This is a genomic window from Janthinobacterium sp. SUN118 (assembly GCF_030397695.1).
GTDB lineage: Bacteria > Pseudomonadota > Gammaproteobacteria > Burkholderiales > Burkholderiaceae_D > Janthinobacterium.
The window spans coordinates 115,343-230,685 of sequence record NZ_JAPUBV010000003.1; the positions used below are offsets into that span (position 1 = coordinate 115,343).

The 115,343-nt window shown below is 60.5% G+C and carries 84 protein-coding genes and 2 tRNA genes (2 of these 86 running past the window's edge); 61 read left to right on the forward strand and 25 right to left on the reverse strand.

Going from position 1 to position 115,343, the window contains the following annotated elements; all coding sequences use genetic code 11:
• The 4 genes from O0880_RS19665 to proX form a co-directional block, all read left to right on the forward strand.
• Window positions 1-267: the 3' portion of a polyhydroxyalkanoic acid system family protein gene (locus O0880_RS19665; protein WP_071325161.1), read on the forward strand. 18 nt of this gene lie to the left of the window's left edge; 267 of the gene's 285 nt are visible here — the last part of the coding sequence; the start codon falls outside the window, past its left edge; the stop codon is at window positions 265-267.
• A 590-nt stretch (window positions 268-857) separates the two neighbouring features.
• Window positions 858-2,087, forward strand: a complete 1,230-nt coding sequence (proV, locus tag O0880_RS19670; RefSeq protein WP_289888278.1) for a glycine betaine/L-proline ABC transporter ATP-binding protein ProV — start codon at window positions 858-860, stop codon at window positions 2,085-2,087.
• A gap of 2 nt (window positions 2,088-2,089) precedes the next feature.
• A complete protein-coding gene (gene proW / locus O0880_RS19675) occupies window positions 2,090-3,193 on the forward strand; it encodes a glycine betaine/L-proline ABC transporter permease ProW (RefSeq protein WP_289888281.1) in 1,104 nt (367 codons plus the stop codon).
• Between the two features lie 12 nt (window positions 3,194-3,205).
• Window positions 3,206-4,264 carry a glycine betaine/L-proline ABC transporter substrate-binding protein ProX gene (proX, locus tag O0880_RS19680; protein WP_289888282.1) on the forward strand — a complete coding sequence of 353 codons (1,059 nt, stop codon included), beginning with the start codon at window positions 3,206-3,208 and terminating at the stop codon, window positions 4,262-4,264.
• Between the two features lie 94 nt (window positions 4,265-4,358).
• Here proX and O0880_RS19685 read toward each other — a convergent pair whose 3' ends face one another.
• The 3 genes from O0880_RS19685 to O0880_RS19695 form a co-directional block, all read right to left on the reverse strand.
• Entirely contained in the window at window positions 4,359-4,829 is a 471-nt protein-coding gene (locus O0880_RS19685) for a GNAT family N-acetyltransferase (RefSeq protein WP_289888283.1), read from the reverse strand.
• A 50-nt stretch (window positions 4,830-4,879) separates the two neighbouring features.
• Window positions 4,880-5,134: an acyl-CoA-binding protein gene (locus O0880_RS19690; protein WP_289888286.1), complete on the reverse strand. Its 255-nt coding sequence runs from the start codon at window positions 5,132-5,134 to the stop codon at window positions 4,880-4,882.
• Window positions 5,135-5,333: 199 nt separating this feature from the next.
• Complete coding sequence (locus O0880_RS19695) at window positions 5,334-5,690, reverse strand: FKBP-type peptidyl-prolyl cis-trans isomerase (protein WP_071325158.1); 357 nt, start codon at window positions 5,688-5,690, stop codon at window positions 5,334-5,336.
• A 199-nt stretch (window positions 5,691-5,889) separates the two neighbouring features.
• On the opposite strand from O0880_RS19695, the gene O0880_RS19700 reads away from it, so the two are divergent.
• The 7 genes from O0880_RS19700 to O0880_RS19730 all read left to right on the forward strand — a co-directional run bounded on the left by O0880_RS19700 (window position 5,890) and on the right by O0880_RS19730 (window position 14,431).
• Complete coding sequence (locus O0880_RS19700; protein WP_289888289.1) at window positions 5,890-6,861, forward strand: cytochrome D1 domain-containing protein; 972 nt, start codon at window positions 5,890-5,892, stop codon at window positions 6,859-6,861.
• Between the two features lie 83 nt (window positions 6,862-6,944).
• Window positions 6,945-7,784 (forward strand): polysaccharide deacetylase family protein, encoded by an 840-nt coding sequence (locus O0880_RS19705; protein ID WP_289888720.1) that lies wholly within the window; start codon window positions 6,945-6,947, stop codon window positions 7,782-7,784.
• Window positions 7,781-8,821, forward strand: a complete 1,041-nt coding sequence (locus O0880_RS19710; protein ID WP_232250960.1) for a sterol desaturase family protein — start codon at window positions 7,781-7,783, stop codon at window positions 8,819-8,821. Before O0880_RS19705 ends, O0880_RS19710 begins: the two co-directional genes overlap by 4 nt.
• Entirely contained in the window at window positions 8,821-9,648 is an 828-nt protein-coding gene (locus O0880_RS19715; RefSeq protein ID WP_071325156.1) for an EI24 domain-containing protein, read from the forward strand. Before O0880_RS19710 ends, O0880_RS19715 begins: the two co-directional genes overlap by 1 nt.
• A 31-nt stretch (window positions 9,649-9,679) precedes the next feature.
• Window positions 9,680-10,465 (forward strand): molybdopterin-binding protein, encoded by a 786-nt coding sequence (locus O0880_RS19720; RefSeq protein ID WP_289888292.1) that lies wholly within the window; start codon window positions 9,680-9,682, stop codon window positions 10,463-10,465.
• A gap of 388 nt (window positions 10,466-10,853) precedes the next feature.
• Complete coding sequence (locus O0880_RS19725) at window positions 10,854-13,982, forward strand: transglycosylase domain-containing protein (protein WP_289888293.1); 3,129 nt, start codon at window positions 10,854-10,856, stop codon at window positions 13,980-13,982.
• Between the two features lie 68 nt (window positions 13,983-14,050).
• Window positions 14,051-14,431, forward strand: coding sequence for a hypothetical protein (locus O0880_RS19730; RefSeq protein ID WP_289888295.1), 381 nt, complete (start codon window positions 14,051-14,053; stop codon window positions 14,429-14,431).
• Here O0880_RS19730 and O0880_RS19735 read toward each other — a convergent pair.
• Complete coding sequence (locus tag O0880_RS19735; protein ID WP_071325153.1) at window positions 14,428-15,033, reverse strand: glutathione S-transferase; 606 nt, start codon at window positions 15,031-15,033, stop codon at window positions 14,428-14,430. The two genes, O0880_RS19730 and O0880_RS19735, sit on opposite strands and share 4 nt — an antisense overlap.
• Window positions 15,034-15,162: 129 nt before the next feature.
• On the opposite strand from O0880_RS19735, the gene O0880_RS19740 reads away from it, so the two are divergent.
• A complete protein-coding gene (locus tag O0880_RS19740) occupies window positions 15,163-16,521 on the forward strand; it encodes a TAXI family TRAP transporter solute-binding subunit (protein ID WP_289888299.1) in 1,359 nt (452 codons plus the stop codon).
• 76 nt (window positions 16,522-16,597) lie between these two features.
• Here O0880_RS19740 and O0880_RS19745 read toward each other — a convergent pair whose 3' ends face one another.
• Window positions 16,598-17,059 carry a rhodanese-like domain-containing protein gene (locus O0880_RS19745; protein WP_071326668.1) on the reverse strand — a complete coding sequence of 154 codons (462 nt, stop codon included), beginning with the start codon at window positions 17,057-17,059 and terminating at the stop codon, window positions 16,598-16,600.
• 385 nt (window positions 17,060-17,444) lie between these two features.
• Between O0880_RS19745 and glnA the strand changes: the two genes are divergently transcribed.
• The 6 genes from glnA (at window position 17,445) to O0880_RS19775 (ending at window position 24,796) form a co-directional block, all read left to right on the forward strand.
• Complete coding sequence (gene glnA, locus O0880_RS19750; protein ID WP_070219258.1) at window positions 17,445-18,860, forward strand: type I glutamate--ammonia ligase; 1,416 nt, start codon at window positions 17,445-17,447, stop codon at window positions 18,858-18,860.
• Window positions 18,861-19,032: 172 nt separating this feature from the next.
• Window positions 19,033-19,518: a DUF4124 domain-containing protein gene (locus O0880_RS19755; RefSeq protein ID WP_289888722.1), complete on the forward strand. Its 486-nt coding sequence runs from the start codon at window positions 19,033-19,035 to the stop codon at window positions 19,516-19,518.
• A 7-nt stretch (window positions 19,519-19,525) separates the two neighbouring features.
• Complete coding sequence (glnL, locus tag O0880_RS19760) at window positions 19,526-20,614, forward strand: nitrogen regulation protein NR(II) (RefSeq protein ID WP_289888302.1); 1,089 nt, start codon at window positions 19,526-19,528, stop codon at window positions 20,612-20,614.
• Between the two features lie 48 nt (window positions 20,615-20,662).
• A complete protein-coding gene (gene ntrC, locus O0880_RS19765; RefSeq protein ID WP_289888303.1) occupies window positions 20,663-22,153 on the forward strand; it encodes a nitrogen regulation protein NR(I) in 1,491 nt (496 codons plus the stop codon).
• 168 nt (window positions 22,154-22,321) lie between these two features.
• On the forward strand, window positions 22,322-23,287 hold the full coding sequence (gene corA / locus O0880_RS19770; protein WP_071325150.1) for a magnesium/cobalt transporter CorA: 966 nt from the start codon (window positions 22,322-22,324) through the stop codon (window positions 23,285-23,287).
• A gap of 135 nt (window positions 23,288-23,422) precedes the next feature.
• Window positions 23,423-24,796, forward strand: coding sequence for an ATP-binding protein (locus O0880_RS19775; RefSeq protein WP_071325149.1), 1,374 nt, complete (start codon window positions 23,423-23,425; stop codon window positions 24,794-24,796).
• Between the two features lie 18 nt (window positions 24,797-24,814).
• Here O0880_RS19775 and O0880_RS19780 read toward each other — a convergent pair whose 3' ends face one another.
• Window positions 24,815-26,443, reverse strand: coding sequence for an NAD(P)/FAD-dependent oxidoreductase (locus O0880_RS19780; protein ID WP_289888307.1), 1,629 nt, complete (start codon window positions 26,441-26,443; stop codon window positions 24,815-24,817).
• 640 nt (window positions 26,444-27,083) lie between these two features.
• Between O0880_RS19780 and O0880_RS19785 the strand changes: the two genes are divergently transcribed.
• On the forward strand, window positions 27,084-27,872 hold the full coding sequence (locus tag O0880_RS19785) for a tetratricopeptide repeat protein (RefSeq protein ID WP_156894951.1): 789 nt from the start codon (window positions 27,084-27,086) through the stop codon (window positions 27,870-27,872).
• 571 nt (window positions 27,873-28,443) lie between these two features.
• Window positions 28,444-31,509 (forward strand): TonB-dependent receptor, encoded by a 3,066-nt coding sequence (locus O0880_RS19790; RefSeq protein ID WP_071325146.1) that lies wholly within the window; start codon window positions 28,444-28,446, stop codon window positions 31,507-31,509.
• 200 nt (window positions 31,510-31,709) lie between these two features.
• Here O0880_RS19790 and O0880_RS19795 read toward each other — a convergent pair whose 3' ends face one another.
• A complete protein-coding gene (locus O0880_RS19795) occupies window positions 31,710-32,435 on the reverse strand; it encodes a 16S rRNA (uracil(1498)-N(3))-methyltransferase (RefSeq protein WP_071325145.1) in 726 nt (241 codons plus the stop codon).
• 187 nt (window positions 32,436-32,622) lie between these two features.
• On the opposite strand from O0880_RS19795, the gene tkt reads away from it, so the two are divergent.
• Window positions 32,623-34,620 carry a transketolase gene (tkt, locus tag O0880_RS19800; protein ID WP_289888310.1) on the forward strand — a complete coding sequence of 666 codons (1,998 nt, stop codon included), beginning with the start codon at window positions 32,623-32,625 and terminating at the stop codon, window positions 34,618-34,620.
• 216 nt (window positions 34,621-34,836) lie between these two features.
• Window positions 34,837-35,847 (forward strand): type I glyceraldehyde-3-phosphate dehydrogenase, encoded by a 1,011-nt coding sequence (gene gap / locus O0880_RS19805; RefSeq protein WP_046685413.1) that lies wholly within the window; start codon window positions 34,837-34,839, stop codon window positions 35,845-35,847.
• 58 nt (window positions 35,848-35,905) lie between these two features.
• Here the strand turns inward: gap and O0880_RS19810 are convergent, their stop codons facing one another.
• From O0880_RS19810 to glnE, 3 genes are all read right to left on the reverse strand, one after another.
• The gene (locus tag O0880_RS19810; protein ID WP_071325143.1) at window positions 35,906-36,094 is read right to left on the reverse strand and encodes a hypothetical protein; all 189 of its coding nucleotides are present in this window, start codon (window positions 36,092-36,094) and stop codon (window positions 35,906-35,908) included.
• A 138-nt stretch (window positions 36,095-36,232) separates the two neighbouring features.
• A complete protein-coding gene (locus O0880_RS19815; protein ID WP_289888314.1) occupies window positions 36,233-37,009 on the reverse strand; it encodes a YoaK family protein in 777 nt (258 codons plus the stop codon).
• Window positions 37,010-37,022: 13 nt separating this feature from the next.
• The gene (glnE, locus tag O0880_RS19820; RefSeq protein ID WP_289888315.1) at window positions 37,023-39,776 is read right to left on the reverse strand and encodes a bifunctional [glutamate--ammonia ligase]-adenylyl-L-tyrosine phosphorylase/[glutamate--ammonia-ligase] adenylyltransferase; all 2,754 of its coding nucleotides are present in this window, start codon (window positions 39,774-39,776) and stop codon (window positions 37,023-37,025) included.
• 278 nt (window positions 39,777-40,054) lie between these two features.
• Between glnE and O0880_RS19825 the strand changes: the two genes are divergently transcribed.
• The 3 genes from O0880_RS19825 to tldD all read left to right on the forward strand — a co-directional run bounded on the left by O0880_RS19825 (window position 40,055) and on the right by tldD (window position 46,629).
• A complete protein-coding gene (locus O0880_RS19825) occupies window positions 40,055-44,215 on the forward strand; it encodes a YhdP family protein (protein WP_354669902.1) in 4,161 nt (1,386 codons plus the stop codon).
• Window positions 44,216-44,259: 44 nt separating this feature from the next.
• Window positions 44,260-45,060: a carbon-nitrogen hydrolase family protein gene (locus tag O0880_RS19830; protein WP_289888317.1), complete on the forward strand. Its 801-nt coding sequence runs from the start codon at window positions 44,260-44,262 to the stop codon at window positions 45,058-45,060.
• A 108-nt stretch (window positions 45,061-45,168) separates the two neighbouring features.
• On the forward strand, window positions 45,169-46,629 hold the full coding sequence (tldD, locus tag O0880_RS19835) for a metalloprotease TldD (RefSeq protein ID WP_289888318.1): 1,461 nt from the start codon (window positions 45,169-45,171) through the stop codon (window positions 46,627-46,629).
• Window positions 46,630-46,833: 204 nt separating this feature from the next.
• On the opposite strand, the gene O0880_RS19840 is transcribed toward tldD, so the two are convergent.
• On the reverse strand, window positions 46,834-49,689 hold the full coding sequence (locus O0880_RS19840; RefSeq protein WP_289888319.1) for a TonB-dependent receptor: 2,856 nt from the start codon (window positions 49,687-49,689) through the stop codon (window positions 46,834-46,836).
• 524 nt (window positions 49,690-50,213) lie between these two features.
• On the opposite strand from O0880_RS19840, the gene aroG reads away from it, so the two are divergent.
• Window positions 50,214-51,278 carry a 3-deoxy-7-phosphoheptulonate synthase AroG gene (aroG, locus tag O0880_RS19845; RefSeq protein ID WP_289888723.1) on the forward strand — a complete coding sequence of 355 codons (1,065 nt, stop codon included), beginning with the start codon at window positions 50,214-50,216 and terminating at the stop codon, window positions 51,276-51,278.
• Window positions 51,279-51,352: 74 nt separating this feature from the next.
• Here aroG and O0880_RS19850 read toward each other — a convergent pair whose 3' ends face one another.
• The 3 genes from O0880_RS19850 to O0880_RS19860 all read right to left on the reverse strand — a co-directional run bounded on the left by O0880_RS19850 (window position 51,353) and on the right by O0880_RS19860 (window position 60,193).
• Entirely contained in the window at window positions 51,353-54,196 is a 2,844-nt protein-coding gene (locus O0880_RS19850; protein ID WP_289888321.1) for a TonB-dependent receptor, read from the reverse strand.
• A 358-nt stretch (window positions 54,197-54,554) separates the two neighbouring features.
• Window positions 54,555-57,233, reverse strand: coding sequence for a TonB-dependent receptor (locus O0880_RS19855; protein WP_289888323.1), 2,679 nt, complete (start codon window positions 57,231-57,233; stop codon window positions 54,555-54,557).
• Between the two features lie 179 nt (window positions 57,234-57,412).
• On the reverse strand, window positions 57,413-60,193 hold the full coding sequence (locus O0880_RS19860; RefSeq protein ID WP_289888324.1) for a TonB-dependent receptor: 2,781 nt from the start codon (window positions 60,191-60,193) through the stop codon (window positions 57,413-57,415).
• A 621-nt stretch (window positions 60,194-60,814) separates the two neighbouring features.
• On the opposite strand from O0880_RS19860, the gene O0880_RS19865 reads away from it, so the two are divergent.
• From O0880_RS19865 to O0880_RS19965, 21 genes are all read left to right on the forward strand, one after another.
• The gene (locus O0880_RS19865; RefSeq protein WP_289888327.1) at window positions 60,815-62,650 is read left to right on the forward strand and encodes an ABC transporter substrate-binding protein; all 1,836 of its coding nucleotides are present in this window, start codon (window positions 60,815-60,817) and stop codon (window positions 62,648-62,650) included.
• Between the two features lie 28 nt (window positions 62,651-62,678).
• Window positions 62,679-63,617, forward strand: a complete 939-nt coding sequence (locus O0880_RS19870; protein WP_034760169.1) for an ABC transporter permease — start codon at window positions 62,679-62,681, stop codon at window positions 63,615-63,617.
• Window positions 63,618-63,626: 9 nt separating this feature from the next.
• Window positions 63,627-64,736, forward strand: coding sequence for an ABC transporter permease (locus O0880_RS19875; protein WP_071325136.1), 1,110 nt, complete (start codon window positions 63,627-63,629; stop codon window positions 64,734-64,736).
• Window positions 64,737-64,745: 9 nt separating this feature from the next.
• Window positions 64,746-66,437 (forward strand): ABC transporter ATP-binding protein, encoded by a 1,692-nt coding sequence (locus O0880_RS19880; RefSeq protein WP_071325135.1) that lies wholly within the window; start codon window positions 64,746-64,748, stop codon window positions 66,435-66,437.
• A 27-nt stretch (window positions 66,438-66,464) separates the two neighbouring features.
• Window positions 66,465-67,427: a VTT domain-containing protein gene (locus O0880_RS19885; RefSeq protein WP_071325134.1), complete on the forward strand. Its 963-nt coding sequence runs from the start codon at window positions 66,465-66,467 to the stop codon at window positions 67,425-67,427.
• A 376-nt stretch (window positions 67,428-67,803) separates the two neighbouring features.
• A complete protein-coding gene (locus tag O0880_RS19890) occupies window positions 67,804-68,823 on the forward strand; it encodes a glucokinase (RefSeq protein ID WP_289888337.1) in 1,020 nt (339 codons plus the stop codon).
• Between the two features lie 394 nt (window positions 68,824-69,217).
• A complete protein-coding gene (gene scpB, locus O0880_RS19895) occupies window positions 69,218-70,006 on the forward strand; it encodes an SMC-Scp complex subunit ScpB (protein ID WP_071325132.1) in 789 nt (262 codons plus the stop codon).
• Window positions 69,999-72,065: a 23S rRNA pseudouridine(2605) synthase RluB gene (gene rluB, locus O0880_RS19900; protein ID WP_289888340.1), complete on the forward strand. Its 2,067-nt coding sequence runs from the start codon at window positions 69,999-70,001 to the stop codon at window positions 72,063-72,065. The genes scpB and rluB overlap by 8 nt, the downstream gene beginning before the upstream one ends.
• 342 nt (window positions 72,066-72,407) lie before the next feature.
• Window positions 72,408-72,896, forward strand: coding sequence for a ribosome maturation factor RimP (rimP, locus tag O0880_RS19905; protein WP_071325130.1), 489 nt, complete (start codon window positions 72,408-72,410; stop codon window positions 72,894-72,896).
• Window positions 72,893-74,458 (forward strand): transcription termination factor NusA, encoded by a 1,566-nt coding sequence (gene nusA, locus O0880_RS19910; RefSeq protein ID WP_071325129.1) that lies wholly within the window; start codon window positions 72,893-72,895, stop codon window positions 74,456-74,458. Before rimP ends, nusA begins: the two co-directional genes overlap by 4 nt.
• Before the next feature lie 46 nt (window positions 74,459-74,504).
• Complete coding sequence (infB, locus tag O0880_RS19915) at window positions 74,505-77,372, forward strand: translation initiation factor IF-2 (RefSeq protein ID WP_071325128.1); 2,868 nt, start codon at window positions 74,505-74,507, stop codon at window positions 77,370-77,372.
• Between the two features lie 116 nt (window positions 77,373-77,488).
• Window positions 77,489-77,905, forward strand: a complete 417-nt coding sequence (gene rbfA / locus O0880_RS19920; RefSeq protein WP_071325127.1) for a 30S ribosome-binding factor RbfA — start codon at window positions 77,489-77,491, stop codon at window positions 77,903-77,905.
• A 2-nt stretch (window positions 77,906-77,907) separates the two neighbouring features.
• Window positions 77,908-78,843 (forward strand): tRNA pseudouridine(55) synthase TruB, encoded by a 936-nt coding sequence (truB, locus tag O0880_RS19925; RefSeq protein ID WP_289888341.1) that lies wholly within the window; start codon window positions 77,908-77,910, stop codon window positions 78,841-78,843.
• A gap of 342 nt (window positions 78,844-79,185) precedes the next feature.
• Entirely contained in the window at window positions 79,186-81,018 is a 1,833-nt protein-coding gene (gene typA, locus O0880_RS19930) for a translational GTPase TypA (protein WP_071325125.1), read from the forward strand.
• Window positions 81,019-81,136: 118 nt separating this feature from the next.
• Window positions 81,137-82,132, forward strand: a complete 996-nt coding sequence (gene dusA, locus O0880_RS19935; protein WP_071325124.1) for a tRNA dihydrouridine(20/20a) synthase DusA — start codon at window positions 81,137-81,139, stop codon at window positions 82,130-82,132.
• The gene (locus tag O0880_RS19940; RefSeq protein ID WP_289888344.1) at window positions 82,132-82,596 is read left to right on the forward strand and encodes a hypothetical protein; all 465 of its coding nucleotides are present in this window, start codon (window positions 82,132-82,134) and stop codon (window positions 82,594-82,596) included. The genes dusA and O0880_RS19940 overlap by 1 nt, the downstream gene beginning before the upstream one ends.
• Before the next feature lie 520 nt (window positions 82,597-83,116).
• Window positions 83,117-84,871 (forward strand): methyl-accepting chemotaxis protein, encoded by a 1,755-nt coding sequence (locus tag O0880_RS19945; protein ID WP_289888345.1) that lies wholly within the window; start codon window positions 83,117-83,119, stop codon window positions 84,869-84,871.
• A gap of 96 nt (window positions 84,872-84,967) precedes the next feature.
• On the forward strand, window positions 84,968-85,303 hold the full coding sequence (locus tag O0880_RS19950) for an energy transducer TonB (protein WP_289888346.1): 336 nt from the start codon (window positions 84,968-84,970) through the stop codon (window positions 85,301-85,303).
• A gap of 35 nt (window positions 85,304-85,338) precedes the next feature.
• A complete protein-coding gene (locus tag O0880_RS19955) occupies window positions 85,339-85,686 on the forward strand; it encodes an energy transducer TonB (RefSeq protein WP_071326661.1) in 348 nt (115 codons plus the stop codon).
• 167 nt (window positions 85,687-85,853) lie between these two features.
• Window positions 85,854-86,426 carry a hypothetical protein gene (locus O0880_RS19960; RefSeq protein WP_289888347.1) on the forward strand — a complete coding sequence of 191 codons (573 nt, stop codon included), beginning with the start codon at window positions 85,854-85,856 and terminating at the stop codon, window positions 86,424-86,426.
• Window positions 86,427-86,578: 152 nt separating this feature from the next.
• Window positions 86,579-86,962, forward strand: a complete 384-nt coding sequence (locus O0880_RS19965) for a hypothetical protein (RefSeq protein ID WP_289888348.1) — start codon at window positions 86,579-86,581, stop codon at window positions 86,960-86,962.
• Window positions 86,963-87,305: 343 nt separating this feature from the next.
• On the opposite strand, the gene O0880_RS19970 is transcribed toward O0880_RS19965, so the two are convergent.
• Window positions 87,306-87,755, reverse strand: a complete 450-nt coding sequence (locus O0880_RS19970; protein WP_289888349.1) for a hypothetical protein — start codon at window positions 87,753-87,755, stop codon at window positions 87,306-87,308.
• A gap of 262 nt (window positions 87,756-88,017) precedes the next feature.
• A complete protein-coding gene (locus O0880_RS19975; protein WP_289888350.1) occupies window positions 88,018-88,677 on the reverse strand; it encodes an FxDxF family PEP-CTERM protein in 660 nt (219 codons plus the stop codon).
• Between the two features lie 38 nt (window positions 88,678-88,715).
• Here O0880_RS19975 and O0880_RS19980 point away from each other — a divergent pair, with 38 nt between their 5' ends.
• Window positions 88,716-88,892 carry a hypothetical protein gene (locus O0880_RS19980; protein WP_289888351.1) on the forward strand — a complete coding sequence of 59 codons (177 nt, stop codon included), beginning with the start codon at window positions 88,716-88,718 and terminating at the stop codon, window positions 88,890-88,892.
• 118 nt (window positions 88,893-89,010) lie between these two features.
• Here the strand turns inward: O0880_RS19980 and O0880_RS19985 are convergent, their stop codons facing one another.
• Window positions 89,011-91,122 (reverse strand): TonB-dependent siderophore receptor, encoded by a 2,112-nt coding sequence (locus O0880_RS19985; protein ID WP_289888352.1) that lies wholly within the window; start codon window positions 91,120-91,122, stop codon window positions 89,011-89,013.
• 287 nt (window positions 91,123-91,409) lie between these two features.
• On the opposite strand from O0880_RS19985, the gene O0880_RS19990 reads away from it, so the two are divergent.
• Window positions 91,410-91,859, forward strand: a complete 450-nt coding sequence (locus O0880_RS19990) for a response regulator (RefSeq protein ID WP_071325115.1) — start codon at window positions 91,410-91,412, stop codon at window positions 91,857-91,859.
• Window positions 91,860-91,869: 10 nt separating this feature from the next.
• Here the strand turns inward: O0880_RS19990 and O0880_RS19995 are convergent, their stop codons facing one another.
• The 5 genes from O0880_RS19995 to O0880_RS20015 all read right to left on the reverse strand — a co-directional run bounded on the left by O0880_RS19995 (window position 91,870) and on the right by O0880_RS20015 (window position 96,814).
• The gene (locus O0880_RS19995) at window positions 91,870-93,243 is read right to left on the reverse strand and encodes a family 43 glycosylhydrolase (RefSeq protein ID WP_289888354.1); all 1,374 of its coding nucleotides are present in this window, start codon (window positions 93,241-93,243) and stop codon (window positions 91,870-91,872) included.
• A 181-nt stretch (window positions 93,244-93,424) separates the two neighbouring features.
• Window positions 93,425-93,500 (reverse strand) — tRNA-His (locus tag O0880_RS20000).
• Between the two features lie 133 nt (window positions 93,501-93,633).
• A complete protein-coding gene (murI, locus tag O0880_RS20005) occupies window positions 93,634-94,479 on the reverse strand; it encodes a glutamate racemase (protein ID WP_289888355.1) in 846 nt (281 codons plus the stop codon).
• A 64-nt stretch (window positions 94,480-94,543) separates the two neighbouring features.
• Window positions 94,544-96,088, reverse strand: coding sequence for a fumarate hydratase (locus O0880_RS20010; protein ID WP_071325103.1), 1,545 nt, complete (start codon window positions 96,086-96,088; stop codon window positions 94,544-94,546).
• Between the two features lie 111 nt (window positions 96,089-96,199).
• Window positions 96,200-96,814, reverse strand: coding sequence for a YqhA family protein (locus tag O0880_RS20015; protein WP_071325102.1), 615 nt, complete (start codon window positions 96,812-96,814; stop codon window positions 96,200-96,202).
• Between the two features lie 308 nt (window positions 96,815-97,122).
• Here O0880_RS20015 and acs point away from each other — a divergent pair, with 308 nt between their 5' ends.
• The 10 genes from acs (at window position 97,123) to O0880_RS20065 (ending at window position 109,595) form a co-directional block, all read left to right on the forward strand.
• Window positions 97,123-99,129, forward strand: coding sequence for an acetate--CoA ligase (gene acs / locus O0880_RS20020; protein ID WP_289888356.1), 2,007 nt, complete (start codon window positions 97,123-97,125; stop codon window positions 99,127-99,129).
• A gap of 184 nt (window positions 99,130-99,313) precedes the next feature.
• Window positions 99,314-99,404: transfer RNA gene (locus O0880_RS20025), tRNA-Ser, on the forward strand.
• A 233-nt stretch (window positions 99,405-99,637) separates the two neighbouring features.
• On the forward strand, window positions 99,638-100,948 hold the full coding sequence (locus O0880_RS20030; RefSeq protein WP_289888357.1) for an integrase arm-type DNA-binding domain-containing protein: 1,311 nt from the start codon (window positions 99,638-99,640) through the stop codon (window positions 100,946-100,948).
• Window positions 100,941-101,120: a hypothetical protein gene (locus O0880_RS20035; RefSeq protein WP_289888358.1), complete on the forward strand. Its 180-nt coding sequence runs from the start codon at window positions 100,941-100,943 to the stop codon at window positions 101,118-101,120. Before O0880_RS20030 ends, O0880_RS20035 begins: the two co-directional genes overlap by 8 nt.
• A gap of 943 nt (window positions 101,121-102,063) precedes the next feature.
• Window positions 102,064-102,930, forward strand: coding sequence for a phage integrase N-terminal domain-containing protein (locus O0880_RS20040; RefSeq protein ID WP_289888359.1), 867 nt, complete (start codon window positions 102,064-102,066; stop codon window positions 102,928-102,930).
• Between the two features lie 137 nt (window positions 102,931-103,067).
• Window positions 103,068-103,268 carry an AlpA family transcriptional regulator gene (locus tag O0880_RS20045; protein ID WP_034760447.1) on the forward strand — a complete coding sequence of 67 codons (201 nt, stop codon included), beginning with the start codon at window positions 103,068-103,070 and terminating at the stop codon, window positions 103,266-103,268.
• Window positions 103,269-104,029: 761 nt separating this feature from the next.
• The gene (locus O0880_RS20050; RefSeq protein ID WP_289888360.1) at window positions 104,030-104,914 is read left to right on the forward strand and encodes a DUF1837 domain-containing protein; all 885 of its coding nucleotides are present in this window, start codon (window positions 104,030-104,032) and stop codon (window positions 104,912-104,914) included.
• Between the two features lie 59 nt (window positions 104,915-104,973).
• The gene (locus tag O0880_RS20055) at window positions 104,974-107,154 is read left to right on the forward strand and encodes a DEAD/DEAH box helicase (RefSeq protein WP_289888361.1); all 2,181 of its coding nucleotides are present in this window, start codon (window positions 104,974-104,976) and stop codon (window positions 107,152-107,154) included.
• 29 nt (window positions 107,155-107,183) lie between these two features.
• Window positions 107,184-108,734 carry an AAA family ATPase gene (locus tag O0880_RS20060; protein WP_289888362.1) on the forward strand — a complete coding sequence of 517 codons (1,551 nt, stop codon included), beginning with the start codon at window positions 107,184-107,186 and terminating at the stop codon, window positions 108,732-108,734.
• A 3-nt stretch (window positions 108,735-108,737) separates the two neighbouring features.
• A complete protein-coding gene (locus tag O0880_RS20065) occupies window positions 108,738-109,595 on the forward strand; it encodes a hypothetical protein (protein WP_289888363.1) in 858 nt (285 codons plus the stop codon).
• 420 nt (window positions 109,596-110,015) lie between these two features.
• Here the strand turns inward: O0880_RS20065 and O0880_RS20070 are convergent, their stop codons facing one another.
• Together O0880_RS20070 and O0880_RS20075 are read right to left on the reverse strand one after the other, a co-directional pair.
• Window positions 110,016-110,648: a LysE family translocator gene (locus O0880_RS20070; RefSeq protein WP_289888364.1), complete on the reverse strand. Its 633-nt coding sequence runs from the start codon at window positions 110,646-110,648 to the stop codon at window positions 110,016-110,018.
• A 268-nt stretch (window positions 110,649-110,916) separates the two neighbouring features.
• Entirely contained in the window at window positions 110,917-112,497 is a 1,581-nt protein-coding gene (locus O0880_RS20075; protein ID WP_071325059.1) for an isocitrate lyase, read from the reverse strand.
• A 451-nt stretch (window positions 112,498-112,948) separates the two neighbouring features.
• Here O0880_RS20075 and O0880_RS20080 point away from each other — a divergent pair, with 451 nt between their 5' ends.
• Window positions 112,949-113,362 carry an SMI1/KNR4 family protein gene (locus O0880_RS20080; protein ID WP_289888366.1) on the forward strand — a complete coding sequence of 138 codons (414 nt, stop codon included), beginning with the start codon at window positions 112,949-112,951 and terminating at the stop codon, window positions 113,360-113,362.
• Window positions 113,363-113,418: 56 nt separating this feature from the next.
• Here the strand turns inward: O0880_RS20080 and O0880_RS20085 are convergent, their stop codons facing one another.
• Window positions 113,419-114,723, reverse strand: coding sequence for an MFS transporter (locus tag O0880_RS20085; RefSeq protein WP_289888367.1), 1,305 nt, complete (start codon window positions 114,721-114,723; stop codon window positions 113,419-113,421).
• Between the two features lie 162 nt (window positions 114,724-114,885).
• On the opposite strand from O0880_RS20085, the gene O0880_RS20090 reads away from it, so the two are divergent.
• On the forward strand, window positions 114,886-115,343 hold the 5' portion of the coding sequence (locus tag O0880_RS20090; protein WP_289888370.1) for an SDR family oxidoreductase. Its footprint extends 259 nt past the window's final position; only the first 458 of its 717 coding nucleotides appear in the window; it begins with the start codon at window positions 114,886-114,888; its stop codon lies beyond the right edge, outside the window.

The window sequence follows — 115,343 nt, forward strand, 5'->3', positions numbered from 1 at the left end:
GTTCAGCAACATAAGCTGACAGCGGTAAAGGCGCGTGAAGCGGCGCAGCAAGTGGCCGACAAGCTGGCCCAGGAATATGACCTGGCGTGCGCCTGGGATGGCGACGTGCTGCGTTTCGAGCGCAGCGGCGTCGATGGTTCGCTGACGCTTGAAAAAGAGCAGGCGCAACTGCAAATCAAGCTGGGTTTCATGCTCAGCGCCTTCGCCTCCACGATTGAAGGCAAGATCGCCGAGAAGATGCGCAAGGTGTTTACCGAGCCAGCCTGACGGCCTTGCAGCCGCTTGTCTGGCGCCACTTTTGGTGGTAGGAATGGCGCCGCAGCGAAGGGCGAAAAGACGCAGGAAACTGGCTTCTTTTCGCCGCTTTACCCCCTTGTTCCGCACTTGACTGTACGCTGGCGAACATTGCTAGCACATTTCTATTTGGAAAGCCATTGGACTTTGCGGGCTTTTTGCGTTATACTTGAGTCATATTTACAACAGCTACACCGCGTTTCACCTTCTGCTTCGCAGTACTCCCACTCGCTGAGTGGTGAATAATTCTTTGGGTTTTACACCCGCATCCAGTTAAACGTAAGTAATCGATTTTTTCGGTTAAATACATTTGGTGCCATGTATTTGCATGGCGCTAGCGTTGTTAAAAGTCCTGAACCACAGCCTCTTTTAGCACGCATACGGCACCCCGGCATCGGCTTTTGCCATCCGCTGGTCACACGCGTGTCACCCCCTTTTCCTGTCGCTCCCGTGCGCTTGTGCGCCGTGGCGTAGCCGACGGAACGGGGTTTGCTGATTCCCGCCGCAAGCTAGCAGGCTTGCTGGGTTTCATTCCATTCGTCAAATCGAGGGAGAACCACATCGTGGCAAAACAAATTATTATCGACCATGTGTTCAAAGTGTTCGGCGACAAGCCAGAAGAAGCGCTTGAACTCGTCCGTCAGGGCGCCAGCAAGCAGGATATCCTGGCCAAGACCGACTGCACCATCGGCGTCTTCGACGCCACCTTTACCATTGAGGCGGGCGAGATCTTCGTCATCATGGGCCTGTCCGGTTCGGGCAAGTCGACCCTGGTGCGCATGCTGAACCGCCTGATCGAGCCGACCGCCGGCCGTATCATGATCGACGGCAACGACATCAACACCTTGCCGGACGCCCAGCTGCGCGCCCTGCGCCGCAAGGACATCAGCATGGTGTTCCAGTCGTTCGCGCTGCTGCCGCAAATTACCGTACTCGACAACACCGCCTTCGGCATGGAGCTGGCCGGCATGCCCAAGGCCGAGCGCCATGCGCTGGCCCAGCAAGCGCTGGAGCAGGTGGGCCTGGACGGCTACGGCGCCAGCTATCCCGATGAATTGTCGGGCGGCATGCAGCAGCGCGTGGGCCTGGCCCGTGCGCTGGCTTGCGATCCATCGATTCTGCTGATGGATGAAGCGTTTTCCGCGCTCGATCCGATTATCCGTACGGAAATGCAATCGGAACTGCTGCGCCTGCAGCAGATCAAGCGCCGCACCATCGTCTTCATTTCGCATGACCTCGATGAAGCCATGCGCATCGGCGACCGCGTCGCCATCATGAAAGACGGCCACGTGGTGCAAGTGGGCACGCCGGAAGAAATCCTGCGCAAACCGGCCAACGATTACGTGCGCAACTTCGTGCGCGGCGTCGATGCGGCGGCCGTCTTCAAGGCCAGCGATATTGCCCGCAAGAGCCAGATCGTGGTGTCGGAGTCGCCGAGCCGCGGTTCGCGCGCCGCCCTGTCGATGCTGGAAGAGCAGGATCGCGCGTTTGCGTATGTCGTCAATCCGCAGCGCAAGTTCCTCGGCGTCGTCTCGGCCGATTCGCTGCGCAATGCGCTCGACGGCCATGTCGGACCGCTGGGCCTGGCGCATGCCTACCTGCCCGACGTGCAGACCATCAATGCAGATGAGCCAGTCGCCGGCCTGTTCGGCCAGGTGGCGCAACTGCCTTACGCCGTCCCTGTGGTGGCCAATGACGGCAGCTTCCGCGGCGCCATCAGCAAGACTACCTTGCTGAAGTTCCTCGACCGCGATACGCCAGCCATTGCCGAGCCACAACAACAGAAAGGATAAGCATGAACCCAAGCACCGTTTCCACAGTAGAACCTGTTGTTGAACAGGCCGCCCAGATCAACCCCTGGGCGCTGACGCCGCCCACCGACGCCAGCACCGCGTGGCTCGATGCGGCCGCGCCTGCCGTACAGCCGGAACATGTGGCCGGTTTCCACCTGACGCAGATTTTCGACGGCTCGCTGCCGCTGGAAAGCTGGATCAACCAGGGCCTGGGCTGGGTCGTCGCGCATTTCCGCCCCTTCTTCCAGGCCGTGCGCGCGCCGATCGACAGCGTGCTGTCCGGCGTGGAAGGCGTGCTGCTGGCGGCGCCGTCGCTGACGGTGATCGCCATCATCGGCTTGCTGGCGTGGCAATTTACCAGCCGTACCCTGGCCATCGGCACCGTGCTGGCGCTGCTGCTCGTGTCCATGCTGGGCATCTGGCCGGAAGCCATGACCACCCTGTCGCTGGTGCTGACGTCGCTGGCGTTCTGCCTGGCCATCGGCTTGCCGTTGGGTATTTTCCTTGCCAGCAGCGACCGCGCGCAAAACATCCTGCGCCCCTTGCTGGACGCCATGCAGACGACGCCAGCCTTTGTTTACCTGGTGCCGGTGGTGATGCTGTTCGGTATCGGGAATGCGCCGGGCGTGATCGTGACGATCATCTTTGCCCTGCCGCCGCTGGTGCGTTTGACCAACCTCGGTATCCGCCAGGTGCGTCCGGACCTGATCGAAGCGGCCCGCGCATATGGCGCCTCGCCATGGCAGTTGCTGACCCGCGTGCAATTCCCGCTGGCCATGCCATCGATCATGGCCGGCATCAACCAGTCGCTGATGCTGTCGCTGTCGATGGTGGTGATCGCCTCGATGATCGCCGTCGGTGGCCTGGGTCAGATGGTACTGCGCGGCATCGGCCGCCTGGACATGGGCCTGGCGACGGTCGGTGGCCTGGGCATCGTGCTGCTGGCCATTACCCTGGACCGGTTGACGCAGGCGATGGGCCAGCCGCGCCGCGGCGTTCGCCACTGGTACCAGACGGGTCCCGTGGGCTGCGTGCTGCGCCTGGTGCGTGGCAATACCGTGAAAAATAATGCTGACCAGCAAGCGACGCTGGCCAGCGCACAATAAGAAAGGAAGCACATGCATCAAATTGACCATTTTGAGGTAACGCAAAAATCGCAACGCAAGTTCCAGTGGTATTCGGCCCTGGCGATTGCCGCCCTGGCCCTGACCACCAGCCTGGCCATGGCGCAAACGCCGGCCGTGGCCGCCAATGCGCTGCCGGGCAAGGGCGTCAAGGTCCAGCCGCTGCAAAGTTCGATCGCGGAAGAAACCTTCCAGACCATGCTGGTCGACAAGGCCCTGGAAAAGCTCGGCTACGAAGTGCAGCCGATCAAGGAAGTGGAATACCCGACCGCGCATATCGCCATCGCCAACGGCGACGCCACCTTCATGGCCGTGCACTGGGACCCGATGCACAAGGATTTTTATAACAATGCGGGCGGCGACGCCAAGCTGTTGCGCACAGGCCAGTATGCGGGGCCGGCGGCGCAGGGTTATCTGATCGACAAGGCCACGGCGGAAAAGTACAACATCACGAATATCGACCAGTTGCGCGACCCGACCCTGGCCAAGCTGTTCGACCACGATGGCGACGGCAAGGCTGACTTGACCGGTTGCAACCCGGGCTGGGGCTGCGAAGCGCTGATCGAGAACCATATGGATGCGTACAAGCTGCGCGAGACGGTGACCCACGTGCAGGGCAGCTATGCGGCCCTGATCGCCGACACCCTAGGCCGCTACAAGCGTGGCGAACCGATCCTGTACTACACGTGGACGCCGTACTGGGTCAGCGGCGTCCTGGTGCCGGGCAAGGATGTCATCTGGCTGAAAGTGCCGTTTTCGGCCAATCCGGACAAGGTGAATACCCGCCTCGACGATGGCAGCGATTACGGTTTTGCCGTCAACACGGCGCGCATCGTGGCCAACAAGGAGTGGGCGCAGAAAAACCCGGCCGCGGCCAAGCTGTTCGAAGTGATGCAATTGCCGGTGGCCGACATCAATGCGCAGAACGAGCGCATGCGCCGCGGCGAAAACACGCAAGCCGATATCGCGCGCCACACGGCCGGCTGGATCAAGTTCCACCAGCAGACGTTCGACGGCTGGATCGCGCAAGCGCAGGCGGCGGCGAAGCAATAAGAGTCAGCGCCGTTTATTTCCGCATAAAGAGTGGCTACCGATACGGTAGCCACCTTTGCGTTAACCGCCTGTTTTCGTGGTTTTTGGTGAGTTTTTAGCCTGTTTCGGCCAGTTTCAGGTGCAAAATGGGGAAAGGCTTGCCGAACGGGTCGCGTTCGGAACGGCTTGCCTCAAGAAAACCCAGGTGGCGGTAAAAGCCATGCGCCTGCGTGTTGTGCTCGTTCACATCGACGGCCGTCGCTTGCAGGCTGGCGATGGCATGCCGGACCAGCGCGCTGCCGGCGCCGCTGCCGCGCCGATCGGGATGCACGAACAGCATCTCGATCTTGGCGTGCTCGACGCAGAGGAAGGCGTAAGGGACATCGTCGGCAGCGCGCAGCACGTGCAGCAAGCCTTCGGCGGCGACCCTAGCCAGTTCGTCGCGCACGAAGGGGCTGAGGAAGGCGATATCGTTGTCGGCAAGGAAATCGTGGGTGGCGCGCACGGACAGGTGCCAGACGTCGAACAGACGGGGCAGGTCGGCGGCGTGGGCCAGGGAGATCTGGGAAAGCGGTGATGGTGTCATGCGGAAATCATAACATTGCCCCGGCGTCAGCCGGGGCAGGGGAGGGACGATCAGTCCTTCAAGTCTTCGATCAGGTCGATGTATTGCTGCTGCGCCTCTTCTTTCGAGGTGCCGGCCAGGGCCGCCCAGGCGTCGAACTTGGCGCGGTTGACGAAGTCGGTCATGCCGGGACGCTCGCCCGTGGCGTCGCCGATCGACGCTTGCTTGAACAAGGCGTAGATTTTCAACAAGGTCATATTGTCCGGACGCTCGGACAGGGTCTTGGAATCGAGCTGCGCTTGATCGAATTGCTCTTGTAAACTCATGATGGCTCCTGTGTGCTGATGGAATCGCTGGGAAAGTGCGGCAGGCCTGGCGGAGTGGCCACCGTGCGTGCTGCAGTGCCTGACATCATAGTGAAAAAAGCGCGCCGTGCATTAGAGGACACACTCAAAAAAAAGCGCCGCCGCTGAGTGAACAGGGGCGGCGCCTGGCGCGGTCATGTGAACCTTGCCTGGTCGGTGCTTAGACGCCCAGCAGTTCGACGTCGAAAATCAGGGTGGCGTTCGGTGGAATCACGCCGCCGGCGCCACGCGCGCCATAGCCCAGTGCTGCCGGGATGATCAGCTGGCGCTTGCCGCCCACTTTCATGCCTTGCACGCCTTCGTCCCAGCCTTGAATCACGCGGCCAGCGGCCAGCGGAAACTCGAACGGGTCGTTGCGGTCCTTGCTCGAGTCAAATTTCGCACCGGCGCTGCCGTCGTCGTTTTGCAGCCAGCCCGTGTAGTGCACGACAACATTGTTGCCGGCTTGCGCTTCAGCGCCTTCGCCGACAACGGTGTCGATGTATTGCAGGCCGGAAGCGGTGGTAATGGTGGTCATGATAATCCTTGTGTAGGCGATGAAAGCTTCAGATTGTAGAGCAATGGCTTGCAAAGCGCCATTCCAGGCCCTGTTGAATGGAAAAACCGGAAATTACCGTCGCTTGTTGCCAGCGGTAGCATTTAAGGGGGGATTTCACACAATAAATACAGTGTTTCCACGTAAAATACATGTTTTGTATTTAACAGTGATTTCTTCCATGTTCCGCAGTCTACGCCGCCTTCTTTTTTCCTCGCTGTGCCTGGTTTCCGCAATGTCTACGGCGCAAGCCGAAGTGGTGGTGGTGCTCAATTCCCGTGATGCTACGGTGCAACTGCTGGACCAGAAAACCTATGCGCCCCTGTCCACCTTTGCCGTCGGCAAGGAGCCGCATCACCTGATGGAGACGCCGGACGGCAAGTCGCTGATCGTCGCCAGTTCCGTCGGCAATGAGCTGATCTTCCTCGACCCCGTGTCGGGCCAGATCCAGCGCCGCATCAGCAACATCCTCGACCCCTACCAGATCGGCTTTTCGCCGGACCAGAAGTGGTTCATCTCGAATTCGCTGCGCCTGGACCGCATCGACCTGTACCGCTACGATGGCAAGAACCTGACCCTGGCCAAGCGCATCCCGCTGCCAAAGTTGCCTAGCCACATGGCGTTCACGGCCGACAGCCGCATGGCCTTCATTACCCAGCAGGGCAGCAACCAGGTCAGCGCCATCGACCTGGAGACGCAGACGGTGAAATGGACCATGCCCGTCGGCCCCGCGCCGGCCGGCATCACGATGACGCCCGATGGCAAACATTTGTTGGTCGGTATCATGGGCAGCGACTATGTGGAAGTGATCGACTGGCGCACGCAAAAGACCGTCAAGCGCATCAAGGCCGGCGCCGGTACGCACAATTTCCGCGCGCTCGGCGACAACCGCATGACGTTCGTCTCGAACCGCGTATCGAACACGATCAATATCATCGACCAGAAAACGCTGGAAAACGTGGGCACCATCAATGTGCCGGGTGGTCCGGACTGCATGGAAATCACGCCCGACGGCAAGACCATGTGGGTGACCTTGCGCTGGATCAAGAAAGTGGCCGTGATCGACTTGACGACGCGCAAGGTGATCAAGCTGATTCCCGTGGGCCGCTCGCCCCATGGCGTGTATTTCGCCACCCACTCGCCGCGCAAGTGATGATGGCGCACCTGATTTTGCGCCGCCTGGCTCCTGGCGTGAGCCGCCGCGCCGTCACGCCCGCCATGCTGCTGTGTGCGGCCATGCTGCCGCACGCTTGCGCGCATGCGACTGCCGCTGCCAGTTCCGTGCCTGCCGCTTCCAGCGCTGCGCCTGCCAAGCTTGCCGCGCCTGGCGCCGTCGCCACACCCGCCCTGTCGGCCGCTCCGGCCGCCTGCAAGGGCACGATCTACCTGACGTTCGACACGGGTAGCCAGTCGCAAGCGCAGCTGATTGCCGACGTACTCAATAAACGCCATATCAAAGCCACGTTTTTCCTGGCCAATGAAAAGACCACGCGCGGCGACTATTCGCTTGATGCCTCTTGGGCGTCATACTGGAAGGACCGCGTGGCCGAAGGCCATGCGTTCGGCACGCATACGTTTGACCACGTGTACTGGAAGAAGGATCTGGCCAACGGTTTGATCCAGGTCAAGCCCCAGTTCGGCAAGGAGGGCGGCAAGCTCGCGTCCTTCACCGACAAGCAATTCTGCGAGGAATTACGCCGTGTCGATACGCGTTTCCAGGAGCTGACCGGGCACAAGCTCGACCCGTTCTGGCGCGCGCCGGGCGGCTATACGTCGCCGCGCACGCTGGCGGCAGGCAGCGCCTGCGGTTACCGGCATGCGGGCTGGGCCCCAGCAGGGTACTCGGGCGATGAATTGCCCAGCGATAAGTATCCAAACGCCATGCTGCTCAAGAAAGCGCTGGCGAACCTGCGCAGCGGCGATATCTTCATCTCGCACATGGGCATCTGGTCGCGCAAGGATGCGTGGGCGCCGGCCAACCTCGATGCCCTGGTCAAAGGCTTGCAGGACAAGGGTTTCTGTTTTGCCACCCTGCGCGAGCATCCCGATTACGCGCAGAAGAAGGGGCAGCCATGATGGCCGCCGACATCGCGTCCCTCCTGCAGCCCGCCGTCGACACGGTGGTCGATGCCTTTGGCGCGGCGCAGGGCTGGCTGTTCCAGACGGTCGTCAATCCGCTCGTGTACCACCTGGGCTTTGGCGAATTCACGGAAGAGGCGTTCGAAGGCACGGAATGGCTGCTGATCGGCCTGTGCGAACTGCTGCTGCTGTTTCTCGTGTTGCGCCCGCTCGAAGCGCTGATACCCGCGCAAAAGATGACGGATCCGCGCGCCCGCTGGAACGATTTCATCTATACCGTGCTGCACCGCATCGGCCTGTTTTCCGTGCTGGTTTTCTTCACGCTCGACCCGCTGATGGATGCATTGGCCGGGGCTTTGCGCTTCGACAATATCCATCCCTTGAACCTGGAGTCGCTGTTGCCCGGCATCAGCCCCTTGCTCAGTTTTATCATTTATTTTGTGATCATCGACTTCGTCGACTATTGCTACCACCGGGCCTCGCACCATTTCGGCTGGTGGTGGGGTTTGCACAGCCTGCATCACAGCCAGCAAAACATGAACTTGTGGAGCGATGACCGCAACCACCTGCTCGATGACTTTTTGCGCGACGTGGTCATGGCCCTGGTGGCGCTCGGTATCGGCGTGCCGCCGGGACAATATGTGCTGCTGGTCTCGATTTCGCGCATCTTGCAAAGCTTGCAGCATGCAAATGTGAGGATACACTTCGGCCGCATCGGCGAGCGGCTCTTGATTTCGCCGCGTTTTCACCGCACGCACCATGCGATCGGCGTGGGGCATGAGTCGAAAGGCAAGGGCAGCATGGGCGGCTGCAACTTCGGCGTGGTCTTGCCGATTTGGGATATGCTGCTGGGCACCGCGAATTTTTCGGCAGGCTATGCGCGCACGGGCGTGCGCGACCAGCTGGCCCGCATCGACGGCAATGGCGTGGGCCGGCCGGGACGCAACTATGGACGCGGCTTCTGGCAACAGCAGTGGCTGGGCCTGCGCCGCATGGTGGAATTTGCAAGATTGAAACGAAAAGGACGCCGTTGATGCGTAATGTGCTGAACTCGTATGGCCGTGCCTTGCTGTCGCAATTGCACGGCAGGATATTGCTGCTGAGTGTCGCGCCGTTCATCCTGTCGCTGATCCTGTGGGGCGGCTTGCTGTATGTCGGCCTGCAGCCGCTGATCGACAGCCTGCACGCGCTGTTCACGCAGTACGATTTCTTCCGCACCAGCGGCCAGGTGCTGGCCACGTTCGGCCTGGGCGTGCTGAAAGCCGTCATCGTGCCGCTGATCGCCATGTTCATGCTGTTGCCGCTGATGATCTTGACGGCCCTGATCTTCATGGGCCTGTTCGCCATGCCGGCCATCGGCCGGCATATCGGCGGCCGGCATTTTCCGCAACTGGAAAAGAAGCATGGCGGCAGCCTGGTCGGCAGCGTCGGCACCTCGCTGGCCACCTTTCTGCTGTTCATCGTCGCCTGGCTCGTCATGCTGCCCCTGTACGCGTTTCCACCGGCCGCGCTGGTGGGGCAGGCCGTGCTGTGGGGCTGGCTGACCTACCGGGTGATGGCGTATGACGCGATGGCCGACTACGCCAGCGTGGACGAGCGCCACGCCATCATGCGCGAGCAGCGCTGGCCCCTGCTGGCCATCGGCATGGTGTCCGGCGCGGCCGGCGCCGTGCCTGGCCTGCTGTGGATGGGCGGCGTGATGTCCGTCGTGTTTTTCCCCTTCCTGGCGGCGTTCGCCATCTGGCTGTATGTGCTGATCTTTATCTTCACGGGCCTGTGGTTCCAGTATTACTGCCTGGAAGCGCTGGCGCGTTTGCGGGGCCAGCGCGGCATGACGGACGTGGCGCCGGCGGACGCCTGACCCTCACTATCGAATCGAAGAAGGAAGTTTCATGGCTATCGGATTGATCATCATCGGCGACGAAATCCTGTCGGGCAAGCGCACGGACCAGCATTTTCCGAAAGTGGTGCAAATGCTCAAGCAGCGCGGTTTGCAGCTGAGCTGGGCGGAATACGTGGGCGATGAACCGGCCCGCCTCGTCGCCTTGCTCAAGCGCAGCTTTGCCAGCGGCGACATCGTCTTCAGCTTCGGCGGCATCGGCGCCACGCCGGACGACCACACGCGCCAGGCCGCCGCCGACGCGCTGGGCTTGCCGCTGGTATTGCATCCGCAGGGCAAGGCCAATATCCAGCAACGGATCACGGAAATGGGCGAGGAGGCGGGCGTGCCGGCCGACTTGCACTCGCCGGAAAACCTGCATCGCCTGAAAATGGCGGAATTCGTCCAGGGCGCCGAACTGATACCGAATCCGTACAACAAGATTGCCGGCTTTGCCGTGCGCGAGCATTACTTTGTACCGGGCTTTCCCATCATGTCCTGGCCCATGATCGAGTGGGTGCTCGATACGCATTACGCCCACCTGTTCAACCAGGTACCGCACGCGGAACACGCCTTGCTCGTGTACGAAACGGCGGAATCGCTGCTGACGCCGCTGATGGTGCGGCTCGAGGCGGAGTTTCCGCTGATCAAGGTGTTCAGCCTGCCCAGCGTGGGCGACGCGCAGACGCGCCGGCATATCGAACTGGGCGTCAAGGGCGAGCCCGCGCAGGCGGCGGCCGCCTTTGCCGAGATGCGCGCCGCGCTCGATACCTTGCAGGCGGAATACACCACCATCTGACCGGCCGCCAGCCCGGCGCCGGCGGCTTTTTCGCTGGCGTCCAGCCCGCCTTGCTCCTATGTTCGCGAGCGTACAGTCCAAGACGTTGTTTTTTTGCGAAAATCTTCAATGAAGCAAGATTTTTGTGTGCGCTCGTCAGTCGTTTTCATGCCGATGTGGTGGAATGGTGAACAGGGGCGTCGCGTGCAGGAAGCGGGGCCGCCTGCCTGTGCAGTAGAGCGTATTTTTGATTCATCGGTATGGACATCATGTTAAGCAAGCTTCGTTGTGACCAGCTACGGCTGGCCCCGGTCTTACCCTGCGCGGATTGCAGCCATTGCCGCACGAGTGTGCGGTGCAGCTACCGCATTTTCCGCGCCGTCCACACCCAACCTTACCCCAGCATCCCATGAAAGACACAGGCGTCAACCTGGCCGCGCAAGAGCGGCCCCCAGCCGATACACTGCCCGACGCGGGCGCCGAGGCGCCGCCGCCGGCGAGCCCGCCGAAGAAGCGCCGTTCGCGCATCTGGCCCATCTTTGCCATCATTGCGCTGGCGTTGATCGCCGGCGTGGCCTGGTTCGTCATGCGCGAAGTGCGCACGTCGGCCCTGCAGGCGGAATTCTTCACGCGCCTGGACCGCCAGCTGACGTACAAGGTCGAGCCTGGCCCCGCGCCGGCGGACGCCATCCGCTACCCGCAGCATGGCCCGTACGACGAGCGGCTCGGCTATGCCAGCCTGCCGGACTTCATCACCAAGCTCAACGCGCGCGATTATGAAATCACGGCGCAGGCGCGCATGTCGCCGAAGATGGTGCAGCTGGTCGATCGCGGCATCTTTGCCACCTACCACGAGAAAAACCGCGCCGGCCTGTCCATCCTCGATTGCCGCGCCGCGCCCCTGTTTGCCGCCAGCTACCCGGAGCGCATGTTCGACGGCTTCGCCGAGGCGCCGCCGGCGCTCGTGCAAAGCCTGCTGTTCATCGAAAACCGCGAATTGCTCGACCCGGGCACGCCCGAGCGCAACCCGGCCGTGGAGTGGGACCGCCTGAGCAAGGCTGTCCTCGACAAGGCGCTGAACCTGTTTGGCGGCCACCGCAGCGGCGGCGGCAGCACCCTGGCCACGCAGATCGAAAAATACCGGCATTCGGAAGACGGCCGCACCAGTTCCATGCAGGACAAGCTGCTGCAGATGATTTCGGCCAGCCTGCGTTCGTACCAGGATGGCGAAAACACCATGGAAGCGCGGCGCAAGATCGTCGTCAATTACCTCAATACCGTGCCGCTGTCGGCGAAAAGCGGCTTTGGCGAAGTCAACGGCATTGGCGACGGCATGTGGGTCTGGTATGGCCGCCCGTTCGCCGAGGTCAAGACTTTGCTCAAGGGCAATATGGACCAGCCGGGCAGCGCGCTCGCCTACAAGCAGGCGCTGAGCCTGCTGATCGCGCAGCGCCGTCCCTCGCACTATCTGGTGGCCGGCGGCGCCGACCTGGAAGAATTGACGAACAGCCATCTGCGCCTGCTGGCGCAGGCGGGCGTGATCTCGCCGCAGCTGCGCGATGCCGCCATCGCCGAGCGCCTGCGTCCATCGACGGCATCGGGCGTGCAGTCGGAAGCGTCGACCTCGTTCGTCACGCGCAAGGCCTCGAATGCCGTGCGCAACCACCTGGCCGGCATGCTCGGCGATCCGCGCTTGTACAACCTCGACCGTCTTGACCTGAAAGTGGTCAGCACGCTTGACGCGCAGGCGCAAAACGCCGTCACCAAGGTCTTGCGCGAGCTGCGCGACCCGGAAGTGGCGAAAGCGGCCGGCCTGACGGGCAAGGGCATGCTGGGCAATGGCGACCCGGCCAATGTCGTGTACAGCTTTACCCTGCTGCAAAAGGGCGAGCAGGCCAACCTGCTGCGCGTGCAGACCGACAACTATGACCAGCCGCTCGACATCAACGAGGGCGCCAAGCTCGACCTCGGCTCCACGGCCAAGCTGCGCACGCTGGTGACCTACCTGGACATCATCGACCAGTTGCACCAGCGCTACAGCGGCATGGGCGCCGCCGAGCTGGGCAAGATCGCCGTCGATCCGAAGGACATGCTGTCGCAATGGGCGATTGCCTATTTGAAACCATTGCCGCTCGGCGAGGCGCGCAAGCTGCCGGCCATGCTGGCGGCCGCCATGGAACGCAAGTATTCGGGCAACCCGGGCGAAGGCTTCTTCACGGGCGGCGGCTTGCACCATTTCGGCAACTTCTCCAAGCTCGACGACAGCCGCATCATGACCTTGCAGCAGGCGCTGCGCCAGTCGACCAACCTGGTGTTCGTGCGCCTGATGCGCGACGTGGCCCGTTACTACATGTTTTCGCGTCCCGATTCGTCCGCCTCCTTGCTGGCGGACGCCGACGATCCGCGCCGCGCGCAGTACCTGAGCCGTTTTGCCGACAAGGAAGGGCGCGAATTCCTGCACCGCTTCTATCAGAAATACCGTGGCAAGAGCGTCGACGAGCAGGAAAAGATCTTGCTGGCCAGCATACGCCCGACCCCCGTGCGCCTGGCGAATATCTTCCGCACCATCAATCCGAAGGGCACCGTGGCGGAATTCGGCGATTTCCTCAACGCCAACTTGCCATCGCAAAATGAAGTGCCGCCCGAGCGCGTGGCTAAGATGTACGAGCAGTACGCGATGGAAAACTGGTCGCTGGCCGACCGCGGTTATCTCGCCAATGTGCATCCGCTGGAACTGTGGATGGTGGCGTACCTGCGCCAGCACGAGGGTTCCACCCTGTCGCAGATGGTGGCGGCCAGCGAGAAGGAGCGCCAGGAAGTGTACAAATGGCTGTTCAATACGCACCGCAAGCATGCGCAGGACCGCCGCATCGCCAATTTGCTGGAAGTGGAAGGGTTCCTCGAAATCCACCGCCAGTGGAAGAAGATGGGCTATCCGTTCGACTCGCTCGTGCCGTCGTACGCGACGACCCTGGGCGCCTCGGCCGACCGGCCCGCCGCGCTGGCCGAGTTGATGGGCATCATCATCAACGATGGCGTGCGCAAGCCGAGCGTGCGCATCGATTCCATGCATTTCGCCGCCAATACGCCGTACGACACCAAGTTCCAGCGGGGCAGCAAGGTGGAGGCGGAGCAAGTGCTGTCGCCGGACGTGGCGCGCGCCGTGGCCAAGGCCATCCGCGAAGTGGTGTCGGACGGCACGGCGAAGCGGGCGAAGACGGCATTCGTCGGCGCCGACGGCGTGCCCATCCCGATGGGCGGCAAGACGGGGACGGGCGACCAGCGTTTCGACGTGTATGGCGCCGGTGGCCGGCTGATCGAGTCGCGCTATGTGAACCGCTCGGCCACGTTCGTCTTCAATATCGGCGAACGCTTCTATGGCAGCATGACGGCTTATGTGCGGGGGCCGGAATCGAAGAACTACGATTTCACCAGCGCCTTGCCGGTACAGTTGCTCGTCTCGCTGGCGCCGAGCCTGATGCCGCTGATCGAGCCGCCCGCGCCGGCCGAAGGCGTGGCCAGGCAGTGCACCAATTAAGCGGGCGCGCTTGTATGATGAAAGCCGGCCTCGACAGGCCGGTTTTTTTTGTGGAGAAGAAAGGAACGATGGACAGGACGCAACAGATTTTTGAGCAATACCACCGTTTCGACGATGGCTCGCTGGTATCGATCGAGCAGCGGTATCAGCCTCGCGGCGTGCTGTCCGTGCGTATCGTCTTGCACGCGAGAAATCATGTGCTGGAAGGCAATGTCTGGCGCCGGGTGGCCATCACGGTGGGCGAGGTGGAGGAAGTGGCGCTGAAGACGCCCGGCAACTTCATCAACCGCATCTGCTGCGGCGTGAAGCTGCTGCGCTTTGGCGACCGGTGGTGCGTCGATGTCGACGGCACGTATGCGCACGACGATCCGGCCACCTTGGACGAGGTGCGCCGCGATGGCGATTGCTATGTCATCGGCGGCACGGTCGAGGCAGTGGAACTCGATTAGCCGGCAAACACGGCGGTCTTGTCCGCCAGGCGCGCATGATAGGCGGCGATGGCGCGGTAGTCGGGACGCTGCAGCGGCGCCATCAGCCAGCGCTTGACGGACAGGCCCAGCACGATATCGGCCACGGTAAACGCTTCGCCGCACACGAAGGCGCCCGTGCGCTGCAGCTGCTGCTCGAGGATGCCCATCATCTTGTTCCATCCGGCAATACCGGCCGCCAGTTGCGCGGCATCCTGGTGCGCCGGGCTGTGGCGCACCAGCGACATGAAGGCGTAGCGCCAGCTGTTGTTCAAATCGCCCATCTGCCAATCCATCCATTTTTCCACTTCCGCGCGGGCACGTGGGCTGCTTGGCAACAAGTCGTCGCGGCCCGCCTGTGCGCACAGGTAGCGGCAAATCGTGTTCGATTCCCATAGCACCAGGTCGCCATCGAGCAGCACGGGCACCATGGCGTTCGGGTTCAGGGCCAGGAAGGCGGGGTCGTCGGTGGCGCGAAAGCCGCTGCCCCAGTCTTCGCGTTCGTACGGCAGATCGAGTTCCTCGCACGTCCACAGGACTTTGCGGACGTTGATCGAGGCGGCTTTTCCAAGAATTTTCAGCATGCAGGGCTCCCGGGGCAAGTGGTTGATCCAGCACTGTAGCCGAATTGGCCACGCTGCGCGCGAGAGATGCCTTGCATAGTTGCGGTTTTCTTGGCATCGTAGCCACCCATGAAACCTATGCGCCACCACATGTCCAAAATCCTCGCGTTCAGCCGCTTTTCCGTGCGCGATTTCCTCGCCACCGCCGGCCCCACCCTGCTGCTGATCGGCGCCGTCTGCGCGCTGGCGTACTGGCTGGTCGACCCGGCGCCGCCGCGCCAGGTCAGCCTGTCGACGGGGCAGGACAATAGCGCCTACGAAGAATTCGGCAAGAAATACGCGGCCACCCTGGCCAAGCACGGCATCAAGGTGACCCTGCAGCCATCGCTGGGCTCGCAGGAAAACCTGCAGCGCTTAAATAGCGGCAAGACCGATATCGCCTTCGTGCAAAGCGGCTCGACGGAGCACGCCGATGCCGAACGGCATGGTTTGATTTCGCTGGGCAGCCTGTTTACGGAACCCGTGTGGCTGTTCATGCGCGAAGACAAGGCCGTCACGGAGCTGACGCAACTGAAAGGCATGAAGATCAACCTGGGGCCGGAAGGCACGGGCGTGCCCAGCCTGTTCCGTCAATTGCTGTCCGTAAATGGTGTAGAAGCAACGGAGCTGACGGTAAGCGACCTGCAAAACACGCCCGCCACGGTGGAGCTGCTGGAAGGGCGCATCGACGGCCTCGTGTTCAGCTCGGCGCCGGAAGCGCCGCTGATCCAGATGCTGCTGCAAACGCCGGGCATCAAGCTGTTTGATTTTTCGCAAGCCGAGGCCTACACGCGGCGCCTGCCCTTCCTGACCCATGTCATCTTGCCGCGTGGCATCGTCGACCTGGGGCAGAACATTCCCGCGCAGGATTATCACCTGATCGCGCCGACCGCCACGCTGGTGGCGCGCGAAGACTTGCATCCGGCCCTGATCGACCTGTTCGTGCAGGCGGCGGCCGGCATCCACGGCGGCACGGGCTGGTTCCAGCAGCAGGGGCAGTTCCCGTCCGCGCGCTACACGGAAATTCCCGTGGCGCCGGAAGCGCTGAAATTCTACAAGGATGGCGCGCCCGTGCTGCAGCGCTATATGAGTTTCTGGCTGGCCAATTTCTTCGACCGCATGTGGGTGCTGGTGGTGGCGCTGGGCGCGCTGATCCTGCCCCTGTCGCGCGTCGTGCCGCCGCTGTACGTGTGGCGCATCCGCTCGCGCGTGTACCGCTGGTATGGACAGCTGCGCACGGTCGAGCAGGCGCTGGAAGACGTGCCGGAAGATAGGCGTGCTGCAGTGTATGCGGAGCAATTGAAGCGGCTCGACCAGATCGAGGAAATGGTCAACCAGATTTCGATCCCGCTGTCGTTTGCGGACGGCCTGTACGGCTTGCGCAGCCACATCAATTTCGTGCGCAAGCGGATTCAAACCCTGATGGGCGAGCATCCGACCGCTGTGGCGGAGGCGGGCGAGCCGGCCTGAACGTTGGATGCGGGCATTTCCTGCTTAGCGCCGGAGCGCGCCGTCAGGCCCGAGCAATAGCCGCACCGTTAAAACCTCAGGCGCCCAGCCACGGCAAGCCCGCCTTGCACCAGCCGCCGATCTGTTTGCGGTGGCCGTCGGCATCCTTGTCGCCCTCGAAGCCTTCGAGGATGTCGAAGCAATTCGCATAGCCGTGTTCGGTGGCCAGCTTGGCCGCATGGCGCGAGCGCACGCCGGAGCGGCACAGGAACAGCAGCACTTCGTCCTTGCCGGCCTGGGCAGCCAGTTGCGCGAGAAAGTCGGGATTGGGCACGCCGCCCGGATAAGTGGCCCATTGCACCGCACCATGCTGGGTGTCGGCGATGTCGACCCGGCCGACCCAGTCGCGCTCGGCATTGGTGCGCACGTCGATCAGCTTGACGCTGGCATCGAGTTGCAGCAATTCATACGCTTCCTGCGGCGTCACGGCGCCGGCGTACGGCGTACCCTCATTGGCGCGGCTGCGGGCGGTGCTCAGGATGTCGGCGGCGGTGGTCATGGCGTCCTCGATGAAGGTGGAATGGTATGAACGATTATAGTGCGCCACCGGCGCCCCGCAAACGGGAATACGCGGTGCATGCGCGTCGCACCATAAAGAGGCATTTTCTCAAAAAAGCGAGGAAATGCACGATAATGGTGCGTTATTCGTTTTTCGCACTTGTATAGTGCATTCCTGATGTACGGCTGTCCTTGCGTGGAAATCGCCGCCATGAAAACTTTCACTGGGATGACAGCGATTTTGCCGCCGACACCCAGGAGCTCCTGGAGCTGGCATGGAATCTGCTATGATCCCTATGAGTTTTGGTGGCACGCAATGTTTGCTTCGCTTCATCAGCCCGGACGCATTAAGGTCGGCTCACCCCACATTCATTTAGGAGATACGCATGGCAATGACAGCCGCAGAAGTCTTGAAGATGGTAGAAGAGAACGAAGTCAAATTCGTTGATTTCCGCTTTGCCGATACCCGTGGTAAAGAGCAGCACGTGACGGTTCCCGTGTCGCACTTCGACATGGACAAATTCGAATCGGGCCATGCCTTCGACGGCTCCTCGATCGCTGGCTGGAAAGGCATTGAAGCGTCCGACATGATCTTGCTGCCGGATCCAAACACCGCCAATATCGACCCGTTCATGGAAGAAACGACGCTGTTCATGCAGTGCGACGTGATCGAACCGTCGGACGGCAAGGGCTACGACCGCGACCCGCGCTCGATCGCGAAACGCGCCGAAGCCTACCTGAAATCGTCGGGCATGGGCGACACCGCCTACTTCGGCCCTGAGCCGGAATTCTTCATCTTCGACAGCGTGCGCTGGAAGATCGACATGTCGGGCTGCTTCGTCAAGATCGGTTCGGACGAAGGTTCGTGGTCGACCGGCAAGGACATCGAAGGCGGCAACAGCGGCCACCGTCCTACCGTCAAGGGCGGCTACTTCCCCGTGCCGCCAGTGGACAGCTTCCAGGACATGCGTTCGGAAATGTGCCTGATCCTGGAATCGCTGGGCATCCCGGTTGAGGTACATCATCACGAAGTCGCCGGCGCGGGCCAGAATGAAATCGGCACCAAGTTCTCGACCCTGGTCGAGCGCGCCGACTGGACGCAAAACCTGAAATACGTGGTGTGGAACGTGGCGCACAGCTATGGCAAGACCGCCACCTTCATGCCGAAACCTATCGTTGGCGACAACGGCTCGGGCATGCACGTGCATCAGTCCGTATGGAAAGATGGCAAGAACTTGTTCGCCGGCGACGGCTATGCCGGCCTGTCCGATTTCGCCCTGTACTACATCGGCGGCATCATCAAGCACGCCAAGGCACTGAACGCGATCACCAATCCGGGCACCAACTCGTACAAGCGCCTGGTACCAGGCTACGAAGCACCGGTGAAACTGGCGTACTCGGCGAAAAACCGTTCCGCCTCGATCCGCATCCCGCACGTGGCCAATCCAAAAGGCCGCCGCGTGGAAGCGCGTTTCCCGGATCCACTGGCAAACCCGTACCTGTGCTTCGCCGCACTGCTGATGGCTGGCCTGGACGGCGTTGCCAACAAGATCCATCCGGGCGAAGCCGCATCGAAAGATCTGTACCATCTGCCGCCAGAGGAAGATGCACTGATCCCTACCGTTTGCGCCTCGCTGGAAGAAGCGCTGGAAGCCCTGGACAAGGACCGCGAGTTCCTGACCCGTGGCGGTGTCTTCAGCGATTCGATGATCGATGCCTACCTGGAACTGAAAATGCAGGACGTACAGCGCATGCGCATGACCACGCATCCTGCCGAGTTCGACATGTACTACTCGCTGTAATGGCGCCATGCCGGCAACTTGCCGGTAGTGAATAAAAAACGCGGGTGAGGCGATGGTCTTGCCCGCGTTTTTTTATCCGGCGCGCCAGTGTGATGTTGTATATTCAGCCCAGCATCGATGCGATGCAAGCTGACAGGAGTAGAGATTGACTAAGCATTACAGAATGGCGTTGATGGCCGGATTGCTGGGCGCCGCGGCCCAGGCGCATGGGCAGATTTTCCTGTGCACGGATGCCCAGGGCCACAAGGAATTGACGGATATGCGGCGCAACGCCAGTTGCCAGCTGCTCGATTTACCGGGCGCCATCACGGCGCCGCCGGCGCGCAAGACGCCGCCCCTGTCGGGCGCGCCCGCGCGGCCCGGCATCCAGGCGGCAGGCACGCCGGCGCCCGCCGCCGGCGCGTTTCCCCGGGTCGATGGCGCCGAGCAGCGCGCGCGCGACCTGGACCGGCGCCAGATCTTGCAGGATGAATTACGCAGCGAAGAGCAGAAACTGGCGGCGCAGCGCCTGGAATTCAACCAGGGCCAGCCGGAACGCCAGGGCAATGAGCGCAACTATGCCAAGTACCAGGAGCGGGTGGCGCAACTGAAGGACAACATTAGCCGGACACAGCAGAACGTCGAGGCCCTGAAACGCGAGATCGCGAATATCCGATGACGAGACGATGACTACAGAGACCCACTCCAGCCGCCCGGCCCACCTGGCCGGCCTCGATCTGCTCGCGTCAGCCGTGATCCTACTCGACGGCGACGGCCGCATCGGCTATGCCAACGCAGCGGCGGAAAACTTGCTGGAAAGCTCGCTGAAAGCCCTGTCGCGGCAAAAGCTGACGGCCCTGTTCCTCAATCCGGACGAGCTGGCCGGCATCTGCGCGCAGGCGCTCGAGCACAAGTTTTCCGACTTGCGCCAGGACTTGAGCCTGGAACGCCTGGGGCGCGAACCGCTGCGCGTGCACAGCATCATCAGTGCGCTCGACGCGCCGCCCGACAGCGTGCTGATCGAGCTGCGCGAAAACGTGCAGCAACTCAAACTCGACCGCGAGGAACGCATCCTCGACCAGAGCCAGGTCAACAAGGAGCTGATCCGCAACCTGGCGCATGAAATCAAGAACCCGCTGGGCGGCATCCGCGGCGCGGCGCAGCTGCTGGAGCTGGAATTGCCGGCCCTGCACCTGAGCGAGCTGCGCGAATACACGCAGGTCATCATCAAGGAAGCGGACCGCCTGCAGACCCTGGTCGACCGCCTGCTGGCGCCGCACCGCCGCCCGCACATCGTGGGCGACGTGAATATCCACGAAGTGTGCGAGCGCGTGCGCAGCCTGATCCTGGCCGAGTTTCCCAGCGGCCTGACCATTTCGCGCGATTACGACGCCTCGATCCCCGAGTTCCGCGGCGACAAGGAACAATTGATACAGACCGTGCTCAACATCGCGCACAACGCGGCGCAGGCGCTGGCCGAGCGCATCGAGGCGGGCGATGCGGAACTGATTTTCAAGACGCGCGTGGCGCGCCAGGTGACCCTGGCCAAGGTCCGCTACAACCTGGCATTAGACTTGCATATCATTGACAATGGACCGGGCATCGCACCCCAGATCCGCGACCGGATTTTCTACCCGCTGGTGTCGGGCAGGGAAGGCGGCAGCGGTTTGGGACTGACCTTGGCGCAAACCTTCGTGCAGCAGCACCTGGGCGTGATCGAGTGCGAAAGCCGGCCTGGATACACCGATTTCAGGATCGTTCTGCCCTTGCCATAAGCGGGGGCGTATCCCACCCATGAAATCCATTGCGGGACGCACACACTAATGAAGCCAATCTGGATAGTTGACGACGACGAATCAATCCGCTGGGTGCTGGAAAAAGCCCTGGCGCGGGAAAATCTCGCCACCAAGAGTTTTGCCAATGCGCGTGACGCCATCGCCGCGCTGGAACTGGACACGCCGCAAGTGCTCGTGTCCGACATCCGCATGCCGGGCGCGTCCGGCCTGGAATTGCTGCAGACGGTCAAGTCGCGCTTTCCCGGCTTGCCTGTCATCATCATCACGGCCTTTTCCGACCTCGATTCGGCCGTCGCGGCCTTCCAGGGCGGCGCCTTCGAATACCTGGCCAAGCCCTTCGACATCGACAAGGCCGTCGAACTGATCCGCCGCGCGCTGGAAGAGAGCCTGCGCGAGACGAGCGTCGAATCGGGGCCGTCGGAAACGCCGGAAATCCTCGGCCAGGCGCCGGCCATGCAGGAAGTCTTCCGCGCCATCGGCCGCCTGTCGCAATCGAACGTGACGGTACTCATCACGGGCGAATCCGGTTCCGGCAAGGAACTGGTGGCGCGCGCGCTGCACAAGCACAGTCCGCGCGCGGCGCAGCCCTTCATCGCCCTCAACACGGCGGCGATTCCCAAGGACTTGCTGGAATCGGAACTGTTCGGCCATGAACGGGGCGCCTTTACGGGCGCGCAGACGACCCGCCGGGGCCGCTTCGAGCAAGCCGAGAACGGCACCCTGTTCCTCGACGAGATCGGCGACATGCCGTTCGACCTGCAGACGCGGCTCTTGCGCGTGCTGTCCGACGGCCATTTCTATCGCGTCGGCGGGCACCAGCCCATGAAAGCCAATGTGCGCGTGATCACGGCCACGCACCAGAACCTCGAGCAGCGCGTGCGCGACGGCCTGTTCCGCGAAGACTTGTATCACCGCCTGAACGTGATCCGCCTGCGCCTGCCCAGTTTGAGGGAGCGGCGCGAGGATATCCCCATCCTGGTGCGCCACTTCCTGGTGCAAAGCGCGCGCCAGCTGGGCGTGGAAGCCAAACGCATGAGCGAACCGACCATGCAGTTTCTCAGCGGCCTAGATTTGCCCGGCAATGTGCGCCAGCTGGAAAACCTGTGCAACTGGATCACCGTCATGGCGCCGGGCCAGACGGTGGAAATCAAGGACTTGCCGCTGGAATTGACGCAGGGGCAGGGCGATGGCGCCGCCAGCGTCGTCTCGGGCGAAGGCGCGGCACCGGCCGTGGCCCATGCGCATGGCGGCCAGGTGTTCGAGGCCGCCGCGCCCGCCAATGGCGCGCCGCCGGGCTGGATCGGCTTGCTGGAACTGCAGGCGGCCGGCATGCTGGGCGCGGGGCAGCAGGAGGTCATGGCCGTGCTGGGACGGCAATTCGAGTCGGCCCTGATCAAGACGGCGCTCAAGCATACGCATGGGCGCAAGAACGACGCCGCCGTGCGCCTGGGCATCGGCCGCAACACCATCACGCGCAAGATCTCGGAACTGGGCATCGACGGCGCCAAGGACGATTGAGCCACCTGCCGGACGGAGCCGCGGGGCGCCCGCAAGGGGAGCCCGCTCCGTCCGCCTTCCTTCCCCGGCGTCTGTTGCGCGCCACAATGCACAATCAAAGCGGACGATAGGGTAAGCTGGCGCCTGCCGGATGGTTTCGTCCGGTCTTAACTTTCATTGTGGAACTGTATGCTGATTAACTGCGTGGCCTACCAGGATGGCAAAAAACTGGCCGACTTGCCGATCGACGATATCAGCGATTACGTGGAGCGCCCCGATTGCTTCGTCTGGGTCGCCCTGCTCGACGCCACGCCCGACGAGCTGAAGCAGATGCAGCACGAGTTTTGCCTGCACGAACTGGCGGTGGAAGACGCGCAGCGCGGCCACCAGCGCCCGAAGATCGAGGAATATGGCGACTCCCTGTTTGCCGTCGTGAAAACCGTGGAAATGGTGGGCGACGAGCTGGTGCTGGGCGAAGTCGACATTTTCGTTGGCGCCAACTACGTGCTCTCGTCGCGCAGCAACAGCTCGCAAGGCTTCCTCGGCGTGCGCGCGCGCGCCGAGCGCGAACCGCATCTGCTGCGCCAGGGCTCCGCTTTCGTCCTGTATGCGCTGATGGATGCCGTCGTCGACCGCTACTTTCCCGTGCTCGACGCGCTCGAGTCGGAGCTGGAATTGATCGAGGACCGCATCTTCGACCGCGGCACCGAGCGCGACAATATCGAACGGCTGTACCAGTTGAAGCGCAAGGTGATGGTCTTGCGCCACGTGGTGGCGCCCCTGATGGAAGCGGTGGGCAAGCTGCATGGCGGCCGCGTGCCGCCGCTGTGCCACGATACGCAGGAATATTTCCGCGACGTGCACGACCACCTGGCGCGCATCAATGGCACGCTCGACACCATCCGCGATACGATCAGCACGGCGATCCAGGTGAATCTGTCGATGGTGGCCATCGACGAGAGCGAAGTGAACAAGCAGTTGGCGGCCTGGGCGGCTATTTTCGCCGTGTTTACCGCGTTTGCCGGCATCTGGGGCATGAACTTCAAGTTCATGCCGGAACTGGACTGGCATTACGGCTATCCTGCGGCCGTGGGAGTGATGAGCTGTGTCTGCGGTTATATGTATTACTTGTTCAAGCGATCCGGCTGGCTATAAAAAATTCCTGCAAATCTGTATTATTGGACAATATCCGGGGGTACAATCGCGGCAGGTCCGCTCGCCCGGGCCAATGGCTGAGAGTCGCCGCGCCGGCAGGTTTGCCTGCGCTTTCCGTGCTGCGCAGGAGCATTCATGAGTATTCCGCTGTTTGATGTGAATTCGCAAGAACCCCTGTTCGATCCCGAGCAGCGGCGCACCCTGGCGGAGGCGGCCCTGCGCTCGATCACCGCCTCGACGGCGCGCGCCCGGGGCGACGACTTCCTGCGCATCCTCGTCAAGGACCTGGCCGAGGCGCTCGACGTGCAGTACGTGATCGCCGGCCGCCTGATCCGCATGGCGGATGGCAGCGAAGGCATCCGCACCCTGGCCCTGTGGGGCGGCAACGACTACCAGCCGAACATCGAATACAGCCTGCAGCACACGCCTTGCCAGGACGTCACCTGCCAGAGCATGTGTTTTCACGGCAGCGACATCCAGCGTCGCTTTCCATTCGATAGCCTGCTGGTCGACATGCATGCGGAAAGCTATGTCGGCATGCCGCTCATCGATACCGAGGGCAAGACCCTGGGCATCCTGTCGGCCATCGACACGCGTCCCATCGATGAAAACAAGCGTTTGCTGGCCCTGCTGCTGCTGTCGATCTTCTCGGCCCGCAGCGCGGCCGAGCTGCAGCACCAGGAGCGCACGCAGCAGCTGGAAGAAATCGTACGCCAGCGCACGGAATCGCTGCTGACGGCGCAGGCCAACCTGATCGAGCAGGAACAGATGGCGGCGCTCGGTTCGCTGGTGGCGGGCGTTTCGCATGAAGTCAACACACCCGTCGGCGTGGCGCTGACGGCGGCGTCGAGCATGGGCAGCTATGCCGACCAGCTGGTGCAGCTGCTCGGTGGCGCCAAGGTCAGCCGCGCCGAGCTGATCGACATCGCCGAAGCGCTGAAGGGCGCGGCCGCCTTGATCGAGCGCAACCTGGCGCGCGCGGCCGACCTGATCGGTAATTTCAAGCAGCTGGCCGTGGACCAGGTCAGCGAATACGTGGCCGACCTGGCCCTGCATGACTATGTGCACGGCCTGGTGTCGGCGCACAGCCCGGAACTGCGCAAGGCGGCCCTGCGCGTGGAGCTCGACATCGCGCCCGACTGCCAGGTGCGCCTGGCGGCCGGCAAGCTGTCGCAAATCCTCTCGAATCTGCTGATGAACAGCGCCCGCCACGGCTACCCGCAAGGCGGGCCGGGGCAGATCACGATACGCGCGCGCATTGAGGTGGACGAGGAGGTTGCCGCCTTGCCATGGCTGCTGCTGGAGTTTTCCGACGACGGCATCGGCCTGGCGCCCGCCGTGCGCGAGCACATGTTCGAACCGTTTTTCACCACCAAGCGGGGCCAGGGTGGCTCCGGCCTGGGCATGCACATCGTCTACACGATCGTGCAGCAACTGGGCGGCCAGGTGTGCGCCATCGACAGCACGCCGGGCTGCCATATACAGATCAGGCTGCCGCTGGCCGCCTGATCTGCTCTTGCCAGCGCTTTAAGCGGCGGCGATCGACAAGGCCACGGCTTCGGCCACCTTGATGCCATCGACGGCGGCCGACAGGATGCCGCCCGCATAGCCGGCGCCTTCGCCGGCGGGGAACAGGCCGCGCGTATTCAGGCTCTGCAGGTCGTCGTCGCGGCGCTTGATGCGGATCGGCGACGAGGTGCGCGTTTCCACGCCCGTCAGCACGGCGTCGGCCTTGTAATAGCCCTTGATCTGCTTGTTGAACGCAGGAAACGCTTCGCGCAGGGCCGTGATCGCATACTCGGGCAGGGACGGCGCCAGGTCCGTCAGGTGCACGGCCGGCTTGTACGACGGCACCACGCTGCCGAATTCCGTCGAGGCGCGCCCGGCGACGAAGTCGCCCACCAGTTGGCCCGGCGCATCGTAGTTGCCGCCGCCCAGGGCAAACGCGCGTTCTTCCAGCTCGCGCTGCAGGGCGATGCCGGCCAGCGGGTCGCCCGGATAGTCGGCCGGCGTGATGCCGACGACGATGGCGCTGTTGGCGTTGCGTTCATTGCGCGAATACTGGCTCATGCCGTTCGTCACCAGGCGGCCCGGCTCCGAGGCGGCTGCCACCACGGTGCCGCCCGGGCACATGCAGAAGCTGTAGACGGAACGGCCATTGCTGGCGTGATGCACGAGCTTGTAGTCTGCCGCGCCCAGAATCGGGTGGCCGGCGCTGGGGCCGAAGCGGCAGCTGTCGATCAGCGACTGCGGGTGTTCGACGCGGAAACCGATCGAGAACGGCTTCGCCTCGATGTACACGCCGCGGCGGTGCAGCATCTCGAAGGTATCGCGCGCGCTGTGGCCGATGGCCAGCACCACGTGGTTGCTGGCGATGGTTTCTCCATTGTCCAGCACCACGCCGCGCACCTGGCCGCCATCGCTGCCTGGCACGATGTCGATATCGACCACTTTGCTGCTGAAGCGGTATTCGCCGCCCAGCTGCTCGATATTCGCGCGCATTTCTTCCACCATCTTGACCAGGCGGAAGGTGCCGATATGCGGCTTGCTCACATACATGATTTCTTCGGGCGCGCCGGCCTTGACGAATTCCGTCAGGACCTTGCGGCCGTAGTGCTTGGGATCCTTGATCTGGCTGTACAGCTTGCCGTCCGAAAAGGTGCCGGCGCCGCCTTCGCCGAATTGCACGTTCGATTCCGGATTCAGTTCGCGCTTGCGCCAGAAGCCGAAGGTGTCGACCGTGCGTTCGCGCACCTGCTTGCCGCGCTCGAGGATGATGGGCCGCAAGCCCATCTGCGCCAGGATCAGCGCCACGAACAGGCCGCAGGGGCCCGTGCCGATGACGATGGGGCGCGGCTGATTGCTGTGGCCGGCCAGCTGTTCGCCGCCGGCGACGAATTTGTAGTCGGTGTCGGGCGCCGGCATCAGGTGCACATCGTGCTGCAGGCGCGCCAGCACGGCCGCTTCGTTCCTGAGCTCGACATGCAGCGAGTAAATCAGCACCACGGCGCTGCGCTTGCGCGCGTCATAGCTGCGTTTGAAGACGGTAAAGCCCAGCAGGTCGCCGGCATCGATGCCAAGGCGGGCCAGGATGGCGGCGGGCAGGGCCGCTTCGTCGTGTTCGAGGGGGAGTTTTACTTCGTTGAGTCGTAACATAGTCGATTCCTAGGTGGGGGGCTATTTAGGCCCCATGAATAAAGCACGCGCGGACTGCCTGACAAAGCCTGTCGCCCCTTGCAAGCCGTCGCTGGCGGATGCGCAGCCGTGCAGACGCACAGATTTTTCTTCTCGGTTTCACATTGCATCGGTATGGCAAGATTTTGCCAGGGAGGGGAACGCGCGGTCCAGACGCTATTTTACCCTTAGCGCCGCCATTTGCAGAGTGTCTCGGCGATGGCAGGCGGTTCGCGGCCATCCGGTCGGGCGTCATGCATGGTGCTGCTGTCATCGTTGGGCTGCCATGGACAGTGGGCTTGTGTGAAAACAATATAAATAGTTAACAAAACGAGGTGAAGTGTGGCGTTTTTGTGCTGCGCCTCCCGATAGTGCCGCTGGCGCACGGAGATCCGGCTGTCGAACCTGTCGTATCGATAATGTTGTCTTTTTTATTTAACAGTGTCGCAAAATGTGATCCTTTTATCAAACTTACTAATTGCGGAGCGCATATTTCTGAGCTAGGATTAATGCTCGTGTCTGGCTTGATTTTTCCTTCTGGAAACTGCTACTGGCTTCGTGGGGAGGCCGGCTCGCCAGCTAAAAATCTTTTATCCCGATCAACTTCCTAGTGGACGTCAAGATGAAAAAAATAACACTCAGCTTTTGCTTAATGATGGCATTCGGGGCGGCATATGCAGATGAGCTTGCTGATGCTCAGAAGGCATGGGAAGCGAAGGATTTTTCAACGGCGTTCCAGAAGTTCACGAAATTGGCCAATCAGGGCAACAGTGCCGCGCAATTGCAGCTCGGTGAAATGTACGGCTTTGGCGAAGGGACGACAGAGGACGCGGCACAGGCGAGGCACTGGCTCAAGCAGGCCGCTGCCAGCGGCAACCCGGAAGCGGCCGCATCGCTTGAACTGGTGCAGCAGCGCAGCGCACGCAAGGCCGATATCGCTTATTACACGACCAACTTCGATGGCGCCGCTGCCGCCTATGGCAAATTTAATTGCACCCAGCCTGTAATTCCCAAGGTATCGACTAAAAATGAGGAAATTAATTCGGTTAATGCCGCCGTCAATGCCTGGGTGGATTGCTACGGACGTTTCGTGAAGAATTTGAATGCGGCGATGCCGGTAACGAATACGATTCCGCCCGATATCATCAAACTGATGAATAACGAGGAATTCGTCAGGGCCGACGCGCTGATTTCGAAAACCTATCAAGGAATAGCAAGTGATGGCCAGACGGTGGCGGATGTAATCATTGCCGATAATATCCGCTGGAAAAAGGATACGGAAGAATTTGTTTCTAACAGCAATGAACAACATAAAGCCCAGCTGTTAAAGCTGGAAAATGATAATGACCAGGAATCGAGAAACTTGCGTCACCTGAAAGATATGAAAAGTATTGCGTATAAAAAGAAATAATTATCGCAATGATAATATGTCAATTTTGAATCATATTCCCAAAAAGAAATATTTGGCCATATGATCGCCGTCGGCGCATTGCGTCCGCTACCCGTCAGTGTTCACCCGATCCGCCAGGCGTCGGGTGCTGCATGACGGGTAGACGGCCGCTATTTGCGCACTTGCACATAACGCTGCCCCTCCGCCGCAGCCCCCGCTTTTCCTCACTATACAAGAGCTAGCCAAGCTCAAAAAAGCGCATTTGCATATGCGTTTTTATGCCTTTTCCACGCATCAAAATTGTGCATTGCCGCACCATTTTTGGACGCGTTTATTTTTCCTGACCTTTTTTGTGCAGGTTTGTTGTTTCTGCGCACCATTCCGTTCTCTTTGTTGACAGTTAAGCTTTGCATATGTTTCCATATGTTGTCTAGTCAGCTAGCTAGGGGACCGGCTATCGGACTATATGACCTGTCATAAAATGACGGGAGTGGGGAAAATCGGGACTTAAAATAATATTGACCGTGATTTGTTGTATGCATTCTATCCAAGCTGATCCACGAGAAAAGCTTAACTATAATTAGGAAATCACATGTTTAGAAAAACTGTCTTAGTGCGTGCATTGGCGATTGCATTTAGTGCGACCGCGATGACTGCAGCTGTCGTTCCTGCCGCAATGGCGCAATCTAACGCTGCCGGTAATATCTACGGTACGGTTGACGGCGCAGCTGCTGGCGCTTCCGTTGTCTTGCATAATATTGGTACGGGCACCAAACGTACCGTTGCGGTCGATAGCGCGGGCCGCTATTTTGCATCGGGCATGGCTCCTGGCCACTACAAGATTGACTTGGTACGCGACGGCAAGACTGTCAACACCGTCGAAACCGATGTGATCGTGGGCCAGGGCGTTGATGCATCGTTCGCCAGCAGCGCGGTACAGGCAGTGCAGGTTACCGGCCGTCGTAGCCGTATCGACGTGTCGAGCTCGAACAATGGCGCGACGTTTACCGCCAAAGAACTGGCGAAACTGCCTATCGCGCAAAACGTTGCCGCGATCATTCAGCTGGCGCCTAACACGACGCGTGCCGACTCCCGTTACTCTGCCGGCGCATCGTTCGGCGGCGGCGGCGCTTCGGAAAATGCGTACTACATCAACGGTTTCCCTGTTACCAACCCACTGACACAGTTGGGTGCTTCGGAACTGCCATTTGGCGCGATCGCCCAGGCACAGATCCTGACCGGTGGCTTCGGCGCCGAGTTTGGCCGTTCGGTTGGCGGCGTGGTCAACGTCACGACGAAGAGCGGCACCAACACCTGGGAATTCGGTGCCCAGGTAGCCATCGAGCCTAACGGCCTGCGCTCGACGCCAAAAGACTACTACTACCCGAACACGGGCGCAGCGTCGAACGCGGCGACCGACAATACCTTGTACCTGCGTCGCAGCGATAGCTCGCGCTCGGAAAAGACGTATGGCGCCTACGTAGGCGGCCCGATCATCAAGGACAAACTGTTCATGTTTGCCGCGTTTGAATCGCGCAATCTCGATACCGACGCCGCACTGGGTACCCGTACCTCGGCATCGAATGCCACCACCGGCTGGCAATCGAACCAGCACACGATCGACCGCTATCTGGCCAAGTTTGACTGGAATATCACGGACAATCACCGCCTGGAAATGACGTTCATGGGCGATGAAGCGAAAACCGACCGTCAATTGTATGGCTACGACTATACGAACAGCCGTCGTCTTGCGAAGACCGCATCCCAGCACTACAAGAACAGCGAAGACTTCTCGCCATCGGTTGGTGCAGAAACGCAAATTCTTCGCTACACGGGTAACCTGACCGACAACCTGACGGTCAATGCCCTGTATGGTCAAAGCAAAACGCCAAACTCGGCTGTTTATGATCCGATCGGCACCGCACCAGCGGACCTGTTCCAGATCAGCGCAGCGAGCAACGTGCGCGCGCCTGGCCTGAACTACAGCAGCCCGCAAACCCTGAATGGCGCCGTTGCTGCCAACAACTCGGCCAGCAAGATCAAGTCTTCCCGTCTGGATCTGGAATACAAGATTGGCAACCACACCATCCGCGGCGGTCTGGATGACAACAAGCTGACCTCGACCAACGTTGGTGAAATCTATGGCGGCGGCGGTATCTGGGTATACGGCCAAACCCGTAAAAACGGCGTCGGCGACGGTACCGTGCCGCTGCAGCTGGGTGGCAGCACCGTGAAGACCTCGAACAATCCTGGTCTGCTGGCTTCCCAGGGTTACTGGGTCAGCAAACGCCTGTTCTCCAGCGTGACCGATGCCCGTTCCGAGCAAAGCGCACAATACCTGGAAGACCGCTGGCAAACCACGAAGGACCTGTTGCTGACCTTGGGCATTCGTAACGAAGGCTTCAAAAACGTCAACGGCGACGGCGACACCTTCCTGGAAGTGAAGAACATGGTCTCGCCACGCTTTGCCGCGGCATGGGACGTCAACGGTGATGCATCGTTGAAAGTGTTCGGTAGCGCCGGTCGTTACGCGCTGCAAATCCCGACCCACCTCGCGGTTCGCGGCGGCAGCCGTTCGACGCTGACGCGTGAAGGCTACACCTACACGGGTACCGACGCGTACGGTCAGCCTACGGGCCTGCAATCGCTGGCACCGGTATACTCGGTCAACAACGAACTGGGTCAATACAAGGATCCAAAAACCGTTGTTGCCCAGGATATCAAGGCAACCTACCAGGATGAGTTGACTGTCGGTTTCGAAAAAGCGTTTTCGCCTAGCCTGAACTTTGGCGCGAAAGTCACTTATCGTAAATTGAAAGCCACCATCGATGACTACTGCGATACCCGTCTGATCGACGCTTACGCTGTCGACAACAAGATCGATACGTCGAACTTCTCCGGCTTCTCGTGCGCATCGTTCAACCCAGGCAAAGACAACACCTTCCTGGTCGACTATGCTGGCACCCGCAGCAACTACACGAAAGTTCACCTGACCAAGGCTCAACTGGGCTTTGACGATGCGAAACGTACGTACACGGCAATCGATCTGTTTGCCGAGCATCCGATGCGTGATGGCTGGTATGGCCGTGTGAACTACACGTGGTCGCGTAGCAAAGGTAATACCGAAGGTCAAACCCGTTCGGACAATGCCCAAACCGACGTTGCTGCAACGTCGACCTGGGATAATCCAGAGTTGATGGTTGGCGCCAACGGCTTGCTGCCAAATAACCGCGAGCACCAAATCAAGGCCTTCGGTTTCTATGAACTGAACCCTGAGTGGACTGTCGGCGCGAATGCCTTGCTGGCTTCGGGTCGTCCGAAGAACTGCTTCGGCTGGAACCCTAACGTTCCTGGCGAAGTTGACTACGGCTCGGTGTACTTCTATTGCGATGGCGCTGCAGCACCACGCGGTTCCCGCGGCACCCTGCCTTGGGATACGCGTTTGGACATGAACCTGTCCTACCGTCCGCAGCTGTTGAAAGGCCTGGCATTGAAAGTTGACGTATTTAACGTACTCAACAAGCAAACCGTGCAGACCCTGGACGAAACGTACAACGTGGACAGCTCGTTGAACGTCAGCCCAACCTACGGCCGCGTTATCAGCTACACCGCACCGCGTTCCGTACGTCTGACCGCCGAGTACAACTACAAGTTTTAATTGACTTGTTTTTACCCCTTGCCGTGTTTCACGGCAGGTGGGGAAAAGAAAAAAACCGCTGGCGCAAGCCAGCGGTTTTTTTTTGCCTGGCCGTCTCGGCCAGGTAATGCAGTCCGTGCCATTTGGGCTGATCGCTCATGTGCCCTGGACTGGAGGGAGGGCAGCCGCGCATGGCGCAGGCCTGCCTGGGCGCGTTTTTCCTACATCCCGCTCCATAATGCGGCCAGCGTCGCCAGCGCCGTCAGGCCCGCCGTTTCCGTGCGCAGGATGCGCGGGCCCATGGACAGGCCGATGGCGCCGGCGGCCAGCGCGGCTTTTTCTTCCGCTGCCGAAAATCCGCCTTCCGGTCCCACCATCACCGTAATCGCCTGCGGCGGCTGGTGACGCGCCCACTCGGCCAGCGACTGGTCTGCGCGCGGCGTCAGGATGATGCGCTTATGTAAATCCTGCTGGCTGCTCCAGCTATTGAAATCCTGTAACGGCGCCAGCTGCGCCAGGCGGTTGCGGCCACACTGTTCCGAGGCGGAGACGATGATTCCTTGCCAATGAGCCAGTTTTTTCTCGGCCCGTTCGGCGGACAGGCGCACCACGCAGCGCTGCGCCGACAGCGGCACGATGCCGGCCGCACCCAGCTCGATGGCTTTTTCGATGATCCAGTCCATCTTCGACGCTTCCGGCAGCGCCTGCGCCAGGGTCACCGCATACGGCAGTTCCGCCTCGCGCGCCACGTGTGCCTGGATGTCGGCCGTCACGCTGCGCTTGGCGATGCTCGCCAGGCTGGCCTGCACTTCGCCGCCTTCGCCATTGAAGAGGGTGATCAGGTCGCCCGGCGCCAGGCGCACGACCTGGATATGGTGGGCGACAGCCTCAGGCAGGGAGACGGTGGTGCCGGCGACGAGCGGCTGGGGGCAGAAAAAACGCGGCATGCAAATCCTCAACGGGGATGAAAGTGGGGTAAAAAGACAGTAAAGTATAGCGAGTTGGCTGGCCAGTACGCCGCAATTCTAATTTGCGGCCCCCCAGTCTGGTAAAATAGTTGACTACAGAAAGCAGCCGGCTTCCTTGTCTGCGCTGCTGCAAACGAATCCCAAACTCGCGACTGACCACACCACCATGACAACTACGCTCCCGACTACCAAAATGGCCAATGCGATCCGCGCACTGGCAATGGACGCTGTACAAAAGGCCAATTCCGGCCATCCAGGCATGCCGATGGGCATGGCCGAGATCGCAGTTGCCTTGTGGAGTGGTCATTATCGCCACAATCCGGCGAATCCAAAATGGCAGAACCGCGACCGTTTCCTGTTGTCCAACGGCCACGGCTCGATGCTGCACTACGCGCTGCTGCACCTGACCGGCTACGACCTGTCGATGGACGACATCAAGGCCTTCCGCCAGATGCATTCGAAAACCCCGGGCCACCCGGAAGTCGACATCACGCCCGGCGTGGAAACGACCACCGGCCCGCTGGGCCAGGGTATCGCCAACGCCGTCGGCATGGCCCTGTCGGAGCAGTTGCTGGCCGCTGAATTCAACAAGCCTGGCCACGATATCGTCAACCACTACACCTACGCCTTCGTCGGCGATGGTTGCTTGATGGAAGGTATTTCGCACGAAGTGTGCGCGCTGGCCGGCACCCTGGGCTTGAACAAGCTGATCGCCCTGTACGACGACAACGGCATTTCCATCGACGGTAAAGTGGAAGGCTGGTTCACGGACGATACCCCGGCGCGCTTCGAAGCGTACGGCTGGAACGTCATCCGCGCCGTCGACGGCCACGATGTTGCCGCCGTCGCTGCCGCCATCGCCGCCGCCAAGGCCGCGTCGAAACCAACCTTGATCTGCTGCAAGACCATCATCGGCAAGGGTTCGCCGAACCTGCAGGGCGGCGACAAGGTCCACGGCGCCGCGCTGGGCGACAAGGAAATCGCCGCCGTGCGCGAATACATCGGCTGGGATGCCGCACCGTTCGAGATGCCGGCCGACGTGTACGCGGCCTGGGATGCCAAGCAGCAAGGCGCCCTGCTGGAAGCGGACTGGAACGAGCGTTTCGTCGCCTACAGCCGCGAATTCCCGCAGCAAGCCGCCGAACTGACCCGCCGCATGCAGGGCGACTTGCCGGCCGCGTTTGAAACGGCGCTGTCGGCCGCCATCGCTTCCTGCGTCGAGAAGAAAGAAAACATCGCCACCCGCAAGGCCAGCCAGAACGCCATCCAGGCGCTGGCGTCGTCGCTGCCGGAATTCCTCGGCGGCTCGGCCGACCTGACCGGTTCGAACCTGACCAACTGGAAAGAGTGCGTGGCCGTGCGTTCGGGCCAGCCTGGCAACCACATCAATTATGGCGTGCGCGAATTCGGCATGAGCGCCATCATGAACGGCATCACCCTGCACGGCGGCTACATCCCGTTCGGCGCCACGTTCCTGACGTTCTCCGACTACAGCCGCAATGCGCTGCGCATGGCTGCCCTGATGAAGCTGCGTTCGATCTTCGTGTTCACCCACGACTCGATCGGCCTGGGCGAAGACGGCCCGACGCACCAATCGGTCGAGCACGTCTCGTCGATGCGTTTGATCCCGAACCTGGACAACTGGCGTCCATGCGACACCGTCGAGTCGGCCGCTGCCTGGGGTGCCGCCGTGCGCCGCAAGGACGGCCCGTCAACGCTGATCTTCTCGCGCCAGAATCTGCCGTACCAGGAGCGTAGCGCCGAACAGATCGAGAACATCTACCGCGGCGGCTATGTGCTGAACGACGTGGCCGACGCCAAGGCGATCCTGATCGCCACCGGTTCCGAAGTGGAACTGGCCGTCGCCGCCGCCAGCGCGCTGGCTGCCGAAGGCATCAATGTACGCGTGGTGTCGATGCCGTCGACCGACGTGTATGACCGCCAGGACGCCGCCTACAAGGCCGGCGTGCTGACGAAGGGCGTGCCGCGCGTGGCCATCGAAGCGGGCGTGACCAGCTTCTGGTACAAATACGTGGGCCTGGAAGGCGCCGTCGTCGGTATCGACACCTTCGGCGAATCGGCCCCTGCCGGCGTGCTGTTCAAGCATTTCGGCTTCACGGTCGACAATGTCGTAGCCAAGGTCAAGGCCGTCATCGCCGGCTAAGATCACCTGACCAAACCGACTGCGCGTCGCGATGTGCGGCCTTCGATGCTCACTGTGCTCAAGCACCGTTCCGCTTCCCGGCCACAGATCGCTGCCATTCGCTACGGTTTGTCGGGCGACCTACTCGTTTCCGCTGCCAGCGTCCCGCAGATGGGCGCGGCGGCGAGCAGATTTTTTTAATGTGCTAAGTACTTTCTATTCAATCAGGAGCAGAGTATGACGATCAAAGTTGCAATCAATGGCTACGGCCGCATCGGCCGTAATGTGTTGCGCGCTTTCTACGAAGGCGGCAAGAAACAGGATATCCAGATCGTTGCCATCAACGACCTGGGCGATGCCAAATCGAACGCCCACCTGACCCGCTACGACACCGCGCACGGCAAGTTCCCGGGCACGGTCACCGTCGAAGGCGACAACATGATCGTGAACGGCGATCCGATCCGCGTGTTTGCACAGCGCAATCCGGCTGAAATCCCATGGGGCGAGCTGGGCGTGGACGTCGTGCTCGAGTGCACGGGCTTCTTCACCACCAAAGAAAAAGCATCGGCCCACCTGAAGGGCGGCGCGAAAAAAGTCATCATCTCCGCGCCAGGCGGCAAGGACGTGGACGCCACCGTCGTCTTCGGCGTCAACCACTCGGTGCTGAAATCGACGGACACCGTCATTTCCAACGCCTCGTGCACCACCAACTGCCTGGCACCGCTGGTCAAGCCGCTGAACGACGCCATCGGCATCGAAACGGGCCTGATGACCACCGTGCACGCCTACACCAACGACCAGGTGCTGTCCGACGTGATGCATGAAGACCTGCGCCGTGCCCGTTCTGCCACCATGAGCATGATCCCGACCAAGACCGGCGCCGCTGCCGCCGTCGGCCTGGTGCTGCCTGAGCTGAATGGCAAGCTGGACGGCTTCGCCATCCGCGTGCCGACCATCAACGTCTCGCTGGTCGACCTGTCCTTCATCGCCAAGCGCGACACGACGGTGGAAGAAGTCAACGCGCTGATGAAGTCCGCTTCGGAAGGCGCCCTGGAAGGCATCCTGACGTACCAGACCGAACCGCTGGTATCGATCGACTTCAACCACAACCCGGCGTCGTCGAACTTCGACTCGACCCTGACCAAAGTGTCGGGCCGTCTGGTCAAGGTATCGTCGTGGTACGACAATGAGTGGGGTTTCTCGAACCGCATGCTCGACACCACCGTTGCCCTGATGTCGGCCAAGTAATTTCTGGCTGTCCATCAAAAAACGCCCGTGAGGGCGTTTTTTTTCGTCTGTCGCGCGCCTATTCCCTGGGCTCGCACTGGTTGCGCCACTGTTCGCACGATGCTTCGACGCCCTGGTAGCACATGTTGAGGATGTAGTCGCAGCTTTCCGACGGCACCCACGCGCGCACGGCGGCCGTGCTGGAGAATGAGGCGGCGGCGCCGACGGCGATGGCAAAGACAAACAGGGCTCTTTTAATGGAAATCATGTTTCTCGCTTTCAGAATTGGACAACGGTAGGGTGTCGAATCAAAAGGCCGCCATGGCAGGCTTGATCCGCTTGCCCAGCGCAGAAAAATCTTAGCATTAAAATCAGTGATTGATTGCCATAAAGAAAAATATTCCTGCTAACGCCAGGCGTGCAGGCGGCGCCGGTAAAAGCGCCACAGCAGACGCAGGTCGCGCAGCACGGGTACGCCGGAGAGCAACATTAGCACGCCGGCAAGGACGATGGTGGCGGCGGGAAAGCCGATGTGCTTGAAGGCCAGCGCGCCGCTGACGCCGCCGAGGAAGAAACAGCTGATCAGCAGGCTGTGCGTTTTCAGCTTGCCGCGGTTGACCTTGACGACGCGGTCCGGCAGTTCCCGCCGGTTGTAATACGCCATCTTGCCCAGTTCGATACCGATATCGGTCGACAGGCCCGTCACGTGCGTGGTGCGGATGACGGCGCCCGAGATCTTGGTGATGATGGCATTCTGCAAGCCCATGACAAAGCACAGCAGCAAGATGGTGACAGGGCCCAGCACGTCCGGCATGGCCGCCAGGTAATTGCCTGCCAGGCCAAACAGCAATAACAGGGCCGCTTCCAGCAGCAGGCTGGCGGCAAACTGGCTGTGCAGCCGGCGCCGCTTGCCCCAGTTCACCATGATGGCCGTGACGGCGGCGCCGCTGACGAAGGCCAGCCAGGCGCCCAGCGCGGCCAGCGCCACCGTCACGTTGCCCAGCGCCAAGTCGTCCGCCATGCCCGAGACGATGCCCGTCATGTGCGAGGTATAGCCGCCGATGGCGAGGAAACCGCCCGCATTCACGGCGCCGGCCACCAGCGCCAGCACGCAGCCCAGTTGCAGATTGGCTTGCGTGTCGCGCGCCGATCCGCTCAGGCGGGACAGGTAGCGTAGCGGCATGCGCGGGCCAGCCTCAGGCCGCGGCGCCAAACATGGCTTGCCACAGGCGCATCACGTTGTCCGCATGCACGCGCACGCGCTCCGGCTCGACGCGAGCCAGGTCCTGGCCCTGCAGGCGCAGCTGGTGCTGCAGTTTGCGCAGCGCGCGGTAGGCGTCGGCGACAGCCGCGGCCAGCCGGGCGTCGATCAGTCCCAGCTCGCCGCACAGGCGCAGCAGGGCGATATTGCCCGAGTTGGCCGTCAGCTGCGGATACTGCGCCGCATGCTGGAGCACCAGGTATTGCACCATGAACTCGATGTCGATCATGCCGCCCGGATCCTGCTTCAAGTCGAAGTTGCCGGGGCGGGGCGGGTGTGCATCGAGCATTTTCTTGCGCATGGCCATCACTTCGCCCTTGAGCGGGCCGTTTTCCGGCCTTTCCTTGCGCAGGATCGTGTCGCGGATGCGTTCAAAGTGCTTGCCGATGGTGGCGTCGCCGGCGCAGAAGCGCGCGCGCGTGAGGGCCTGGTGTTCCCACACCCAGGCGGCGCTGCTCTGGTAGCGCTCGAATGCCTGCACGCTCGAGACCAGCATGCCCGAGGCGCCGTCGGGGCGCAGGGCGATGTCGATGTCGAACAGGATGCCGGCCGAGGTGTGCGAGGTCATCCATGTGATGAAACGCTGCGCCAGCTTGGCGTACAGGCCGGGCGCTTCCTGGTCGTCGTCGTCGAACAGGAAGATGACGTCGAGGTCGGAGACATAGCCGAGTTCCTTGCCGCCCAGCTTGCCATACGCGATGACGGCGAACTTCGGCACCTCGCGGTGGCGCGTCGGCAAGGTTTGCCAGACGGCTTGCACGGTGGCGGCGACGATGATGTCGGCCAGCTGCGACAGGTAGTCGGCCAGTTTTTCCACGCTGAGGTCGCCGGCCAGGTCTTGCGCCAGGCACTGGAACAGCTGCGCGTGGTGCATTTCACGCAGGATGTCCATTTGCCGCTCCGTGTCGCCGGGCGCGTCGTCGAGCTGGCGCTGCAAGTCCAGCGCCAGCGCGGCCGGGTCGGGCACCGTGTTGCGGATGCGCTCGTCGAGCAGCTCGTCGAGCAGGATCGGGTGCTGCGTGAGGAAGGTGGCGGCCCAGCCGCTGGCGCACACCATGCGCACGACGCGCTCGAGCGTATGCGGGTATTCCGTCAGCAGCGACAGATAGGCGGAGCGGCGCGCGATGGCTTCCAGGAAATCGAGCAGCCGGCCCAGGGTGGCCAGCTGGCTGGCGTTGCCGTTGGAAACGGAGCAATCGGTGATCAGGGGCAGGGCGGAATTGACGAGGGCCACTAAACGCGTGCGGCTCGCCTCGGGCAACGATTGCAGGCGCGGCGCCTGCCACGTGGCCAGCAGGCGTCGCGCGCAGGCGGCCGGCTCATGGAAGCCCAGGGCGGCAAAGCGCGCCTCGATGGCTTCCTGCTGGTCGGAGGCGGCGCACTCGTTCGACGTTTGCGGGTCGATGCCCGTGTCGGCTGGCGGCGCGCCGCTGCTCTTGTCGCTGAACATCTCGTCGAACTGGCCGGCGACAAATACGCGGTGCGCTTCCAGCTGGGCCAGCAGGGCGGGCGTGTCGGGCAGGCCCATCATCTGCGCCACGGTCAGGCGGTCGGCCTCGCTGGCGGGCAGGGTGTGGGTTTGCGCATCGTCAAGATACTGCAGCCGGTGCTCGAGGTTGCGCAGGAAAGTGTAGGAATTTAGCAACTGTTCCACGATGGCCGGTTCCAGCAAGCCTTTTTCCGCCACCGTGCGCAGGGTGGCGCGCGTGGAACGTTCGCGCAGCTCGGCATCGCGTCCGCCGCGTATCAGCTGGAACACTTGCGCGAGGAATTCGATTTCGCGGATGCCGCCGCGCCCCAGCTTGACGTTGTTGCTGCGGTCGGGATGCAAGCGTTCCTGGCGGTTGACCTCGGCGCGGATCTGGCCGTGCATGGTGCGGATGGCGTCGATGACGCCGAAATCGAGGTAGCGGCGGAAGACGAAGGGGCGCACGATGGCGTCGAGCGCGGCGATATCGTCCGGCTTGCCCGTCACGGCGCGCGCCTTGACCCAGGCGTAGCGCTCCCATTCGCGTCCCTGCACGATCAGGTATTGCTCGACCATGCCCAGGCTGGCGGCCAGCGGCCCCGAGTTGCCGTTCGGGCGCAGCGCCATGTCGACGCGGAACGTAAAGCCGTCCTGCGTGATCTCGGCCAGGGCGGCGATCAGCTTCTTGCCCATGCGAATGAAAAACTCGTGGTTGGACAGGCTGCGCTGGCCCGGCATGGTCGCTTGCGTGTCGCCATCCTCGGGATACACAAAGATCAGGTCGATATCGGACGAGACATTGAGCTCGCCGCCGCCTTGCTTGCCCATCGCCAACACCATCAACTCCTGCTCCTGGCCCGACTCTTCGCCGACGGGCATGCCGTGCAGGGCCACCATCTCGGCCATGATGGCGTCCACATGCGTGCGGATGGCGAAGTCGGCAAAGCCCGTCATGGCCGTGACGACTTCGTGCAAGTCGGCCTGGCCGTCCAGGTCGCGCTCGATCAAGCCGCAGACCAGCAAGTTGCGCAGGCGGCGCATGGCCCGTTCGGCCGGCAGCGGCGGCGTGGCGGCGTCGGCCTGGGCGGCCAGCGCGGCGGCAAAGTCCAGCCCGTCCAGCGGTGCGCGCACCAGTTCGGCCAGCTGCGCGGCGCGTTCGGGGGCGGCATTGAGCCAGCGCTGGTGGAATCGGGAGGCTGAGATCAGGGGCGTGTGGCTCATGGTGGCGGTTTCGGTAGGTACTTCGTGTCAGGTTCGTCGTTAACTTGGCTGTGAACGGCGGGGGATGCGGTAAAATTGTGCCGCCGGCGATAATGCTGCCAGGCAGTGCGCGCTCTCCCGGACGATGGTAAGGGAGCTGCCGTGCGGACGCAAGCGCAAGGATGCAGGCGCGCGCCAGTCGGGCGTGCCGGCACGCCGCGAATTCAGACGATTTTTGCCATTATTTGACGCCGGGCCAGTTTATTAGCTTATTGATGCAAAAACCGCCAGAAGCAAGCGTGACAGAACATGTGCCATTGGCCCTGCGCTGGCAGCGGCTGCGTGCCGCCTATCGCATGGCCAACCTGGCCACCCACCATGTGCTCGGCTTTGCCATCAAGCTGGTGCTGCTCGCGTATTTCGCCTTCGCCGTCCTCTTCCTGTTCCTGCGCTACGCCATCCTGCCGAATATCGATTACTACAAAGGCGATATCGAGCGGGCGGCCAGCCGCGCGCTGGGCAACCCCGTCAGTATCGCGCGTATTTATGCTTCGTGGCATGGCGTGCGGCCGAATTTGTTCCTCGGCGACGTGACCTTGCGCGACCAGACGGGCCGCCAGGCGCTGAGCCTGCCGAGCGTCTCGGCCACCCTCTCGTGGTGGAGCGTGCTCGGTTCCCTGCGCTTCGAGACCCTGGAAATCACGCGGCCCGACCTGGACGTGCGGCGCAGCAAGGATGGCCAGCTGTATGTGGCTGGCGTGCTGGTCGATAGCCGGCAGGGCAGCGATGGCAAGGGCGCCGACTGGCTGCTGTCGCAGCACGACATCATCATCCGCGACGGCAAGGTGCGCTGGACGGACGAAGCGCGCGGCACGCCCGAGCTGGCGCTGGAGCAGGTCAATGTGTTGTTGCGCAACCGCTGGCGCAGCCACCGCCTGGGCTTGCAGGCAAAGCCGCCCGCCAGCCTGGCCGCACCCATCGATGTGCGCGCTCACTTCACGCATCCGCCTTTCAGCAAGCGCATCTCCGACATGTCGATGTGGAAAGGTGAACTGTACGCGGACCTGAAAGATGCCGACCTGGCCGCCTGGCGCCGCTACCTCGACTACCCGTTTGAATTGAGCCAGGGCAAGGGCGCCCTGCGCGCCTGGCTGAGCCTCGATCATGCGCGCCTGGCCGGCTTCACGGCCGATGTGGGCTTGACGGATGTGCAGGCGCAGCTGGGAGAACACATTGCCCCGCTCGACCTGCTGACGGTCAGCGGACGCATCTCGGCGAAGGAAACCCTGTCTGCCGACGCGCCCGATGGCAAACCGACCTTCGGCGCGAACGGCCACCAGGTGGAGTTGACGAATTTCGCGTTGGAAACACGCGATGGCCTCAGCCTGCCGCCGACGACCTTGTCCGAGCGTTTTATTGCCGCTACGAAACGCAAGCCGGCGCAGACGGAGATCACGGCCAAGTCCCTCGATTTGCAGACCCTGGCCGCGCTGGCCGACAAGTTGCCGCTGGGCACACAGCAGCGCCAGCGCCTCGATGCCCTGGCGCCGCGCGGACGCCTGCAGGATTTTTCCGCGCAGTGGCAGGGTGACATGGCTGCCCCGGCCAGCTACCGTCTGCGCGGCCGGCTCGTCGAGCTGGGCTTGAATGCGCAGCCGGCGCGCCTGGCCGTGGCGAAGACGGCGACCAGCCCCGGTCAGGCGGCCGCACCGGCCATTCCCGGCTTCGACCGCCTGACCGGCAGCATCGACGCCAGCGAGAAGGGCGGCAGCATCGCCATCGATGCGCAAGACCTGGTGCTGCAATTGCCCACCTACCTGAGCGAACCGGCCATGCCGTTCGAACAGTTCGACATGCAGGCGCGCTGGACGTTCGAAGCGGAGAATATGCTCAAAGTCGAACTGGACAAGCTCGATTTCAATCAGCAGGGCTTGCGCGTCGCCTTGCAGGGCACGCACCGCATGCCGCTCGACGGCAAGAACCTGGGCCAGGTGGACTTGACGGGGACGATCGACAATTTCCAGATCAACACCATCGGCCGCTACCTGCCGCTGCAAACGCCGGAGCACCTGCGCCATTGGCTGACGGGCGCGCTCGAAGGCGGCATGGCGCACGACGTCAGCCTGCGCCTGCGCGGCGAACTTGAACATTTCCCGTTCAAGGCCGATACGCCCGCCCAGCGCAATCACGGCGAATTCCGCGTGGCCGGCAAGATCGAGAACGGCACCCTGAACTACGCACCTGGCGAATTCGCGGAAAACGGGCCGCTGGCGGGCAAGGCGCCCCTGTGGCCGCAGGCGGAGAAAATCAAGGGCAGCTTCGTCTTCGAGCGCGCGCGCATGGAAATTCGCGGCGACACGGCCACCACGGGCGGCGTGGCCTTGACGAATGTCAAGGCCGTGATTCCCGACCTGACCGTCTTCGATACCCTGCTCGATATCGAGGGCAACGCGGCCGGCCCGATGCAGGAATTCCTCAAATACGTGACGGCCAGCCCCGTGCTGGGCTGGATCGAGCATTTCACGGATGAAACGACGGCGACGGGCAATGCCCGGCTGGCCCTCAAATTGCATCTGCCCATCGAGCGCATGCTCGAGTCGACGGTGCAAGGCAGCTTGCAGCTGGCGGGCAACGACGTGGTGCTGTTCCACGACATGCCGCCCGTGCTCGGCACGCAGGGCAAGATCGAATTCAATGAAAAGGGCGTCAACCTGAATGGCTTGAACGGCAGCCTGCTGGGCGGCCCGCTGGCCATCTCGGGCGGCAGCCAGCCCGACAATTCCATCCAGGTGAAAATTGCCGGCAACATGACCATCGACGGCTTGCGCAAGACTTATCCGGCGCCCGTGCTGCAGCGCCTGGCGAAGCACTTGAATGGCGGCGCCCGCTACAGCGGCCTGATCACGGCGCGCGACCACCAGGTGGTGGTCAATGTCGAGTCGCCGTTGACGGGCCTGGGCCTGGACTTCCCCGCGCCCCTGAAAAAGGCGGCCGGCGACAGCCTGCCCGTGAAATTCACGCTGACGGGCAATGCGGCCAATGCGGCCGGCTTGCGCACGGACGATATCCGCATCGCGCTCGGTTCCGGCATCGGCGCCCGCTACCAGCGCCAGAAGCAGGGCAAGGAAGCGTGGCGCCTGGTGCGCGGCGGCATCGGCGTGAACGTGCCTGCGCCCGAGCCCGACAGCGGCATGATGCTCAACGTCAGCCTGAAGTCGCTCGACGTGGATAGCTGGATCGCCACCGGCAGCGAGATCGCCGGCAGCGGCGCGGCCATGGCCGACGTCGGCGGCGCCGACGATGCGCCCGATATCGCGCAATACGTGGTGCCCGACATGATGGCGGCCCGTGCCAGCGAACTGATGCTGGGTGAGCGCAAGCTGGAAAACGTCGTGGTGGGCGCCACGCACCAGAAGGATGTGTGGCAGGCCAACATTGATGCGAAACAAATATCGGGCTATGTGACGTGGCTGGAAACGCCGTCCGGCCTGGGCAAGATGACGGCCCGCCTGTCGTCGCTGATCATCCCGGAATCGGCTGCCAACGAGGTGAAGAATTTGCTGGAAGGCAAGAGCGGCGCCCAATCGATCCCCTCGCTCGATATCGTTGCCGAGCAATTTGAGCTGTTCAACAAGAAGATTGGCCGGTTGGAGTTGCAGGCCTATAACACCATGGCGGCCGGCGGGCGCGAGTGGCGCGTGGGCAAGCTGCAACTGTCGAATCCCGATGGCGCCCTGAGCGGCAACGGCAAATGGGTCATCAAGGATGGGCAAAGCACGACCAGCCTGCGTTTCGGCCTCGATATCGTCGACGCGGGCAAGTTGCTCGACCGTTTCGGCTTTGCCGACACGGTGCGCCGCGGCAAGGGACGCCTAAGCGGCGACATCGCCTGGAATGGCTTGCCGTATTCGCTCGATATTCCCACCTTGTCCGGGCAGATCGAAATGAATGTGGAGTCGGGCCAGTTCCTGAAGCAGGATCCGGGCGCGGCCAAGCTGCTGGGCGTGCTCAGCCTGCAAGCCTTGCCCCGTTTGCTGAAGCTCGATTTCCACGACGTGTTTTCGGAAGGCCTGGCCTTCGACGGCATCACGGCCAACGCCAGCATCAAGCGCGGCGTGGTGAGCACCGACAACCTGAAGATGCATGGCGTGGCCGCCACCGTGCTGATGGACGGCACGGCCGATATCGCCAATGAAACGACGAACCTGCACGTGGTGGTGATCCCGGAATTCAACCTGGGCACGGGCCCCCTCGTGTACGCGCTGGCCGTCAATCCCGTGATCGGTCTGGGCAGTTTCCTGGCCCAGCTGTTCCTGCGCGCCCCCGTGATGAAGGCGCTGACTTACCATATGCGGATCGCCGGTCCATGGAAGGCGCCCGTGGTGACCAAGCTCGATGGTGGTAAATTGGAGCCTGTGGCCACGCCGGCAGCGGCGGCGCAGGACGCCGTGGCGAAATAGGCGCTGCGCGGCCAGTCGGCTGCCAGTACGAACGTAGAGGTGAGATGATGCATACAGTCGCAGCAATACAAATGATTTCTTCCCCTTCCGTGACAGACAACCTGGCCACGGCGCGCCGGCTGGTGGCGCAGGCCGCCGCCGGTGGCGCCGAGCTGGTGGTGCTGCCCGAATACTGGGCCATCATGGGCAAGCAGGAAACGGACAAGCTGGCCCACGCGGAACAGCCCGGCAATGGCCCCATCCAGGATGGCATGGCGCAGATGGCGCGCGAGCACGGCATCTGGCTGATCGGCGGCACCTTGCCCCTGATTTCTGGTCAGGAAGGCAAGGTCTTGAACACCACCCTCGTGTACGACCCGCAAGGCGCGCCGGCCGGCCGCTATGACAAGATCCATTTGTTCGGCTTTACGCGCGGCACCGAGTCGTACAATGAATCGCGCACCATCGTGCCCGGTGCGCAGGTGCGCTCGATCGAGATGCCGTTTGGCCGCGTCGGCCTGTCCGTCTGCTACGACCTGCGCTTCCCCGAGCTGTACCGCGCCATGGGCGATTGCGCGCTGATCGTCGTGCCGGCCGCGTTTACCCACACGACCGGCAGCGCCCACTGGGAAGTGCTGCTGCGCGCGCGCGCCATCGAAAACCAGTGCTATGTGTTGGCTTCGGCGCAGGGCGGACTGCACCCGAACGGCCGCCGCACCTGGGGCCACAGCATGCTGATCGACCCCTGGGGTGAAGTGAAAGCCGTGCTGCCCGAGGGCGAGGGCGTGGTCAGCGGCGAGATCGATCCGCTGTTTCTGGCTGGCGTGCGCGAATCGCTGCCTGCCCTGACTCACCGCACCATGTGAGAGTATCTGGCATGCGCTGCTGCGCGTCGCGCTGTGCGGCCATCAATCACTGCCGAGCGCTACGCTGCTGTCAGGCACTGTAAAAGAATTGAATTGTGAGAAAGAGCCATGACCCCATTTGAACCCAATCTGTCCAGCCTGGCCGTGGCGCGCGACATCCTGCTCACGCCGTTCGGCCTAGACGAAGACAAGCTGCTGAAAGCCCTGGGCACGATGTTTACGCACAAGGTCGACTATGCCGACCTGTATTTCCAGTCCACCAAGAGCGAGGGCTGGAGCCTGGAAGAGGGCATCGTCAAGACGGGCAGCTTTTCCATCGACCAGGGCGTGGGCGTGCGCGCCGTGTCCGGCGACAAGACGGCGTTTGCGTATTCGGACGACATTTCCGAGCGGGCCTTGCTGGAAGCGGCGGCGGCCACGCGCACGATAGCGCGCGTGGGCACCGGCAGAATCAAGATCGCGGGCCAGATGCAGCCGCAGGGCGGACGTTCCCTGTACCTGCCCAACGATCCGCTCGCCTCGCTCGACGCCACGGCCAAGGTGCAATTGCTTGAGCGCGTGGAAAAGATGGCGCGCGCGAAAGACCCGCGCGTGGTGCAGGTGATGGCGGGCCTGGCCGGCGAATACGACGTGGTGCTGGTGTTGCGCAGCGATGGCGTGCTGGCGGCCGATATCCGTCCGCTGGTGCGCGTCTCCGTGACCGTCATCGCCGAACAGAATGGCCGCCGCGAAACGGGCTCGTCCGGCGGCGGCGGACGTTTTGGCTATGATTACTTCAGCGACGCCGTGCTCGAGCAATATGCGGCCGACGCCGTCAATTCGGCGCTGGTGAACCTCGAGGCGCGCCCGGCGCCGGCCGGCCCCATGACCATCGTGCTGGGGCCGGGCTGGCCCGGCATCCTGCTGCATGAAGCCATCGGCCATGGCCTCGAAGGCGATTTCAACCGCAAGGGCTCGTCCGCGTTTTCCGGTCGCATCGGCGAACGGGTGGCGGCCAAAGGCGTCACCGTGGTCGATGACGGCACCCTGGCTGGCCGCCGCGGTTCGCTGAACATCGATGACGAGGGCAACCCCACGCAGTGCACGACCCTGATCGAGGACGGCATCCTGAAAGGGTATATCCAGGACACCATGAACGCGCGCCTGATGAAGATGCCCGTGACGGGCAATGCGCGCCGCGAATCGTTCGCCCACCTGCCCATGCCGCGCATGACGAATACGTATATGCTGGGCGGCGACAAGGATCCGGGCGAGATCCTCGCCTCCGTGAAAAACGGCTTGTATGCCGTCAACTTCGGCGGCGGACAGGTCGATATCACGAACGGCAAGTTCGTGTTTTCGGCCAGCGAAGCGTACATGATCGAAAACGGCAAGCTCAGCTACCCCGTGAAGGGCGCCACCCTGATCGGCAATGGCCCGGACGTGCTCAACCGCGTCTCCATGATCGGCAACGACATGCGCCTCGATGCGGGCGTGGGCGTGTGCGGCAAGGAAGGGCAGAGCGTGCCCGTGGGCGTGGGGCAGCCGACCCTGCGCCTGGACGGCATTACCGTTGGCGGCACGGCCTGATCGTCCCCCGACACTTCCAGGCCAACCTGATTGTCGGATTACGCCCTCCGGGCTAATCCGACCTGCTTTTTCTGACATTGCGCTCGCGTAGGTCGGGTTGGCGCACAGCGCGTAACCCGACACCACCACCGGCCGCGCCAATGCCGTCACCGGATTGCTCGTGGCGGCCCCTGCTAATCCGACCTACGCGTCTCTCCCCGTTTCTCAGAATTTGTATTTCACCCCCGCGCTGAAAAACCGGCCCGCCGCGCCCGCGTAGTCGAGCGGGTTGTAGCCCGTGGCGCCATATGTGAGCGGGTCGAGCGGGGCGATCTTGTCGAACAGGTTTTGCACCGTCGCAAACACTTCCAGCTTGGGCGTGGCCAGCCAGCGGGCCGTCAGGTCCACCGTGGTGAACGAGGCGATGCGGCAGCCACGCGGTGCATCCGTGCCATCGGCGAAATGCGTGGCGCAGCCGTCCGGGTCATTCTTGAACAGTATGTTGTCGAGCGGCGCGCGGTAGTTGACGTTGGCCGAGACGCGCCAGTTCTGGCGCTCCCAGGTGGCGCCCAGGTTGATCCTGTCGTCGGGCGTGCCCATGCAGTTTGAGATGTCGCAATTGCCATGCGTGCCGGCAAAATCGCGCTGCGTGCCATCCTGCTCCGTGCGCAGCCACTTGTACAAATGCGTCCACTTCAGGTCGAACACCAGGTTGCCGTAATCGCCGCCCAGGTTGAAGCGCTGGCGCGCGTCGATGTCGATGCCGCGCACCGTCGTTTGCGCCGAATTCACATAGTTGGCCAGCACGGCTGTGATGGCGCCCGGATCGCCGGGAATGCCGGTCGCCGTCGACGGGTCGCGCGCCACATGGCCTTCGGCAATGGCCGTGTCCGTTTGTTCCTGGTTGATTTCGTTCTTGCGGCGGATTTGCCACAGGTCGACGGAAATGCTGCTGCGCGGCAGCGGGTCCCACACGGCGCCCACGGAATAGCTGCGCGAGCGCTCGGGCGACAGGTTCGGGTTGGGCGAGGTGATGACGGCGATCGACGCCGGGTCGCAGGCGGCTGCCACGCCCAGCGCGCAGCGCGCGGGATCGCTGGCAGTGGCGAATGCGGCCAGGCCGCCGACGCCGTTTTCCGCCGCGCTGGGGGCACGGAAACCCTTGGCGAAGGTGCCGCGCAAGGCCAGTTCGCGCACCGGCGTCCATTTCACGCCCACTTTCGGCGTGTAGGAGTTGCCCACATCGGTGAAATGGTCGGCGCGCAGGGCGCCCGACAGTTCCACGCTTTTCAGGACGGGCGCCAGTACCTCGGCATAGATGGCCGAGGCGTTGCGGCTGCCCTTGTAGGCGGAATAGCCGAGGCCGATGATATTGCCCCGCTCGGTGCCCGTGGTGGGCTTGAGTTCCGTCGACTCGTGGCGGAACTCGGCGCCCACGGCCAGGCCCAGGGCACCGCCGTCGAGCTTGCCTACTTCGCGGCTGGCCTTGAAGTCGATCTGTGCGATATGCGTCTTGGCATCGTTGGAAATGCGCGGCGACAGGGCCGCGTACAGGGCGGCCGAATTGAGTCCCGCATTTTCGGCGATGCGCCACACGCTGCCGGCCGGCAGGGCGGCGTAGGCGGGATTCTGGCTGGCGAGGGCCACGTTGGCGGCCGTCGGGTTGAGCAGGGCAAAGGCCACGTCGCGCTGCAGATAGCCGTCCAGATCGTTCGATACCCTGTTTTGCGAGTACAGCAGGGCGCTGTCGATGTCCCAGCCCGCCACCGTGCCCTTGATGCCGGCGACAAAGCGCGTGAACGTCGAATCGACTTGCGACAGGCGCGGGCCGACATCGGCCGCCAGGTAACGCAGTCGCGCGGCCGTGCCGAAATACGGGTTGTCCGGGTGGCTGGCGCCCAGCGACACGCCCGCATTGCTGACGGGGCCGCCCGGAAAACCCACCGAGCCGCTGATGCCCGACGGCGTGGTGGCGGAGTTCGATTCACTGTGATAGACGTTCAGTTCGACATAGGTTTGCAGGGCCGGCGTCAGCTGCCAGGCGCCGCGGCCGAAGAAATTGACGTTCTTCTGCTTCGGCTGGATCTGGCCATATTGCTGGGCGGCATCGGTGAGGCAGCCGCCGCCCGGGTCGCCCTGCGGGTGACTCGTGAAGTTGCCGCAGGCGGCGCCGGGAAAGGTGCGCGTAAAGCCCGCGCCGGCCAGGTTGCCGCGGTTGTAGTAGTCGAGCGTGTCGGGGTTGCGCACATTGCCGTTGACGGCGCTGCCGGCCGCGTTGTTGGTGGTGATGGCGCCCGCGCCGCTGAGGGTTTCCTGCGCGCTGAAGCCCAGGTCGCGCAAGTCGCTGCGGCCGACGGCGCCGCGGCCGGCCCGGTCGCGGTTCCAGATGGCGGCCTTTTCGCTGTATTCGAGGTTCAGCAGCACGTTGTAGCGGTCGCGGTCGATGTCGCCGAAACCGTGCGTGATGGCGGCGCGCGCGTCGCGCCCATCCCATTCCTTGGTCTTGCCGTAATTGCCCTTGATGGCCGTGCCCTGGTAGTCGCGCCGCAGGATCACGTTGACGACGCCGGCGATCGCATCCGAACCGTAGATGGCCGAGGCGCCATCCTTGAGGATTTCCACTCTTTCCACGGCTTCCAGGGGAATGATGTTCAGGTCGGCAAATACTTTCTGGCCATCGTCGGCCAGGCCGTACGGCGCCACGCGCCGACCGTTCAGCAGCACCAGGGTCGAGGCCGTGCCGAGGCCGCGCAGCGACACGCCGGAGGCGCCGGCGGCGAAGCCGTTGCCGAAGGTGGTGGGCACGGAGCCCTGGTTGTCGACGGCCAGGGTTTGCAGCAGTTCGGCCACGCTGGACTTGCCCGATTTTTCAATATCGGCCGCGTTCAGCGTCTGCACGGCCGATGCCGTTTCAGCTTGCGCGCGGCGGATGTTCGAGCCGGTGATTTCCACGCGTTGCAGGGGGGCGGGCGCGGCATTGTCCTGCGCCAGGACGGGTAGGCTCAGCAATGCACTGGCCAGCGCCAGGCCCAGGCGCGGTGGTGAAAAGGCGGCGGACGGTAAGGATGGTGTAGGCATCATGCGGTTCTCCGGAAAAGGTCAGGCAGTCAAAGAGATCATCAATACGTCCTTGAGTTTTGTCCGTGCGGCGACGCCGGGATTAGATCTAGATCAATGAGTGCGCCGCTTGTCGTCGATAGAATGGCTGGCGTGGCGTGGCTGCCACGACGGGCACAGCGGTGGCGCCCGGATTCAGATGCACGGCGCGGGTTCACAGCGAGATTCACCGCGCGCAACTTTTTATGCTTTTTTGCGTGTTGTGCAGTGTAAAACGGCAGCAGCATGCGGCTTTGCCGACAAATATGCTTGCCAACCCTTGCAATTTAGGTTTATAGTCAGCCATCACTCAGGGATGACTCGCATGTTCGCTCGCCACTTTTTTACCGCTTATTTTTACTTTAGCAATTCCAACCCAAAGGCGGTGGAGTAGCGGACGGTTCACGTAGCAGCAAAAACGAGATCCCAGCAAATTCTAAAAAACCGCCACTGATGGCGGTTTTTTTTTACCCAGATGTTTTACCCTTGTTCAAATTTTGGAGAAAATGATGCCCCGCACCGATGATTTGCGTATTCGCGAAATGAAGGAATTGACTCCGCCGTCCCACCTGATCCGCGAATTTGCCTGCTCAGAACAAGCCGAACAGACCGCCGCCAGTGCGCGCATCGCCCTGCACCGCATCCTGCATGGCCAGGACGACCGCCTGATGGTGGTCATCGGGCCTTGCTCCATCCACGACACCAAGGCAGCCATGGAATATGCGCGCCTGCTGGTCAAGGAGCGCACGCGTTTCGCCGGCGAACTGGAAATCGTCATGCGCGTGTACTTCGAAAAGCCGCGCACCACGGTGGGCTGGAAGGGCTTGATCAACGATCCGTACATGGACAACAGCTTCCGCATCAACGACGGCTTGCGCATGGCGCGTGAACTGTTGCGCGACATCAATGAGTTGGGCTTGCCTGCCGGTACCGAATTCCTCGACGTGATCAGCCCGCAATACATCGCCGACCTGATCAGCTGGGGCGCCATCGGCGCGCGCACCACGGAGTCGCAGGTGCACCGCGAACTGGCGTCGGGACTGTCCTGTCCGGTCGGCTTCAAGAATGGCACGGACGGCAACGTGAAAATCGCCGTGGAAGCCATCAAGGCCGCCTCGCAGCCGCACCATTTCCTCTCCGTTACGAAGGGCGGCCACTCGGCCATCGTCTCGACCAATGGCAATGAGGATTGCCACATCATCTTGCGCGGCGGCAAGACGCCGAACTACGACGCGGCCAGCGTGGACGACGCCTGCAAGGCCATCGCCGCGCAAGGCCTGGCGGCGCGCCTGATGATCGACGCCTCGCATGCGAACAGCTCGAAAAAACCGGAAAACCAGATCCCCGTGTGCGCCGATATCGCCAGCCAGGTGGCGGCGGGCGATGGCCGCATCGTTGGCGTGATGGTGGAATCGCACCTGGTGGCCGGCCGCCAGGATTTGATTCCAGGCAAGGAATTAATCTACGGCCAGTCCGTCACGGATGGCTGCATCGACTGGAGCGCCAGCGTGGCCGTGCTGGAAAACCTGGCGGCTGCCGTGAAACAGCGCCGCTTGCAGGGCGACGCGGAATAAAGCGTGCGCGGCATGAAAAAAAGCCCGGAAAGCTAAGCTTTCCGGGCTTTTTCAATTCTCAGCTCACAGTCAGCTTAGAACTTGTAGGAACCGCTCAGGTAGAACTGGCGGCCCAGGGCGCTCGAGTACGATGGGTTGTAGCCCACTTGATGCGAACCCGTGTTGCGCAGGGTGAATGGCGGGTTGCGGTCGAACAGGTTCAGGATGCCGCCCGTGATTTCCACGTTCTTCAGCGGACGGTAAGCCGTCTGGAAGTCGAACGTGGTGTAGCTCGGCACTTCCAGCTGGATGCCATAGCATTCGCCAGGGCTGCCGGCCACGATGACGGCGCAGTCGTCGACCGTCTGTTCCTTGTCCGTGTAGCCATTGCGGTAGCTGGCGCTCAGCGTATGCGTGAACTTGGCCGTCTCATACGTGGTGCTGGCGCGGATGATGTTGCGGAAGCTGACCTTGTCGTTCGAACCGTAGCGGTTCAGGCTGGTTTCCCATTGATCATCGGTGCCTGGCGTCGTGTAGCGCGAACGCAGCAGATAGGTACCCATCAGACGGCTCGTCAGGCGACCGTCCAGCAGCTTCATCTTGTGGGTGAAGTCATAGTCGATACCGCGGTTTTCCACTTTGCCGATGTTGATCGGCAGCAGTTTGATGGCCAGCACGTCCTTGCCCGTCGAGCTGATGTGCTTGGTGGTGAACAGGTTGGCGTACTTGGCTGGATCGTTGAAGATCAGGCCTTCCGACACGGCCGTCACCTGGTCGCGGATTTCCACGTTCCACAGGTCGAACGACATCGACAGGCTGTCGATCGGCTCGAACACGGTGCCGATGCTCCACTGTTTCGACGTTTCCGGCTTCAGGTCGGGATTGCCGCCCTGGAAGGCTTCGAATTGCTGGCGTCCCACGCCGCTGCAATAGCTGGCCAGCGGGTGACCGGCCATGCCGTTGGCTGCCGTCAATGGGCATTGATAGTTACCACCGGTAACGCCCCAGTCTTCCAATGGACCGGCGATTTCCTGCATGCTGGCGGCGCGGAAGCCGGTGCCGGCAGCGGCGCGGAACATCAGGTTCTTGGCGGCCGAGTACTTGCCGCTGACTTTCCAGGTGGTGGCGTTTTCTTTCTTGCCCACGGTCTTGCCCGTCAGCTTGTCATCGATGGCGCCGATCTGGTCATAACGCAGCGAGCCCGTCATTTCCAGTTTCTTCGAGATCGGCAACATCAGTTCGGCATACGCGCCGGCGTTGTCGCGCGCATATTCGCTGTCGACTTGCGGATTGTCAAACAGGATCTGCGCCTGCTTGGCGACGTTCGCCTGTTGCACCTTGTACGAGGTGTTGCGGTAGTCGGCGCCGACACCCAGCATGGCTGTGCCGCCTGGCAGCGAGAAGACAGGACGCGAAGCGCGGCCGTCGATGCCCTTCATTTCCACGGTTTGCGTGTTGTAGGTGCCGCTGAAGCCGGTGCCCAGCAAGGCCTGGCGCATGGCATCGGGCATGGCGCCGACAGGGTAGGCGAACGGGTCGATATTGCCGGCGGCCACTTGCGCGTCAAACTTGTCCGACAGCGGGAAGCCGCTCACGTAATCTTGCGTCTGCTTGTTTTTCGAGTACGTCACCGCCGAGTTGATATCCCAGCCGAATGCGTTGCCGTCGATGCCGGCGACGATGTGGGTGGCCTTGGTGCCATAGTCGTACACGCGGTTGCCCATTTCCGACAGGCGGTATTTGGCGATGGCGCCCGTGGCGTTGGCCAGTTGCTCGGGCGTCAGGCCCGGTGCCAGGTATTTATTGAACAGCGGCGAGCCGACGGGGACCGAGAAATCGGCCGGGTACGGCGCGATGCTGGCGATGATGCGCGCTTCCGTGTAGGCCAGGTCATAGAAGCCCTGGAAGCCGGTATTGCCCAGCTTGACGCTACCGGAGCTGAACAGCGAGTCGCGCTTCGATTCCGGATTGATTTCGATGGTCGACGGCGAATCGAAATAGCAGTTGCCGTCGCCATAGAAGTCCATATTGCTGGCGGCGCATTTGCCGCCGTTGGCCCGCGCATACGGATTTATGTTGACGCTGTCCACGTACGGTTTTTGGGTGTCTGGATTGATCACCAGATTGCCGTTCGCATCGGTGCGGTTGTAATCGACGGTGGCGTTGGCCGGCGCGGAGCGCGAGGAACCGTTGATGAATTGCAGTGCCTTGCCGGTCTTCGGATCGTTGAAATTGATGATGCCGCTCTTGGCGAAGCTGCGCTGCGATGCTTTCAGCGATTTTTGTTCGTCGTGGCTGGCCGACACGAAGATGCTGTAGCCGTCGTCGTCGATGTCGCCGAAGCCCTTGCTGATCGAGAACGAGTTGCTGGCGCCGCCCGATTCTTCAGGACGCGAGTACTTGGCATTGATTTCCAGCGGCGATGCGCCTTTTTTCAGGATGAAGTTGACCACGCCGGCGATGGCGTCGGCGCCATACAGGGCCGAGGCGCCGTCGGTCAGCACTTCCACGCGTTCGATGGCCGACAGCGGAATCGAATTCAGGTCGATGGTGGTGCCCGAATTGGACGGCGCAATGCGGCGGCCGTTCAGCAGCACCAGCGTGTAGGCTGCGCCGATATCGTGGATCGACGCCGTGGTGACGCCGCCGCCGCCGCCGCCGACCGAATCGGCGGCCACGGAGAAGCCCTGCATCGCGGGGATTTGCTGGATGAAATCGGTGACCGTGCTGACGCCGGTTTTCTTGATGTCTTTCTGGTTGAACGATTGCACCGGCAGCGACGCTTCCGAAGCGATGCGCTTGATGCTCGAACCCGTGACTTCCACGCGCTGCATGGTGCCATCCGTTGTTTCTTGCGCATACGCTGCATGCATACCCAGGGCGATACCGCCAGCAAACATCAGGCGCAGCGAACGCGACATTACATTTTCTATCATCATCTGAAATTCCTTGTTATTGTGATAAAGATGGCATTTATTTTGAAATAACTTGTTGCTCACCAACAATTTATTTGCCACTTTCAAATTCCACCAATGAAAATTCTGTAAATTTTCAGGGTCCTCATCAAAACATTCGCGATTCAGATTGTCAATTTCGTGCAGACTTTTTGGACGAAATGCAACAAATTGCTATTTTTTTTGCATTACTTCAGGAATAAAATATCGTGAACACTTGTCAGCCATGCTCAGGCGGGTAAAATAAAACGGCGCACATCATCGCTGATGGCGCCGCTTTTAGCCTGGCTGGCACACGCTTGCCAGCGCTGCCTTGTTTCATTGCTTTCCTGCCGATTTTCCCCTAGAACGTATAGCTGCCGCGCAGGTAGTACGCGCGACCGACCGGGTCCGTATAGCGCGGGTCATAGCCTTTCTGGAACAGCGTGCCCTGGTTCGAGAACGGCGGTTCCCTGTCCAGCAGGTTCTTCACGCCCGCCATCAGCAGCAAGCCGCGCCACGCATAGCTGGCCGACACGCCCAGCAGGCTGTACGACGACACGTCGTGCCGGTACTGCGGCGCCACCTGGTTCTGGTCTGTGTAGCGCGACTTGAACGATTGCGACACGGTCGCGCCCCAGTTGCCCTTGCGCCAGTTCAGCGCCGCCGTATGTTTCCAGCGGAATACGGGGTTGTTGTCCGCATAGCGGCCCACGTTGGCGATGAATTCCCCGCCGCGCTCGTTCTGGTAGTCATACTTGCGGGTCCAGGTGCCGTCCACGGACAGGCTGACATTGCCAAACGCGCCGCGCCCCAGGCGGGCATTCAGGCTGACGTCGATGCCGTCGGTTTTCACTTCGCCGAGGTTGTCGTTCAGGTCGAGAATCGCATACGGCGAGCCATCGGGATTGCGCAGGAACAAGGCCTTGTACTTTTCGTAGTTGCCGAAGATCGATTGTTCCGGCAGCGCGGCGATCTTGTCCTTCAAGTGGATGTTCCAGTAATCGATGGCAACGGTCACTTCCTTGACCGGTTCCAGCACCACGCCGACGGCGAAGGTAGTGGATTTTTCCGGCTTCAGCTTGTCATTGCCGCCTTGCAGCTTGAATTGCTGCAAGTCGCAGTCGCGCAGGGGATTGGCGCCCGGCTGCGGCACGCCGCCCGGACACAGGATGGGGTCGTCATAGGAATCATTGGTGTCGTTGCGCGATGGCGGCGCATTCTTTTCAAACAAGGTGGGCGCGCGGAAACCCGTGCTGGCCGAGCCGCGCAGCACCAGCGCGCTGCTGGCCTGGTAGCGCACGGCCAGCTTCGGATTGGTGGTGCTGCCCACGTCGCTGTAATGGTCGAAACGGCTTGCCAGCTGCACTTCCAGGTCCTGCAGCAGGGGCAAGTTGAGTTCGCCGAAGACGGCTGCGATGGTGCGCGAGCCGCTCTTCGACAGCGAACCGGACAAGCCTGAACTGGCGGCCTGGCCGGCGATGTCGCGATTCACGTTGAAGTTGGCCCGTTCGCGCCGCCATTCGGCGCCGAGCGCGAGCGCCAGCGCTCCGCCGGCCAGCGGCATCAGCTCGCGGCTGCCCTTGATGTCGATGCCCGTGGTGGTGACCCTGGCATTCTGCACTTCGCCGCGCAGGGCGGTACTGTCGAGGTAAGACTTGCCGGCCGCGTCCTGCAGGCCGAACGGATTCAGGATGCCGTTCAGTACGCCGGCGGCAAAACTCGCGTCCTGTACATAGCCGCCCGTAAATTGTTCCGACGACTTGCTGATCGCATGGCTGAGGCCAGTCCTGTAATCCCAGCGGGCCAGTTCGCCTTCCAGCGCCAGCACCAGGCGGTCGGCCTTGCCGTGCGAATCGATCTGGCGCTGGCCCGCCTCGACGGGCCGCCAGTTGACGCTCAGGGGCTGGCCCGACAGGCCCGGCTGGGCCGGCACGCCGCCCGCGTTGCCCGGATAGTATTTGCTGCTGGCAGGCAGGCTCAGGGCCGTCTGCGGCGGCGGCGCCGTGCGCGCCTTGACCTTGTTTTCCGCATGCAAATATTCGACGCTGGCAAGGTGGCCGCCACCGAGCTTGAAGGCGCCCTTGCCGAAGACGGCCAGCTGCTCCTGCGCGGGCAGGTCGTCGATCTGGCGCGTGTAATCCTGGCGGCAAGTGCCGTTGGCCGGCACCGCCGGCACCGACAGCGGCGGCAGGCAGCCGCTGGCCGCAGAGGGATTGCCGGCCAGGCCAGCGCCGCCGTTGGCGGCCGCATCGAAATAATTGCCGGGGAAAGTCGTGCCGCTGGTAATCGACAGGCCGCGCGCGGGAATGACGCCGGTCTGCGAGAAGGCGCGGTCTTGCGAGGTCAGCACTTGTTGCTTGTGGTAATCGGCCACGCCGAACAGGTTGTAGCCATCCGCGTCGAGCTGGCCGACGCCCGTCGACAGGTTGAGCCGGTGTTCGTCGGCGCCCTTGTGCTGGGGCGCGATGACCTCGGCCGTGACAGTCGTCGCGTTGACGGAGCGCCTGGTGATGAAGTTGATGACGCCGCCGATGGCGTCCGTGCCGTAGATGGCCGAGGCGCCGTCGCGCAGCACTTCGACGCGCTCGAGGGCGGCAAGGGGGATGATGTTCAGGTCGACGCTGGCGCCGTCGTAAGGATGGTTGGCGATGCGCCGGCCATTGAGCAGGACCAGGGTCTTGTCGCCGCCCAGGCCGCGCAAGTCGGCACTGGCCTGGCCGCCCGTGGGCAAGCCGCTGGTATTGCCGCCGACGGCATTGCCGCTGCCCATGCTCGACGCATTCGCGGGGATCTTGCCGAGCACTTCCTGCGCCGTCGTCAAGCCTTGTTTGGCGAAGTCCTCGGCCTTGAAGATGGACAGCGGCGTCGCCGTTTCCGCGACGAGCCGCTTGATCGAGGAACCGGTGACTTCGACGCGCTGCATGGCGGGCGCCCCGCCGGCGGCGCCGCTGTCCTGCGCCATGGCCGCATGGCCATGCGCGCCGAGCAAGGCTGCGCACAGCAGGCGCAAGGTGGGGGAGGGGCTGCGGGGTTGCATCATCTGACACTCCTGTGGCGTGGTCATGGCCAAGTGGCCTGCAAGGGAGTTTTACAGGCGCGCAGCAGCTCAGGTTTGCGCTGGCACAAGCAGTGTGTGGATGAGCGGGCGCGCGCCACAGTCGCGGACGAAAAAAAAGGCGGTGATTGCTCACCGCCCCGCGTCATGACGGCTGTGCCGGCTTAGAAGAACTTGTAGCTGGCGCCCAGTTTGAAGTAGCGGCCGATGGCGCCGCTGGCATCCATCGGGTTGTAGCTCATGCCGCCGTAGGTCAGCGGATCGAGCGGCGCGATCTTGTCGGTCACGTTGTTGATCGAGGCATACAACTGCAACTGCTTGCTGTAGTTCCAACGCGTCGACAGGTCGAGCGTGGTGAACGAGGCCAGTTTGCAACCGTTCGGCGCCGGCGTGCCGTTGGCCAGCTTGGAAGCGCATGGGTCGCCTTCAAACTTGATATTTTTCATATCCGAACGGTAGTTCACGATGCCGCTGAGATTCCAGTTGCCCAGGTCCCACGAGCCGGTGACATTGATCTTGTCCTTCGGCGTGCCGGCGCAGTTTGACGTATCGCAATTGCCATGCGTGCCGGCGAACTGGTAGCGCACGGTGGAGGATTCTGCGCGCACCCACGACGCGATATGCGTCCACGTCATGCCGAACGTGGCGCGGCCGTATTCGCCCAGGCGCACGCGCTGCTTGACGTCCAGGTCGATACCCTTGATCTCCGTGAAGCTGGAGTTGCGGTACGGTGCCTTGGTGATCAGCAAGGTGCCCGTGTTCGGCGTGACGACGCCATTGATGGTCAGGTTGTTGTCGGCGCGGATGGCCGTCGGCAGGGCCGCCGCTTCGTTGTACGGCAGCGGGTTGATCTCGTTTTCACGCTTGATCTTCCAGCCATCGAGCGACAGGCTGGTATCGTTGAACGGATCCCATACCAGGCCCAGCGTGTAGCCCTTGGATTTTTCCGGCTTCAGGTTCGGGTCGCCGATCTTGACGGCCGCCACTTGCAGTTCGCAGTCGCTGGCATTGGCGCCAGGCAATTGCTTGCCACCTGGGCAGCGCACGGGATCGCTCACGGTCGAGGTGCCGGTCGATTGCGAATTGGCGTTGCTTTCGGCCGGTCCCGGTGCGCGGAATCCTTCCGAATACGTGCCGCGCAAGGCGAAGGTTTTCAGCGGCGTCCACTTGGCGCCCAGTTTCGGCGTCGTCGACGAGAAGCGGTCGTATTTGTCGTAGCGCAAGGCCGCCGACAGTTCCACCGTCTTGATCACAGGCGCCAGTACTTCCAGGAACACGGCCGATACCTTGCTGTCGCCCTTGGCGGCCACATAGCTGGAGTTGATCGAACCGTTTTCCGTGCCCGACAGCGATGGATTGTCGAGCTTGTCGCGACGGTGTTCTGCGCCCACGGCCAGGCCCATGGCGCCGCCCGGCAACTGCATCAGCTCGCGCGATGCCTTGAAGTCGATGATGTCGAGCTTGGTCGTGGAATCGGAGGTGGCGTTCGTCACCATGGCCGCGTACAGCGACGCCGGATTCTTGCCCGCCTGCGCGCCGATGTAGTACGGGAAATATTGGCTGTTCGGATTGCCCAGCGCGTCCTTGACGACGGCCATGTTGAGCATGTTGCTGTAGTCGAGGTGCAGCTTCGATTCCGAGTGCGTATAGCCGGCATCGTAATCCCAGCCCATGGCATTGCCCTTGACGCCGAGCACGATGCGGTTGAACTCGTTGTTGGCCTTGCGCGTGCTCGCGCCCACGTCGAAGGCCTGGTAGCGCACGCGCACCGGCACGCCGTACGGGTTTTGCGGATGGTTGGCGGCCAGCACGATGGTCGTGCCGGCGCCGGAACCGTAGTTGATGACGCCGGTCGGACTGCCGGCATTGGGCGGGAAGGCGATGGTGGGCGTGATCGACGGCGGGATCAGGGTGAAGGCCGTATCGCGCTTCGAGTAGCCCGCTTCCGCATACACCTGGGTGTCGGCGTTGACTTGCCATGTGCCGCGCGTGTACAGGTTGACCGATTCGATCTTCGGCTGCATCGAGCGGAACTGGTCGTGATGCCACAGGCAGCCGCCCTTCGGATCTTGCGGCGAGGACGAGGACAGGGCGGAGCAGCCGGGCAGGGCCACGTAATTGTTGGTGACGGGATCGCGGATCAGGCCGACCGGCGAGGCGTTCGCATCGTTGGTGCCGTTGATGTAGCCGCCGGCGAACTGGGTGTTGATCGCATAGCCATACGGACGCAGGTCGCCCTTGCCTATCCATTTGCGGTCGGAGCGGTCCTTGTTCATCAGCATGTCCGACTTCGTGTATTCGGCATTGATGACGAAGTTGTATTTATCCGTGTCCAGGTTGCCCTTGCCGAAGGTTAGCGAAGCGCGGTGCTGCTTGGCGTCGCTGTCGCCGGATATGCCCGTGTCGCCTTTCAGGGTCAGGCCTTCGAAATCCTTGCGCAGGATGATGTTGACCACGCCGGCGATGGCGTCTGCGCCATACGTGGACGAGGCGCCGTCCTTGAGGATCTCGATGCGTTCGACGATCTGCATCGGCACGGTGGACAGGTCGGTAAAGCTTTTCTGGCCATCGTCGGCGCGCGCGAACGGCGCCATGCGGCGGCCATTGAGCAAGACCAGGGTCGAGGTGGCGCCCAGCCCGCGCAGCGAGATGGCCGTGGAGCCGGCCGCGAAGCCGTTGCCGAAGCCCGTCGGCAGCGAGCCGGCGCCATCGGCGGTCAGGGTTTGCAGGTATTCGGCCACGGTGGCCTTGCCTGATTTCATCAGGTCGTCGCGGGTGATCACCTGCACCGGCGATGCCGTCTCCGCCGTGGCGCGCTTGATGCTCGAGCCGGTAATTTCCACGCGTTGCACATTGGCGTCTTGCGCCATTGCCGGCGCAGCCATCAGGCCCAGGCTGACCGCTGCCACGCTGCCCGAAAACATCAGGCGCACGGAGCGGGACATAACTGTTTCCATCATCATTCTCAGAACTCCGAAAAGTACGCTCGGCTGGCCGTCCTGCGGCGCAACCGCGCTGGTCTAAAAAAGATTGCTGCGTCGGCAATCGCTGTGGCGAATGCGGCAAATGTGAATTGCCGCCACTGATATGACCATTTGCCGTGAAACCTTGTCAACGCGCACATGTGACCTTTCATCATGGAAACAACAGTGTTTTTTCTCATGTTGCGGTGTTTCGTAATTAGTAATTATGCAAATGTTGCGTTGCGATATACGCTTTCCTCCGCGCGCCGACCATCGCCGCCATTCGCGACCGTCCCGGTTTCTGTCAGGCGGCCTCATCTGTGTATCGGCACCGTCATGTTGCAGTGCGCAAAATAAGCCGGGCGATACGGGCGGCTGTTGCCGCACGCCATGGAAGTGCCGCGGCTTTTTGCCCGGCGCGCAAAATATGCGTTATCGTTACGCCTTTTTCAGCGCGCCTGCGCAGCGGCGCCGCTACCTGGAAACAAGGCACAGATCTTGCGAGGATGGACTGGTTTTGGCGGTGGACTCCTGTATCCCAGGGGGAAGCCAGTACAAGCGCACCAATACGGTGCGACAGATAATCGAGATGAAGGGTATTACATGAAGTTACCATGGATGCGGCGCGTGGCGCTGCTCGCCTGCCTGGCCACCCTGCCGCTGGCGGCCACTGCCGTTGACGCTGCCTCCGCGGCAGCGCCGGTCAAAACCTTGCGCTATATCCTGCCGGCCGCCGAGACGGGCTTCGATCCGGCCACCGCGCGCGACCTGTATTCGAACCACATCACGCAGGCCGTCTTCGACACCCTGTACACCTATGATTACCTGGCGCGCCCCGTCAAGGTGGTGCCTGGCGCGGCGGCGGCCATGCCGGAAGTGTCGGCCGACGGCAAAACCTATACCATCCGCCTGAAAAAAGGCATCCTGTTCACGCCCGACGCCGCGTTCGGCGGCAAGCGCCGCGAGCTGACGATGGCCGATTACGTCTATTCGTGGAAGCGGCTGTTCGATCCGCGCCTCGCGTCGCCGCACAGCTGGTTGTTCGAAGGCAAGGTAGTGGGCCTGGACGACCTGGCGAAGGACGCGGCCAAGTCGAACAAGCTCGACTACAGCAAGAAAGTTGCCGGCCTGGAAATCCTCGACCCGTACACCCTGCGCATCTCGCTGACCAAGACCGATTTCAATTTCCCCATGATCCTCGCCTACGTGCCGACGGCCGCCCTGGCGCGCGAAGTGGTGGAAAAGTATGGCGACGTGAAGGGCGAAGTGGGTTCCAATCCCGTCGGCACCGGCTACTACACGCTCGGTGAATGGACGCGCGGCAACCGCATCGTCCTGAACCGCAACCCGCAGCACCTGCCGGAAACGTGGAATTTCATGGCCGGCGACGATCCGGACGACCAGCGCATCGTGCGCCAGATGCAGGGCAAGCGCATTCCCGCCATCGACCGCATCGAAATTTCCGTGATGATCGAAGACCAGTCGCGCTGGCTGTCGTTCCAGAGCGGCGGCACGGACGTGTTCTGGCTCGATGGCCCGCTGGCGCCGAAAGCGCTGCTGAACGGCAAGCTGCGTCCCGAGCTGGCGGAGAAGGGCGTGCAACTGTCACGCTTGCTGGATCCGGAAATCAGCTATTACTACTGGAACATGGAAGATCCCGTGCTGGGCGGCTTCGGCAAGGAAAAGATCGCGCTGCGCCGCGCGATTGCCATGGCGCACAATATCGACGAAGAAATCCGCATCATCTGGAATGGCCAGGCCAAGCGCCTCGACTATCCGATCCCGCCCGGCGTCGTCGGCTACGATCCGCACTACAAATCGCTGCTGCAATACGATCCCGTGCTGGCGAACAAACTGCTGGACAAGTTCGGCTACAAGAAGGGCGCCGACGGCTGGCGTACCTTGCCAGACGGCAAGCCGCTGCTGATACGCTACGCGTCGCGCAACGAAGCCAATGGCGTGCTGCAGGCGGAAATGTGGCGCAAGACCTACAACTCGCTGGGCATCCGCATGGAAAACGACCGCATGATCTTTTCCGACATTTTAAAAACGGAAAAGCAGTGCAAGATGCAGACGCGCACGGCGCCATGGCTGGCCGATTACCCGGACGGCGACAACTTCATGCAGCTGTTTTATGGCCCGAACACGCACCAGAACAACAATGGCTGCTACCAGGATCCGGAATACGACAAATGGTATGCGGCCAGCCAGGCCATGCCGGCCAGCCCCGAGCGCGACGAGCTGTTCCACAAGATGGCGCGCCGCCTGGAAGTCAATGCAGGCGCCCTGATCGGCTACGCGCGCTACCGCAACATGCTGGCGCAAAAGACGGTGCAAGGCTACAAGAAGCACCCGATCCTGTTCCAGGAATGGGCGTATATGGATATCGACAGCAGCGCTGCGCCAGTGGCGCCTGCTGCCGACCCCGCTAAAAAATAAGCGCAGCTTATAACGACAAGGAATCATTATGTTTGCTTATATCCTGCGCCGCCTGTGGCAGATGCTGCCCACCATGCTGGGCGTGGTCTTGCTGGTGTTTATCCTGTTCAACTGGGTGGGCGGCGACCCCGCCTACATCCTGGCCGGCAAGATGTCTAGTGCGGAAAGCATCGCCAACATCCGCCGCCAGCTCGGCGTCGACCAGCCATACTATGTACAGCTGTGGATCTTCATCAAGCAGATCGTCACGTTTGATTTCGGCCAGAGCTGGGCCACGGGCGAATCCGTGTCGCACATCATCACTTCGCGCCTGGGCCCGTCGATGATGGTGCTGATCCCGCTGACCGTGCTGGAAACCTTCTTTGGCGTGGCGCTGGCGCTGGCCATCGCCTTCGTGCGCGGCTCGCTGACGGACCGCGCCGTCATGATCGCCTGCACGGTGGGCATGTCGATTTCCATCCTCGTCTACATCATCGTCTTCCAGTACGGCTTTGCCTACAAGCTGGGCCTGTTCCCCGTGCAGGGCTGGGGCGACAGTTTCTGGGAAAACCTGCTGCGCTATTCCACCTTGCCGATCCTGATCGGCCTGGCCGTCTCCATCGCGCCCACGCTGCGCCTGTTCCGCACCTTCGTGCTCGACGAGGCGAACCAGGATTACGTGCGCACGGCGCGCGCCAAGGGCTTGAAGGAAGGCCGCATCATGTGGGTGCACGTGCTGCGCAATGCCGCCATCCCCATCATTACCTATGTGATGTCGAACTTGCCAGCCCTGCTGATCGGCGCCTTCCTGCTCGAGCGCTTCTTCGGCATTCCTGGCATCGGGCGTGAAGTGATCCTGGCCGTCGAGCGCAGCGACTTTCCGGTGATCAAGGCGATCACCGTGTATGTCGCCGCCGCCACCATGCTCTTCAACCTGCTCACCGACCTGCTGTACCAGGCGGTCGACCCTCGCGTACAACTGAAGTAGAAAGAGACGATGTCGAAACCTCATACATCGCCCGGCCTGTGGGCCCTGGCGTGGCGCCGTTTGCGCGGCGACAAGATTGCAATGGTATCGCTGGCCGTGGTCGGCGCATTTTTCCTCCTGGTGCTGGCGTCCGCCAGCGGCCTGGTGGCGTCGAACTGGGAAGATGAAGTGGCCGTCAGCTATGCGCCGCCGACCTTTGTCGGCGCCGATGCGGACGCGGGGGGCGATGGCGCCATCCACGTGCCGGACGAGCGCAGCGCGCCCACGCCCGTCAACGTGCTCGACCCGTTGGCCGACGACATCGCCGAACTGCGGGCCCAGATGGGCAGCAATCCATCGGCTGGCGTGGAAATGTACGGCGTCACCGACCCGCTGGCCGACGACTTGACGGCCTTGCGCGCCGGCATGGGCAAGGCCAAGAAACTCGTCACGCACAAGGCGGCAACCTTGCCGTTCGGCGCCGACAAGTGGGGCCATGACATCATCCAGAAAACCATCAAGGGCGGCGAAACGTCGATCGTGGTGGGCCTGGTGGCAGCCTTGCTGGCAGTCGTGCTGGGCACGCTGTTCGGCGCCGTGTCCGGCTACTTCGGCGGCATCGTCGATGACTTCTTCAACTGGTTCTACAGCATTTTCACGTCGATTCCATCGATCCTGATGATCTTGACGGTGGCGGCCGTGCTGCAGCAGAAGGGCGTGCTGACCATCGTGCTGATCCTGGGGTTGACGGGCTGGACGGGGCCGTACCGTTTGATACGCGCCGAATACATCAAGCACAAGGCGCGCGAATACGTGATGGCGGCCGACGCCATCGGCGCCTCGCACTGGCGCAAGATGTTCTCGCACATCTTCCCGAACGTGAGCCACGTTGCCTTGGTGCAAATGTCCATCCTCGTGGTGGGCTTCATCAAGGCCGAAGTGATTTTGAGCTTCCTCGGCTTTGGCGTGCCGGTGGGGACCGTCTCGTGGGGCAGCATGCTCAACGAGGCACAGAATGAACTGATCCTGGGCAAATGGTGGCAGCTGACGGCCGCCGCCACGGCGATGGCCGTGCTGGTGACGGCGTTCTCGCTGTTTACCGATGCCTTGCGCGATGCGCTCGACCCCAAAGTGAAATAGGAGTTGCTCATGGACCAGAATAACCTGTTGGAAGTGCGCGACCTGCGCGTCACCTTCCGCCTGGACAAGAAGACCACGTTCGAAGCCGTCAAGGGCATCTCGTTCAACGTGCCGCGCAACAGCACCGTGGCGCTGGTGGGCGAATCGGGCAGCGGCAAGTCCGTCAGCTCGCTGGCCGTGATGGGTTTGTTGCCGCCGGATAACACGATCATCGATCCCGGCTCCAGCATCCATTTCGGCGGGCGCGACCTGCTCCAATTGTCGATTGCCGAGCGGCGCACCATGTGCGGCAAGGATATTTCGATGATCTTCCAGGAGCCGATGTCGTCCCTGAACCCCGTCTTCACCGTGGGATTCCAGATCGCCGAAGTGTTGCGCCAGCACATGGGCATGAACCGCAAGCAGGCGCGGGCGCGCACGCTGGCGCTGCTCGAGGAAGTGGGCATTCCCGATCCGGCCACCAAGATCGACGCCTACCCGAGCCAGATGTCGGGCGGCCAGCAGCAGCGCGTGATGATCGCCATGGCGATTGCCTGCGAGCCGAAGCTCCTGATCGCCGACGAACCGACGACGGCGCTGGACGTGACGATCCAGAAGCAGATCATGGACCTGATCGCGGCGCTGCAAAAGAAACACCAGATGTCCGTGCTGTTCATTACCCACGACCTGGGCCTGGTGGGAGAAATTGCCGACCAGGTGATCGTCATGCGCCACGGCGAAGTGCGCGAGACGGGCGAGGTGCGCCAGGTATTCGAAGCGCCGACCGATGCCTATACCAAAGCCCTGCTGCATTGCCGTCCGTCCCTGGACGAGCGCCCGTGGCGTTTGCCCGTCATCGCCGACTATATGGAAGGCAAGGCCGGTCCCGGCGTGGCAGTGAAGCAGCGCACGCGCGGCTACACGCCGGGCGACGAACCGGTGCTGGTGGTGAATAATCTGAGCAAGAGCTTTTATACGCGCGAGGGCCTGTTCGGCAAGCGCGAGTTCCAGGCCGTCAAGGACGTGTCGTTCACCTTGCCGCGTGGCAAGACACTGGGCGTGGTGGGCGAATCCGGTTCCGGCAAGACGACGGTGGGCCTGACCCTGCTGCGCCTGCACCAGGCGACGGGCGGCACGGCCATGTTCCACGGCAAGGACCTGATCGCCATGCCGAACAAGGAATACCTGCCGTATAAGCGCCGCATCCAGATTATTTTCCAGAATCCGTATGCCTCGCTGAACCCCCGCTTTACGGTGGGGCAGATCTTGCTCGAGCCTATGCGCATCCACAACATCGGCGCCGATGACAAGGAACGCATCGCCAAGGCGTACTGGCTGCTCGACAAGGTGGGCTTGCCGGAGCAGGCTTTCCACCGCTATCCGCACGAGTTTTCCGGCGGCCAGCGCCAGCGCATCGCGATCGCCCGCTGCCTGACCATGCAGCCGGAAATTCTAGTCTGCGACGAATCCGTGTCCGCGCTCGACGTGTCGGTGCAGGCGCAGGTATTGAACCTGCTCCAGGATTTGCAGGATGAATTCGGATTGTCGTACATCTTCATCTCGCACGATTTGTCGGTGGTCAAATACATCGCCGACCAGGTGATGGTGATGCATAAGGGGCAAGTGGTGGAGCTGGCCGATTCGGATGAGCTGTATCGCAATCCCGTCCATCCGTACACGCGCACCTTGCTCAGTGCCATTCCGAAAGGCGTCCAGGTTTAAATTCGCTTTTACGGTAAGATAGCGGCCATGCCCAACCTCATTTACCTGCTCGAACATTACGGTGTCCTGATCGTCTTTGGCATCGTGCTGGTGGAGCAGCTCGGCCTGCCGATTCCCGCCTTCCCCATTCTCGTGGTGGCGGGCGCGCTGGCCGTCGATGGCGACATGAATGGGGCGCTGGTGCTGGCCGCGGCGCTGGGCGCCTGCCTGATCAGCGACTTCACGTGGTTCCGCGCGGGCCGCCATTTCGGCAAGCGCATCCTGCGCCTGCTGTGCCGCATCTCGCTGTCGCCCGATTACTGCGTCAGCCAGACGGAAGACAAGTTCAAGCGCTGGGGCCCGAAAGCCCTGATCGTCTCCAAATTCGTGCCGGGTTTCAATACCGTGGCCGCGCCCATGTCCGGTGCGCTGGGCACGCCGCCGGGACTCTTCTTCCTGTACGCGGGCCTGGGCGCCTTGCTGTGGAGTGGTACGGGCATCGTCGTCGGCGTGATCTTCCATGCCAGCGTGCAGCAAGTGCTCGATTTGCTCAGCACCATGGGCAGCACGGCCCTGCTGGTGCTGGCGACCCTGCTGGGATTGTTCCTGCTGTACAAATTCCTCGAACGCCGGCGTTTCCGCCAGGCCTTGCAGATCGAACGCATCGGCATCGACGAATTGCTGGACTTGATCGAGCAGGGCGAGGACCCGCTGATGGTCGACGCCCGCAGCGCCACGGCGCAGGCGCTGGAGCCGGCCGTGCCGGGTGCCTTGTTCTTCAACGGCAAGGAACCGGTACCAGCCATGATCGCCATGGACAAGGACCGCCACATCATCGTGTATTGCAGCTGTCCTAACGATGTGACGGCCGCGCAAGTGGCCACGCTGCTGCACCAGCACGGCTTCCACCGGGCCAAGCCCCTGCATGGCGGCCTCGATGCCTGGAATGCCGCCTACCGCTCCGATCAGGCCGTACCGGCCAGCCTGCTGGGCGAAGGTTTGCCATCCTGATCCACGCCGCATCCTGCACGCCAGGCCGGCCGTAAAAACCGGTAGTAATAATACGAAAACAGCGTCGCCGGGCCGTCCGGACGGCAGTGCCGCACCTGCGTCGTCGCGTATAAAGCAGCTTTGCGCAAACTCCGGCATACTCTGCTTTCAAGGGGATTCCTGCTGCTGTGCAGCATGCTTTTCGCATGGCTGGCGAGTGCAAGTACTTACTATAAATCATTGTTTGTGAGCAACTTCGACGCTGCCTGTTGCATTTGGAGTGGAACTACCAATAAAGGCTTGTTTTGATGTACTTAAACTACAAACTTTGCTTGCCTCCGGGCGCATTCATCCTTTAAGCTTGGCGTCCCATGCGTCCCACTTCATAATTCAAATCATGAGCGCTTCGTCTTCTCCCGTACTGCCGACTTCCGCCTTCGCCGATGGACCGCGCCTGCTGGCCGACGTGGGCGGCACCAATGCCCGTTTCGCCCTGGAAGTGGCCACCGGCCACATCATCCTGGTGGAAGTGCTGCCTTGCGCCGATTACCCGAGCCTGTCCGCCGCGCTGCAAGCCTACCTGGCCTTGCCGCATGTGGCCGCCGCAGGCGGGCAAGCCGTGCGCCATGCCATGATCGCCATCGCCAACCCCGTCGACGGCGACTTCCTCAGCATGACGAACCACCACTGGTCGTTCTCGATCCGCGCCATGCGCGAAGAGTGCGGTTTCACGACCCTGGACGTGGTCAACGATTTCACGGCCCTGGCGCGCGCGCTGCCGCTGCTGTCGAGCGAGCAAAAGCACCAGATCGGCGCCGGCACGGCGCGTCCGAACACGGCCATCGGCCTGATCGGTGCCGGCACGGGCCTCGGCGTGTCGGGCCTGATTCCGTCGCATGGCGGCTGGATCGCCCTGCAAAGCGAAGGCGGTCATGTGAGCTTCGCGCCGTTCAATCAGACGGAAGTGAGCATCTTGCAATTTGCCTGGCGCGAATACGAGCACGTCTCGGCCGAGCGCCTGATTTCCGGCGACGGCCTGGAACTGATCTACCGCGCCCTGGCCGACCGCGCCGGCGTGCCGGCCGAAGACTTGACGGCGGCGGAAATCACGCGCCGCGCGCTGGCCGGCGAATCCCAGCTGTGCGACGACGTCATCGAGGCGTTCTGCTGCATGCTGGGCACGGTGGCGGGCAACGTCGCCGTGACCCTGGGCGCGCTCGGCGGTATCTATATAGGCGGCGGCATCGTGCCGCGCCTGGGCCAGCGCTTCGACCGCTCCGGTTTCCGCGCCCGCTTCGAGCGCAAGGGCCGCTTTGCCAACTACGTGTCGCAAGTGCCGACGTTTGTCATCACGGCGCAGTACCCAGCTTTCCTGGGTGCATCGGCCATTCTCTCGGAGAAACTCGCCTCCCTGTAAGGCGAAGGGCAGGGCGATGTGTCGCGCCAGGGCCGGGTAAAACGCGTGTTTTGCCCGGTTTTGCGCTTTTCCGCTTTTTATCAGGTACAATTGGCATCGTTGGATGAAACGACGACTGTTGCTCGCCTGCCTGGCTGATGTGCCGCCACAGGGGAAGCAGCTGCTCCGGATATCGTTTCATTGCTGGTTATTTAAGGCCAGCACCATGGATCGCAGGACTTTCACTGCATCCGCAAGTCCCGCTTTGCGCGCATCGGCCAAGGCGTCGGAAACAGCCTCAACTAGTAACCCAGCACGGCGTCATCATCGATGTCTGCCATCTGTTACGTTGAAATGAACGTTTTGATTTCTTTCTCTGCATACGAATTGCAACACACATCCGCACAGAATTGCTATGAATACAATTGAGGCTAAGAAAGTCCTCGAAACCGCATTGCTGTGCGCTCGTGAATCGCTGTCGATCCACAGCTTGAAGAAGCTGTTCGTCGATGCGGACGAGAATGGCCGCGTGCGCGGCGTCGGCGTTGGCGCCGACACGATCAAGCAGCTGCTGGAAGAGTTGCGCGATGAGTGGGAAGGACGCGGCATCGAGATCGTCAGCCTCGCTTCCGGCTGGCGTTTTCAAAGCCGTCCGGAAATGAAGATGTATCTGGACCGCCTGACGCCGGAGCGGCCGCCCAAGTATTCGCGGGCGACGCTGGAAACCCTGGCCATCATCGCCTATCGCCAGCCGGTGACGCGCGGCGATATCGAGGAAATTCGCGGCGTTGCCGTCAATTCGCAGACGATCAAGATGCTGGAAGACCGCGGCTGGGTCGATGCGATCGGCTACCGCGACGTGGTGGGACGGCCGGCCTTGCTGGCCACCACCAAGCAGTTTTTGGATGACCTGGGTTTGCATTCGCTGTCCCAGCTGCCGCCGTTGCAGCAAATCAGTGAAATGCAGGGCAATGGGCTTGAAGCCCTGGAAGCGGCCCTGCAAGAAAATTTTGACAAGGCAACGAATGAAGTTGCCCTACAGCTTGGTGCAGGTAGCAATACGGCTGTGACAGATGTGACAGCAAGCCTTGATGCCGGCCCCGATGCTTCGCCCATGGACGAAGCCTACACTCACGACCCTGCGCCAGAACTAACGGTTGACGCTGCGCCAGGTCAGCACAGCCAAGAAACGAAGAATGAATAATCCGAATACACCCGAGACAGTTACCGCCAGCGACGAAGCCATCGTTGCCAAGCCCAAGCGCCGCACCAAGGCCCAGATCGAAGCCGATACGGCAGCCGCTGCCGCTGCTGGCGACGCCGTTGCCGCCAAGCCGAAGCGCCGCACGAAAGCCGACGTGGCCGCCGATGCGCCCGTCGCTGCCGATGCTGCCGCTGCCGATGCCGCGCCGGCCGCCAAGAAAACCCGCGCCAAGCCAGCCCTGAAGGCCGTGGCCGACGCGGCGGAAGCCGCTGCCGAGGCGGTTGCCGCCCCGGCGCCGCGTCCGCCGCGCGCCCGCGCCGCCGCCAAGGCCGCCGCCGCCGAAGCGGAAGCTGCGCCGGAAGCCGTGGCCGAGAAGCCAGCCGAAGCGCGCCCGACGCGCGGTCCGCGTCAGATGCGTGGCGTGCAAGCCGAGCGCGCGCTGCGCCAGCCGCCGCGTCCGCCTGTTGACAGCGCCGAAGCGCCGCAGGTCGCCGATGCTGCACCGGCCGCGCCCGTCGCCGATGTGTTCGATGCCGAAGGCAATCTCGTGTCCGGCCCGCGCCTGCCGCGCGGTCCGCGCAACGACGTGCCGGGCGCCGGCAAGAATGCCGGCAAGAGCCGTAAAAAGGGCAAGGGCCGCCAGGCCGCGCCAGGCAAGCTCAGCGATGCTGACGCCGTGTTCTCCTTCGTCACCTCCGACGCTTTCGACAGCGAAGAGGGCGGCACGGGCCGCGTGCAAAAAGCCGCCGTGCGCCGCGACCTGACGTCCGACGACGACGCGCCGAAGCTGCACAAGGTGCTGGCCGAAGCCGGCCTCGGTTCGCGCCGCGACATGGAAGACCTGATCATTTCCGGCCGCGTCTCCGTGAATGGCGAGCCAGCCCATATCGGCCAGCGCATCTTGCCGAGCGACCATGTGCGCATCAACGGCAAGCTGATCCAGCGCCGCGTCAGCAAGAAGCCGCCGCGCGTGTTGGTGTATCACAAGCCGGCCGGCGAAATCGTCAGCCATAATGACCCGGACGGCCGCCCATCCGTGTTCGACCGTCTGCCGACCATGAAGGCCGGCAAATGGCTGGCCGTCGGCCGCCTCGACTTCAATACGGAAGGTTTGCTGCTGTTTACCACGTCCGGTGACCTGGCCAACCGCCTGATGCACCCGCGCTACGGCATCGACCGCGAATACGCCGTGCGTACTCTGGGCGAGCTGGAAGAGGGCATGCGCCAGAAGCTGCTGGCCGGCGTCGAGCTGGAAGACGGTCTGGCGCAATTCTCCAAGATCGCCGATGGCGGCGGCGAAGGCATCAACAAGTGGTACCGCGTGGTCATCGGCGAAGGCCGTAACCGCGAAGTGCGCCGCATGTTCGAAGCGATCGGCCTGACCGTTTCGCGCCTGATCCGTACCCGCTACGGCGCCATGACCCTGCCGAGCGGCCTGAAACGCGGCCGCTGGGAAGAGATGGATGAAAACACCGTGCGCGACCTGCTGGCCGCCTACGGCATCGAAAAGAAAATGCCGCCTTCGGGCGATCCCCGTGCCGCCGGCGCCGCCAAGGGCCGCGAAGCACGCAAGGCCAGCCGCGACGATGAGCCGAACGGCAACCGCATCGATGTGAGCAACCGCAACGCCGATCCATTCCCGGTCGCGCCGCGCCGTGGCCAGCCGCAAGGCCAGTTTGCCCGTCCGCAAGGTCAGGGTCGCCCAGGCGGCAGCGGCCGTCCTGGCGAAGCGCGTGGTCCTGGCCGTGGCCAGCCGCAAGGTCCGTTCCAGGGTGGCCAGCCCCGGTCGTCGGCGTCGTTCGAAGGCGCGCCGCAAGGCCAGGGGCGTCCGCCGCGTGCGGCAGGCCAGGGCCGTCCGGCCGGTGGCGGCGAAGGCCGCGCGCCGCAGCGCGGTCCGCGCCAGCCCGATCCGCTGCAAACGGCATTCGGTTTCGCCAACACGGGTCCGCGCCGCAATGCGGGCGGTGCCGGTGGTCAGGCGCGCTCCGGTGGTCAGCCGCGCGGCGGCATGGATCGTGGCGGCATGGATGGCATGCCGCGCCGTCGCAGCAAAGGTTAATTCAGAGGATTGCTTCTCGCGCCCCCGATTATTTGCCCCGGGTGCGCGCTCTTGTAACTGTTGTAAGCCGGGCCGCTCCTCGTGTGCGGCATTGCGGCGAAGTTAATAAGAGGTTATAATCTGCAGCCTAATAAAAGTTCTCCGCAGGGTTGTTTGGTGGGGAGTGCTTTCATCTGGTTGGGGAAATACAAGAAGATGGGCAGATGCCCATTTTTTTTTTGTTGAACCGTTTGTAATGGCTCCGCAAGGGGCCATATATGACTTGTGCGTGTTCTTTTGCATGCCGTCGGCGCTGTTGCAGTGCCGCAATGCTGAAAAACAGGCCTTTTTCTGGAGAATTTCTTGCAGCAGTTGGGATTAATTGAAAAGACAGTCACAGGTCTGGGCTATGAGCTCGTTGATGTCGAACGTGCCGAGCGCGGGCTGCTGCGCGTCTTTATTGATTTCAGCGCCGCCGATGCCGCTGAAAAAGGTCCGATCACGGTCGAAGACTGTGCCACGGTCAGTCACCAGTTATCGCATGTGTTGACGGTAGAGAACGTTCCTTACGAGCGTCTCGAGATTTCTTCCCCGGGTCTCGATCGTCCGGTGCGCAAGCTGGAAGACTTTGTCCGTTTCGCAGGCCAGGAAATCATCGTCAAGCTGAACGTGGCGATGCCGGGTACGAACAACCGGAAATCGTTCCAGGGGATTCTGCAAGAACCCGTGGGCGATAAATTGTCGTTGGAATTTGAAGGTAAGGATGGTCCGGCGATGTTGGAGTTTACGCTCGCCGATGTGGATAAGGCACGCTTGGTGCCGCAGGTGGTTTTTAAGGGACGCAAAGCATGAGCCGCGAAGTTTTATTATTGGTTGACGCGCTGGCGCGCGAAAAAAACGTCGATAAAGATGTCGTCTTCGGCGCCCTCGAATTCGCGTTGGCGCAAGCCACGAAGAAACGGTATGAGGGTGAGGTAGACATCCGCGTTTCGATCGACCGCGAAACGGGCGAATTCGAATCGTTCCGCCGCTGGCACGTGGTGCCCGATGAAGCGGGCCTGCAATTGCCGGATCAGGAGATCCTGCATTTCGAGGCAAAAGAACAGATTCCCGATATCGAAGTCGATGATCACATCGAAGAACCGATCGAATCCGTCGAATTCGGCCGCCGTTTCGCCCAGGATACCAAACAGGTCGTCCTGCAGCGCGTGCGTGACGCCGAGCGCGAACAGATCCTGGTCGACTTCCTGGAACGCGGCGATTCGCTCGTCACCGGCACCATCAAGCGCATGGAACGCGGCGACGCCATCGTCGAGTCGGGCAAGATCGAAGCACGCCTGCCACGCGACCAGATGATCCCGAAAGAGAATCTGCGTATCGGCGACCGTGTGCGTGCCTACATCCTGCGCATCGACCGCAATATGCGCGGCCCGCAAGTGATCCTGTCGCGCACCGCGCCAGAATTCATCATGAAGCTGTTCGAGCTGGAAGTGCCGGAAATCGAGCAAGGCATGCTGGAAATCAAATCGGCAGCCCGCGACGCCGGCGTGCGCGCCAAGATCGCCGTCTACACGGCCGACAAGCGCATCGACCCGATCGGCACCTGTGTCGGCATGCGCGGTTCGCGCGTGCAGGCCGTGACCGGTGAGCTGGGCGGTGAGCGCGTCGACATCGTGCTGTGGTCGGAAGATCCGGCGCAGTTCGTCATCGGCGCCCTGGCGCCGGCGAACGTCTCGTCGATCATGGTCGATGAAGAGAAACACGCGATGGATGTTGTCGTCGATGAAGAAAACCTGGCGATCGCGATCGGCCGCTCCGGCCAGAACGTACGCCTGGCGTCGGAACTGACCGGCTGGAAGATCAACATCATGACGGCCGAAGAATCGGCCGACAAAGCTGCCCAGGAAACGGCTGCCGTGCGCATCCTGTTCATGGAAAAGCTCGATGTCGACCAGGAAGTGGCCGATATTCTGGTGGAAGAAGGTTTCGCCAGTCTGGAAGAAATCGCTTACGTGCCAATTTCCGAAATGCTGGAAATCGAATCGTTTGACGAAGATACCGTCAATGAACTCCGTACCCGTGCGCGTGATGCGCTCGTGACCGAAGCGATCGCTTCGGAAGAGGGTCTGGAAGGCATGGACGAGGCGTTGGTGAGTCTGGAAGGCATGGACCGCGTCACCGCCGGCAAGCTGGGTCTGGCTGGTATCAAGACCGTTGAAGCATTTGCAGCACTGGCATACGACGAATTTGGCGCAATCCTGGCCTTGTCTGCGGACCGTGCGCGTGAACTGATTACAAGTGAATTTAAAGATGTGACCGACGATGAGATGAAGTTGGTTGACTCGAAATACGACGATCGTGCCAAGGCGTTGCAAGCCAAGGCATGGAGTCTGGCCGAATCCGCAAAGGCTTAATTTGAGTATCTTTATCATCTCCGCGACACATAGAAAAGAGGACTGAATGGCGAGTAACAACGTAGCCCAATTTGCCACCGAACTGAAGATGCCTGCAGATTTGCTGCTGACGCAGCTGCGTTCTGCCGGCGTCGAAAAAAGTTCGACGTCAGATCCATTGTCGAAAGATGATAAGGACAAGCTTTTGGATCATCTGCGCCGCACCCATGGCGCAGCGGCTGACACAGAAAAGAAAAAAATCACCGTGACCCGCAAGGAAACGACTGAGATCAAGCAAGCTGACGCAACCGGCAAATCGCGCACCATCCAGGTGGAAGTGCGCAAGAAACGCACCTTCGTCCAGCGTGACGAAGCGGCGCCGGTCGCCGCCGCTGAGCCGGTCGCGCCTGCCGCACCGGTAATCGATCCCGCCGAAGTGGCGCGCCGTGAAGAAGATGCCCGTAAACAGGCAGAACTGATCGCCCGCCAGGAAGCCGATCTGCGCGAAAAGCAAGAACGTCTGGCCAAGCTCGACGCGGAAAAAGAAGCCCAGGCGAAAGCGACGCAACAGGCTGAACTGGCCGCGAAGAAAGAAGCCGAAGCAGAAGCCAAGAAAGCCGCCGCCAAGGCCGCCACCGTGGTTGCTGCCGCTGCCGCCGGCACGCCGGCCGTCGCCGACGACGCTGCTGCGGAAGCGAAAAAAGCCGCTGCCGCTGAAGAAGCGAAGAAAAAAGCCGCCGCCGCTGCTGTTGCCGCCAAGGAAGCCGCCGACAAAGCGGAAGCCACCGAGCGTGCACGCAAGGCTGTTGCCGACGAAGTCGCCCAGATCAAGGCCATGATGAACGCGCCACGCCGCGCCATCAAAGCCCCTGAGCCAGTGCCGGTACCGGTCAAGCCGAAGGCGCCGGAAGGCACGCTGCACAAGCCTGCTGACAAGAAACCTGGCGACAAGCCGGGCGACAAGAAGCCTGTCGTTGCAGACAAGAAATCCATCAAGTCGGCCAATGTGTCGTCCACCTGGTCCGATGACGCGAAAAAACGCGGCACCACCGGTGGTCCCAAGCCACGCGGCAACAGCGGCCCAGGCGGCCGTGACAGCTGGCGCGGTGGCGCGAAGGGCCGTCGCCCGACGCACCATGACGACCGTGAATCGAACTTCCAGGCACCGACGGAAGCCGTCGTCAAGGACGTGCACGTACCGGAAACGATCACCGTGGCCGAACTGGCGCACAAAATGTCCGTCAAGGCATCCGAAGTCATTAAGCATTTGATGAAATTGGGCCAGATGTGCACGATCAACCAGGTGCTGGACCAGGAAACCGCCATGATTCTGGTGGAAGAAATGGGCCACAAGGCGTTCGCCGCCGAACTGGACGATCCGGAAGCGTTGCTGGCCGATGTGGGCGAACACGCGCACTTCGAAACCAAGCCACGCGCACCGGTGGTCACCGTCATGGGTCACGTCGACCATGGCAAGACCTCGCTGCTGGACTATATTCGTCGCGCCAAGGTTGCTTCCGGCGAAGCGGGCGGCATTACGCAGCATATCGGCGCTTACCACGTCGATACGCCACGCGGCATGATCACCTTCCTCGACACCCCGGGTCACGAAGCGTTTACCGCAATGCGTGCCCGTGGCGCCAAGGCAACCGACATCGTTATTCTGGTGGTTGCCGCCGACGATGGCGTGATGCCGCAAACGAAAGAAGCGATTGCCCATGCGAAAGCAGCCGGCGTGCCGCTGGTGGTGGCGATCAACAAGGTCGACAAACCGGGTGGCAACGTGGACCGCGTGACGCAGGAACTGGTTGCCGAACAAGTCGTGCCGGAAGAATACGGTGGCGAATCGCCATTCGTGCCGGTCTCGGCCAAAACGGGCCAGGGCATCGACGATCTGCTGGAACAAGTGCTGTTGCAAGCCGAAGTGCTGGAATTGACGGCACCGGTCGATGCGCCTGCGCGCGGCCTGGTTGTCGAGGCGCGTCTGGACAAGGGCCGTGGTCCTGTCGCGACGATCCTGGTGCAGTCCGGTACCCTGAAGCGCGGCGACGTGATTCTGGCTGGCTCGTCGTATGGCCGTGTTCGCGCCATGCTGGACGAGAACGGCAAGGCCATCGCTGAAGCGGGTCCTTCGATTCCGGTCGAAATCCAGGGTCTGACGGAAGTGCCGGTCGCCGGTGAAGAAGTCGTCGTCATGGCGGACGAGCGCAAGGCGCGTGAAATTGGTCTGTTCCGTCAAGGTAAGTTCCGTGACGTGAAACTGGCCAAGCAACAAGCCGCGAAACTGGAAAACATGTTCGACCAGATGGCCGAAGGCGAAGTCAAAAACTTGCCATTGATCATCAAAACCGACGTGCAAGGTTCGCAGGAAGCGCTGGTTGGTTCCTTGCAGAAACTGTCGACCTCCGAAGTGCGCGTACAAGTGGTACACGCGGCTGTCGGTGGCATCACGGAATCGGACGTCAACCTGGCAGTCGCCTCGAAAGCGGTCATCATCGGCTTCAACGCCCGTGCTGATGCCCAGGCACGCAAGCTGGCCGAGTCGAATGGCGTGGACATTCGCTACTACAACATCATTTACGATGCGATCGACGAGATCAAATCGGCGTTGTCGGGCATGTTGGCACCAGAGAAACGCGAAACCGTCATCGGCCAGGTCGAGATCCGCCAGGTTATCCTGGTCTCGAAAGTGGGCGCGATTGCCGGTTGCCTGGTCACCGATGGCGTGGTCAAGCGTGCTTCTTCCGTCCGCCTGTTGCGCAACAACATCGTGGTCTGGAGCGGCGAGATCGACTCCCTGAAGCGTTTCAAGGACGATGCGAAAGAAGTTCGCGCCGGTCTGGAGTGCGGCCTGTCGCTGAAGAACTACAACGACATTCAGGTTGGCGACACACTGGAAGTATTCGAAGTCCAGGAAATCGCTCGTACCCTGTAATCACAGCAGTAATGGCGCGGACATATCGTTGTCCGCGCAAACACGTGGGGCGCATTGGTCAACGGGCAACCGTTTGACCCATGCGCCCTGCGGCACTTAGGACAGCACTTACTATCATGGCTAAACATAGCAAAACCATGCCGGCGCGCGGCTTGCGCGTGGCAGACCAGATCCAGCGCGATCTGGCTGAAATCATCGCCTACGAACTGAAAGACCCCCGTGTCGGCACGATGATCACCGTCACCGAAGTGCAGATCACGCCCGACTACGCACACGCCAAGGTGTTTTTCACGATGTTGAAAGACAGCAAGGAAGCCATCAAGAACACCACCGAAGGCCTGATGGCCGCCGCTGGCTTCATCCGTGGCTTGCTGGGCAAGCGCCTGCATATCCACACCCTGCCGATGCTGCATTTCGTGCACGACAGCTCGACCTCGCGCGGCATGGAAATGTCCTTGCTGATCGACAAGGCGAACGCCACGCGCGCGGCCGATGCCGAGCCGGACGTCAAACCAGAAGCGGACGAGCAATAACAGTGGCCGGTCCGAAGAAACCGCCCGGCATCAAGCGGGTGCGCGACTTGGTCGATGGCGTCTTGCTGCTCGATAAGCCTGTCGGCTGGTCCAGCAACGATGCCCTGATCAAGGCCAAGCGCGTGCTGAACGCGAAGAAGGCGGGCCATACGGGCACGCTGGACCCATTTGCCACGGGCTTGTTGCCGCTGTGCTTTGGCGAGGCGACCAAGTTCTCGCAGGATTTGCTGGAAGCCGATAAAACCTACGAAACCCTGGTGCACCTGGGGCAGACGACGGATACGGGCGACACCGAGGGCGCGGTGCTGGAAACGCGCGACGTCAACGTCAGTCAGGAGCAGATCGAGGCCGTGCTGGCGCGGTTCCGCGGGCCGATCTTGCAGACGCCGCCCATGTACTCGGCCTTGAAAAGAGACGGCAAGCCCTTATATGAGTATGCAAGGGCAGGCATCACCCTGGAGCGCGAAGCGCGCCCGGTGACCATTCACAAGCTCGAATTCCTCGGCTACGAAGCCCCGTTCCTGAAATTGTCCGTGATGTGCAGCAAGGGCACGTATATCCGCGTGCTGGGCGAAGACATCGGCCATGCGCTCGGCTGCGGCGCCCATCTGAACGCCTTGCGCCGCACGCAAGTGGGCAGTTTGACCCTGGACGGCGTCGTCACGCTCGACGAACTGACGGCGCATGCCGCTCCGTTGAGCTTGCTGGCGCCCGTCGATGCCTTGCTGTCGAGCTTTCCCGCCGTGCAGCTGACGGAAGAATTGGCCAAGCGCTTCCTGCATGGCCAGCGCATCGCGCTGGGCAAGGAAGACGTCGCCGTGCCAGCCGAACCGGGCCGGGTACGCGTGTACCACGACAGCAAGCTGCTGGGCACGGGCCAGTTGCAGGAGTACAGCATCCTGGCGCCGGAGCGTCTGATCGCCACGGCGCATCAGTGAACACCTGAGCAAACCTGCTGCGCGTCGTGATTTGCGACCTGCGAGGCTCACTGTGCATGCGCACGGCTGCGCTTCTTGGCCACAACTCACTTCCGCTCGCGATGGTTTTGTCCGGTGCCGTCAAGTCATAGGTAAGTCATGGTCAAGTCATATTGATCAGCGACACTGCTAACCCGGTGTCGCATTTTTAAACAATCCGTCCCCGACTGCGGGAGCCGCCAGCATTTTTAGATAGCGTTGCAACGCAACATGCTATACTACGCGGTTCCGGAAATAGATTAGCATTCGGGTATCTCGTACACCTTGTACGCACTCCGCAGTTTTTCAGTAACTACTACGACCATGTCAAATACAAAACGCGCAATTCGTAATATCGCCATTATCGCCCACGTTGACCACGGCAAAACCACCCTCGTGGATCAGCTGCTGCGTCAGTCCGGCACCTTCCGTGAAAACCAAGCGGTCGACACCCGAGTCATGGACTCGAACGACCTGGAAAAGGAGCGCGGCATTACGATTCTGTCGAAGAACTGCGCCGTTGAGTACGAAGGCACCCACATCAACATCGTCGACACCCCAGGTCACGCCGACTTCGGCGGCGAAGTGGAACGTGTTCTGTCGATGGTGGACTCGGTTCTGCTGCTGATCGATGCACAAGAAGGCCCGATGCCGCAAACCCGTTTTGTCACGCGCAAGGCGCTGGCACTGGGTCTGAAGCCTATCGTCATCGTCAACAAGATCGACCGTCCAGGCGCACGTCCGGACTGGGCCATCAACCAGACGTTCGAACTGTTCGACAAGCTGGGCGCGACCGACGAACAACTGGATTTCCCCATCATTTACGCTTCGGGCCTGAACGGCTATGCCGGCCTGACCGAAGACGTGCGCGGCGGCGACATGAAGCCGATGTTTGACGCCATCCTGGAACACGTTCCAGTACGCGACGACAATCCGGAAGGCCCGCTGCAAATGCAGATCACCTCGCTCGACTACTCGTCGTACGTGGGCAAGATCGGCATTGGCCGCGTCAACCGCGGTACCGTCAAGGTTGGTCAGGACGTGCTGGTCATCAATGGCCCAGGCGCTACCCCGATCAAGGGCCGCATCAACCAGGTGCTGAACTTCAAGGGCCTGGAGCGCGTGCTGGTGGACGAAGCCGTTGCCGGCGACATCTGCCTGATCAACGGTATCGACGAAATCGGCATCGGTTCGACCCTGTGCGCACTGGACACGCCTGAAGCGCTGCCAATGCTGACCGTCGACGAGCCGACCCTGACCATGAACTTCATGGTCAACAACTCGCCACTGGCTGGCCGCGAAGGCAAGTTCGTTACCTCGCGTCAACTGCGTGACCGTCTGGAAAAAGAATTGAAAGCCAACGTTGCTCTGCGCGTGGCGCCAACCGACGACGACACGATCTTCGAAGTATCGGGCCGCGGCGAGCTGCACCTGACGATTCTGATCGAAAACATGCGTCGCGAAGGCTTCGAGCTGGCCGTTTCGCGTCCACGCGTGGTGTTCAAGATGGTCGATGGCGTGCGCCACGAGCCGTTTGAAAACCTGTCGGTCGACGTGGAAGAAGCCAACCAGGGCGGCGTCATGGAGGAACTGGGCCGTCGTCGCGGCGACCTGCAAAACATGGAATCGGATGGCAAGGGCCGCGTGCGTCTCGAGTACCTGATCCCGGCGCGTGGCCTGATCGGCTTCCAGGGCGAATTCATGACCCTGACCCGCGGTACCGGCCTGATGAGCCACGTATTCCACGAATACGCGCCAGTCGACAACACCCGTGGCGAAATGGCTGGCCGTCGCAACGGCGTGCTGATTTCGCAGGACGACGGCGCCGCTGTTGCCTACGCGATCTGGAAACTGCAAGACCGCGGCCGCATGTTCGTGTCGCACAATGACCCGGTCTACGAAGGCATGGTCATCGGCATCCACTCGCGCGACAACGACCTGGTCGTCAACCCGATCAAGGGCAAGCAGCTGACCAACGTGCGTTCGTCGGGTACCGACGAAGCGGTGCGCCTGGTACCGCCAATTCAGATGTCGCTGGAATACGCAGTCGAATTCATCGAGGACGACGAACTGGTGGAAATCACGCCTAAATCGATCCGCCTGCGCAAGCGCTTCCTGAAAGAGCACGAGCGTAAAAAAGCGTCGCGTGACGCGTAATATGTTGTAGAGCATGGCCCGCGGGCCATGCCGCTTCCGGCCCGCTGCGCCGCGTCACCGTCACTGGTGAGGCGCGCAGCGGGTTTGTCATTTGCAGTCCCTGTTTTTTGTAGACACCATGACTTCCTCCTCTTTGCCTTCCCGCCGCCTGTCCGTCGCCCCGATGATGGACTGGACCGACCGCCATTGCCGCAAGTTCCACCGCGAAATCACGCGCCACACCTGGCTCTACACCGAGATGGTGACGACCGGCGCGCTCGTCTACGGCGACGTGGAGCGCCATTTGCGCTTCAACGAGGAAGAGCATCCGGTGGCGCTGCAGCTGGGCGGCAGCGATCCGAAGGACCTGGCCACCAGCGCCAAACTGGGTGAGCAGTGGGGCTATGACGAGGTCAACCTGAACTGCGGCTGCCCGTCCGAGCGCGTGCAGAAGGGCGCGTTTGGCGCCTGCCTGATGGCCGAGCCGCAACTGGTGGCCGACTGCGTGAAAGCCATGCGCGACGTGGTCGATATCGACGTCACGGTGAAACACCGCATCGGCATCGATGACAGCGAGTCGTATGACTTCGTGCGCGACTTCGTCGGCACCGTGGCCGACGCCGGCTGCAAGACGTTTATCGTGCATGCGCGCAACGCCATCCTGAAAGGCCTGAGCCCGAAGGAAAACCGCGAAGTGCCGCCCCTCAAGTATGACTATGCCTACCGCTTGAAGCGTGATTTTCCGCAATTCGAGTTCATTATCAATGGCGGCATCAAGACCCTGGACGAGATCGACCTGCACCTGCAGCATCTCGACGGCGTGATGCTGGGCCGCGAGGCTTACCACAACCCCTACGTGATGGCGCAGTTCGACCAGCGCTATTACGGTGACGAGTCGCCCGTGAAGACGCGCGAGCAGGTGCTCGAAGCGATGATTCCGTACATCAGTGCGCAGCTGGAGAAGGAAGCGGGGCGCTTGAAGCTGAACAGCGTCACGCGCCACATGCTGGGCCTGATGCAAAACCTGCCCGGCGCGCGCGGTTTCCGCCAGACCTTGTCCGATTCGAAGAAGCTTGCTTCGGGCGACCCGCGCTTGCTGCTGGAAGCGGCGGCGCGCCTGTCGTTGCCGGCCTGATGCGCGGCGACGGCCACGGCCATGCGCAGCAGCTGCATGGCTACCTGCAAGCCGTCAGCGCGCTGAAGGATGACGGCAGCGCCTTTCTTTGCGAGTATCTGGGAGCCGTCGCGCCGCCGGCCGCATTCGATGCGCTGTGCCGCGCGCTGCAGGTGGCGCCCGATGGCTTGCGCCTGCAGCCGATCGAGATGGTGGCGTGCAGCGGCGCCTTGTGCACGCCGCGCCAGTGGCTGCTCGAGCGCCTGCGACCGATAAGCGAGGCGGAGCGCCAGCCGCTCGACGCCCGCTTATATGACGGTTTCGAGGGCGAACTGCTTGAATTGTTCGGTAGCGAGCCGCACTGGTATCAACTGGTATCGTCGGGCCAGCGCAGCCTGGCTGCTCAATTGGGCGCCATCTGGAGCGTCTTTGTCTTTGGCGTGGACGGCCACGCCTATGTCATGCATTGCAGTTGGGACAGCTGATCCAACTTGTCTAGACCGGTGCCCCGGCGCACTGGTATTGTCCGTACTCCCCCTTCCTCTGAGTCGCCCTTCCAGAACGATGTCATATGGTTATGCCATGTGTTGTAAATGCGCTGTTTCGGCGCACGCCCGCACTGCCATGGGGCATTTCTAGAAGGCAAGAAACGGCTTTGTTGCCATTTCCCCGAAGAAAGTTAATCTGCAATTTATTCAGGCACTTATTGCTTGCTTTGAGGCAAAATTTACACCTATAATTGATTATAGACAAATATTTCTCATATGAATGTTTGATGTTGATCTCACCATCAACAGTGTAAAAACAGCAGTGTGTGGAACAAATTTGCATGCGCAGTCACCGCTTGTTTCAGGGCAGCTGCAGACCAGGAAGTACCCCAGGCTGCGTGCGGCCGGATACCACCAGCTGACCAATCGGCAGCGGCGGAAACCGGCGTCCCGCAGCCTTCGTCTTGTCGTGCCGGGCAAAAATTCTTATCAATAGTTTCATTTACGAAGAGCCGAAATGAATTTAGCAAAAATGAAGGTTGGTACTCGCCTGGGCCTGGGATTCGCCCTGGTACTGGTTCTGCTGGTGGCCGTGACCGTCCTCGGCATCGCGCGCATGGCGCAAATCCAGGAACGTCTCGATCATGTGATCAATGTCAACAATGTCGTCACCCGCCTGGTGATCGATATGCGTGGCAACGTCAGCGACCGCATCACCTCGCTGCGCATCCTGACCCTGATGACGGACGCAAGCGATATGGAGCCGGAAATGGCGCGTATCAAGACGCAAACGAATACCTATCAGGAAACGCAGAAAAAGCTCGAAGAGAAATTCGCCATCGAGTCGACGCCTGAGGAAAAAACCTTGCTGGCCTCGATCAAGGAATACGAGGCGGCCGCCATGCCGGCCATCGCCAAGGCATCCGCGCTGTGGATGGCCAACGATGCGGAAGGCGCCACGCGCGTGATGATCAAGGAAATCCGTCCCGTGCAGAAAAAATGGATGGAAGCGCTGGAGCAGCTGGCCACGCTGGAAGACAAGTTGAACGAGCAGATGCAATCGGATGCCCGCAAGGCCTTCGACAGCGCGCGCCTGTTCATGATCATCCTCGGCGTACTGGCCGTGGCGATGGGCGTGGCGGCGGCGCTGGTGATCACCCGCGGCTTGCTGAAGCAGCTGGGCGGCGAACCTGACTACACGGCGTCGATCGCCGGCAGCATCGCCAATGGCGACCTGTCGATCGGCATCCATACGCAGCCATCGGACAATTCCAGCCTGCTGGCGGAAATGAAGGAAATGCGCAACAGCCTGGTGGGCATCGTCGGCCAGGTGCGCGTCGGCACGGAAACCATCGGCACGGCCTCGCGCGAGATTGCCGACGGCAATATCGACCTGTCGTCGCGGACGGAAATGCAGGCCAGCGCGCTGGAAAAAACCGCGTCGGCCATGGAAGAGCTGACCTCGACCGTGAAACAGAATGCCGACAATGCGCGGGAAGCCAACAAGCTGGCTGCCACCGCATCGGACGTGGCGCTGAAGGGCGGCTCCGTCGTTTCGCAAGTGGTCGATACCATGAGCTCGATCAATGAGTCGGCGAAGAAAATCGTCGACATCATCGGCGTGATCGATGGCATCGCCTTCCAGACCAACATCCTGGCGCTGAACGCGGCCGTGGAAGCTGCGCGTGCCGGCGAGCAAGGCCGTGGCTTTGCCGTGGTGGCGTCGGAAGTGCGCAACCTGGCCCAGCGTTCCGCTGGCGCCGCGAAAGAAATCAAGATCCTCATCGACGATTCGGCCGAGAAGACGGAACGCGGCACGCGCCTGGTTGGCCAGGCCGGCGTGACGATGGGTGAAGTGGTCGACAGCGTGCGCCGCGTCACCGACATCATGAGCGAGATCGCCAGCGCCAGCCAGGAGCAGAGCGCCGGCATCGAACAGGTCAACCTGTCGATCATCGAGATGGATGGCATGACACAGCAAAATGCGGCCCTGGTGGAACAGGCGGCCGCCGCCGCGCAAAGCCTGCAAGACCAGGCGGCCGAACTGGCCCATGTGGTCAGCATCTTCAAGCTGGTCGAAGGCGAAGAAAAAGCCCCGGCGTACGTGCCCGCGCCCGCCGTGGCCGCACCGGCCGCCGCGCGCAAGCCGGCGCCGGCATTGCGTCCGGTCAAGTCGCTGGCCCGCAAGGCGGAAGCGGCCGCACCCGTGGCCGCCCCGGCGCCACGCAAGGCGGCTGCATCCAGCAGCAATGACGAGTGGGAAGAGTTTTAAGGCAGGTGGTGGTAGATCCAGGGGCTGCGCACGGCAACGCGTGCAGCCGGTTTTACGATTTTGTTTAACGTTGTTGAAAAGTGTAAAAGTGTAACTATGAATAAGCGTAGTGTTATCGCAGCTGTACTCCTCTCCGGCGTGAGCGCCACCGTCCTGGCCGCCGAAGTGCCGGCGACCTTCGATGCCAAAAACTGCAAGGCGGAATACCCGAAGGCGTCCCTGATCAATGAAGAGCAGGGAGATGTCACGATGTCGTTCCTGGTGGCCGCCGACGGCAAGGTCGTCGATTCCAAGGTGGAGAAATCCAGCGGTTTCCGCAACCTGGACAAGGCGGCCATCAAGGCCATTTCCGCCTGCAAGTTCAAGCCGGGCACCAAGGATGGCAGCGTGGCGCAGACCTGGACCAAGGTCGACTACGCCTGGAAGCTGTGAACTCTGTCTGATTCTGATCTATTATGGGGAAGCAAATGTCTAAAAGTATGCGTTATGTGAGTGTTGCAGCAGCCTTGCTGGTTTCCGTCTCTTCCGCGGCATTTGCGGCCGAGGTGCCGGCGTCGTTCGATGCCAAGACCTGCAAGGCCGATTATCCGAAAGCCTCGCTGATGAACGAGGAGCAGGGTACGGTCTCCATGTCCTTCCTCGTCAATGCCGATGGTACTGTTGCCGATTCGAAAGTCGACAAGAGCAGCGGCTTCAAGAACCTGGACAAGGCTGCCATCAAGGCCTTGTCCGCGTGCAAGTTCAAGCCGGGCACCAAGGACGGCGCTGCGGCGCAAACCTGGACCAAGGTCGATTACGCCTGGAAGCTGGACTGATCCTGGCCTAGCCGGGAGCCTGGCTCCCGGACTTTGCTTCACCCATGACGGGCAGCGCTTGCGAAGGCGCTGCCCGTACTGTTATGTGCGCCACCCCACGGCGGCGCCGTCCCCATTCTGTTACCCTCGAAGCATACCTTCGGGCTCCCCCATCAAAGAGGCCTACCATGCAGCGCATCCTGACACTTTCCACCGTTGCCGCCAGCGCCATGCTGTTGTCCGCCTGCGCCGCGCTGGGCACGCCCACCGGCTTGCAGCCGGGACAGACGGTGGCCGTCGTCAATAGCCTGAGCTGGGAGAATCCCCTGACCGGCAAGCGCGACGGCGTGCGCACGAGCTGGCCCATCAAGGATGGCAAGATTGCTGCCGAGTATTTTCCGCTGGCGCAATTGAAACGCTGCGAGGCCGCTGGCCAGGCTTGCGCCTGGGGCGTGATGCGGGCACAGCGCAGTGCGCCCGTGCTGGCGTATGCGGATGGCGGCGTCGACGTGACGCTGACCGTCTCCATCGAGGTGGCGCGGCGCCAGGAAGCGCGCCAGGGCGAGGTGCAAACGGCCATGGCCATTCCGCAGGACGTGGCGGCGCTGGCCGGCAAGCAACAGGTGCAGCCCAGCTGGAAATTGAAATATGGCAAGGTCGAGCAAGTCGACCTCGATTACGGCGTGCGCTACCAGGTCTGCGTGCAGCGCTACGATGCGGCGGGCAAGGTGATCGATACGTGCGCTATTCCATTTATTTGAGGAATCATGCGGCATGGGCCGGCTGTGGCGGCTTTGCCACATTCCATGTTGCGGCGTGCTTCGGGGTGTAACAATCGGTAAAAGGGCAGCAAAGTGCCTCATTATTTCTTATAGTACTTAATTAAGTAGTGGTACATATCAGGAGAATTGCGATGAAAACCCTGTTGGCAGTAATTTCACTGGCCGCCCTGGGTGGCTGCGCCGTGGCCCCGCCCGGTCCCGCCTATTACGGCACGCGCGCGCCGCAGGGGGCGTATAACCCGTACGAGTGGCATACCGTGTCGTCCGAGCCGGTGCAGGCCGGCCGCGTCATCAGCGAGCCGCGCGTCGAATATACGAATGAGCCAGTGTATGTGCAGCAACAGCCGGTCTATGTGCAGCAGCCCGTGTATGTGCCGGCACCCTTGTATGCGCCGCAACCGTATTATTACAACCCGCCCGTGTCGATCGGGCTGGACTTCGTGTTTGGCTTTGGGCGCTACGGTGGACACCGCGGCGGCTGGGGCGGGCATGGCCGCTACCACGGCCGACGTTAGTCACATCGCAGCAAATTGACTGCAGCTTGGGGGCAGCGGGCGGGAACGTCCCTTGCCCTCGGCTGCGTGTTTGCCTGGAGATGAAATCAGTGGAAATACACGGCCGTCTGGTGCAGCACGTCCGCCGAGCACAGGATATACATCGCCGCCGCTGCCAGACCTATTTGCAAGGCGCCAAAGCTGATCGGGATGAGGCGGGACATGTCGTACTCCTGAGTAGTATGAGGTGTGTTGGTATGCTTTCATCATAGGATGAGTTGATGCTTAAGGGCATCAGATGACTGTCCGACACTTTGTAGGACAATGCCTCGTCGCTGGCGCCACGCCTCGTTCTCCGGCCGATTCAGCGATTCTTCCAGCGCACCACGGACTCTTCCGGCGCCGTGTCCAGCACGTTCGACATGGCCAGCCATTGCGTCAGGCGTTCCGGGTGCTTGATATTGATGCCCATGCCATCGATGATGCCCACCTGTTCCAGCATGCGCGCATCGATCTTCGCCTTCGACACCGTGGGCGCGCCCATGACCATGCGGTCATACGCCTTGCGCGCCTTGTGTTCCCACTTGTGCAGATTGCTCTCGTCGAAGCGGTTGGCCTCGAAATACACGGTCAGGGTGCCGTCGAGGTTGCCGAAGCCGACGATGCCAGCGCCCTTGCGGATGGTGGTCGTGTTGTCGATGTCAAATTCCGCCGTGGGCACGAAAATGCCGGCGCGGCCATCGACATCGGGCCTGCCCACGGGGGTTTCCTTGCCGTAGGAACTCGTTTCAGTGATGGATTTTTCTTCAGACATGGTGCGTGCTTGGTGGCGGTGCCAGGAGCGGAAACGCACCCGGCCTCGCCAGCCATCCTGTTCAATAAATGCGTGCTGGTGATCAGGGCGGGGTGGCGGCCCTGGCGGAGCGATGCTGGGCATTGCTTGATCTACGTCATGCTATTGTAGTCGCAATTTAATTCTTTTGGGCAACATTTCATGAAACTTTATATGCGTCTGCAGGCGTGAAAAAGCCGCCCGGCTTTGCAGCGGGGCGGCTTTGCCGGCGTGGCGATCAGGTTCAGGCGGCAGGCTTGCGGCGCGCCATGAAGCCCAGCAAGCCCAGGCCCAGCAGCATCATGGCGTAGGTTTCCGGTTCCGGCACGGCGGCCATCACGGAGACGTTGTCCAGGTAGGAACCGTACGTGGGCGCGGAGACGGGGCCGATCGATTCGAAGCGCAGCACCGTCGAGTTGCCGAGCGCCGTCAGGTTCTGGCTGTAGCTTTGCCAGACGCCGCCCGTGTTGCCGACCAGGGCCGTGGGTGTCAGCAGGGTGGAACCCCAGTAGACATTCATCAGGCTGTTTGCGCCGCCCGGCGTGTCGGGACGGCCCGAGTAGGCAAACGACAGCGCATACGTGCCGCCAGCCGTGGTGGCGATCGTTTGCGACAGCGACGACAGGCTTTCGGTATTGAGTTCCAGATATTGCGTGCCGTCGGCGGCAACGGGGTTGAAGCCGCTCAGGCCGCCTTGCGTGGCGCCTTTCTGGATTTCAAAAGCCGTGTTGCCGCTGACGGACGAGGTCCAGCCCGTGACGGCGCTCAACTGCGCGTAGGGCGAGCCAATGACGTTGCTTTCAAAACTGCCGTTGACCACCAGTTCGGTCGCGGCGTTGGCGGCGCCAGCGGTGGCCAGGGCGGCCAGTGCGGCGATCGTGAAGAGAGTGGCAGGCTTTTTCATGTGTTATCCGTTGATTAAAAGTTAATTTGATTTCCTAAATGACATTTAAAGAATATCACCAAAACTCACACAAAGAACAAGCGCTCGATAAAAATAAATGCAATTGTGAAATCATTTATATCCTTGCGGCAATTGATTTCCATGATGAATTAATTGCAATGCCACCCCAAGGCGAAGCGCGCCCTGGCGCTGCTTGCACCAGAGTATTTTTGTGACATCGCGGGTGTAAAAAAACCTGCATCGTTACAACAGCGAGGCAGGTTTCTTCATGCGGCAAGCGTGCGCGGCAGCATATCGAGTCGATAGGCACTGCCGCGCGCGGGTATCAGGACATCAGAACGCCAGGCGGCCTTGCAGGTAGACCATGCGCGGCGCGCCCACCATCTTGCCCAAGTTGCCGTCCGACGTGCGCGTGAAGTAGCGCTTGTCGCTCAGATTATTCACGCCGGCGACCAGTTCCAGGCCAGCCTGGCCCGGCACTTTCCACTTCGCCTGCATATTCCACGTGCGGTAGCCGGGAATGACGCCCAGGTTGCCCGCCGCGTTTTCCGCCACCGTATTGGCTTCATCGGCGAACTGGCGGCTCTGGTGGCTGCTCGACAGGTCGAAGCCCCACGCGCCCAGCTGGTAGTGGGCGCCGACGGTATCCGTGTTGCGCGAGTAGAACGGCACGTCGTTGCCCGCGTTTGCGCCATCCTGCAAGGTGGCCTTGGTGTAGGTGTAGGTGACGTAGGCGTTCAAGCCGGCCAGCGGGCCGGACTTGTCGAAGTGGTAGTCGAGCGCCGATTCCAGGCCACGGTGGTGCGTGGCGCCCACGTTGTAGAAGACGGCGCTGTCGCCGCTGCCGACGGACTGGATCTGGTTGTCGAACTTGATGTTGAACAAGGTCGCTTCTGCCGACAGCTGGCCGCTTTTCCAGCGCGCGCCCAGCTCGGCCGTTTTCGCCAGTTCGGGTTGCAGCGGATTCTTGTCCGACTGCGCATTGAGCTGCGTATTTTGCACGGCGCCAAACGAGCTGTTGTAGTTGCCGAACAGGGTCACGTTGTTGTTGAGCAAGTAAGCCACGTTCAGCGAGGGCAGGGCCTTGTTGTTGAGCAACTCGATCTTCTGGTCGGTCGGCAAGTGGTTGAAGCGCTCCGTCTTGATGTGCTCATAGCGCACGCCAGGCGTGATGCGCCACGCGCCGATGGCGATCTTGTCGTCGATATACACGGCTTGCGCATCGGTGGCGTTGTTCGCGAAGCGCGTCGGCTTTTGCTGCAGGCCGCTGGCGATGACGACGTTGTAGATGGTTTCATCGGCCCGCTCGGCCAGGTAGCGGTAGCCGACGGTGACGTCCTGCGACACTTTGCCGGTGATGAAGCGTTGCGTGTAGCGCGGTTCGATGGCCGTCGTCTCGTAGTTGCGCGGCTGGCGGCCCAGGCCCGTGCGGTTCGCGTTGATCAGGGTGCTTTCGCGCGAGCTCTTGTTGTAATAGGCGCGCACTTCCACTTCCTGCGTGCTGGAAATGGCGTTCAGGTAGCCGATGTCGAAGGCCTTGCGCTCGCCGCTCCAGAAGTCCGTGGGGCGCGTGTTCTGGAACGGGTCCTGCCTGTACTGGGCCGCCGTCAGGCCGCCCGGCGTGCGCGACGTCACGTCGTAGTAGGACAGCTTGGCGTATACCTCGGCCGTCGGGCTCAGGTCGTAGCGCAGCTTCAGGGCGAAGTCGTTGACTTTTTCATCGCTGCCCACGCGCCAGTCGCTGCCGCAGATGCCCGAGTACAGCACGGCCAGGCCCAGGCCGCTGTCGAGCTGGGTGCCGGCAAAGACGCTGGCCTGCGTGTTGTGGCCCACTTCGCTGTACGAGTTGTAGCGCACGGTGGCGTCGCCCGTGACGCCTGGCGTGGTGGGCACGCGGCGCGTCTTGAAGTTGATGATGCCGCCCACGTTTTGCGGGCCGAAGCGCACGGCACCGCCGCCGCGCACCACGTCGACCGTCTCGACATTGGCCAGGCTGACGGGGGCGAACGACAGTTGCGGCTGGCCATACGGCGCCACCGACATGGGGATGCCGTCGAGCAAGACCGTGCTGCGCGGCGAATAGCGCCCGGCCAGGCCGCGCACGCCGATGTTCAGGGAGATGGCACTGCCGGCGCTGCCCGAGTTATCGCTGATCTGCACGCCGGGAATGCGGCGCATGACGTCGCTGAGGCTGGCCGCGCCCGAGTTCTCGATATCGTCCTTCTGCACCACCGTGCGGGCGCCGGCGAAATTCTTCGTGCTGGCGGCCATGCTGGTGCCCAGCAGGTTGCTGCTGACCTGTATCGTTTCGAGGATGGGGCCGGCATTGTCGGCCGTGTTGGCTTGCTGTGCCTGTGCCGCCAGCGGGGCGCCCAGGCAGGCGAGGGCGATGGCCAGCGCGCACGGGCGCAGCGAAAAAGGCAGGGGGGAATGTATGGCGGCCATGCATGGATCTCCGTAATGACAATGTTGGCGCGTTCGGTAAGGCGGCGCGACAACATCGTGGCGTGGGCATCCGGCGCAAGGGGATAAGAATGATAATGATTCTCATTTTATCCGTCAATTGCGCAAACTGCGTAGCGCCGCCTTTGCCCATGCCAGGGCGCTGAAGTGTTGTTGGGGCGGTACAGCGGACGTCCGGATTGCCGCCTGGCTACAGTGCTGGGGTGCGGCGGCATTGGGCGCGCTTCTTGTATACTGCCGTCTTTGCAGCCGTCAGACGTGAACGAACAATGAGCCAGACAACTGAACACCAGGCGCCGGGCAACTCGCCTGTGGAGCGCCGCCAGGGCGAGCAGCCGGCCGCCGCCGCGCGCAAATTGAATCTGCTGGTGGTCGACGACAACCAGGAAGTGGGCGAATCGCTGGCCATGCTGCTCGAAGCGCTGGGCCACCACGCGGTGGTGGTGCGCAACTGGCAGATGGCCGTCGAGCAAGTCAAGCTGTGCGTGCCCGACGCCGTCTACCTCGACATCGAGATGCCAGGCATCAGCGGCATCGAGATCGGCCGCCGCCTGCACAACCATCCGGAAACGGCCCACGCCGTGCTGATCGCCGTCACCGGCCACAGCCTGCCCATGTACATGGACGACGCGCTGGCCGTGGGCTTCCGCCACTTCCTCGTCAAACCCGTGCGCATGGAAGACCTGGCGACGACGGTGCAGTCGGTGCTGGCGGGCTAGTTTCCCCGCTTTATGGCGGACTCAGCGACCACTGCTGGTTGTTCGCATTGGTCAGGTTCCACTGGATGATCTGCGCATTTTCCGCCGTGCTCAGGTTCAGCATGTCCAGGGTCAGGTTGCTGTAGCGATTCGTGATCGTCTGGTAGCCGGTCGCCGGGCTGGCGAAGCGCCACTGTTGGCCCAGTCCGCCCCAATAACTCCATTGCGCGATGTTGGTGCCGGCCGTGGTCGAGTTGTTGTAGTCATCCAGGCCCAGCAGGCTGTTCGCGTTGATCAGGCTGTAATAGCCGTCTCCATGTCCCACCACATACCATTGCTGGTGTTTCCCTCCTGTATAGGTTTGCTGCTGCACCAGCGCGCCGTTCGCCGTGCCGGCGCCGGCGCCGGCCACGGCCACGGCCAGCGCCTTGCCGCTCAGGCGCGAGCGCAGCACCGTGGGGCCGTCCGAGATGCCGCCGCAGCTGGCGAGCGCAAAATTGCGCGTCAGGCTGGGCCAGCCGCCGCTGTACGTCATCTTTAATATGTCGAGCTTGGCCGCGCCATTGTCGTTGACGTCGTAATAGTGGATGGAGGCGTAGTTGCAGCCGTCCTGCTTGAGCACGCCGATATGGCCCGGTCCCTTGTATTTGCCATCGAGATTCGGCAAGGCCGTGCGCGTGCCGCTGTACGGCCCCGTCACGCTGGTGGCGCGCTGCACTTCCACGTAATACGTGCTGGCCGCGCCCTGGCAGCATTTGCCGCGGTTGACGAACAGATAGTAATACCCGCCATCGCGCGCGATGTAGGGCGCTTCGATATCCTTGCCGCCACCGCCGAGGATGGTGGTGACGTTGCCCGCCGTCTTGCCCGTCGCCTGGTTGATCTCGGCCACGCCAATGCCGCCAAAAAACGAGCCATACGACATGTAGACCTTGCCGTCATGGTCGCGGAACAGGGCCGGGTCGATGGCGTTGATTTCCGCGCCGCCCCCATACGATTGCACGACGATGCCCAGGTCCGTCCAGTTCGGGTTCTTCAGCGAGGCCGAGCGGGCCACGCCGATGGCCGACACGGAGGTGCCGAAGGTGGATACCGAGTAATACAGATAATAGTAGCCGTTCATGTGGATCACGTCGGGCGCCCAGTACGAAGCGCTGAAGTTGGGGATTTTATTGGCGATCCAGGCCGGTGGCGTGCCGAACACGGGCGCGGGGCCGGCCGACCAGTTCAGCAGGTCCGTCGAGCTGGAATACCAGATGCCCGTGCCGGTGGTGAAGTTGAAATATGTGTCGCCATCGCGGCTCAGGGTGCCGGGGTCGTGCGCGTTCGGCACGCCCGTCAGGTTGATCGCTTGCGCCGCGTGGGCGCAGAACATCAGGCAGAGTGCTGCCAGGATTTGCTTCATCGTTGTCTCCGTGCTGTTTTTATAGGGCGGTCCAGGCCGCAAGCCAGAGTAGGGCGATGGTCAAATTTGCACTAATGAATTTTTTACGGGAAGCGATACCGGAGCCGGTATCGGAGAATGAAGAAAAGCGGCGCCGGAATAGAAAAAGCCCGGTTCGAAAACCGGGCTCTTCATTATTCTGTGGGGTGGCTGATGGGGCTCGAACCCACGACAACAGGAATCACAATCCTGGACTCTACCAACTGAGCTACAGCCACCACTGTCTTACTTACCTGTTTAGCTGTTTTGCTGAACAGGTGCCGAATTATACAAAGAACTCGGCAAAGTGGCAAATCTAAATGCAGTCTTTTTTAAAGAATCGAAAGATTGCCTGAAAACGCCCGATTTCCCTCACACGGACAGGTGGGTGACGGGCGGGTGCAAGTCCAGCAAACCGGCGAAGGCTTGCGCCAGCGACTCGACCGTGGCCGTCGTGTAACCCTGCAGCTGCGGTGCATCGTTGCCGGTGCGGCGCAAGCTTACCGCGTCGAGCAAGCGGGTCAGCTGGCGCGCCACGGCCTCCCCGGTGTCGACCAGGGCGATCTGTTGCGACGTATGCGCGCGCACCGTGCGTTCGATAGCGTCCTGCACGAACAGGTAGTGCGTGCAGCCGAGCACCAATGTGTCGACGCCTTGTGCCAGCACGGGCGCGATGTAGCGCTCCAGCATGGCGCTGGTGGCGTCCAGCGGGTCGTTGCCCAGCTCGCACTGCTCGATGCGGTCGGCCAGGCCGATGCACGGTTGCAGGATGAACGTGGCGCCCGTGGCGGCGCTGACCTGCTCGCGCAGGGCCAGCAGCTTGTCGCCGCGCAAGGTGCGCTCGGTGGCCAGCACGCCGATCTTGCCATTGCGGCTGATGGCCGCCGCCGGTTTCAGGCCCGGCTCGACGCCGACGATGGGCAGTTCCGGGTAGCGCGCGCGCAAGGCCTTGATGGCGGCGATGGTCGCCGTGTTGCAGGCGACCACCAGCGCCTTGACGCCATGTCCGAGCAAATACGCGGCAATCGCCAGCGAGCGGTCGACGACCTGCTCTTCCGTCTTGTCGCCATACGGCGCATAGCCGGAATCGGCAACGTAAATCAGGTCTTCCTGCGGCAGCTGCGCGCGGATATGGCGCAGCACGGACAGGCCGCCCACGCCGGAATCAAAAATGCCGATGGGGGCGCTGGCGTGGGCATTGCTTGCAGTAGAAGTCATAGGAAACCGAAGAGGATGAAAAACGCCGCGCTGGTATTGCCGCGCGGCGTAGGGTAGTGCCTGTTTAAGCGACCGTCACGGGGATCTGGCTGACGCTGCTATTGAGTTGCTCGATCTTCGCCTGCCATTCCTTCGGACCCGTGTTGTGCACCGAAGTACCTTTCGCGTCCACGGCCACCGTCACCGGCATGTCGACGACGTCGAATTCGTAGATGGCTTCCATGCCCATGTCGGCAAAGCCCAGCACCTTGGCGTGCTTGATGGCTTTCGACACCAGGTAGGCGGCGCCGCCGACGGCCATCAGGTAGGCCGACTGGTGCTTCTGGATCGATTCGATGGCGACTGGGCCGCGCTCGGCCTTGCCGATCATGGCGATCAGGCCGGTTTTTTCCAGCATCATGTCGGTGAACTTGTCCATGCGCGTGGCCGTGGTCGGACCGGCCGGGCCGACGGCTTCGTCGCGCACGGGATCGACCGGGCCGACGTAGTAGATGACGCGGTTCTTGAAGTCGACGGGCAATTCCTCACCCTTGGCCAGCATGTCCTGGATGCGCTTGTGCGCGGCGTCGCGGCCCGTCAGCATCTTGCCGTTCAACAGCAAGGTCTGGCCCGGCGTCCACGAAGCGACTTCTTCTTTCGTCAGCGTGTTGAGGTCGACGCGCTTGGATTTTTCCGTGTCCGGCGTCCAGTGCACTTCCGGCCACGACGACAGCGATGGCGGTTCCATGTAGGCCGGGCCCGAGCCGTCGAGCACGAAGTGGCCGTGGCGCGTGGCGGCGCAGTTCGGGATCATGGCGACGGGCTTCGACGCGGCGTGCGTCGGGTGCATCATGATTTTCACGTCGAGCACGGTCGTCAGGCCGCCCAGGCCTTGCGCGCCGATGCCCAGCGAGTTGATCTTGTCGCACAGCTCGATACGCAATTCTTCCAGTTTATTTTGCGGGCCGCGTTGTTTCAGCTCAAACATGTCGATGTCTTCCATCAACACTTCCTTGGCCATCAGCATGGCTTTTTCGGCCGTGCCGCCGATGCCGATACCCAGCATGCCAGGCGGACACCAGCCGGCGCCCATGGTCGGCACGGTCTTCATGACCCAGTCCACCAGCGAATCGGACGGGTTCATCATGATCATCTTGGATTTGTTTTCCGAGCCGCCACCCTTGGCAGCGACTTTCACGTCGACGGTATTGCCTTCGACCAGTTCCATGTGCACGACGGCTGGCGTGTTGTCCTTGGTGTTCTTGCGGTCGAAATGCGGGTCGGCCACGATGGAGGCGCGCAGCTTGTTGTCGTCGAAGTTGTACGCGCGGCGCACGCCTTCGTTGACGGCGTCGGTGACCGTGCCGGAGAAGCCCTCGAAGCGCACGCCCATGCCGATTTTCAGGAAGACGTTGACGATACCCGTGTCCTGGCAGATAGGACGCTTGCCTTCCGCGCACATGCGCGAGTTGGTCAGGATTTGCGCGATCGCATCTTTTGCCGCTGGGCTTTGCTCGGCCGCGTAGGCGCGCGCCAGGTGCTCGATGTAATCTGCAGGGTGGTAGTAGCTAATGTACTGCAACGCTGCGGCGACGGATTCGATCAGGTCTTCTTGCTTTATGACAGTCATGGTGTTCTCGCGGTAGATAAGAAGGGTAAGACTCTTTACTAATTACTGCATCAGTTACTGCATCGGAGTGTCAAGGCCCACGACGGCCGCCGGCCGTCATGGGCTTCTGCTTCAATGGTTGCGTGCCTGGTTTTGCGTGACCGTCATGATGCGGTCCGTGTAGGCAATCGCCATCGCCGACAGGATGAAGACCATGTGTATCACCGTTTGCGCGATGATCACTTCGATCTTGTACGAGTTGGCGTTGATAAACGTCTTCAACAGGTGGATGGACGAGATGCCGATGATGGCCATCGCTAATTTCGTCTTCAGCACGGAAGCATTTACATGCGACAACCATTCCGGCTGGTCTGGGTGGTCATCGAGGTGCATGCGCGAAACGAAGGTTTCGTAGCCGCCGATAATGACCATGATCAGCAGGTTCGAAATCATGACCACGTCGATCAGGCCTAATACCACCAGCATGATGGTCGCTTCGTTCAGCTTGGTCGGCAGGGCGCTGCCCGGCACGGCAACGGCCGTCAGCACGTGCTGCAGGGCGGCATCATTGCCGAACACGGCGCCGATCAGGTCGGACAATTCCACCCAGAAATGGAATACATACACGCATTGTGCGAGGATCAGGCCCAGGTACAGCGGCAACTGCAGCCAGCGCGACATGAAGATGAAGGCAGACAGTGGGCGCAGCTTGGTATGTTTGGCAGACGGTGGTAGGTGGTCGATCATGTGGAGGTTCCTGGGGGAGTAAATACCAATTTTTGGCATGCCCGACATTTTACACTTGCTACCGATCACTGCGCATGGCCTTGCTCTGGATTATTGGGTTTGATGAAATACAAAGTGGTATTGAACCTTCGGCGCAACAGGCATTTTCCCAGCGAAAATACTGTACGGCGTCCCCTTGACTCCTATTGCCGAAGGCGCTTATGGTTAGTATGGACAGAGCAAAACGCAGCATAAAACGCGCAATGTAAGGCGTCCGTAAGACAGGGCGCTTATCGTGTTAGCAAACAATTACTACACTGGAGACAAGCATGGCCGGTACAGAAAACCAAGGGCAGGGCACGGAACAGCAGGGACCAGAAGAGTCGCGCGTATTTAACCCGTCGGCAGCGTTTGCCGCGCAGGCAACGATTTCCGGCATGGACGCCTACCGCGCCATGGTGGCCGACGCCGAGCGCGACTACGAAGGCTTCTGGGCCAAGCTGGCGCGCGAAAACCTGAGCTGGAAGAAACCGTTCACCCGCACCCTGAATGAAGACAACGCCCCATTCTACAAATGGTTCGAAGACGGCCAGCTCAACGTGTCGTACAACTGCCTTGACCGCAACATCGAAAATGGCCTGGGCGACAAGACGGCCATCATCTTCGAAGCGGACGACGGCACCGTCACCAAGGCCAGCTACACGGAATTGCACGCCCAGGTCTGCAAATTTGCCAATGGCCTGAAAGCCAAAGGTATTAGCAAAGGTGATCGCGTGATCATCTATATGTCGATGTCCGTCGAAGGCGTTGCCGCCATGCAAGCCTGCGCGCGCATCGGCGCCACGCACTCCGTCGTCTTCGGCGGCTTTTCCGCGAAATCCTTGCAGGAACGCATCATCGACGCGGGCGCCGTGGCCGTCATCACGGGCGACGAGCAATTGCGTGGCGGCAAGAAACTGCCGCTGAAAGCCATCGTCGACGAAGCGCTGGCGCTGGGCGGCTGCGATTCCGTGAAGAACGTCATCGTGTACAAGCGCACGGGCAGCGACTTGCCGATGGTGGCCGGCCGCGACACGTGGCTGCACGACCTGGTCGAAGGCCAGAGCGCGCAATGCGAGCCGGAATGGGTCGATGCCGAGCATCCATTATTCATCTTGTATACCTCCGGCTCGACCGGCACGCCGAAGGGCGTGCAGCACTCGAGCGGCGGCTACCTGCTGTGGGCCGCGCTGACGATGAAGTGGAGTTTCGACATCAAGCCCGACGACGTCTTCTGGTGCACGGCCGACATCGGCTGGGTGACGGGCCACAGCTACATCGCGTATGGCCCGATGGCCGTGGGCGCCACGCAAGTGGTGTTCGAAGGCATCCCGACCTATCCGAACGCGGGCCGTTTCTGGGAAACCATCAAGAAGCACAATGTCAGCATTTTCTACACAGCCCCCACGGCCATCCGTTCGCTGATCAAGGCGGCCGACGTCGACCCGAAAGTGCATCCAAGCAACTACGACCTGACGAGCTTGCGCCTGCTGGGCTCCGTCGGCGAGCCGATCAATCCGGAAGCGTGGATGTGGTACTACAAGAACATCGGCGGCGAGAAATGCCCGATCGTCGATACCTTCTGGCAAACGGAAACGGGTGGCCACATGATCACCCCGCTGCCGGGCGCGACGCCGATGGTCCCCGGTTCCTGCACGCTGCCATTGCCGGGCATCATGGCCGCCATCGTCGACGAAGCGGGCCAGGATGTGCCGAACGGCCAGGGCGGCATCCTCGTGGTGAAGCGCCCATGGCCATCGATGATCCGCACGATCTGGAACAACCCGGACCGTTTCAAGTCCAGCTACTTCCCGGAAGAACTGGGCGGCAAGATGTACCTGGCAGGCGACGGCGCCATCCGCAACAAGGACACGGGCTACTTCACCATTACGGGCCGCATCGATGACGTACTGAACGTGTCGGGCCACCGCATGGGCACGATGGAAATCGAATCGGCCCTGGTGGCCAACCCGCTGGTGGCCGAAGCGGCCGTGGTGGGCCGTCCGGACGACACGACCGGTGAATCGATCTGCGCCTTCGTCGTCTTGAAGCAGGCGCGCCCTACCGGCGAGGAAGCCAAGAAGCTGGCCCTGGAACTGCGCAACTGGGTCGGCAAGGAAATCGGCCCGATCGCCAAGCCGAAGGAAATCCGTTTCGGCGATAACCTGCCGAAAACCCGCTCCGGCAAAATCATGCGCCGCCTGCTGCGCGTGCTGGCCAAGGGCGAGACGATTACGCAAGACGTCTCGACCCTGGAAAACCCGGCCATCCTGGAGCAGCTGAAGGAAGCGTCATAATGGCAGGTCGGCCCCTGACAGGGCCGACCATGGCCGCTGCCGGACTGCTGCTTGTCGTTGCGCGCTTTAACTTTTACCCCACGGTAAATAACTTTGGCAGTCCGTAGAATCTTTGCTATAATCTGCGGCTTCGCGACAAGCGAGAAATAGTACGCAATGCGAGCAAGTAGACGCATTGCCTGCAGGAGAGGTGGATGAGTGGTTGAAGTCGCACGCCTGGAAAGCGTGTATAGGTTCATAGCCTATCGGGGGTTCGAATCCCCCTCTCTCCGCCACGGATAGTAATTAAGTAAGATCAGGACGTTTCAGGAAGTCCCTCAAAAACCGCTTAGAGCCTTGATTCTAAGCGGTTTTTTCGTTTCTGGACGTTGCACAGCGTCCCAGGACATCCACCTCAAGTAGGCGCAAGTTTGGGGGCACCTCGCACTCAGCCATTGCCGCTTGCCCCAAAAAAATTCAAAAAAACGACTATATTGATCTTTACAGCATGCCGCGCAGGAGGTTTGCCATGCCAAAGATCATTGTTCCGCTGACAGATTTACTCATCCGCAACGCCAAGCCACGCGAGCGGCCGTACAAGATGTTCGATGGTGACGGCATGTACCTCGTCGTCGCGCCAACCGGCTCCCGCATCTGGCGTTTCAAGTTCCGGCAGGCCAACGGCAAAGAGAATACGCTGACGTTCGGCCCTTACCCGGAAATTACCTTGCAGGATGCACGTGAAAAGCGTCTGGCGACACGCCGCCTGCTGCTGCAAGGAATCGACCCCGCCAAGCATCGCGACGACGCCAAGCGCCTGGCAAAGGATAAGGCGTCCAACACCTTCGAAAAAATCGCGCGCGAGTGGCACGGCAACAAAGTGCCCACGTGGAGCGAACGCACCGCCAAGAACACCATCCAGCGCCTGCAAGCGGACATCTTTCCAGCCATTGGCCGCATGCCGATCGATGAGATAAAGCACCGCGATCTGATTGCCGCGCTGCGCAAGATCGAGGAGCGTGGCGCAAGCGAGGTCGCCCATCGCCTGAGAGCGGTATGTGCGTCAATTTTCAGCTACGCGATTCAGTGCGGATTCACAGAGCGCAATCTGGTCACCGATATGAAGGATGTGCTGAAGACCGTCCGCGCCGGACACTTCGCCGCCATCAGCGCCGACGAACTACCGCAGTTTCTGGCCATTCTGGACCGCAACGAAGCACGCATGTTCGCGCCGACCCGCATTGCGCTGCGGCTGATGCTGCTGTGCTTTGTGCGCACCAGCGAGTTGATCGAAACGCCCTGGAGTGAAATCGACCTGGAGCGCGGCGAGTGGATCATTCCATGGCAGCGCATGAAGCGCGGCAAGCTGACCGTCAATCCGGATATGACCAACCATCACGTATGCCTGTCGCGCCAGGCGCTGGAGCTGCTGCGCGAACTGCACGCGATCACGGGCCGCAGCAAGTACCTGTTCCCGAATCAGCGCGACCACGAAAAGCCGATCAGCAATAACACGATACTGGTGGCGCTTGGACGCATGGGATACAAGGGCAAGATGACCGGCCATGGCTTCCGGGCGCTGGCTATGAGCACTATCAAGGAGCACCTGGGCTACCGGCATGAAGTCGTGGACCGGCAGCTGGCACATGCGCCGAAGGACAAGGTGGCCAGTGCCTATGACCGGGCGCAGTTCCTGGCCGAACGGCGCAAGATGATGCAGGATTGGGCCGACTACATCGATGCCGTCAGCGGCAAGGGAAAGCCGCCGCAGACGCCCAGATTAACGCTGGTCAGCGGTGAGTTCAGCCGGGATGGCGGAACAGGAGGGCACCATGTCTGAGTATGTACTGCGCCTCACGGATGCGCTTATCAAGCAGACCGCTTCCAAGGACAAATTACATAAACTGGCTATCGGAGTCTTTGTCCGGGCTGCAACGCTGCCGGTCAATGCCAGTGGCGCCAGTCCAGCACGCGCCGGTTCCAATTCTGCGTACTACGAAAAGCGCACTTGACGAAACGAACCACTTGCAAACGTCGATAGCAGGCATAGAATGAAGCTCTCTTATGTGGGAATCGCTCCCACAAGGGCATGCATCGAGCATGTACCTATGCTTAGCGGCATAGGCGTTGCGGTCGTTACCCGCCACCATGATACATAGCAGTTTCTGCTAGATATATCGCCGGGAGATGCAGAAGCATGCAGATCTCGGCAAGATAAAGCGCTGCCTTCAGCGCCTACATATCCCACAGTCCGCAAGACGGATTGCCTGGATGATTGCGCCCGGTGGGCGCTTCTTCAAACAGGAGCAAGACTCCTGCCCTGATTGGTTCGCATGCCCCGCGAGGTAGCGCACCGTATGAAGCACAGCATGGCTTTGCCGCAAGCCGCACCGTCAACAGAAATGCCAGCGATGCGATGCCATCACGGCTGCCGCCAGCGCGTGTGCTTCAGAGCCGCCAGTATCGTCACCGCGAGTGCGATGCTGGCATGTATGCCGTCACATACCATGGCAACGTGCGCGCGTCGTTACTGGCGGCGTGCTGCCAGTGACGACGCGCCGCCGACGGCATAGGCCCAGGCGGCAAGCGGAATTCCACCGCGTGATGTTGTTCAGTGATGGGGCCAGGCGCCCCGCATCGCAGGTAAGCCCTGCGATGTCCTTTGCCCGCTACGGGCTGATTAGTTGAAGTTGATCCGTGCACGAGGTGCACTCCATGGACCCTGGGTGATTGGTCCCTGCTGCGGCGGCTCCCTCCGGGAGCGCGCAGCGGTGCCACACGCGCATGCGGCGCGGGCAGGCAGTAACAGCAACCGCATACACGGGAGTGGTGTCCCGAGGCCCTTGATTCAACCTTTCCTGCCGAGGCAGTGAGGGTGGCCAGAAACACTTACCAGACAGGATTACACCACGCAGCATCGATGTAAAAACCAAAGATCGAAGGAATGACTTTGCCATGCGCGACTTGAACTACCAGCTCAAGCAACTGTGTCACCGCAACCGGGATGGCAGCTTTGCGACGCAGGCCGACCGTGAGCGCATATTAAATCTGTGCGCCAACGACTTGGCGGAACGGGGCTTCCAGCATATGAGCGTGGACAGCCTGAAACCGAAGCATGTGGCGGCGCTGCTCGACAAGTGGAAGCAGGATGGCGTCAGTACCGGCACGATCAAGAATCGCATGAGCGCCCTGCGCTGGTGGGCCGAGAAGATCGGCAAGGAAAACATCATCGCGCGCACCAACGGCGAATATGGCATCGCGGAGCGGGTGTTTGTCACCAACGTCTCGAAGGCGAAGGTGCTTGACGCCGATACGCTGGCCCGCGTGAATGATCCGTATACGCGCATGTCCCTGCAGCTTCAGGCGGCGTTTGGATTGCGGCGCGAGGAAAGCATCAAGATCAAGCCGGGATGGGCCGATGGCGGGAACATCCTGCGGCTGCAGGATAGCTGGACCAAGGGCGGCAAGTACCGGGAGGTGCCGATCACCACCACGCAGCAGCGCGCCGTACTGGAAGCGGCCAAGGCGCTGGCGGGCAAAGGCAGCTTGATTCCGGCGCAGTTGCGGTATCGGGACCAGTTGAACCGCTTTCGGGCGCAGTGCGACAAGGCTGGCATCCATGGCGTGCATGGTCTGCGCCATGAGTACGCGCAGCGGCGCTATGCCGAGCTGACTGGCCGACCTAGTCCAGCCAGTGGCGGCGCGACGTCCAGACAGCTGGATGCTTCTCAAAAGTTGGCGGATAACGCTGCAAGGTTAAAGATTTCGACGGAGATGGGGCATGGTCGTGAACAGGTCACGTCAATCTACCTGGGGAGATGACCGCCCATTTGTATCAGGGCTGCAGCACTTGGGACGGAAGAGATGCGAAGGAGTGCAGCGTTGTCGCTGCCGGAACTATCGAGGAGAGTCGGCACGACTTTCCATTGTTTGCTGTTCATCAATCGAAGGAGAATCTTATGACCACGACTAAAAAATTCCTCCGCTTGCCTGCGGTAATCGAGGCTACCGGCTGGTCCCGCGCCACAATCTGGCGCAAAGTGAAGGCAGGCGTGTTGCCAGCGCCTATCCCCATCGGCCCCAAGTCCATCGCGTGGGACGCAGAGGAAATCGCTCAATGGCAGCAGCGCTGTATTGACGCTAGGCGGGGAGTTGCTTGAGTGGGAGTTAATAGTGGCTGGATTAGCAGCGCTCCACCTCGTAAGATGTCGTGGTGCGGGCCTACCGGCCTTCTCCGAATCGTCCAACTGCTGCCGCTGCGCGGCAGTCCTGCGCGCCTGTGGCGCGCGTTCGTGGTTCCAATTAGGCATCGACTGAGCATGCTTTTATGGCATCAAATGCATCAGTCTGTGTCCGAATGGCGGACCAGACCTTGGCGGTCCTGCTAAACCTGCTCTCGTACCTGAAAAAACGACTCGGTCGAAGTTGCGTCCGATGATTTTAGTGATTCAGTCGCTGCACAGAGCGGGGCAGGATAGGTGAAGTTAGCTAATCTTTGTTTCGCTAACTTCACACCTGCTTATTCTCACTTTGTGCTCAACGTATCGCTCCAAATGAGACTTTCTAATGAGCATGCATCTACTGCACCTTTGCGTGAGTCCATGTCCGAATGGCAGATCTGACCCTTGCTCTCCTGCTCTCCTGCACCCTTTCGAGTGGGACTGGGCACTTAAACCTTTTGCTCTGATGGCTTTTCCTATCAACGGCGCTTTGAATTTGAACTTGCAGTGCCATCGCACGAGACATTTAGCCAAATCGAATCCAAAATTATCGCTCTGTTCGAAAATATTTCTTTAGCGGCAATCTTCGAATTGTCATCAAGCAATTATTGGATTATCATGAACGAAAGGTTACCTACCTGTTCCAATCGAGCAGCAGCCGCAGATTTACCTGAAATTACGTAGAAATGAACGGGCCGGATATGGATGACGCATTACGATTACGCGCTGTAAATCAAATTTTTAAGATAGACGCGTCACTTGGATGTGAGTCTGGGAAGGATGCGACGTTCACGTTAGACTTTGAAGAAAAGAATTATCGGCAACAAGCGTTAGCCGGTCTCATCCGTGACACTGTTCCATATTTCGCTTTAACCCAGGAAGAAATTGCATCATTAGATAAGTCAGATTGGAATAAAAGCAGCTTCACTAGAATCTCTGATGCTCAGCCGACAAAAAAAGGCGACTACGGTGAATTGTTGCTTTACATTATTTTGAACATATTTTATGACACTCCGAAATTCGTCACAAAAGCAAGACTTCGTTCATCGACTCGTGAGCAGATTAAGGGTTTTGATTGCGCACATTTTTCAATAAATCCGGATAGAACGATCACTCTCTGGCTCGGAGAGGCAAAATTTCATCAAACTTTTTCAGGTGCAATTGCTCAGTCCTTTAAATCACTCAACGATCATTTGATGGATGCGGAAAAAATTAAGTCTGAATTGCGACTTTTGAGTGGTGAGATAGAAATAAATAAAAATATACTACCTGATGAGTATTTGCTTCTAAAGTCGCATACAAACGGGTCAAAGTCGTTAGATAAAGTTTCAATCCAGGTCCCTGTTCTGTTGACATACGATAGTAAATGCATTGGGGATTTTTGTGGAACAGAAAATGCCGATATCGGATCAGATGTTTTTCAAGCAAGTCTGATTGCTGAGTTGAAGGGAAAATTTCTTTCTGTCTATGAGCGCACTTGGCCAGCTAAAAATAATATAACTATTTCATTTTATTTACTACCATTGAGGTCGGTTTCCGAACTTAAAGAAATGTTAGATACAATTGAAACTGCGATGAAATTTTAGGGGGTGTCTTGAGAGAAACTGTTCAGTACCAATTAAATGTGCTTCGATCTAATGTTGAAATGAAAATCGATGATTTGGAACGTCTGTTACTCAGCACATATGAGTTATTAGACTCAATCGATCCCTCTGATTTTAGTTTATGTTTGGCCGTAATATGTCACGTGGCAGATCGAAGATTTAGCGATGTAATGATTCAGCAATTGCTACACGATAATGTTTCAAAATCAAGAATATTTCTTTACGATAATTTGCTGCATACGAGAGATGAAAATTACAATCCTGAGTTTTCAATGCAGGATCATATATTAAAAGCCTTTTACACTAGCCGTACTACAGAAACTACTTTGACGAAACCACAGAAAGAGGTTTTTGATAATTTTCAAGAATGTAGGCGTTTAATTGTAAGTGCGCCAACTTCATTCGGGAAGACACGAATAATTCGTGAGATCATCCGTCACAACAACTATCGCAATATAGCGCTTATACTACCTACGGTATCGCTTTTGTCTGAGCAATACCGTGATATAAAGGATTCCATTAGCGGGTACGTGGTATCAAAGACCTCAAAAATTAAGATTGAGCCTGATAGGAATTATATTCTTGTTTTGACTCCAGAACGAATGAGTGCATTCCTCAGTGAGAATCCTGAATTTCATTTTGATTTTTTTGTAATGGATGAAATTTATAAAACTGACTTTAAGCTTAATGACGATAGGTTTAGAGTGTTTTCTGATGTATTGCTACGTTTAGCGCAACGAGGTTCCGATTTTTATTTAATTGGCCCATATATTACCGATTTTAGTCAACGTTTTCGTGCGCTGTTCAACGCAAAGATGCTCAAATTCGAGGTTGAGATCGTTCAGAAGGACTTCTATTTTCTTGATAATGTTGGATTAAAAGGTTCGCACAAAATTGAAGGCCGCTTCATAAAAATTGTCGGAGATAAGTTTGTGAATTTGACCAGACTAACTTCGAATGATTATATTGATGGAAAATTTTTGATATATCGTTATCAAAAACGGTATGTTGAAGAGTCTGCAGGAAAGTTTTCCTCCGCAAGATCTGAAGTTAGATGGGATTCAAATCTGATAAGATATCTTGAAAAAACTGTTTCGCCTGAATGGAAGCTGGTTTCATGCATAAAAAAGGGGGTAGCATTTCATCATGGCGCGATGCCTCGACATATCCAGGACCTGATTGTCGACGAATTCAATAACTCATCGGGCGGAGGCATCGATTTCTTATTTTGCACAACATCATTGACAGAGGGAATTAACACCTCGGCAAAGAATGTGGTCTTATATGATGAAAAGATTGGTACTGGAGACCCGATCGGTGTTCTGGACCGGCGTAATATTGAGGGGCGTGCGGGGCGGTTTATGCGCCACTTTGTTGGTCGTGTCTTTCATCTGGAGGCGTATATTGAAAATAATGACGATCGAGTAGTGGAAATTGAATCTCTGGATAGCGAGAATCCGTCAATCGAAGCTATTATCCAATTCGACGATGAACTCTTGTCAGAAGCCGGGCATCATAAAAAGAATCAACTAAAATCAACAATGGAAAGCGTTGGCCTTCCGTTTGAGATGTTCAAAGAGAATAAATATGTTAGCGTTGGTGGTCAAGCATCGTTGTTAAAGTACTTGATCACCAGTAAGTCTTGGGGACAATTTAGTTTTATGGGTGGCATGCCGAATGCTGAAGTGGCCAAGCTCATACTTTCCTGTATATACGACCATTTGTTCACCGAGAGCGATCGTGGACGGAATTTTAAAGATGAGGTTGGAAAGTCAATTTTATTGCAGTTGACAAGTTATTATCTTTTTTATAAGCCGTCATTTACGGAATTACTTTCTAGTGCGACGATTATAAAGTTTAGGCCAAAAATTGACTCTAGAATACGATATATTTTTGATTTAACGTCTAGATATTTTGAATTTATATGGCCTCGATACATTATGGCATTCCAAAATATTTACAATTATGCAGCCAAGATAAATGATGCTAGCCCAATCTCTCTGGAGTTGATGATTGCACAACTGGAATACGGTACGACAAAAAATCATGAAATAATACTGAAGGATTGTGGTATTCCATCGGAGTCCATTCGGAAAATATCGAACATTTTTTCTAATTGCGAAACCTTAGATGATGTTCAGCGTGTTAAAAAGCTAAGAATGAGCAATATTGCTAGTTTGCTTGATCCAATAGAAGTTCGGATTTTTAATCGATATATTTAAAATTTTTCAAGCTGATTTATTCTAATATTATGAAACTAAAATTTATTCCACTGGATTATGGTGTTTACAGGGGGCGAGTTCCAGGTGGTAAAAATATAGTTTTCCTAAACCCAAACAACTGGGATGATTTCGGATTCAAAACACAATTTGCGGTTACGTGGTGTGATTTCAATGCTTCTGAGCACTACTTGGGAGAGATAAAAATTGCTTTTGAGAACCAGCCTAGTGGTTGGACAGCTCATTCATTTCCGAAAGAATTTGAAAGTTTGCCACCCAATTTTTACTCACTTGGACTGGACGTAGAGTATTATGAGAAGCTTTCTAAATTGCCACCTGAGATCTGTAGAAATATTACCGGTTCTTTACATGATGTCGTTGCTGATCCGGATTTTTTGAACCGCATAAAAGATGATAAAGCGTTTCAGACATCGCTAACCCGTGGCGTCAGCTTTACTTCTATATCTGAGCAATTTCGACGAACACTTGGTGGGGGTGCGCCGCAGACTCCTTATAACTTTATTTATAAAGTGCAAGCCGATGCTGAGACAGCGGGGTTGGAACTAAGGTTTGATGTCTCGCCTGATTCTAAACCATCAACAAATATTCATGTGTTGATTGGTAGAAACGGAATTGGCAAAACTACTTTATTAAATGGAATGATATCTGCGATTGTTAAAGGTCATAAGTTAGAGCGTGGGGCCGGGAATTTTTGGAATGTGTCGCAGATTCCTTTTAGCCTAATCGAAGATAAATATTTTTCATCGTTGGTTTCGGTGTCATTCAGCGCCTTTGATCCATTCACACCGCCACTTGACTCGGAAGATCACAGCAATGATCTAAAATATTTTTATGTAGGCCTAAAAAAAGTTGTTCGTGAAAATAATGTCTTAAAAAGCGAACACAAAGATATAGAAAAATTTAGCGTAGAATTTGCTTCGAGTTTGTCAAGCTGTTTTAGCCAACCTCAAAAAAAGCATCGTTGGATTAGGGCAATTCGATTTCTTGAGTCCGACGAGAATTTTGCGGAAATGGATTTGACCCGTTTTGCAGAAGAAGATGGGACCGTTAGGTTGAACGAACTTAAATTTAAACTATTTAAGAAAATGAGTTCCGGTCATGCCGTAGTACTACTGACGATGACTAAACTGGTTGAAAAAGTTGATGAAAAAACATTGGTATTAATGGACGAACCGGAAAGTCACTTACACCCGCCCTTGCTCTCAGCATTCACAAGAGCACTTTCTGATCTACTCACCAATCGTAACGCCGTTTGCATTATTGCCACTCATTCGCCTGTAGTACTGCAAGAGGTACCTCGGCGTTGTGTTTGGAAGCTTAGACGTACCAAACTGAACGCAAACGCGGATCGACCTGAAAGCGAAACGTTTGGCGAGAACGTTGGGGTATTAACTCGTGAGGTATTTCAACTGGAAGTGCAAAAGTCTGGATTTCATGATCTGCTGAATCGAGACGTAAATGAGGGGAAGTCGTTTGATGAAATTTTAAATGACTACGACGGCCAGATAGGGCTAGAAGGCAAGGCTGTGCTTCGTTCTCTAATTGCTACGCGTGGATATTGAGCTATGCGTGAGATGAAAATTCCGGTGGGTATGCCTGCTGAAGTATTAGATGCTTGTATAGGCAGTATTGGTAATGAAGATTTGCGCAATCGTGTGCTCGAAGTAAGACAAAATTTTATAGACGCTTCCGTTAGTTATCGAAAATCTGCTGAGATTGCACAGTTATATACTTTTCTTGTAAACCACCAAAAAGATGAAGAAATTCTGGTTGGTAATGTAACAAAAGGCGAAGTCAAAAATCTTTATACTTACAACTTGGTAAAAAAGATCGGAGCCCGGAGTTATTATGATTCTATACTTGCGGCGGCACCTAGGGGGATCTGTCCATTGTGTGGGGTGGGTATGGCGGCGACCCTTGATCATTATATGCCCAAGGCGAAGTTCCCATTATTCTCAGTATTACCTTTAAATTTGGTCCCTGCTTGCCGTGATTGCAATACGGGAAAACTCGCGGAATTTGGTGAGGATAAAGAATCTCAGTCTCTACATCCTTATTTTGATATTTCTCCCTTTGTTACTGAACAATGGATATTTGCTGAGGTTTTAATTTCCTCACCTGCAACGATTAGATTTTTTGTTTCAGCTCCAGATACGTGGCTTCGTGAAAATAAGGAAAGAGCTAAAGCACATTTCGATGCCTTTAAGCTTGCGGCAAGATTTTCAATCATGGCAGCGAATGAGTTATCGAGTCTAACGGGAATGTTGGCCGACTATGTTAGCCATAGCGGACCCGGTGCGGTTCGTGAATTTTTAACGGCGTGTGCAACGACAGAATTGGCCTTGCACAAGAATTCGTGGCGTGCAGCATTTTTCCAAGCGCTAGCGGCGAACGATTGGTTCTGTGAAAAAGGATATCTTTAAAAAATCGGAGCGCTTGCTTAACCGGTTCTAAGTGCTGCCTTTTTACGTTGTTCACCGGCACTCATTCCCATCGAAGGCAGCGAAGGTGGAATTTTGTTTTCTAGCTAAAAACGCGGTTGTAGCTCTCTTTGAGTTTCCTTCGTGAGTTAATTGTTGTGTGTCTTTGTGATATTGCGGGATCTTACCGACGTGTTCGCTGGTGCGAGGTCCACCGACAGTGATTGCGAATTGCGTAGGGATGCGCTTGCTCCCTAAAATTCGATCTGATCGGCCCCTGTTTTTTGAATTATCTAAAATGGATCAAGCTCAATATCGGCTTTCCTATCTTGGGGCATGAATGGGGGCATACAGTATTCTTAGGGCGCAAAAATTCTCTCATTTGGGAGTAATTCCTTAAGTAATGTGAATCCCCCTCTCTTTTTATTTCCGCCCCTCGGCAGCCATCCTCATCGCCAACCCCATCAACACTCCCCCCATCATCCACCGCTGCACCATCACCCACACCGGCCGGCTCGATAAAAACCCCGCAATCGACCCCGCCATCACCGCAATCAGCGCATTCACCACCAGGCTGATGGAAATCTGCACGCAACCTAACACCACCGATTGCACCAAAACACTCCCATGCCCCGGCGTAACGAACTGCGGCAGCAACGATAAGTACATGACCGCAATCTTGGGATTGGCCAGATTCGTGATCAAGCCCATGAGAAACAGCTTGCGCGGCCCGTCGACAGGTAGGTCGCGCACGGCGAAGGCCGAGCGTCCGCCTGGCTTGACGGCTTGCCAGGCCAGGTACAGCAGGTAGGCGGCGCCGCCGAAGCGCAGCGCATCGTAGGCGTAGGGCACGGCAAACACCAAGGCGGTGATGCCGAAGGCGGCGCACAGCATGTAGAACAGGAAGCCGACGGCGACGCCGCCCAGCGAGACGAAGCCGGCGCGGCGGCCCTGGCTGATGGAGCGGGAAATCAGGTAGATCATGTTGGGGCCGGGCGTCAACGCCATGCCCAGGGCCACGAGTCCAAACATCAGCAAGGCTGTTACATCAGGCACGCGCTATCTCCAGAAGAAATGCATGGCATGCCCGGCGATACGCCGGCATGGACCAGGCTTTCCGGGCATGCGGTCCCTGCGCAAGCCACTTACCCGGGAGTCAAGATTAGCACAGCTGAAAGTTGCCTGTCGGACATGGCCATCGCGGCGTGCTTGCAGCGGGGCAGCGATGCTGCTGCCCGCGGCCAGCCGCGTTGCACGTACCGGCCGGCAGACGCAAAAAAGCCCGCCGAAGCGGGCTTTTTCATTCTGAAGCCAAACCCAAAACTCAGAACTGGTTCATCGTATTGTCTTTACCGGCCGCCTTCAGCGCCGCTTCGCCGCTGAAGTAATCCTTGTGGTCGTCGCCGATGTCCGAGCCGGACATGTTTTGATGTTTCACGCAGGCGATGCCCTGGCGGATTTCCTTGCGCTGCACGCCAGCCACGTAGCCCAGCATGCCCTGGTCGCCGAAGTATTCCTTGGCCAGGTTGTCGGTCGACAAGGCTGCCGTATGGTAGGTCGGCAGGGTGATCAGGTGGTGGAAGATGCCGGCTTCGCGGGCCGAGTCGGCCTGGAAGGTGCGGATCTTTTCATCGGCCGTGATCGCCAGTTCCGTCTGGTCGTATTCCACGCTCATCAGCTGGGCGCGCTCGTAGGCGGAGACGTCCTTGCCTTCGGCCTTCAGGGTGTCATACACCTGCTGGCGGAAGTTCAGGGTCCAGTTGAACGACGGGCTGTTGTTGTACACCAGTTTGGCGTTCGGGATGACCTTGCGGATTTCGCTGACCATGCCGCCGATTTGCGCGATATGCGGTTTTTCCGTTTCGATCCACAGCAGGTCGGCGCCGTTTTGCAAGGAGGTAATGCAGTCGAGCACGCAACGCTCTTCGCCGGAACCGGCGCGGAACTGGAACAGGTTGCTCGGCAGGCGTTTCGGACGCAGCAGCTTGCCTTCGCGCTTGATGATGACGTCGCCATTGCCCAGCGCGTCGGCCGACACTTCTTCGCAGTCGAGGAAGGAGTTGTATTGGTCGCCCAAGTCGCCTGGTTCATTGGTGACGGCGATCTGCTTGGTCAGGCCGGCGCCCAGCGAGTCCGTGCGGGCGACGATGATGCCGTCGTCCACGCCCAGTTCCAGGAAGGCGTAGCGGATGGCGCGGATCTTGGCCAGGAAGTCTTCGTGCGGCACCGTGACTTTACCGTCCTGGTGGCCGCATTGTTTCTCGTCGGATACCTGGTTTTCGATCTGGATGCAGCAGGCGCCCGCTTCGATGAACTGTTTCGCCAGCAGATAGGTGGCTTCGGCATTGCCGAAGCCGGCGTCGATGTCGGCGATGATGGGCACGACGTGGGTCACGTGGCCGTCGATCTTGGCCTGGATCGCTTGTTTTTCAGCGCCCTGGGCGGCGTCCAGCTGGCGGAACAGGCCGCCCAGTTCGCGGGCATCGGCCTGGCGCAGGAAGGTGTACAGCTCCTTGATCAAGGCCGAGACGGCGGTTTTCTCGTGCATGGACTGGTCTGGCAGCGGGCCGAACTCGGAACGCAGGGCGGCGACCATCCAGCCGGACAGGTAGAGGTAGCGGCGGTCGGTGCTGTTGAAGTGCTTCTTGATCGAGATCATCTTCTGTTGACCGATGAAACCATGCCAGCAACCGAGCGATTGCGTGTACTTGGATGGGTCCGCATCGTAGGCAGCCATGTCGTTGCGCATGATTTTCGCTGTGTACTTGGCGATGTCCAGGCCCGTCTTGAACTTGTTCTGGGCGCGCATGCGGGCGGCGGACTCGGGATTGATGGCGTTCCAGGCGCTGCCCTGTTGGTCTTTCAAACCGGCAACTGCCTTGATGTCGTCTTGATATTGGGACATGTGTATCTCCTAAAGAAAAACTAAGTTTGAGAAAATCGTCGAGTGCGCCGCTTTGTCGATGCGAACTGCATGACTAAATAGTAGGCCGATTCGTGGTGATCTTCAAGTCTTATATAAGACATATAACTTAAATTTATTCCTTGTTTTTCAATGGCTTAATTATTTATTTTCAGGATGTGAAATGAATTTTCAAAAAGTGAGAGCGTTAATGGTTGAGTCTGCCGTTTGGGATTCCGCGATGTGAAACGTGTTTTCAGATTTTGGTGCAGCGCGACAAAGTGGGGCGAAAAAAAGCCGCCCGAAGGTGGCGCCGGCCAGCGTGTGGCCCCATGCGGTGTGGTTCGGCGCGGGCTTTCGGCTGGGCGGAACCCGTCAAGCCGGGTCCAGGCACATTTGATTTAATATCATGCTCCGATTGTGAAAGGTAAAGTCAGCGATGCAGATTAACGGTATGGACTTACCCGCCGAGTATGTTGCTTTTGCAGCAAGGCATCGGGATGCGGAAGGATTTTGCAATTTGAGACTGAAGAAAGAACTGGATTCTTGCGGTGGCGTCTTGCAGACGGAATTGGCTCACATCTATACGGATGTCGTCGAATTGACTGCCCAGACAGCGAAGCTCGGGGCGTGTTTCGTCTGCGATGGCTGCTATGGGGAGTTTGGCAGTGTCAGTGCTGGCCCGGGAGCCATGCCGGACATCGTTGATTTTACAGAAATCATTTGCTTCGGCATGGCCGGTGACGGGAGTCAATTCTGTTTCGATTTCAGGGGCGCCCGGAGCGCGCCTTCTGTCATCTTGTGGGACGATGATTACTGGCGAAAGATTTCAAACTCCTTTGACGACTTCCTATTGCTATTTTCTTGATATGTTTGCGGCGTAGTTGATGCAGCGCACGAGGCTAGCCCCGCGCGCTGCGTGAATCAGCGTCCCACCGTCTGCCGCTGGTCCTTGATGAACAGGGCCGTCAGCATGCCCACCGCGCAGACGCCGATCACATAATAGGCGGGGCCCAGCACGTTGTTCTTCAGCATCAGGGTCACGACCACGGGCGTCAGGCCACCGAAAATTGCGTACGACAAGTTGTAGGAAAACGACAGTCCCGAGAAGCGTACCTGGGCCGGGAACGCCTGCACCAGCACGTAAGGCACGGCGCCGACGACGCCGACGCACAGGCCCGTCATCGCATACAGGGGCAGCAGCAGGTCGGGGCGGCTGCCGATGGTGGTGTAGAAAATATACGTGGAAATGGCCAGCAGCACGGAGCCGACGAAGATCACGCGCTTGCCGCCCAGGCGGTCGGCCAGCATGCCGGCGATGATGCAGCCGAAGGCCAGGCACAGGGTCGCCACGGTATTGGCCACCAGGGTGGTGCGCGGCGCGATGTGGTGGATCTTTTGCAACAGGGCAGGCGTCATCAAAATGACGACGACGATGCCGGCCGACAGCATCCAGGTCAGCAGCATGGACACGGCGACGGCGCCGCGGTGGCTGCGCAGCACGGATTTCAGCGGCATTTCCGTGGACAGCGCCTTGCGTTGCTGCATTTCCGCGAAGACCGGCGTTTCGTGCAGCCAGCGGCGCAGATACATGGCGCCGAAGCCGAAGATGCCGCCCAGCAGGAAGGGATAGCGCCAGGCGCCATCGGTGATTTCTGCCGGCGTGTAGACGGTGTTCAAGCCCGTCGCCACGAGCGACCCCAGCAAAATGCCGACCGTCAGGCCCGCCGTCAGCACGCCGCAGGCAAAGCCCGTAAAGCGGCTGGGCACGTGTTCGGAGACAAACACCCAGGCACCGGGCACTTCGCCGCCCACGGCCGCGCCCTGGAAGATACGCATCAGCAGCAGCAGCAGCGGCGCCGCCAGGCCGATGGTGGCATACGTGGGCAGCAGGCCGATCAGCAGGGTCGGCACGGCCATCATCAGGATGGACAGGGTGAACATGCGCTTGCGGCCCAGCAAGTCGCCGAAGTGGGCCATGACGATGCCGCCCAGCGGGCGCACGACGTAGCCGGCGGCGAAGATGCCGAAGGTTTGCAGCAGGCGTAGCCATTCAGGCATTTCCGGCGGGAAGAACAGCTGGCCGATGGCGTTGGCAAAGAAGACGAAGATGATGAAGTCGTAGAATTCCAGCGCGCCGCCCAGGGCGGCCAGCGACAGGGTCTTGTAGTCTTGCTGGGTCAGGGGGCGTGTTGCTGCGTTGCTTGCGGCGGTGTCGGAAGTAGGCATGTGTCTCGTTCTTGTGTTTTATGGGAGATTGCCAGAGCTAGCATACGCATTTCCGCCGCGTGAGTAAACGCCGCGCCAGGGCGGCCGCCGCACACGCAGCCTCAGCTGTGCTTAATACAACGCGGCTATCATCGGCGTTGACTTCATTAGAAAGGACACCGCATGAAAATCATGATCGTGGGCGCCAGCAGGGGCCTGGGACGCGCGCTCGTCGATGGCTTGCTGGGCGACGGGCATACGCTCATCGGCGTGTCGCGCCAGCGTCCTGCCGGCCTGGATGCAGGCCTAGGCGCGCAGCTGCAGTGGATCGCGGCGGACCTGGCTCGGCCCGTGGAAGCCGTCGAGCAGATCGCGCGCGAGGCGCCCGCCGGGCTCGATGCCGTGATCTACAACCTGGGTGTGTGGGAAGAAAAGGCGTTTTCCGACGAGTATGCCTTCCTCGATGATGCGGACGAGGCCATCGTCGACATGGTCAATACCAACATCACGGCCACGATCCTGCTGCTCAAGCGCCTGGTGCCCAGGTTACTGGGCAGCAGCAAGCCGCAGCTGATACTCACGGGTTCCACATCGGGCCTGCGCCAGAGCGGCCGCCCGGAAGTGACGTTCAGCGCGTCGAA

Coding starts and splice junctions, on each gene's coding strand:
- O0880_RS19855 (WP_289888323.1), bottom strand. CDS start 57,233: ATGATGCAACCCCGCAGCCCCTCCCCCACCTTGCGCCTGCTGTGCGCA.
- O0880_RS19725 (WP_289888293.1), top strand. CDS start 10,854: ATGAAAGACACAGGCGTCAACCTGGCCGCGCAAGAGCGGCCCCCAGCC.
- O0880_RS19685 (WP_289888283.1), bottom strand. CDS start 4,829: ATGACACCATCACCGCTTTCCCAGATCTCCCTGGCCCACGCCGCCGAC.
- O0880_RS19840 (WP_289888319.1), bottom strand. CDS start 49,689: ATGATGCCTACACCATCCTTACCGTCCGCCGCCTTTTCACCACCGCGC.
- proW (WP_289888281.1), top strand. CDS start 2,090: ATGAACCCAAGCACCGTTTCCACAGTAGAACCTGTTGTTGAACAGGCC.
- O0880_RS20015 (WP_071325102.1), bottom strand. CDS start 96,814: ATGATCGACCACCTACCACCGTCTGCCAAACATACCAAGCTGCGCCCA.
- O0880_RS20060 (WP_289888362.1), top strand. CDS start 107,184: ATGAAACTAAAATTTATTCCACTGGATTATGGTGTTTACAGGGGGCGA.
- rluB (WP_289888340.1), top strand. CDS start 69,999: ATGAATAATCCGAATACACCCGAGACAGTTACCGCCAGCGACGAAGCC.
- O0880_RS19990 (WP_071325115.1), top strand. CDS start 91,410: ATGAGCCAGACAACTGAACACCAGGCGCCGGGCAACTCGCCTGTGGAG.
- O0880_RS19890 (WP_289888337.1), top strand. CDS start 67,804: ATGAGCGCTTCGTCTTCTCCCGTACTGCCGACTTCCGCCTTCGCCGAT.
- rbfA (WP_071325127.1), top strand. CDS start 77,489: ATGGCTAAACATAGCAAAACCATGCCGGCGCGCGGCTTGCGCGTGGCA.
- O0880_RS19700 (WP_289888289.1), top strand. CDS start 5,890: ATGTTCCGCAGTCTACGCCGCCTTCTTTTTTCCTCGCTGTGCCTGGTT.
- O0880_RS19740 (WP_289888299.1), top strand. CDS start 15,163: ATGTCCAAAATCCTCGCGTTCAGCCGCTTTTCCGTGCGCGATTTCCTC.
- O0880_RS19810 (WP_071325143.1), bottom strand. CDS start 36,094: ATGATTTCCATTAAAAGAGCCCTGTTTGTCTTTGCCATCGCCGTCGGC.
- O0880_RS19870 (WP_034760169.1), top strand. CDS start 62,679: ATGTTTGCTTATATCCTGCGCCGCCTGTGGCAGATGCTGCCCACCATG.
- O0880_RS19860 (WP_289888324.1), bottom strand. CDS start 60,193: ATGTCCCGCTCCGTGCGCCTGATGTTTTCGGGCAGCGTGGCAGCGGTC.
- O0880_RS19715 (WP_071325156.1), top strand. CDS start 8,821: ATGCGTAATGTGCTGAACTCGTATGGCCGTGCCTTGCTGTCGCAATTG.
- O0880_RS20045 (WP_034760447.1), top strand. CDS start 103,068: ATGACCACGACTAAAAAATTCCTCCGCTTGCCTGCGGTAATCGAGGCT.
- O0880_RS19975 (WP_289888350.1), bottom strand. CDS start 88,677: ATGAAAAAGCCTGCCACTCTCTTCACGATCGCCGCACTGGCCGCCCTG.
- O0880_RS19950 (WP_289888346.1), top strand. CDS start 84,968: ATGAATAAGCGTAGTGTTATCGCAGCTGTACTCCTCTCCGGCGTGAGC.
- O0880_RS19885 (WP_071325134.1), top strand. CDS start 66,465: ATGCCCAACCTCATTTACCTGCTCGAACATTACGGTGTCCTGATCGTC.
- O0880_RS19945 (WP_289888345.1), top strand. CDS start 83,117: ATGAATTTAGCAAAAATGAAGGTTGGTACTCGCCTGGGCCTGGGATTC.
- O0880_RS19850 (WP_289888321.1), bottom strand. CDS start 54,196: ATGATGATAGAAAATGTAATGTCGCGTTCGCTGCGCCTGATGTTTGCT.
- O0880_RS19690 (WP_289888286.1), bottom strand. CDS start 5,134: ATGAGTTTACAAGAGCAATTCGATCAAGCGCAGCTCGATTCCAAGACC.
- acs (WP_289888356.1), top strand. CDS start 97,123: ATGGCCGGTACAGAAAACCAAGGGCAGGGCACGGAACAGCAGGGACCA.
- O0880_RS19940 (WP_289888344.1), top strand. CDS start 82,132: ATGCGCGGCGACGGCCACGGCCATGCGCAGCAGCTGCATGGCTACCTG.
- O0880_RS19815 (WP_289888314.1), bottom strand. CDS start 37,009: ATGCCGCTACGCTACCTGTCCCGCCTGAGCGGATCGGCGCGCGACACG.
- O0880_RS20085 (WP_289888367.1), bottom strand. CDS start 114,723: ATGCCTACTTCCGACACCGCCGCAAGCAACGCAGCAACACGCCCCCTG.
- infB (WP_071325128.1), top strand. CDS start 74,505: ATGGCGAGTAACAACGTAGCCCAATTTGCCACCGAACTGAAGATGCCT.
- O0880_RS20075 (WP_071325059.1), bottom strand. CDS start 112,497: ATGTCCCAATATCAAGACGACATCAAGGCAGTTGCCGGTTTGAAAGAC.
- ntrC (WP_289888303.1), top strand. CDS start 20,663: ATGAAGCCAATCTGGATAGTTGACGACGACGAATCAATCCGCTGGGTG.
- O0880_RS19695 (WP_071325158.1), bottom strand. CDS start 5,690: ATGACCACCATTACCACCGCTTCCGGCCTGCAATACATCGACACCGTT.
- O0880_RS20030 (WP_289888357.1), top strand. CDS start 99,638: ATGCCAAAGATCATTGTTCCGCTGACAGATTTACTCATCCGCAACGCC.
- O0880_RS19985 (WP_289888352.1), bottom strand. CDS start 91,122: ATGGCCGCCATACATTCCCCCCTGCCTTTTTCGCTGCGCCCGTGCGCG.
- O0880_RS19955 (WP_071326661.1), top strand. CDS start 85,339: ATGTCTAAAAGTATGCGTTATGTGAGTGTTGCAGCAGCCTTGCTGGTT.
- O0880_RS20035 (WP_289888358.1), top strand. CDS start 100,941: ATGTCTGAGTATGTACTGCGCCTCACGGATGCGCTTATCAAGCAGACC.
- corA (WP_071325150.1), top strand. CDS start 22,322: ATGCTGATTAACTGCGTGGCCTACCAGGATGGCAAAAAACTGGCCGAC.
- O0880_RS19790 (WP_071325146.1), top strand. CDS start 28,444: ATGTTTAGAAAAACTGTCTTAGTGCGTGCATTGGCGATTGCATTTAGT.
- O0880_RS19980 (WP_289888351.1), top strand. CDS start 88,716: ATGACATTTAAAGAATATCACCAAAACTCACACAAAGAACAAGCGCTC.
- O0880_RS19705 (WP_289888720.1), top strand. CDS start 6,945: ATGCTGCCGCACGCTTGCGCGCATGCGACTGCCGCTGCCAGTTCCGTG.
- O0880_RS20080 (WP_289888366.1), top strand. CDS start 112,949: ATGGACTTACCCGCCGAGTATGTTGCTTTTGCAGCAAGGCATCGGGAT.
- O0880_RS19775 (WP_071325149.1), top strand. CDS start 23,423: ATGAGTATTCCGCTGTTTGATGTGAATTCGCAAGAACCCCTGTTCGAT.
- O0880_RS20065 (WP_289888363.1), top strand. CDS start 108,738: ATGCGTGAGATGAAAATTCCGGTGGGTATGCCTGCTGAAGTATTAGAT.
- O0880_RS20050 (WP_289888360.1), top strand. CDS start 104,030: ATGGATGACGCATTACGATTACGCGCTGTAAATCAAATTTTTAAGATA.
- O0880_RS19865 (WP_289888327.1), top strand. CDS start 60,815: ATGAAGTTACCATGGATGCGGCGCGTGGCGCTGCTCGCCTGCCTGGCC.
- O0880_RS19970 (WP_289888349.1), bottom strand. CDS start 87,755: ATGTCTGAAGAAAAATCCATCACTGAAACGAGTTCCTACGGCAAGGAA.
- typA (WP_071325125.1), top strand. CDS start 79,186: ATGTCAAATACAAAACGCGCAATTCGTAATATCGCCATTATCGCCCAC.
- O0880_RS19960 (WP_289888347.1), top strand. CDS start 85,854: ATGCAGCGCATCCTGACACTTTCCACCGTTGCCGCCAGCGCCATGCTG.
- O0880_RS20055 (WP_289888361.1), top strand. CDS start 104,974: ATGAAAATCGATGATTTGGAACGTCTGTTACTCAGCACATATGAGTTA.
- O0880_RS20010 (WP_071325103.1), bottom strand. CDS start 96,088: ATGACTGTCATAAAGCAAGAAGACCTGATCGAATCCGTCGCCGCAGCG.
- nusA (WP_071325129.1), top strand. CDS start 72,893: ATGAGCCGCGAAGTTTTATTATTGGTTGACGCGCTGGCGCGCGAAAAA.
- O0880_RS19710 (WP_232250960.1), top strand. CDS start 7,781: ATGATGGCCGCCGACATCGCGTCCCTCCTGCAGCCCGCCGTCGACACG.
- tkt (WP_289888310.1), top strand. CDS start 32,623: ATGACAACTACGCTCCCGACTACCAAAATGGCCAATGCGATCCGCGCA.
- glnE (WP_289888315.1), bottom strand. CDS start 39,776: ATGAGCCACACGCCCCTGATCTCAGCCTCCCGATTCCACCAGCGCTGG.
- aroG (WP_289888723.1), top strand. CDS start 50,214: ATGCCCCGCACCGATGATTTGCGTATTCGCGAAATGAAGGAATTGACT.
- O0880_RS19730 (WP_289888295.1), top strand. CDS start 14,051: ATGGACAGGACGCAACAGATTTTTGAGCAATACCACCGTTTCGACGAT.
- O0880_RS19720 (WP_289888292.1), top strand. CDS start 9,680: ATGGCTATCGGATTGATCATCATCGGCGACGAAATCCTGTCGGGCAAG.
- O0880_RS19880 (WP_071325135.1), top strand. CDS start 64,746: ATGGACCAGAATAACCTGTTGGAAGTGCGCGACCTGCGCGTCACCTTC.
- tldD (WP_289888318.1), top strand. CDS start 45,169: ATGACCCCATTTGAACCCAATCTGTCCAGCCTGGCCGTGGCGCGCGAC.
- O0880_RS19755 (WP_289888722.1), top strand. CDS start 19,033: ATGGCCGGATTGCTGGGCGCCGCGGCCCAGGCGCATGGGCAGATTTTC.
- O0880_RS19785 (WP_156894951.1), top strand. CDS start 27,084: ATGAAAAAAATAACACTCAGCTTTTGCTTAATGATGGCATTCGGGGCG.
- O0880_RS19875 (WP_071325136.1), top strand. CDS start 63,627: ATGTCGAAACCTCATACATCGCCCGGCCTGTGGGCCCTGGCGTGGCGC.
- murI (WP_289888355.1), bottom strand. CDS start 94,479: ATGACTTCTACTGCAAGCAATGCCCACGCCAGCGCCCCCATCGGCATT.
- scpB (WP_071325132.1), top strand. CDS start 69,218: ATGAATACAATTGAGGCTAAGAAAGTCCTCGAAACCGCATTGCTGTGC.
- O0880_RS20040 (WP_289888359.1), top strand. CDS start 102,064: ATGCGCGACTTGAACTACCAGCTCAAGCAACTGTGTCACCGCAACCGG.
- O0880_RS19745 (WP_071326668.1), bottom strand. CDS start 17,059: ATGACCACCGCCGCCGACATCCTGAGCACCGCCCGCAGCCGCGCCAAT.
- proX (WP_289888282.1), top strand. CDS start 3,206: ATGCATCAAATTGACCATTTTGAGGTAACGCAAAAATCGCAACGCAAG.
- O0880_RS19795 (WP_071325145.1), bottom strand. CDS start 32,435: ATGCCGCGTTTTTTCTGCCCCCAGCCGCTCGTCGCCGGCACCACCGTC.
- O0880_RS19995 (WP_289888354.1), bottom strand. CDS start 93,243: ATGAAGCAAATCCTGGCAGCACTCTGCCTGATGTTCTGCGCCCACGCG.
- O0880_RS19965 (WP_289888348.1), top strand. CDS start 86,579: ATGAAAACCCTGTTGGCAGTAATTTCACTGGCCGCCCTGGGTGGCTGC.
- O0880_RS19830 (WP_289888317.1), top strand. CDS start 44,260: ATGATGCATACAGTCGCAGCAATACAAATGATTTCTTCCCCTTCCGTG.
- O0880_RS19780 (WP_289888307.1), bottom strand. CDS start 26,443: ATGTTACGACTCAACGAAGTAAAACTCCCCCTCGAACACGACGAAGCG.
- dusA (WP_071325124.1), top strand. CDS start 81,137: ATGACTTCCTCCTCTTTGCCTTCCCGCCGCCTGTCCGTCGCCCCGATG.
- glnA (WP_070219258.1), top strand. CDS start 17,445: ATGGCAATGACAGCCGCAGAAGTCTTGAAGATGGTAGAAGAGAACGAA.
- O0880_RS19735 (WP_071325153.1), bottom strand. CDS start 15,033: ATGCTGAAAATTCTTGGAAAAGCCGCCTCGATCAACGTCCGCAAAGTC.
- glnL (WP_289888302.1), top strand. CDS start 19,526: ATGACTACAGAGACCCACTCCAGCCGCCCGGCCCACCTGGCCGGCCTC.
- gap (WP_046685413.1), top strand. CDS start 34,837: ATGACGATCAAAGTTGCAATCAATGGCTACGGCCGCATCGGCCGTAAT.